We start from the raw sequence: 115,343 nt of genomic DNA on the forward strand, positions 1-115,343 counted from the left end.
ATTTTTAAAGCTATACGATTTCACTGATTTAATTTAAGTATAAAATAAAGTGTAGCATAGAATTTTGCAAAAATACGATTTTTCTACCCCATGATTAATGCGTAGTTTTGTAAACTAAAAATAACACCAAATGTCTTTATACCATTATAAATTTGAAGTAAGATGGAGCGATATCGACGCCAATAAACATCTTGCAAATTCCTCTTATGTGCAATATTGTGCGCAAACCAGAATGGCTTTTATGAACACTCATAAAATGGGACTTAAAGAACTGAGCAGATGGGGAATCGGCCCTGTAATTTTACATGAAAGATATTCCTTTTTCAAAGAAATATATGCTGATCAAACGGTTTATGTAAGTGCAGAAATCGCTGGAATGTCGGAAGATGCCAGTATTTATCGGTTTTTACATAAATTCTATTTACCCGACGGAACTCACTGTGCAACTTCAGAAGCAACCGGTGTTTGGATCGATATGATGTTGCGAAAAACAACCACTCCGCCCGATGATATTTTGGAAGTAATGAAGGAATTCAGCTCTGAGAACACGAAAATATTAACCAAACAAGATCTTAAAGATCTTCCTTTCCGCCCAGAAAATGTAGAAGCTTTTCATAAAAGAGACACTTTTACTTGGAGAAAACAAAAAGAAGATTAGTTATATTTTTCTAATTTCTTAACTCACAAAACCTTTAAAAAATGCTCGAAGATAAAAATCCGCAACTTACGCCCATTTCAACTTATGGTGAATTTGGACTCATAAAACATTTAACCGAAAATTTTAGTTTCAAGAATACTTCCACAGAAATTTCTATTGGTGATGACGCTGCGGTAATCAATCCTGAGAACAAAAAAATAGTTGTTTCGACGGATATTTTGGCAGAAGGGGTTCACTTTAATTTGGGCTACGTTCCTCTTAAACATCTTGGTTACAAAGCAGTTGTGGTAAACATTAGCGACATCGCAGCAATGAATGCTATTCCAACACAAATCTTAGTTTCCCTTGCTGTTTCTAATCGTTTTCCAGTGGAAGCTTTGGAAGAAATATATGCCGGAATTGCGTTAGCTTGCAAGCATTATAAAGTTGATTTAGTAGGTGGTGACACGACGAGTTCTAATTCTGGTTTGGTGATGAGCATCACCGCAATTGGGATGGAAGATTCTGAAAATATCGTGAAAAGAAGTGGCGCAAAACCCAATGATTTATTGGTGGTAACTGGTGATTTAGGAGGTGCGTATCTTGGTTTGCAAATTTTGGAAAGAGAACATGCCGTTTACCTCGCGAATCCAGATATGCAACCTGAAATGGAAGGTTATGATTATATTCTCGAAAGACAATTGAAACCAGAAGCCAGAACCGACATCAAAAAGACTTTAAATGAGCTCGGTGTAAAACCAACGTCTATGATTGATATTTCGGACGGATTATCTTCTGAAATTCTTCACTTATCAGATCAAAGCAAAGTAGGATTCAGATTATATGAAGAGAAAATTCCGATGGATTCTTTAACTATTTCTACGGCTGATGAACTGAATTTGAACCCTGCGATGTGTGCGATGAATGGAGGTGAAGATTTTGAATTGCTCTTCACAATCGCTCCTGAAGATTTCGAGAAAATCAGAAATCATCCGGATTTCAGCATTATCGGTCATGCTGTGGAATTAGAACACGGGAATTATTTGGTAGCAAGAGGAAGTAATGAGCTTATCGCACTGAACGCGCAAGGTTGGGATGCTTTTTTGAAAAAATAAATTAAAATTTATTTCCTACAAACGCTGCGAAAACATTGGGATGTACCAATTCCTCGACGTTTACGGAAATATCGTTGTCTTCAATTTCAGGTTTTTCAAATTTATTTTCATCAAAAAACAGAAGTTTCCATTCACCATTGTTGTATTCCAGGTACGATAAATTTTCGATCCAATCACCGGAATTCAGGTAGTGAACCGATCCATTTTCCTGGGTTACTTTCCGGTCTGCTGGTTGATGGATATGGCCGCAAATCACGTAATCATAATGGTTTTCGATGGCAATTTCGATTGCTTTTTCTTCGAAATCGCCAATGAACTTTACTGCATTTTTCACTGAATTTTTAACCCAAATTCCGCAATAGAAAAAAAAGAGTATTTTAGTATTCTAATATCCAACTGCGTAGCAGTAGAAAAAAATAAGCGATGAAATTCGAGCTATCCTTTACCAATAAAGAGATTACGCCTTGGGGAGGCATGGTGTTTTTAAAGCAAATGTTGGACAAAATCGGCTTTAGAGAGCAAATTGAAAAATGCGAATCTTTACCTGTGTCACTTTCCAATAATTCTTATAAAAAAGAAGTTTTGCTTGAATCTTTTATTACGAGTATTTGGTGTGGCGCCAATCGTTTTTTGCACACAGAAATTACCCGTGCAGATAAGGCTCTTGGGGAAATATTTGACTGGCGAAAGACCCCTGCTCAGGACGCATATAAACGCTATTTTGGCAAGTTTACACAACACATCAACCAGCAAGTTGGGCATCATTTTTTCAGTTGGTTTTTTCAGAATTTGAACCTCAATTATTTTACGTTAGACATTGATTCATCTGTAATTACTCGATACGGAGAGCAAGAAGGAGCAAAAAAAGGCTACAATCCTAAGAAAAAAGGAAGAAACAGCCATCATCCTATCATTGCATTTGTGAACGATGTAAAGATGGTTGCTAATTTTTGGCTCAGGAGCGGTGATGCTTCTTCGGCAAATAATTTTGTAGGATTTTTAGAAGAAACACTCTTAAATTTTGGGGATAAAAAAGTAGGATTAGTTCGTTTGGATAGTGGTTTTTTCCAGAAAGACATTATGGATTATCTTGAATTAAAAAAACTCCAATACATCATCGCTGCAAAATTTACTCACCCCATTCAACACTTGATAGACCAGCAAGATTTTTGGATAAAAGTTGATGAGGGCATCGAAATTTGCGACAAATATTATCAAGCAAAAAACTGGGAAAAGCCAAGAAGGATAGTCATTGTAAGGCAAAAAATAGCACAACGGCCGAATGCGGCAGGCCGAATATTAAGCCTGTTTCCGGAAGATGAAATCCATAGAAATTATCGCTATTCAGCCTATATTACCAACCAAGAACAATCGGCAACAGATGTTTGGAGAACGTACCGAAACAGAGGCGATGCAGAGAATCGAATCAAGGAATTAAAGGCAGATTTTGGAGCCGAAAGTTTTAACCTTAAAGGCTTTTTCCCTACAGAAGCTGCACTTATATTTTCGATGATTGCTTATAATCTGATGTCAATTTTCAGACTGTTTGTTCTTCAGGAAAAAACGCAGAAAACATTATCTACACTACGATATAGAACCTTTGCTATTGGAGCTTATTTTGAAAAAGTAGGTGACACACTCAAACTGAAGATTGCACTCACCAAAAAACGCAGAAAATGGTTCGTCGGAATTTGGGATTACCCCATAGACTTATCTCAAAAAATTTCAACTGCGTGATTTGGGTTTAATTCTTTTAGAAAGCGAAACTTTTTTTCTTCCGAAACTTTCGAGGATAAAATTAATGGCTCTGTTGAGTAAAATCAACCAATCGTAGCCAATTCCGCCGATTTTCGCAATGATTTTTGCGCCTCCTTTGGTTGTATGATCAAAAATATCACCATGAAAAAACCAATGTTTTTTACCGTTGATTTCCAGCAAATACTTGTCGGTGAGAAAGAGGTTTCCCATTTTCAAATCACTGTATTTTCGTAAGAATTCATCATGGTTTCCGGTGATGTAGATGATTTGGGTTCCGCTTTTCATCATCTTAAAAAACTCACTCAGAACCGCCATATGCGAATTGGGGAAATATTTCTTAGAAAAAGCCCATCCGTCAATGATGTCGCCATTTAAAATCAATAATTTTGGGTTAATGCTTTTCAGGTAAGCGACCAATTCTGTAGCGTGGCAACCGTATGTAGCCAAATGAATGTCGGAAAGAACTACGATTTCAACTTCTCTCTTTGCCATGTCTGTTTTTCCAAAAGTAAGATTTGAATATGAAATATGGATGAATTTAAAATTAATTTTGCTGCCCAAAAAGCTGCGAACTTCAAATCATAAAAAATCCCCAATCTTTCGAAAGGGGATTTGTATTATTTCCGAATAATCGGTACGCAATGATTATGCGTTAGGTTCAATAGATACGAAAGATCTGTTATTTTGTTTCTTTCTGAAAACTACTTTTCCGTCAACTAATGCGTGAAGCGTGTGGTCCTTACCCATTCCCACATTTTCACCTGGGTGGTGTTGTGTACCTCTCTGTCTCACGATGATGTTGCCAGCAATCGCTTCCTGTCCACCGAAAATCTTTACACCCAATCTTTTAGAGTGAGATTCTCTACCGTTCTTGGAGCTACCAACTCCTTTTTTGTGTGCCATTTTATTTCAGTATTATTTTTTTGGAGTTAATTTTTCTAAATTTTCTTTGATGAAAGCATCAAATTCTTCAGAACCTAGAACTCTTTTACCTAATTTTTCTTTCAACTCTTTACCCAATTCTACCAATACTTTTCTGTTATCGATTGATTGAGAAAGACCGTTTTTTTCCAATAGGTGGTTCAATTCGTGGTCTTCACCGAAGTTTACTGTAGCAGCATCGCGGTTAGCGGCAGCTTTAGTTTCGGTTTTTGCAGCCTTAGCAGCTTTTGGTTCTGCTGTTTCTTTTTTAGCTGTTTTTTTTGCACCATCAAATCCTGTAATACCTGTGATTACGATTTGAGTTAAAGATTGTCTGTGACCATTTTTCTTTTCGTAACCTTTTCTTCTTTTCTTTTTGAAGATGATTACTTTATCAGCTTTCACGTGGTCTAAGATTTCAGCATCAACAGTGATACCGCTTACAGCCGGGGCGCCGATTGTTGTGGTACCGTTTACAGTAAGAAGAACTTTGTCGAAAGATACTTTCGATCCTTTATCTCCTTTCAGACGGTGCACAAACAACTTCTGGTCTTGCTCAACTTTGTATTGAAGCCCTGCTATTTCTACAATTGCAAACATTGTTTATAAATTTTGTTAGTTAATTCGAGGTGCAAAAGTAATAATTATTTTCGAGTTATCCACAATCATTATAAAAATTTTTAATAGATTTTTACCTATAAGTTACTGAGGATGAAATTCGTAATCGAAAAACTTCTTTTATTCTTAATGAAAAACATTTTTAGATAAGATTTTTAATTAAATTTGATTTTATTACCATTATGAAAAGAGATTTATACATTGATTTTGCCAAAGGTTTTGCCACATTAGCCATTATTTTCATCCATACCGTTTTCTGGTCCGGACAGTTTTATGTTCCTACCGAAATGCGGGTTCTGTCTCTATTGATTGATGTGCCTTTATTTTACGCATTAAGCGGATTAACCTCGGGCGGAAATGTAGAGAAAACCCTTTATCGTTTGCTGAAGTTGCAGATTACTTACATGATTTTTGTGACTTTCCTCTTCTTCCTCGACTATTTTTTTAAAGTTTTCGGGCTTAATATTTTTGGGTTAGAATGGATGAAGGAATTCTACGCTACGTTCGGAACCAAGTACGTTCCACAAAATATTTCCGATGTTCCGCAATGGCAAAATCTCGGAAATTGGTATCTCCATCAATACACCAATGCGGACACTTTCCCAGTCGTGATGGGAAGTTTCTGGTATTTGAAAGTCTATTTTATCCTTACCGTTTTCGGAGTGCTGATTCTTAGATTCTTCCCAAAGCACCTCAATTGGTTTATCGGTTTGTGTTTTGGTTTAACTTTGATTTTCAATCTTTTACCACAATATTATCCAACAGGACAAGTTGGTTATGTTGCATTTTATTTAGGACTATTTTTATTGGCCAATCGTTTCAAAGGAAAAAAAATTCCTGCGAAATGGATTCCTATTTTATATGCAATTCTTGCGCTGATTTTCGTTTTCCTATTTTGGAATTCAGGAAAAGAACTTTTCATGAAGATGAATAAAGCGAAATTTCCACCGAAACTACTATACATTTTCTGGTCAAGTTTTTCTTTGGTTACACTTTTTGTTTTATACAACCGATTGAAAATCAGTAAGGAAAGTTTCATAACGTACATCGGAAAAAATGCGATATTTTTTTACTTTGCACAGGGAATCAGCTCGTCGCTGGTTTATTTTATAGTAGTTGGTTTAAAGGACAAAATGCAATGGTGGATTTTAATGATCATCATTTACCTCATCAATATTTTGTTGGCAGTAATTCTCGCTGAAGGATTGAAAAAAATAGACGCTTTCGGCTGGAAAATATTGGAATTTCTCCGAAAAAAAACCGCTTCAACGAATTGAAACGGCTTACATTTTTTAGATAAAAAAAGAAAACTAGTTGTTTTTGCCACCTCTGGCAATCAGTGCGATGATGATAATAAGTACCACTGCGCCAAACACCCAATAGATAGGGTTGCTAAACCACTGTTCAGTAGTCGTGGTTTTAGTTGTAGTTACATCCACATTCAAATCTGGAGATTTGGTTGCTTCCTGAGCCATCGCCAAAACACTGAAGAAAAAAGCAAGAATTGACAATCCAAATTTTTCTAGTTTTCCTGATAATAATTGCGTGTTCATAATTTATTTTTTTATTGTTATATTTCTCATTAGTCAATATTTATGCCAATTTTATTTAACTAAACCTCTATTTTCTCCAAAAAAATGAAATATCATTGAGAAATCCACAATCTATTGTGAAGTAAATTATCTTTAAATTTGTTTTAAAATTTTCGATATGTTTAAGCTGAAACTTCTTACCGATCCAAGATGGGCAAATATTGCTGAAGGAAACTTGGAGGAAATCCTCACTGATCATGCTTGGTGCGAACAAAAAGCAACTACCAATGCGATAACACTGATCACCATGTTGCCGGAATATCCCGATATTATAACCGAACTGATTCTCATCGCTCAGGAAGAGTTGGAGCATTTTCAGATGGTTCACGAAATCATTAAAAAACGCGGTTTCGAATTCGGCAGAGAAAGAAAAGACGATTACGTGGGCGAACTCATTAAGTTTATCCGACACGGTGGTACGCGAGACGAAAGAATTATCGACCGAATGCTCTTTGCAGCGATGATCGAAGCCCGAAGTTGCGAACGTTTCAAAGTACTTACCGAAAACATCAAAGACGAGGAATTGAAGGTTTTTTACAAAGAACTGATGATTTCTGAAGCAAATCATTACACCACCTTTATCAAATTTGCCCGCCAGTTGGGCGATCCTGAAAAAGTGAACCAACGCTGGGAGGAGTGGCTGGAATATGAATCAAAAGTCATTCGGTCTTACGGTAAAAAAGAAAGTATTCACGGGTAGTATTTTTAACCCACGTCCTCAGAATTTTAGTATTTTTACCGCTGACAAATAATTCAACCCAATGGACCGTAACCGCCTTGAACAGATTCTGAACACCCTTGCAAAATCATTTTTCCAGGGTTTGCTCATTATCGGTCCGTTTGCGCTTACCATCTGGATCATTTGGTATATTGTTTCGAGTATCGATAATATCATCCCCGCTCTTTCGGAAAAACTGTATCCCGGCATCACTTTCCTTATTGTGATTTTAGGAACTACGCTCATTGGATATCTGGGTAACAAATTCATCATTGGGCGCGTGATTGTTGACAGTTTCGACTATCTCTTAGAACATACTCCGGGAATAAAATTCATTTACAGTTCCCTGAAAGATGTGATGACTTCCTTCGTGGGCGATAAAAAAAAATTCAACCAACCCGTTCTCATCAAAACCACTGAAAATCCTGCTATTTGGCGAATTGGATTTCTTACCCAGCGCGACCTTTCCTCTGTGGGATTTCCGGGTTATGTGTCGGTTTATCTTCCCCATTCCTACGCGGTTTCCGGTTGGGTAGTTTTTGTAGAAGCAAGCAATATTCAAATATTAAATAATGTAAGTGCTGCCCAAGCCATGAAATTTGCGGTAAGTGGCGGTGTTGCCGGTTTCCATTCGGACGACAATGTTTTCAAAGCACCGGAATGAAATAATTAACAATTAATAATGAACAAAGAAGTGGCAGTTACCCCAATTTTTGTTCAAAAATCTCAATTTCCAATTATTAATTTTTAATCATTCATTAAAATATGAAACTTCCTTACGCTGAACCTTATCGAATTAAAATGGTGGAAGAAATTCGCCAATCTACCAAAGAAGAACGTGAACTTTGGCTGAAAAACGCCGACTATAATTTATTCAATTTAAAATCTTCGCAAGTTTATATTGATCTTTTAACCGATTCCGGGACTGGTGCGATGAGCGACCAACAATGGGCTGCTCTGATGACGGGAGACGAAAGCTACGCTGGATCCCGAAGTTTCGAAATGCTTCACCAAACCGTAAAGGAGATCACCGGTTTTCAATATCTTCTACCAACGCATCAAGGAAGAGCCGCTGAAAATGTACTATTTTCGGTTTTAGTAAAAGAAGGCGATGTGATTCCCGGTAACTCCCACTTCGATACCACGAAAGGACATATCGAAATCCGGAAAGCCCATGCGATCGACTGTACCATCGATGAAGCCTTCGATATTGAGAACCTTCACCCCTTCAAAGGAAACATCGATTTAGAAAAACTGGAAGATGTTTATAAAACCTATCCTAAAGAAAAAATTCCTTTTTGTTTAATTACAATTACGTGTAATTCCTCCGGCGGACAACCGGTTTCATTGGAAAACATGAAAGCGGTGAAAGAACTTTCAGACCGATATGGAATCCCGATTTATTTTGATTCTGCCCGCTTTGCAGAGAATGCTTACTTCATCAAGAAAAGAGAACCAGGTCAGGAACACCGCACCATCAAAGAAATTTGCAAAGAAGTTTTTTCCTACGGAGTTGGGATGACGATGAGTTCCAAAAAAGACGGCCTGGTCAACATCGGTGGATTTATCGCGTTGAATGATGAAGTTATTTTCCAAGCCGCTTCCAACATGACCATTATTTACGAAGGTTTCATTACTTATGGTGGAATGGCAGGACGAGATATGGCCGCGCTGGCGGTTGGTTTGAACGAAGCTACAGAATTTGAATATTTGGAAAGTCGAATTTCACAGGTTGAATATCTTGGAAATAAACTAATAGAATTCGGAATCCCAATTCAGAAGCCTATTGGTGGACATGCGGTGTTTATTGATTCATTAAAATTTTTACCGAATATTCCGCGTGAAGAATATCCAGCGCAGACTTTGGCCAACGAAATTTACAAAGAAGCCGGCATCCGCACCGTAGAAATCGGAACTTTACTTGCAGACCGCGACCCCGAAACTCGTGAAAACCGTTACCCAAAACTCGAACTCGTAAGGCTTGCAATTCCGCGCAGAACGTACACCAATAATCACATGGATTACATCGCTGCCGCCATTAAAAACGTTTACGACCGACGCGACGAAATAGAAAAAGGATACAACATCACGTGGGAATCCGAAATCCTGAGACACTTCACCGTGAAGCTAGAAGAAGCTTAAAATAACAAAATCCGTTCAGCATTGCTGAGCGGATTTATTTTATTCGCGTTCGTAATATTACCAAATTTTGGTAACTTTGATTTGTTAAATTTAAATCAAATAACAATGGGACGAAATACATCTGTTTCCTTAGGAGATTATTTTGAGGATTTTGTTGATGCAAAAGTGACTCAAGGTAGGTACAAGAACGCAAGTGAAGTTATTCGCGCCGCATTAAGACTTTTGGAAGAGGAAGAAAACAAAATTCAAATCCTGAAAAACGCAATTCAGGAAGGAATAGACAGCGGAATTGCCGAAGATTTTAATCCGAAAAAACACCTTGAAAGTTTGAAAACCAGATTGAAAAGTAATGGCTGAATATTACTTCACCAATAAAGCAGTTGAGGACCTCACTAAAATTTATGAATATACTTTTGAATTTTGGTCAGAAAAACAGGCAGATAAATACTACGAAGAGTTAATTGACTTTTGCCAGCTCATTGCTGAAAATCCTAATATCGGAAAAAACTACACCGAAATAAATCCTGAGTTTTTTGGTTTCCTGGCGAATAAACATATCATATTCTACAGAATTCTGAATCCTACGGCAATTGAAGTGGAAAGAATTCTTGGCGCTGAAATGGATTTGAAAAGTAGATTAAAGGATTAATAAACAAAATCCGTTCGGCATTGCTGAGCGGATTTTAATTTCCACCCGCTTCCCAAAATCCCCCACTCTTCCGATCCTAACTCCTAAACTTCTCCGTCCAACACAATCCATTAGCTCATTTTACCAAATCATTAGGTCTTTCACCCAAACCATTAGGTCTTCCAGCCAAATCTTTAGCTCACCAACTAAAAACTTTAGGTACGGAACCTAATCGTTTAGCCCCGGAACCTAAAATTTTAACCTTTTGACCGAAACGGTTCTCAAAACAACCGAAACGGTTCATTAAAATAAAAGAAAACAGCCTGCGGAAACCACAGGCTGTCTTTGATTAAGTAAAAATCAGTTACTCTTCTCCTTCAGGAGCAGGCGCGGAACGTTTGCCGCTTCGCGGAAAAAACTGCTTCAGCTCGTTCATCTTGGTTTCGTAGCCCGGGGCACTGGAGCCCGCCTTGTAATTGGTGTAGGCATAATCGTCAAGCGCCGCCTGGTAGTTGTCGTAATCGTGTAGAATTTTCGAGTTCTTCAGCCTTTCAACTATCGCGGCTACGCGATGCGTAATATTTTCGATAAACTGCCGGCTTTTCAGGTCGTTTTCAAATTCGGCCCAGTCGAGATCGGGTTGCGAAAGGTGGGGACTGTTTTGGCGATAATCCCACACTTTATTGATGAGCAGTTTGTTTTGCTCGTTCACACTGCCGTAGTTTTTGCGCTCTTCTGGGGTAAGCGTTACGGTAAGTGGCGCAAGGGCGTTTTCGAGCGTGGTAAGCGCGGATTTGATGTCGTTCATCTACGCTTCTGTAAGGTGCGCATTGTTCAGGTTGTTAATTGGCATAACATTGTGTTTTTATGTTTAATATTTCGAAAATACTATAAATCAACCAAATAAGTTACAGTTAAAACACCTTATTTAAATATTTACCTGTGATGCCTCCTAAAAAATTCTACCATTTCTGGGATAGATTCATGTGGGAATTCGTGGCCGGCATCGCGCTCTTCTACCACGAGTTCGGTATGATTGGTTCCCGTGTTGATGATTTTTACGGCGGTTTTTTCAGATTTCAACTGAGGTTCAAAGACCTCTGCTTTCCTCGCGATACTGTTTATATCATAAGTCTTGGTAATTTGAGAAAAGAAAAAACTGAATGCAAAAATAGACAACAGCAAAAGAACTTTTTTCATGGTAGATTTTAAATTTTGATGCTCATGTAGGATCATCGTTAAAAAAGAAAACCTCAACATAAGTTGAGGTTTTTAGAAGCGTTGTTAGCGCTTTGAGCGCTAACAACGCTCATTAATCAAATTTCCTGCAGGACAGCATGTGATTTCACGAGTTCCTGCTGAACATTCGGCGGAACCAATTGGTAGGCAGAAAACTTCATGTTGAATTTTGCGCGACCACCTGTAATCGAGCGCAGCGTGGAACCATAATCATGCATTTCTGCCAAAGGAACCTCAGCCAGAATTTTCTGGTAATGTCCTTCAGAATCCATGCCTGAAATCATCGCGCGGCGGGTTTGTAAATCGCCCATTACATCACCGGTATCTTCGTCCGGACAAAGTATTTCTACGGAATAAATAGGTTCCAGCAACTGAGGTTTCGCATTATGAAAACCATCTCTGAACGCGCCCGAAGCCGCCAACTGGAAAGAAATATCATTGGAATCCACGCTGTGCATTTTGCCATCATAAACAGTAACTCTTACATTTTGGCAATGCGAACCGGTTAGCGGACCTTCTTTCATCTGCTGCATAATTCCCTTTTTAATAGCTCCGATGTAGCGATTATCGATCGCTCCGCCCACGATGCACCAGTAAAAAGCAAATTTTCCGCCCCATGGCAAATCTTCAATCTCTTTCTGACGGATGTTGAATCCTGTAGGTTCCGGCATATCGTCGTAATAATTCTCTACCCGCATGTGGATTTCCCCAAATTGGCCGGAACCTCCGGATTGTTTTTTGTGACGGTAATCGGCATCCGCTTTTCCGGTAATGGTTTCGCGGTAAGGGATTTTTGGATTTTCGAAATTCATGTTGACACCGAATTCTTTCAGTAATCTCTGTTTCACCAAATCAAGATGCAGCTGACCTTGGCCGTGTAGAATCGTCTGTTTCAGCTCTGCCGACTGCTCCACTTTCAGCGTAGGATCTTCTTCCTCAATTTTATGCAAAGCGGTCACGAGTTTTTCCATATCCGCGGTGGAATCTGTAGAAACTGCTTTTCTGATGCGGCTTTCAGGGAATTCCATCGGTCTTACTTTTCGGTCTAAACCTTTTGAATTTAAAGTATTGTTGGAATGTCCGTATTTCAGTTTCACGGTAACACCTAAATCTCCTGCAACCAGTTCATTGACTGTAATTCTTTCTTTTCCTTCCGCCACGAAAAGTTGGGAAATTCTTTCAGTCTCGCCGTTATTGGCATTTACGAGTTCATCACCGGGCTGGATTTTTCCGCTCAAAACTTTAAAGTAGGAAACCATTCCAACTTGCGGTTCAGAAAGTGTTTTATAGATAAAAATCGTGGTTTTATCGTTCGGATCATAAGAAATTTCTTCTCCGTTTTCCAGTTTTCTTGCTGGTCTTTCGGCTGGTGAAGGCGCGATGTCATCGATAAATCCCATCAAACGTCCGCTCCCCATGTCTTTTAATCCGCTGGTGACAAATACCGGGAAAAACTGCTGCTTTGCAAGCGCAATGGTAATTCCTTTTGCAAGTTCTTCTTCAGAAAGATTGCCTTCTTCGAAGTATTTTTCCATTAAACCTTCTTCATTTTCGGCTGCGATTTCAACCAGGGCATTGTGCATTTCATTGGCTCTTGCCATTTCGCTTTCAGGAATTGGCTTTTTCTTTGGTTTTCCTCCGTTCGCAGGGAATTCGTACATCACCATTCGTAAAGCATCGATGATTGCATTAAAATCCGCACCGGAATTATAAGGATATTGCACAGGGACGAGTTTCGAGCCGAATCGCTCTTTGGCCTGTTCCAAAGTTTTTTCAAAATCCGCTTTCGGATGATCCATTTGATTGATCACGAAAATCGCCGGGGTTTGATATTTTTCAACATATTCCCAAACCAATTCCGTACCTACTTCCACACCATTGGCAGCATTAAGGACGATAACTGCGGTATCAGCTACCTTTAACGAAGAAACAACTTCGCCTACGAAATCATCAAATCCTGGAGTATCGATAATGTTAATTTTGTTGTTTTTCCATTTCACGAACATCTGGTGGGAGAAGATGGTTTTTCCTTTTTCGTGTTCCAAATCGGTGTGATCGCTCACGGTATTCTGTCCTTCGACAGATCCGCGGCGCTTGATCGCTCCTCCTTCGTAAAGCATGGTTTCAATGAGGGTGGTTTTACCACTATCGGAATGACCGAGCAAAACCACATTTCGTAACTCTTGGGTATTAGCACTCATAATATATCGTTTTAATTATTTTATGGGAATGCTAAAAAGGAAATGACCTGCATTTGATTTTTAGGTAGTTAAAGTTACGAAAGATTTGAATTGGGTTTGAATTTTTAGCGAAATTTATAGATGATATTTGGCATTAAATAAGAATAGAATAATCCGCGCGAATCATTTAAGTAAAAGGTTACTGACCTAAAATATGTTTCACAATCAAGTTTGCGTGGATCCTGGAATTCTCGATGAACCAGAGATGCGTGTCTTTACCACCACAAACAACGCCGGCCAAGTAAAGGTTTTCGATGTTTGTTTCCATGGTTTCCGGATTGTACATTGGGACCAGGTTTTCATTTTTTAAATGAATTCCCGAGTTTTTTAGGAAATCAAAATCCGGAAGATAGCCTGTCATTGCAAGAACAAAATCATTTTCAATCTCGTGGATGCTTCCTCTATCATCTTTAAAAATGACAGCTGAATCTTTAATTTCCTGCATTTCGGCATTAAAATAAGCTTTAATACTTCCTTCAGCAATTCGGTTTTCAATATCAGGTTTTACCCAATATTTCACAGAATTGGAAATCTCTGAACCTTTGATGATCATCGTAACATCCGCACCTTTTCTGTAGGTTTCCAAAGCTGCATCTACCGCCGAGTTGCTTGCACCGATCACGACAATTTTCTGGTTGGCATAAGGGTAAGGTTCTGTATAATAATGTTTTACTTTAGGTAAATGTTCACCGGGAACATTCAACAGTTTTGGAATATCATAAAACCCTGTTGCAATGATGACATTTTTTGCCAGATATTTTGCTTTAGAAGTCTGAATCTCGAAGAGTTCGTTTTTCGTAATGTTTATTACCTTTTCGTAAAGCTTAATTTTCAGTGCTTTTTGTCGGGCAATCCCTTGGTAATATTCCAGAGCATCTTGTCTACCCGGTTTTGGCGACGTAGTGATAAAAGGAATTTCAGCAATTTCCAGTTTATCGGCCGTAGAAAAAAAGCGCATGTACAACGGATAATTGTAGAGGGAATTGACGATGGTTCCTTTTTCTATAATCACATAGCTTAAACCATTCTTTTCCGCCTCCATAGCACAGTTCAACCCGATGGGACCTGCGCCAATAATTAATACATCTAAAATTTCCATCCGGCAAAATTACGAAAACCATTATTTGTGAAGGAAAAGAAAACGGACAGAAAAATCTGCCCGCTACTATTCAATATTTTTAAAAATATTTATTTAATCAATCCTAATTCTACCAATCTTTCGTGCAGGAATTCGCCCGCTGTGGTATCTGGATATAATTTAGGATTATTTTCGTCAAAAGTTCCTTCCAAAGCGTTCAGTGGCATTTCGCTCACTGGATGCATAAAGAAAGGAATCGAGTATCTTGACGTTCCCCACAATTCTCTTGGCGGATTTACCACCTGGTGGATTGTAGATTTCAGTTTGTTGTTTGTGTGTCTTGAAAGCATATCGCCAACATTGATCATCAACTCATCGGGCTCAGCGATGGCATCGACCCATTCCCCGTCATGATTCATCACCTGAAGACCTTTGCCTTGAGCTCCCATCAAAAGAGTAATCAAATTGATATCTCCGTGTGCAGCAGCACGTACAGCGTTATCCGGCTCTTCCGTAATCGGTGGATAATGGATTGGTCTTAAAATAGAATTGCCTTCGCTAACGAATTTGTCGAAATAAAACTCATCTAAACCAAGGTGCAGCGCCAATGCTCTCAAGACATAAACGCCGGTTTTCTCGAGCATTTTGTATGCTTCTTTACCAACTTCATTAAATTTAGGAACTTCAGATACTTCCACGTTATCCGGATAAACGGAGGAATATTTAGAGCCGTCTTCAAGATACTGTCCGAAATGCCAGAATTCTTTCAAATCCCCTTTTTTAAAACCTTTGGCTGTCTCCTTCCCAAAACCTACGTAACCTCGCTGGCCGCCGATACCGGGGATTTCGTACTTTTGTTTTGTTTCCACAGGCAATTCAAAGAATTGCTTTACCTCTTGGTACAAATCATCCACCAGTTTTTCATCGAGAAAGTGACCTTTCAAAGCCACAAAACCGATTTCTTCGTATGCTTTTCCGATTTCATTTACAAATTTTTGTTTGCGTTCCGGGTTACCCGAAAGGAAATCACGCAAATCCACACTTGGGATCTGTTTCATATTGAATTGATTAAAAAATGTTTCATTGCAAAATTAAGTGATTTTATTCAATTAATAATTCCTACTGTTATGTAAAACAGTCAACACCTCAATTTCCTTTTCATTAGCTAAAAAATGTATTGAAAAAGGGAAATGCTGCAGAAAAGCCACTCTAACCTCGAAATATTTGACCTGAAAATGAAAAGGATTTATTTTAATCTTCTCAATGGTTTCCCAAAAATCTTTCTCAAAACGATCACCAATCGAAGGTGAAATTCCATCATAATAATCTAGCCCACTTTGGAAGTCGCTTAATGAGTTTTCATGATAATGAATAATTCTCATTTTCTTTTAATACTTGCTCTAAATTCCTCCTCGCTAATAAACTTCAACTCCCCTTTCTCCCTTTTTTCCAGCATTTCGTCCATCATTTTCTTGTAGACTTCGGTAATTTCGAAATCTTCGTTGGCTTTATCGGCAAGGATTTTTTCAAGGTAATTTTTCAGACTTCGACCATCTTCTAATGCCTGAATTTTCAATCGTTCAACAATTGTTTTGTCCAAAGAAACTTCTTTTCTTATTTTTTCGCGTATCATTTCTGTTAATTTTACGCTAAATATACGTATAAAATCCTTATTAAAAATTTAGTTAAAAGAAATTTAATTATCAGTAAATTTGCGGTTAGTCAAAATTTTCAAATGAAACAGTACTCTTCGAAAAGAAGCATTCAAATTTTAGCATATCTCTTAAAGGAATACGGAATTTTTAATATCGTAATATCACCCGGATCACGTAACGCGCCTTTGGCAATACATTTCTCGGAGACTGATGAGTTTAATTGCTATAGTATTGTGGATGAAAGAAGTGCTGCTTTCGTAGGACTCGGAATGGCAAAAAGCGAAAAGAAACCCGTAGCGATAACCTGTACGAGTGGTTCTGCATCGGCGAATTACTATCCGGCCATCACCGAAGCTTTCTATCAAAATATTCCAATGTTGATCCTTACCGCAGATCGGCCGACAGACTATGTGGATATTTTCGATGGACAAACTATTCGTCAAAATGCAATCTATGCGCAACATTCTTACGGAGATTTTCAACTAATGGAAGATGGGAAGGAAAATGCCGATGATGAAAATTTCAGTCTGATAAAAAAAGCGATTGAACTTTGTTTTGAAAAACAAGGTCCGGTTCACATCAATATTCCGTTGGAAGAACCTTTGTATCAGCTGGTTTCGGAACTCCCAATATTTCCTCCTGTAGAAAAAACCATTCAGAAAAAGCAATATGAACTTCCATCAAACCTTGCTGCAGAATGGAATCTTTCGAAACGAATTTTAATCTTGGTTGGAACCCGAGATTATAGCGAAGAATTGGAAATGCAACTTGGACAACTCGTTAAAAATCACAGCGTTATAGTGTTAACTGAAGCAACATCGAATATTAAACATCCGAAATTTTTTAGTCATATCGACCGTTATATTTTCAATTTTTCCGAGGAAGATTTCAAGACCTACGCGCCCGATCTTTTGGTAACGATAGGACAAAATGTTGTGTCTAAAAAGGTAAAGCAGTTTCTGAGAAAAGCAAAACCCAAAAATCATTGGCATATCCATGAAGTTTGGCAACCCGACACCTTCTTTTCACTGACCGAGAAAATAGAAACCCAACCTGAAATTTTCTTTAAAAAGCTATTAAATTTCATTAAATTAGAACCACAACCATATTTTAACCTTTGGGATGTACTGCGCGATAAAAGAGATTTAAAACATAATGATTACTGCCTAAAAGCACCATTTTCAGATTTTAAATTCTTTGAAATTCTTTCAGAAAAGCTACCTGAAAACATCAACCTTCACTTCAGTAATTCCTCCGCAATAAGATACGCACAACTATTTGATTTTCAAAAAAATAAAATATTCTGCAACCGTGGAACCAGTGGAATCGATGGATCAACATCAACCGCAATGGGTTTCGCAATGAAAAGCGCTCAGCAAACAGTTTTGGTAACAGGTGACTTGAGTTTCTTTTACGATATCAACGGGCTTTGGAACAATTACATTCCGCCATATACAAGAATTATTGTCTTCAACAACGGCGGTGGCGATATTTTCAAGATTATTCCAGGACCAAGCTCTACGAATGCATTGGACGAATTTATCCTGACCAAACACCACAAAAATGCTGAACTTATTGCCAAGCATTTCGGATTTTCTTATACTAAAGTTTCGGATGAAGATACCCTTTCCCGAGTTCTAGACAATTTTTTTAAACAAGATGTAAAGGCCAAAATTCTCGAGGTAGATACTGCAGCAGTTGAAAATTCGGAAGTATTGAAAAATTACTTTGAAGTACTAAAATAGTTTAAAAATTCATCTGTAAACCGAATTTCACACCGAATTTAGAAACTTCCGGACGGTCGAGATAATTGCCTCGCCAGTTGAAATCGACGCGTAAAATTTTTAGATTCCCGAACCCGATATTTTCTAAGCCAAATCCATATTCGTGATAAATTTGCTGATCTGGTGCGGAGTATTTTTGGTTCTCGTAATTGATATTTTTGGAGGCATCGCTCAGAGTTCCGTACGCTCCACGCCAAAAAATAACTTCCCGAAGTTTAAGTTTTTTAATTAAAGGCAAATAGGCGAAAATTTTTCCTTGAAAATGATGCTCAACATGTAAAGTAGTGTATGCATCTGCAACAAATTCGTAATATTTAAGCAATGCAAAAGTATTGGTAACCAACCTGTACGACTGATTTCCGGGGATGATATTTTGCAAAGCCAAAGGAACAGCATTGAAATTTTTTCCCGCCTCGAAATTCACATTGGTGCGTCCGAAATTTCCAAGAATGATAGGTTGTGAATATAAAAACTGTAATTTATTGTAATCGAAATCGCCATCCAAAACATTTTCAAATCCGTGCGTAAATTTCAGTACAAAAGTTGGAGACAAAGTTGTGAAGGCATAACGGTCCACACCATACTGAGAGTACTTAGCGCCCGGTTGAGCCATTAAACTAAATGTCGTATGGAAATCATTTACCTCAGATTTTAGCGTTCCATTTTTATAGAAATCTAAATTAAATTGCGTGGGGTTTGCGGATTTAATCTGTTGTGAAGAAGCATCCATTCTCACCTGGAAATTCTTGACCGGCTCAATGGAAAAGAACAAATTATTCTGTTTCACATTGCTTAAAGAAAAATTGCTCCCCGACGAAAAAACAGGAGACGAAGCGAAAGAACGCGTCATAATTCCATCATCATTGGTGAGCTGTGCACCAAGTTGCATCACATCATTTCGGCTTCCGAAACCGATAGTGGAACGGTTTTCTCGATTAAACATATATCTTGCTTCCGCACCATATTTCCATTTTTTATCTTTAAAACCGTATGCTGTATATCCTTCGATTCTCCATAAATCATTTGGTGAAAAATAGGTTCTAGCTCCTACCCGAATTCGGTCACCTTCGACATCATTGTTACCATAAACCGAAAAAATATCCCCAAAATCGATCGCTTTCCACGCATTGATATAGCCAGATTGCAGGATTTCAACTGTTTTTACAATCCTTTTAAACTTAGGAACACTTTCAAGTTGGTTCACCATTGTGTAAACCTTCTTTTCATCATCTTCTAATGGTTCCGCTCGTTCTTTTTCCCAGAAATCATCGGTTTTCGTCAAGTTTTCGTCGCTTAAAGTCTGGTCCTTCGGAATTAAGAAAGAATCGTTGAAATTCTGATTGAAGAGATAATCGCTATAAATATCAGTTCTTTTGAAAAGTACGCCTTTTGCATCCTTTTTTTTATTAAAGATGGACATTTCTAACTCTGTATAAGATTTTTTCGGTAGAAAAACTGTGTCATTCGGCGTGTCATATTCCAATTCCATATAAATTCCGTTCACGAAGTTTACATTGATTTTATTGGTAGATTTCAGCGTAGATTTTACAATATTATAAGTATCTCTGGAAATATAAAGACTACCTTGAAAAGCCAGAGTTTCTTTTCTTTTAGGCGAATACCTAATCAAAAAACAGTCAATTCCATCGACAGAAAGCGAATCTGCAAGATTGTAATCGTAATTGCTAAAACCATCCGTTCCGGCCGGACTTGGGAAACCAATATTGAAAAAATTGAGGGTATTATCGTAAATATTTACATCTTTAAATTGATTTTTAGCAGTTGCTGCGATCAATTCATTATTGCTAAAACCAGAAAATTTGTTGGCAATAATCAGCTTATTTTCTTTTTTTTCGGGCGTATTTTTACCGTACGTTTTGAAGATGGTTTCATTGAAGAAAACCGGAAGCGTAAGTTTTTTATCGAAATTGGCAGAATCGGCATAATCGAAAATAAACTCCAATTGATTGAATATTTTTTTCTTCATGAAAGCACTATCAATATTATTGAGTCCGATTTCTATTTTCTCGTAATTCTTGAATTGATAATCGTTATAATTAGCTAGACCATTGGTTTTCTTTCGTTTCCACACCTCTTGCATAATCGCGTAGGCTGGATTTTCTTTCTTGTTTTTGTATTTTTTCTTGCTGGTTCCCGAAAGTACAACTTCTTGAATTTGAGCCACATTTTCGGGTTGCATTTTTAAAATCAAGTTTTCAAAACGACTGTCGCTAAAACTCAATACTTCGGTTTTGTAATTTTTTTTGATAAAAGTTGCAGTAGAAATTCCGGAATCGGAAACGATGGAAAAGTTGGAAGAAGAGGTTAGCAACTCCGATTTTTCTTTATTATTAATAAAAATTTCCACGCCAGAAAGTGGTTTTCCTGTAGTTTTATCGATCACCGAACCAGAAATTTTGGTTTGTGAAAATGCAAAAATACCCAACAGCAAAAACATTAAAAAATTTGCCTTTTGGAGGAAACGATACCGAAACTGTGATTTTTTCTTCATGAATTCGTCAACATATAACTGCTAACAGAAAACCTCTATAGCGAAAAGCAGACCAAAATAATGGACTACAAAAAATTTACCTTAAATCTCTAAATAACGACTACCATCAGGAAGATTGGTGATTTTAGAAATCGGATAAATAAACATATCATCGAAATCATTCATCGCATTAATCAATTGAAAATGGGAATATTCCGTGATGTTTTGTAACGTAATTTCTGCCTCTTTTATTTTCTTATTTTTCAATAAATGTGTTCGCTGTACACCGTTAAGCAAATAGGTACTCGGCGTAAACCATTCTTTCCCTTTCAGAAAAAGCAAATTAGAGTAAGAAGTGTCGGTAATATGATTATTTTTCACGACGATAATTTCAGAAGCTTTCGCTTTATTAATCATCTTTTCAAACTCTTTTCGGTCCTCGAATTTAAAGGAATAATCGTACACATTATTTTCTATTAGTTGAAAATCCTCGATTTCGGAAATCGCATAAGGAATCAATTGTGTACGATAATTTTTATTGAGATCGTAGGTGATTTTCAGTTTGTAAAGTCCATTTTCATCATGTTCCAAATCCTTAAAAATCTTCGCAATATCAATAGAACCCTCTTTCCCGAAATGTTCGAAAGTAGCATTCACTCTTTTTTGATGAAGTTCTAAAAGGAAAATTTCCTGATCTTCTATTTTAATGCTTTCAATAAATTGGGACATAAATTTTGTTTTTCATTTCTTGGTACTCATCGGCAAAATTACTCAAATGCGTGATTCCACCGCCACTTTTGAAATATAATTTGTCATTTTCTTTTTCGATAAATCTGATGATCACACAGGAATCCAGATTTTCCCCATCAAACCAACCGCAAACACCTGTATAGAAGCCTCTGGAATAATTTTCCGCTTCCAGGATTATTTCTAAAGTTTTGGGTTTTGGTGAACCCAAAACTGAACCTGCAGGCAAAACCGTTTTCATAATACTTCCGATTTTCCCTTTAAATTCAGGTTTCAATTTCCCGGAAATCTTGGAGCTCATCGCCAAAAGATTTTTTTGTCTGGTTTTCAGGAAGTCAATTTTTTGAAATTCATCCAGTTTAACATCATCGGCAATCATGCTTAAATCATTTCTCAATAAATCGACCACCGTGTAATGTTCCGCTTTTTCCTTCTCATTATTTTTCAAAATATCTGCTGCATTTTCAATTTCCGCGTCGATGGTTCCTTTCATAGGATACGTAAAAACTTCATTATCAATAATTTCAATAAAAGTTTCTGGTGAAAAAAACATCCAATTCTCGGGATACAGCACTTTGTATTTGGCCTGAGAAATTTGGTACAGGTTTTCTAAACTCAGATTGGTTTTAATTTCCGTTTTACAAGTATAATTTACGAGATACGAATTGCCTTTTTTTAAATGATTTTGAACAATATCAAAGCCTTTTTTATAAGAATCTTCAGACGGAGGAAAAGATTCGAAAATTATTTCCCGCGGAAATTCTTGTTCATTAATATCAGTTTTAAAACCCTTAATATCAATCTTTAAACCCGTTTTTTCAATTTCATTTTCAGTGAAAATTTCGACATTTTCCATTAAAAAATCAATCATAAAAAAGAAAGGAACTTTTTTTTGGGAAAGTTCATCCATCAAATCAAAATTCTGGTGAAAACTTGAGTTCATTTGTCGCAAAAATAAAGAAAAGTAAGAAGTAACCCTTAAAAATATCGGGTTTAATTCCTAAAAGATTATTTTTGCGGTATGAATCGCAATCAATTTCCATCATTATCTATTTCACAAATACTGAGTTCAGCATTTATCTATTGGAATAAAGCAATGCTTTACAACCTCATTTACAGTATTTTATATCTTGCGTTGTTTTTCGTAGGATATTATTCGCTATTTCAATATTTCGGACTTTGGGACGAGATGATGAAGCATCAGGATTTGCTTCGAACAGACCTTCCGGCATTCAACAAAAAAATGGAAGAAATCGCGCGGCTTCCGCATGCCCAAAATTTCGGATTGGCATTTTTCCTTCTTTTGGCGCTCATCAATCCGCTGAATGTTGGATTATTTAAAATATATCGGAAAATAGATCTGAAGGAACCTGTGGTTTTTAATGACCTTCTCGCCGGTTACCAAGGATTCGACTTTTTTAAATTTTTTGGTTTCTATCTTTTCTGGTTCATCATCTTTACTTACGCCAACGGCCTTTTATTTCTCGGAATTTTTTGGATTTTCATTACTTTATTTTCAGTTCCGCTGATGTTCTTCATGAATGTGAAAACTTTCGAAGGTATTTCATTAACAATCAAAGGGTTAAAAGGAAATTTTGCAACAGTGACGATTTGTATGATGGTTGCCGCAGCCTTTAGTGTTTGTGGTATTTTACTTTGCGGATTTGGATTTATACTCACTTTCCCGTTTTGGCAGACCATGATTTATACCCTTTATCAAAATCTTTACAAAGAAATTGGTTAAATTTAATTTTAATTAATGAATATTTCAATTTAAAATTTTAAATTTGAGAAACTTTAAAAAATTAAACGATGACCTCTTTCCAAGAATTTAGCCAACAAAAAAATCCCGAACGCAGCTCCGGTGAAATTATTTCCCATGCTTTTGAAATGTATAAAGGAATTTTTCTTTACGCTTTACTAGCAATGGTGCTTTATTTTGTAGTTTCCTTTATTGTACAACCAATTTCAGGATTTGATTCGAGAGAATTTAGTGAAGTAATTAGCTCATCTGATGGCGATTTTTCTTCGGTTAATGTTTGGTCGGTTCCGGGACTGAAACTTTATTACGGACTTTCGGGACTTCTTAGTTTGGTTCTAGCTCCGTTGTATGTTGGACTCATTTATATGGCCAATAAATACAATTTCAATCAACCGCTTCAAGTTTCGGATTTGTTTATCGGTTATAAACAAAATTTCCTAAATATTGTACTCTACAGTTTGGTTTCCAGCGTTTTGATGGGAATTGCGTTCATGATGTGTGTGATTCCTGGTTTTCTCGTTCTTCCTTTCTTCTTGTTGGGTTACCCAATTTTATTGTTTGAAAATGCTAGTTTTGGTGAGGCGCTCGGCAAATCTTTTAAAATTGCAAAAGAAAATTATGGCGTACTTTTAGGCGCATCCGTTTTAGGACTTTTGATAAGTCTTGCGGGCGTTGTTCTTTGTGGAATCGGAATTATTGCAACAGCATTGTTCTATTTTGCGGTGATGTATTCTGCATATTGTGCATTTTGCGGAACTCCTCGACAAATAGAATATAAAAATTAAAAACTATCAATTTTTTATGTAAATTTGAAAACAACAGAAAAGCTGTTGTTTTTTCTTTTTTAAATACAAACTATGTCTACCAAAAAGCATCAAATAAGCGGAGTAACAATTAAGCAGATTTTTCTATTAATTGTTATCATTGTTTTAGCAGGGTTAATTTGTTTTAATCTTGCAATGTTCATTCCTTCGGTCTTAGGAGCAATTACCCTTTACATCATCTCTCGGAAATACAATCTTTATCTACAGGAAGAAAAGGGATGGAAACCGTGGATCGCTTCATTTACCATTATTCTTGCAACTTTGGTAATCCTTATTCTTCCGATTTATTTTATCGCCGATTTGTTGATAGAAAAATTAGGAAATGCCAATGAGTATATGCAAAAATTCAATGTTTTTGTCGATAAAATCCACGGTTATGTATATTCAAAAACTAAAATTGATATTTTAAGCAAAGACAACCTCACCAAACTGAAAGAAAATGTTGGAAAATATTCTACTTCCGCTCTCAGTGGCACTTTTAATACCCTTACCGTGGTAGTTTCGATGTATTTTATTTTATATTTTATGCTCGAAAAACCGCGACTTTTTGAAAGGTTGGTAAAAAGTTCAGCTCCATTAAAAAAAGCAAATATTGAATTATTAGGCGAAAAACTCCGTAAAATGGTAATTGCAAATGCCATCGGAATTCCTGTTGTGGCAATAGGACAAGGAATTGCCGCTTTAATTGGTTATTTTATTTTCGGCGCACCGAGTCCCGTGTTGCTGTTTGCACTTACGGCAATTGCTTCCATGATTCCAATCGTAGGATCGGCAATTGTTTACGTTCCTGTTTGTATTTTTATGATTGCAGAAGGGAACGTGGGTCCAGGAATTGGTCTTGCCGTGTATTGTTTAATTGTCGTTGGTTTAACAGACAATCTACTTCGATTTTCTTTGCTCAAAAAACTGGAAAACATTCATCCATTGATTACCGTTTTTGGGATTATCATGGGGATGAATCTTTTCGGTTTTATGGGACTTATTTTTGGACCGATTCTTATTTCAATTACCATTTTATTGATTCAAGTTTACCGCGATGAATTTTCTGATGATGAAAATGAACTTATCTTACCAGAACCTAAGGAAATCGAAGAGAAAATGGATTTAAGTATATAAAAATGGAAGGTTTAAACCCAGAAATATTACAGGAAATTTGCATCGCCAAAATGCCTTTCGGGAAATACAAAGACACTGTAATCGCCGATTTGCCAATCAAATATCTGGAGTGGTTTCACCGACAAGGAATGCCTCCCGGAAAGTTGGGGATGCAACTTTCTACGATTTATGAAATTAAATTAAATGGTTTAATGGATTTATTAATTCCAATTCGCGGAAAAGTGAGTTACGAGAAACCGAAAAATAAGGTGTATAAGTTTTAAAAAAATAAAATTTGATTCTGTGACGGTTCCGTAGGAACCAAATGGGTGTAGAATAATGGATTTTTAACAGAAAAGGCGTTCCGTAGGAACGCAATGTTTAAATAATAATCAAAATGCCAAATACCTATTCACAAATTTATCTTCAATTTGTTTTTGCCGTAAAAGGCAGAGAGAATTTAATTAAGGAAGATTTCAGAGAGGAATTACAAAAATATATTTCCGGAATAATTGGAAATAAAAAACACCACCTAATTTCTATCTATGCCAATCCGGATCATATTCACATTTTCTTAAGTTTAAAAGATTTATCTTCCTCCATTTCTCAGCTGGTAAAAGAAATAAAAGTTTCCTCAACAAATTTCATCAATGAAAAAAAATTCTTGGATACTCCATTTTATTGGCAAGAAGGTTATGGATGTTTTTCATATTCTAAAAGTCAAAGAGACAGTGTAGTAAATTATATTCAAAATCAGAAACAACATCATGCAAAGAAAAGTTTCAGAGAAGAGTATATAGAATTTTTGACAAAATTTGAAGTGAATTTTGATGAAAAATATGTGTTTGAATTTTATGATAACCCCGGTTAAAAGACATAGCGTTCCTACGGAACGCCCTTTCACTAACTGATCTAACCTACTACACACATTCGGTTCCTCCGGAACCGCTCACTCTTTTGTCAAAAAACCAATCGACACAAAGCAACACGTTCAGTTTCTAACGAAAGCTTTTATAAACTTCCACTTTAAGCTTTCAAAGCAGCAATTTCATCTCGCAATTTCGCAGCTTTGATGAAATCTAGATTTTTGGCGGCAGCTTCCATTGCTTTTTGCTTTTCTTCGATCATTTCTGTGACGTCTTTTCCATAGTTTGCTTTCTCTTCTGCAACTTGTTTTAAGATTTCTTTCTGGGTGTATTTCGGATCCGGGAAATCTTTGGATCTTCCGACTAGAATTTCAGAAATTTTCTTGTTCAGTGCCATCGGAACAACACCATTTCTTTCGTTGTACGCCATCTGCTTTTCCCGACGATAATTGGTTTCATCAATCGCTTTTTGCATTGAACCGGTTATCTTATCTGCGTACAAAATCGCTTTTCCGTTGACGTTTCTTGCAGCTCTACCAATGGTTTGAATTAGGGAACGGCGCGAACGAAGCATTCCTTCTTTATCCGCATCGAGGATAGCAACCAGCGAAACTTCCGGCAAATCCAGGCCTTCTCTCAACAAATTGACTCCAACCAAAACATCAAACAAACCGACACGCAAATCCTGCATAATCTGAATTCTTTCCAAAGTTTCCACATCGGAGTGGATATAACGAGTCCGAATACCGAATTTCGTAAAATATTTGGTGAGTTCTTCCGCCATTTTTTTGGTTAAAGTCGTTACCAAAACTCTTTCATCATTTTCAGCTCTTTTTTGAATTTCTTCAATCAAATCATCAATTTGGTTCATAGAAGGACGAACTTCAATCACAGGATCTAAAAGTCCTGTCGGTCGGATGATTTGCTCCACATATTCGCCGCCGGTTTTTTCCAATTCATAATCTGCGGGAGTTGCAGAAACATAAATCACCTGATTCTGCATCGCTTCGAATTCTTCAAACTTTAAAGGTCGGTTGTCCATCGCTGCCGGAAGTCGGAAACCATGCTCTACTAAAACTTCTTTTCTGCTTCTATCACCTCCGTACATCGCATGAACTTGCGGAATTGTTACGTGACTTTCATCAATGACCATCAAAAAATCTTTCGGAAAATAATCTAAAAGACAGAATGGTCTGGATCCAGGTAATCTTCGGTCGAAATAGCGTGAATAATTTTCAATTCCGCTACAATAACCAAGTTCTTTCATCATTTCCAGATCGAGTTCGGTTCTTTCCTGAAGCCTTTTTGCTTCAAAGGGTTTCCCTATTTCATTGAAAAATTCAACTTGCTTGAGCATATCGTCCTGAATTTCACGGATCGCGTTGTTTTGTGTTTCTTTAGAAGTGACAAATAAATTGGCGGGATAAATATTCATCTCATCAAACTCAGCCATGACATTTCCGGAAAGAGGATCGAAACTTTGGATTCTTTCAATTTCGTCTCCGAAAAACTGAATCCTCACTGCATTATCCGCATAGGCCGGATATACATCAATCACATCACCTTTCACACGAAACGTACCTCTCGTAAACTCTCCCAATGTTCTAGAATACAATGCATTTACTAATTTATGAAGAAAAGCCGTTCTGGTAATTTTTCCATTTTTTTCAACTTCAATTAAAGACTTGTTGAACTCCGTTGGATTTCCAATACCATAAATACAAGAAACCGATGCTACAATTAAGACATCTCTTCTCCCTGAAAGCAAACTTGCGGAAGCTGAAAGTCTCAGTTTTTCCACTTCTTCGTTAATGGAAAGATCTTTTTCTATATAGGTGTTCGTAGAAGCAATAAATGCTTCCGGCTGGTAATAATCGTAATAACTCACGAAATATTCTACGGCATTTTCAGGGAAAAATTCTTTAAATTCCATGAAAAGCTGCGCTGCCAAAGTTTTGTTGTGTGCCAAAACGATGGTTGGTTTCTGAACGTTTTGTACCACATTGGCCACGGTAAAAGTTTTCCCGGAGCCGGTAACGCCCAAAAGCGTTTGATATTTATCCCCACCTTCGATCGCTTTCACTAATTTTTCAATGGCTTGAGGTTGATCTCCGGTTGGCTTATATTCTGATTGAAGTTTGAATTGCATATGTTTTAAATCCCGAATTCACTGATGTTTGGTTAAATAAAAATATTCAAATAATAAAATGTACGTGATTGGGTGTACAAAAATACGAAAAAGAAAAATTGCGTTATTTCAATTTCCGGACGCCATTTAAAAGAAATTCCTGGTTTGACGGAGCGCTTTTCTTGCCAGACTTTACTGCTACTGTAATTTTTCTGCCGCCAATTATTGTATCCCGAAACACAAAATTCTCTTTCTTTTCTCTGTTATTTAAAAGAAGATAGTACTCGGTTTCTATCGTTGAAGGCGTCCCGAAAAAGATAATATTCTTAAATTCCAAATTTCCTTTAAAATTCAAATTTCTGAACTCTCTTTTGCTGTTTGCAATTTTGAAAGCACCAAACGACGGAAATTTAATGTTTAAAGAATCATTGTTAATACAAATATACCCACCACAACTTTGAATTCTGTTAAATTTTGAGTATTTACTGAATGAAGTACATGAACAAATTAGAGCCAAAAAAATTATAACTGAGATGCCTTTCATCCCGGATAAATTATTTTGTGGTTAAGTTCAACAGGATTATTGTTTTCATGAATTTTTTTCTGTTCCCTTTCATTCATTTCTTTAAAGTTCGGAGTGAATTCTCTTCCGTTTTCATCCTGCCATTTTATAATTTGCATAGAACCACCTGTATTTTTACCATTTATTTCTCTGGTAGGATCTGAAAAATAATCCAGCGCTAATTTTTCATATTGCTTCCAACTAATTGGAAGCGCTTTATCTTTATCATATAATTTACCATCACTATTTTTAATCTGAACCAATGAAAAATGATAATCATTATTATCATCGTAAATTTCTAATATTAATCCTGGTAAAGACCGGAACACATAAGGACCGTCCGAAATTGGAATTTCACTTGTAAACCATGCTGTCCAGTTCCTCCCCCCATAAATAACTTTTACTTTTTGAGTTTTCATCTGCAGGATTTCTCTTGTTTCTTCTTCGATTTTCCAATTCAGTTCTTCTTCAATCTTGATTGTAAAAAGATTTCTAAAATTATGGATAAATTTATGGGTATTACCTGATTTCAAATCTTTATTTACACTTAAAAAATCTTTAAAAGACGTCGTGGTAAATGAAAGTCTCCTTGTGGCATGAAAAGTTGAATCTGACTTCTTTTCTTCTATTGTTCTAAATATTGATTTTCCGTTTAGAACATCTAATACAAATCTTTCCTTTGAAATGCTGTCCTTAGTTAGGCTGGGCCTAAATTCGAGTTCGTATATAAAACTTTTATTCTGTGCAAAAACAAATCCGAAGGTAAAAATAACAACAAAAAATAAAATCTTTTTCAACATTTGCTTAGCGTATTTATTACCAAAGATAGTAATTTCTCGGCGTAATTTTTGTTTCTTAACCTTTACCAAACCGCCAAAATTCTCATTATGAAAACATTGTCAATAAAAACTCTGCCTCTTGTGGGACTGCTGCTAGTGCTTTCCTGCACCGGAAATTCCAAAACCGCAAATCAGCAGAATGAAGTCGCTCTGGAAAACGGAAAACTGCCAAATCCCGAAACTTCCGATAAAAATTCGCCGGAATATCAACCCGCCTTTGCCGGACAAACACGAATTGAAGGTTTAAAAACCAAAACTCCCTACCAAGTTGATGTAATTAATTCAGATTTAAGAAATCCATGGGGAATTATAAATTTACCTGACGGTAGATTTTTAATTACTTCAAAATCTGGATACTTCAATATTGTTTCTGCGGACGGAAAAACGATTTCGAAAGTGGAACGTTTACCAAAAGTTGATGCCAAAGGTCAAGGAGGATTATTAGATGTCGCTTTGGATCCCGATTTCCAAAATAATAGAATGATTTTCTGGAGTTTTTCGGAACCTTATTCTGGAGGTAATCATACCGCGGTCGCAAAAGGAAAACTTTCTGCAGACGAGAAAAAAATTGAAAATCCAACGGTAATTTTCCGGGCAACGCCAACTTATGATGGTGATAAACATTATGGAAGTCGCCTTGAGTTTGATAAAGATGGCTATCTTTTCGTTAGTACGGGAGAGCGTTCCGATCTGGAAACCCGACCGTATGCACAGAAACAAGATTCTTATTTGGGTAAAATTTTAAAAATTACCAAAGACGGAAAACCCGCACCTGGAAATCCAAACCTTGCAGGCTGGAAACCCGAAATCTATTCTACAGGTCACCGAAATCCTCAGGGAATAGCGATTGATGAAAAAGGACAGATTTGGGAAGCTGAAATGGGTCCAAGAGGCGGTGATGAAATCAATTTAATTCAACCCGGCAAAAATTACGGCTGGGGCGATGTAACATACGGAACCGAGTACAGTGGTAAAAAAATCAACAACGGGACCACAAAAAAAGAAGGTACAGAACAGCCAGTTTATTATTGGGATCCATCAATTTCGATGAGTGGAATCGCTTTCTACACCGGCAATATTGACGAATGGAAAAACAATTTGATGATTGGTTGCCTTAGTGGACAAAAAATTATTCGGTTGGTGATTAAAGACAATAAAGTGGTTGGTGAGGAATGGCTATTGGAGGATAAAAACGATCGAATTCGAGACGTGCTCAACGGAAACGACGGCAATTTGTATGCAATTTCAGACAGCGGAAAACTTTACAAAATTTCTAAAAATTAGAAAAACTATTCTTCCAGATAAACCAAATGATTACCGTGGTCTTCTTCTAAGTTAGTGAGAATTTTTGCAGTTTTTATCTTTTCAAAAAGGCGATCGATGATAAATTTTTTCTCGAAAAATTGTCGGTGAATGCCTGGAAGCATTTCCATAAAAAGATTCATGCCGACTTGGTTGTTGTGCAAATCCATTTTCTTTTCCAACGGTTCATTAGGAAATAATTCTTCGTGCAAATCCGTCATTTCTTTACAGAATTTTAAAGCTTTCTGAGGCGAGGAAATTTTGCAGCAATACATCATGATTAACGCTGACCATAATCCATGTCTGAAAGAATTTCCCACTCCATTAGTAGAGCTGCTGTTCGGGAAGAATTTTTGAGCGAGGGTAAAACTTTTTACCGTAGCATAAAATCCTAAAATAGAAAACAGAGGATGTGGAACAACTAATTTTAAAAGCATCAAAAGCTTTTGAAAACTAAGTGTTCGTAAAGTATTGAAAAGTATTTTTGCAATTTTTCTCATAATAGAAATCTCTCCTTATTAGGAGAGATTTTCATTGATTTATTACATTTTTCTTAGTGTACCAAAAGGTTCACTGTTTTGGAAACTTTTTCTTTGATTTCCGTTCTTTTCACGATGAAATCTACAAAACCTTTTTCCTGCAAAAACTCGGAAGTTTGGAAGCCTTCCGGAAGATCTTTTCCGATGGTTTCGCGAATCACTCTTGGCCCTGCAAAACCGATCAAAGCGCCCGGTTCTGCCATAATAATATCGGCAGTCATTGCAAAAGACGCGGTAATTCCACCAAAAGTAGGATCGCATAAATAAGCGATGTACAGCAATCCGGCTTCTGAAAGTTGAGCCAATTTAGCCTGAACTTTCGCCAATTGCATTAAGGAATAAGTTGCTTCTTGCATTCTGGCACCTCCGGATTGACAGATGATCATGTAGGGAAGCTTGTGTTCAATACAATAATCTACTGCTCTTCTTATTTTTTCGCCCATTACAGAACCTAAAGAACCTCCGATAAATGCGAAATCCATGCAGGAAACTACCATTTCGGTTCCGTTAACTTTTCCTACCGCATTTCGAATAGAATCTGTGAGTTTGGTTTTTGCTTTTACTTCTTTCAGACGGTCGGTATAAGACTTGGTATCTTTAAAATTAAGCATATCCACACTTTCTACGTCCGCGTCAAGCTCAGTATACTTATTATCATCAAAAAGGATGGAGAAGAATTCGTTACTTCCAATTCTAACATGAAAACCATCTTCCGGAGAAACGTAATTATTTGCTTTAAGTTCCTCGTGCTCAATTATTTTACCGGTTGGTGTTTGATGCCAGAGACCTTTCGGCACATCTTTTTTATCCTCGGTGGAAGTAGTAATATTTTTTGTTTTTCTTTTAAACCAGTCGAATGCCATTTCTTAGAAAATTTTGATTTCAGGAGTGCAAATTTATGGTATAAGTTCTAAACTTTCGTGTAATTTGAAACTTATCCTTTAAAATTTGAAAAATTAGTTCAAAGTATTTACGTTGTTCAGATCTTCGAAAGCTTGTACCAATCTTTTGCTGAAGGTTTCTTCGCCCTTTCTCAACCAAACTCTAGGATCATAGAATTTCTTGTTTGGCTTTTCTTCACCTTCTGGGTTTCCGATTTGAGTTTTCAAATACTCCACATTATTAACCATATAATCTCTGATACCTTCGGTATAAGCAAACTGTAGGTCTGTATCGATATTCATTTTTACTGCACCATAACTGATGGCCTCTCTAATTTCTTCGACAGTAGAACCTGATCCACCATGGAAAACGAAATTCACAGGTTTTTCACCTAATCCGAATTTCTCTTGAACATATTTTTGAGAGTTATCTAAGATTTTCGGTGTCAATTTCACATTACCTGGTTTGTAAACTCCGTGAACGTTTCCGAACGCTGCTGCGATGGTAAAATTAGGAGAAATCGCATTTAATCTTTCATAAGCATAAGCAACTTCGTCCGGTTGGGTATATAATTTAGAAGAATCTACACCTGAATTATCAACACCATCTTCTTCGCCACCTGTTACCCCCAATTCGATTTCCAAGGTCATTCCCATTTTTGCCATTCTTTCGAAATATTTGCAAGAAATATCAAGGTTTTCTTCGATTGGCTCTTCAGACAAATCAATCATGTGAGAAGAGTATAAAGATTTTCCGGTTTGCGCAAAGAATTCTTCGTTAGCATCCAGCAATCCATCAATCCAAGGCAATAATTTTTTAGCACAGTGATCAGTATGAAGAATTACGGTAGCTCCGTATGCTTCAGCCAAAGTGTGGATGTGTTTTGCACCAGCAATTGCGCCTAAGATAGCCGCTTTTTGTCCATCATTACTTAAGCCTTTTCCTGCATTGAAAGCAGCACCACCATTAGAGAACTGAATAATTACTGGAGAATTCAATTTTGCTGCAGTTTCCATAACCGCATTTACGTTACTTGATCCGATAACATTTACCGCCGGAAGCGCAAAGTTATTTACTTTGGCATAATTAAAAATGTCTGTAACCAATTGACCTGTGGCAACACCTGCCGGAAAACGTCTGCTCATAATAAAATTATTTTTGTAAATTTTGAATAGGTAAAAATACAAAAATAATGATGATTATCACGAAAGCTTGGCAATGTATTTTAAATAATGATGTTCATCATTGCAGAATTCATTATCCGAAAAAAAAGGAGTTTTGTTTTGAAAATGGGGTTTTAGTTTCGTTTGTCTTTTCCCCAAAGCAATTTCTGGCGGATGGTTTCGAAGAAACTCAAATTATTCGGAAGAACAAGCAAAATCTGGAAGCGGGCTTTTTTCAGTACAATCTCCACATTGGTTTCCATGTGAATTAGCCTGGAATCCAGCGATAAGGAATACTGCGGAACGCGGCTTTCAACTTTTAATCGAATTTCAACATCGTCATTTAAAATTAATGGACGGACATTCAAATTATGTGGAGCAATCGGTGTGATGACAAAATTTTCGTTGTTGGGTGTGATGATCGGTCCGCCGCAACTTAGGGAATAAGCTGTAGAACCGGTTGGTGTAGAAATAATGACTCCATCGCCCCAAAAAACATTTAAAAATTCCCCATTAATATAGGATTCCACGGTAATCATGGCGGTAGTTTCCTTACGCGAAATAGTAATATCATTTAGAGCATAGGGAAAAAACATCGATTTGTTGGGCGAAACAACTTCTATAACAGATCTTCTGCTGATTTTCACTTCTCCTCTGATGATTTCATCGAGTTCCAGGAAAACTTCTTCTTTGCTGAAACTTGCTAAAAAACCAAGCCTTCCTGTATTAACTCCAACCACAGGAATTTCCAAATCCTGAACGAATAATAAGGAATTCACAATGGTTCCGTCGCCACCAAAAGTAAAAAAAAGATCAACTTTTTTCTCTTTAAGCTCTTCTTTTCGGGTAAAAGTTTCGAAAATTTTCGAGAATTGCATAGCATTGGCCATTTCATCGTACAACACGGCTTGCACTCCCCGTTTTTCTAATTCAGAGACAAATTTACTCAGATACAAAAAGGTATCGAGATCGTTTTTTTGGGAATAGATCGCTGCCTTCATTCTTAAAATTCCAGGTATTTTTGGAAAAATCCGAATCTGTCTTTCAACAAATCTTCTTTTTCATCATCATAATATTTTTGTACAACGGTGTAGCCATAACGCTCGAAAGTCTCATCAATAGAGCTTGGATTTTCGGTGCTGATTTTAAGGGTGATCTGTATGAAATCATCACCAATTAAATTGATAAAGCATCCGTAAACTTTGCCATTATTGGATTCCACAATTTTGCAAATTTCAGTCATCGAATAATGTTTTCCATTTGTTTGAATCGTCAGAATAGCGCCGCTCTCCGAAAAAAGCGGGTATTTCGAAAACTCACAAAAAATATCGTCGCAGGAAATATATCCTAAATATTTTTCGTTTTTGGAAACAACGGGGACAACATTGGAATTAAATGTATAAAATAGCTTGATGGAATCCAACAAATTACCATCATCGAAAATTGCGAATTTTTCATAATGCATCTCCAAACTTGCCAAATTACCTTCCGGACTTTCTTCTAGAAAAGACTGACTGATTGCGCCTTGGTAAACTCCTTTTTTCTTGACAAAAATGTGTGAATAACCGAATTCTTTCGCCATTTCATTAGCATCTTCTATCAAATCCGTTGAATTGAAAACTGGATAATCTTTGGAAATATATTCTTTGATAAACATTAGGCTAATTTAGGAAAATATTAAAGACCTGAAGGAATTTATGAAATAATTTAAAAATATTAAAAAAAAGTCTTGCAGGATATAAAAACAATTATATATCTTTGTCGCCTTTCATTTTTACTTTTTATTAGATTTATTTCAAACTGCAACGCTCACAAGGCTTTGCGGTTTTTTTTATTTTACTTTTGCGGGCATCTGACGGAGAAAAATAAGTCCCGCGAGGATAATTACCGCGCCGAAGACTTGCATAGAGGTCAATTTTTCACCATCCAATATCCCCCAAATTATCGCAACGATCGGCATCAACAAAGTAACCGTTGAGGCAAACAATGGTGTAGAAACACTCAAAAGTCTATAATTAAGCATCATCGCCAATCCTGTTCCGAAAACCGAAAGCAAACTCACAAACCCGAGTCCAACCAACAGATTATTATCCATTTTTAATTCATTAAAAAAGCCCGCAAAAACCAAAGCAATTAGAGATGGAAAAATTAAAACTAAAGAAAATATGAACGCCGATAAAATTTTTGCGGGAATATCACTAAGTTTCGATTTCACGGTGGTTGTACTGATGGCATATAGCAATGTTGCCAATAACAGTAATAGAATAGGAATCAGCTTGAACTCCCCACCTTCGCCTCCTGAAAAAGCAAGAATACACGCTCCGGAAAAGCTAATCAACACTCCAATAATTTGTCTTTTGGTGGTTTCAAATTTCCACAAAAGTGCTCCTACAATAATAACGAAAATCGGCATCATCGAATTGATAATTCCTGCAATGCTGCTGCTGACTTCGGTTTCTGCAATCGGGAAAAGAAACATCGGAATAAAATTTCCGGTAATTGCTGCGAGAATCAGCCATTTCAAATTTTTCTTGGGAAATTTTCGGATATTCTTAATGGCAACCGGAAGCAAAACGAGTCCGGCAATTAATACTCGTAGCGCTCCGACTTCGTAAGGATTAAAATGATCGAGCGATTTTTTTATTAAAATAAATGATGAACCCCAAATCAAGGAGAGTAAAGCCAATAAAATCCATTTTTCTTTTTCGGGATTCATGAGGTTTGTTTTTGTAAAATTTTTAAATATTCTTTTTTAGAAATCATTTTGGCTCCCAAACTTTCCAAATGCGCAGAATGTATTTGGCAGTCAACAAGTTCGATATTTTTATTATTTAAAATAAAATGAATAAAGCCGGCTTTCGAAGCATTGCTTACTTTGGCAAACATACTTTCGCCACAGAAAACATTCCCAACCTGAACCCCATAAAGCCCACCAGCCAATTCGCCATTCTGCCACACTTCGATGCTTTTAGCAAAACCATGTCGATGAAGAATACTGTAGGATTCGATAAAACAATCCGAAATCCAAGTTCCGTCCTGATCTTTTCGGTACGCATTTTTACACGCCAGCATTACCTCTTGAAAACATTGATTTTCAGTGAAAGAAAAAACCCCGTCACGCAAGATTTTCTTCATCGATTTTGAAACTTTCAATTCTTCAGGAAAGAGAACAAAGCGGGGATCGGGACACCACCATAGAATTTCCTCGCCTTCATTAAACCAAGGAAAAAGGCCTAGCTGATATGCAAACAGAATTCTTTCCGGTGACAAATCTCCACCAACAGCTAATAAACCATCTGTAGAATTGATCAACGCCGGATCCGGGAAAGAGATATCATCGGGATCGAGAAGAACCATATTATTTAGGAAAAATTAAATCCCGCCCTTTAAAAAAAGCAGGATTCTATTACAGTGTGTTTTTCGAAATTAAAATGGCAGATCATCATCTTCTTCTGCGAAAACATCGGTTTTATTTTCAGAAGAAGCACTTCCGCTCTGTTGAGGTCTGGCCTCTACGGGCTCATTAAAATTACCACCTTCAACTTTTTCAAGTCTCCAACCGGTAATTGAGTTGAAATATTTCACTTCACCTTGCGGAGAAGTCCATTCTCTTCCTCTGATATTGATGCTTACCTTCACTTTATCACCTTCTTTGTAGGCATTTAGCAAATCGCATTTATCTTGCAAAAATTCCACATTAATCGGTTGTGGATATTGCTCTTCGGTAAGGATTACCATTTCTCTCTTCTGAAAACCGCTTGCAAATGTCTGAATATCAGATATCTTTTTGATTGTTCCTTGTAATTCCATAATTGATTGTTAAAGGTGTAAAAGTAATAAATAAAGAATAGAAAATGAAAGTTGATGTTCAAAAAAAATAAAAAAAATAAAAAAAATAAAATTTTCTTGTTTTAAAAAAGAAAAAGTCATTATATTTGCACTCACAAAAAAAAGAGAAGAAGATATTTGCGGATGTGGTGTAATTGGTAGCCACGCCAGACTTAGGATCTGGTGCCGTGAGGCGTGGGGGTTCGAGTCCCTTCATCCGCACTTTTTTTGCGAAAATAGCTCAGCTGGTAGAGCACGACCTTGCCAAGGTCGGGGTCGCGGGTTCGAATCCCGTTTTTCGCTCATCCACTTGCCTTGGTGGTGGAACTGGTAGACACGCAGGACTTAAAATCCTGTATCCGCAAGGATGTACGGGTTCAAGTCCCGTCCGAGGTACATAAACGCTGTTAATCTTTATGATTTTCAGCGTTTTTTGTTTTTAAATTAAATGCTTCGGCAAACATTTTGTTGCTTAATTGACATTAAAATCATACAACATTATGGCAAATCACAATTTAAAAACACTTTCTCAAGTTCTCGATATTCTTCGTGAAAGAGGAATTACTAGAGAAATACGGATGAATGAAGAAAAACAAATCGTTCTGGAAGGAACCAATACCACGTACAAACCCGACGATTTGTGTATTATAAAAACCTATCGTTTCGAGGGCGACAGTGATCCTGAGGACAACGCAGTGCTTTATGTTTTGCAGGACAAGGATGGTTTACAATCAATCATCATTGATTCGTACGGAGCTGAAACAAATTATGGCGGTGAATTTGATGATTTTATAAGGCAAATTCCAGTCGAAGAAAGAGACGATTTTAATATTGATTAAAAAAAATTATCCGAAATTTATTTTTCGTATTTTTTTCTGAAAACATTCTTGAGCAAGGGTTTTCCTTTGATATTTTCTTTTACGTTTTGTACTTTTTCCTTCACTTCCTGTTTGGTTTCCTTCAGTTTCTTTTTGTTTTGTTCCAACGCAGTTTTAGTGTTTTCAACCGTATTTTTCACTTTCTTTTCGGTGACTTCAATATTTTTTCCGATCAGTGTTTTCTTCAAACCCTCTTCGATTCCTTTCCAAAAAAGGTTGAAAAATGATTTCGTTTTGTCGCGCGGCACATCATCCACAGGAACAGATTCGGGATATTTTCCCGAATCTGTTCTCACGAAAATATTGGCTACCGCAGAAAGCAACTTGTGTTTTTCACCGGTTTCTTTCAATATCGAAACCCGCAAATTTTTATGTTTCATTTTTAAGAGACCATTCAAACCTTTATAATTTCCTTTAAAATCAAAAATCAAATCAGAGATATCTCCAGTAGCGCGGATTTTCAAGTAAGGTTCAATAAACGGATTAATTTCAGCAGCCGGCAAATCTGAAATATTCCCGGAAATTGCAAAGGCATCATCCATTTTGGCGGTATCGAAACTCCATTTTACATTCATTGGTGAAACATTCATGAATTTGCAATGAATTTCAATCGGAACATGCGTGGGCTTTCCATTCATTTTTCCAGAATTCAGGTTTTTCACATTCATATTAAAATGATTGAAAGTCAATTTTCCAGGCCCGTCACTTTTTTTCGTGTCTTCCTCGTATTGCAAAAACGAATTCTTCACTTCCATCTGCTCAATAAACATCGGCATTTTGATACTTCTCAATAATTTGGAATACAGAGGCTTTTCCGAAAGATCATCTTTAGGAATTTTACTTCTGAAAATTTCCGCATTTATCCCATCTAAAGTCAGTTTTGAAGCGTTTAAATAAGGATTTGAAGACTCAAAATCCCAATTCCCATTCATTGTAATTTGATTGACTTTCAAATTGTAAAGATCTTTTTCAGTAGGAATTTTCCTGATAAATTCTGCTCGCGAAAGTGTGGGTATCATTTCGAAATTGGAAATCTGTACAGCATTTTTATTCAATTTCAGCAACGAAGCTGAGATACGATAAAATTGCGTTTTGTAATTGAAATTCCTGGTCGAAAATCCATAATATCCAACTTTAAAAGGTATTTTACCTTTTATCGTCGATTCGTTCATTTCAAGATTTTTTAAAGTAGCGTTTAAATCATTTAACTGTAACGGATTATTTTGTTTTCCCAGAATAAGATTCGAGTTTTTCAGCTGCACATTTCTTACCATTAATGGGAAAGCAATTCCATCAAAAGTTGGTTTCTTATTTTTAGGATTTTCAGGAGACTTAATTTTTCCGTTCAGGTTGGAAATCAACACATTATCAACGTCTAATTTAAGTTTGTTATTAATGAATTTCCATTCATTCACCTTCAAAAAAACCTGTCGCGAACTCAAATCCATTAAAGTTTTATCTGATTTTAAAATAGTTGGTTTCACCGAAATATCTCGCAAATCCGCCGACGTTGAATTGATTACTGCAGCAGCAACCTTCATGTTCTGAGAATCGGATATGTAATTGATTTTCTGCGCATTAATTTTAAAATCATTATACTGAAACGGAATATTTCCCTTCGCAGTTTGGTCATCCATCATCAATTTGTTGATGCTCATATTCAATTTTTCAGCCGCGAATTTTGGCGTTCCATCGGGCTTTAAAACCAGAATTTTTGCTTCTTCCATTACCACATCTTCCAGATTCACCACATAAGTAAAACTCCTTTCTTTTTCGGCAGGTTTCACATCGGTCGTGTACATTTTGAGGTCAGGATTTACAAATCGAACCTTGTTTAATGATATTTTATCATCTTTTAAAATGAAATCTTTAAATTCCATTTCAGAAGTTTTCAAATCAAAAAGGTTTCGCTTTTTGGGTTGATAACGCCTAAAATTTGCGTAGGACAACAAAGGATGCATCGCAAAATCTTTGATGTTGAGTTGCCCAGTTTTGGTCGTAATATTGGTCGCTGTGAATGCATAAACATTATCGGGACGAAAAAAAACATTGTTCGCATTAATGTCGTACTGATCGAAGATGACGGGGAATTTACCCGCTTTCGGATCATTATTCAGTTTTAATTTTTCAAGCTGAAGATTAAGATCTTTTACCGACAAAAATTTTTGCTTATCGTGTCGAAAAATCTCTAAATTTCCTTTGCTAATATTAATGTTCTCAAGAACAAATGGATTTTTCCCTTTTCTTGTTTTTTTATTGGAAGGTTTTGGAAGAATAATGTTCAAATTCGGTTTATTTAGCATCAAATTATTGGCATTAAATCTTTTATTGACGAAGATATCATAAATCCCGATTCTGGAAACGGAAAGCGTATCCACCGTTCCCTGAAGTCCTATTACGCCTTGGTTTTGCGGGTTTTTATTATTCACAGAAATTCCTGTGGCGAAAATCGCACCCGTTCCTAAATTAACCTCAAGTTTTTGGTAAGAAATTTTGTAATCGGTATTGTTTTTAATGAAATTCGGAAGTTGATATTTTAACCAAAAATTCATTCCGAAATTGGCGATTAAAATCACAAGGAATATAATTCCCAAAGTAATCGACAAAATTTTCAGGTAAACTTTCTTCATTATGCTGAGTATTAAAATTTTGTGCCAATAAATTTATTTAATGAATAAAAACTATTTCTCCTTACTTATTTGGAAACCTCCAATTCGACCACATATCCTTCGTGACCTCGTACATTGATGAAATTACCGCCTTCAAAACAGAGATATTGACCTTTAATTCCTTTTAAAACACCTTCAAATTCAGGCTTTTTATCCAAAGTAAAAGAATTGATTTTTTCGGGTGCTTGATACGGATAATCGAGTCGAGTCATTTCCTGTTCCATCAAATAAAAGCTCTTGAAATCTTCCGGAAAATAGTCTTTAATTTTCTCCCGAAAATTCGCCAGATCCAAATCATCTTCGAATTCATCTTCAAGCATTTTTCTCCAGTTGGTTTTATCTGCAAGATGTTCTTTCAAGGCAACTTCGATCATTCCTGCTTCGTATCTATTTTCAGTTTTGGCAATAGGAATCGCAAAAGTCGCTCCTTGATCGATCCACCGGGTCGGAATTTGGGACTCTCGCGTCACCCCCACTTTCACATCTCCTGTATAAGCCAAATAGACTACATGCGGTTGCAATTGTATGGATTTTTCAACCTCCAAATCCCGTTCTGCAATTCCAAGATGAGCCGTGGAAAGCTCCGGACGAATAATCGTTTCGCTCGCATACGGACTTTCAAAAAAACATTTTTTGCAGAAACCCATTCGGTAAATTTTCTCATCATTTCCGCAATTTACACATTGATAACCGACATGTTTCATACGGAGATTTTTGCCGATCAGCTGGTTCATATTGATCAAATCATCCGAAAGGTTCAGGAAATATTGGATCGGTTTGCCGTTTTGGGTGGTCATTTTTAGAATTTGTCCGGAGAATTGCATAATTAAATATTTTCGTAAAAATAATGATTTGATTTTAATTACATTTGTGGGAATTAAAAAACACAGATGAAATATTTGGTCACCGGCGGAAGCGGATTCATTGGATCACATTTGGTGGAATGCCTCTTAAAAAATGGACATTCTGTCATTAATATTGACAACTTTGATGATTTTTATGACTATAAAATTAAAATCAAAAATACTTTTGATTCGGTTAATAAAACATCAGAATTTACTTTCCATGACAAGGAACACGATATTCAGAAATTAATTTTTGAAACTTCCAGCAAACATTATCAACTTTATTATCAGGACATTAGAGACTTCAATGGACTGCAAAAAATCTTTGCGAAACACAAAATCGATATGGTGATTCATTTAGCTGCTTTAGCGGGAATACGTCCTTCCATCGAAAAACCTCTCGAATACGAGGAAGTAAACGTTCGCGGAACCATGAATCTCTGGGAATTGAGCAAGGAATTTAAGATTGAAAAATTTATATGTGCATCAAGTTCAAGTGTTTACGGAAACAACAGTAAAATTCCGTTTACAGAAACTGATAATGTTGACCGTCCTATTTCGCATTATGCTGCAACCAAAAAATGTGGCGAAATCATGGGACATGTCTACCATCATTTATATGAAATCGACATGATTCATCTACGTTTTTTCACTGTTTACGGACCTCGGCAACGTCCGGATTTGGCGATTCATAAGTTTGCAAAAATCATCCAAGAAAATGGAAAAATCCCTTTTTATGGTGATGGTTCCAGCGCTAGAGATTACACTTATGTTGATGATATCATCGATGGAATCCTGAAATCGATTCATTATTTAGAACGAAACAAACCCGTTTATGAAATCATCAATTTAGGTGAAAACGAGGTGATTAATTTGAATGAAATGCTTTCGACTTTAGAGGAAAATCTGGACAAAAAAGCCCACAAAAATCACCTACCCTCACAACCTGGCGATATGCCAAAAACCAATGCAGATGTACAAAAAGCTAAAAAATTAATCGGCTATCATCCTACAATTCGTTTCCAAAATGGCATAAAAAAGTTTGTGGAATGGTTTTTGAGAAACGCTACTTGAAAAATTTAAAATTAAAAATCTAAGTTTATTGAAAATCAGCGGCAAATTCCCTTTTTTATGTCGCCTATTTTTATACTTTTGCAAAAAAATAATTATATGTATTGGACATTAGAATTAGCTTCTTATTTAAGCGACGCGCCTTGGCCGATGACTAAAGCGGAACTTATTGATTACGCAATTAGAACAGGTGCACCAATGGAAGTAGTTGAAAATCTTCAAGCGATTGAAGACGAAGGGGAAATTTATGAATCCATAGAAGAAGTTTGGAGCGATTATCCGACGGATGACGACTTCCTATGGAACGAAGACGAATATTAAAAAAAATGCAGTCGGTAGTCGGCAGCGATTACCGACTTTTCATATTTTAGAAAAATTCTAAAACTAAATTCTTTTAAATGGTCACGCTTTTTCAGCTGGCCGAAAGCAAATACTTATGGGTTTTATAGACAAAGTTCTTAAGGGTTTCTTGGGCGATAAAAATGCGACCGACCTGAAAGAAGTAAAAAAAGTACTGAATAAAATAAAAGCGGTTGAACCAAAAATTCAAGAATTATCTGATGATGGGCTAAGAGGAAAAACAGCGGAATTTAAAGAGAAATTAAAAGCTGCTACCGCAAACTTTACCTCTCAGATCGAGCAAACCAAAGAACAAATTAAGAATTCAACCAATGTTGATGAAAAAGAGGAACTTTTTACCAAAGTAGAACAGCTTAAAAAAGATTCATACCAGGTAGAAGAGAAGGTCCTCAATGAGATCCTTCCGGAAGCATTTGCATTAATTAAAGAAACAGCCAGAAGATTGGCGCAAAACGGAGAAATCCGCGTTACTGCGACCGATTTGGATCGTGAATTGGCGGCAACTAAAGATTTCGTTGAAATACAAGGCGACACTGCTATCTGGAAAAACAAGTGGGATGCTGCCGGAACTGCCGTACATTGGGATATGGTACATTACGACGTGCAATTCATTGGTGGTATCGTTCTTCACAGCGGAAAAATTGCCGAGATGGCAACCGGTGAAGGTAAAACTCTAGTAGGAACTTTACCAATTTACCTCAATGCGTTACCCGAAAGAGGTGTACATGTAGTAACCGTGAACGATTATTTGGCAAAAAGGGACTCCGCTTGGATGGGACCACTTTACCAATTCCACGGTTTAACAATCGATTGTATCGATTTGCATCAACCCAATTCGGATGCAAGAAGAAAAGCTTACAACTCCAGTATTACTTACGGAACCAACAACGAATTCGGATTCGATTACCTTAGAGATAATATGGTAACCAACCCAAATGAGTTAGTACAGCGCGAGCTGAACTTTGCCATTATTGATGAGGTAGATTCTGTTTTGGTGGATGATGCAAGAACACCATTGATTATTTCAGGGCCTGTTCCACAAGGTGACCGACAAGAATTCGATGTTTTAAAACCTTCAGTAGATAGAATCGTTGAAATTCAGAAAAAAACGGTTTCAGCAATTTTTAATGAAGCAAAAAAATTAATTGCCAACGGAAACACAAAAGAAGGTGGTTTCAAATTATTGCAAGCCTACAGAGGTTTACCAAAATCTCGACCTTTAATTAAATTCCTTTCTGAAAGCGGAAACAAAGCCCTTCTTCAGAAAACTGAAGGGCAATACATGGCCGACAACAACCGCGATATGCCGATTGTTGATAAAGATTTATATTTCGTAATCGACGAAAAAAACAACCAAATCGATCTTACTGACCGAGGCGTAGAATATTTGTCAGCCGGTAACGAAGACAAAGATTTCTTTGTACTAAACGATATCGCTACCGAAATTGCTGAGCTTGAAGCTAAAAATTTATCTAAAGAAGAAGAATTTGAAGCAAAAGAAAAACTTTTCACTGAATTTGCTGTAAAATCTGAAAGAGTTCACACCCTTAGTCAACTTTTGAAAGCCTACACCCTTTTCGAAAAAGACGATGAATACGTCGTTATCGATGGGGAAGTAAAAATCGTAGACGAGCAAACCGGCCGTATCATGGAAGGTAGAAGATATTCCGACGGATTGCACCAAGCAATTGAAGCGAAAGAAAATGTAAAAATTGAAGCCGCTACCCAAACTTTTGCAACCATAACACTTCAGAATTATTTCCGTATGTACAACAAACTTGCGGGGATGACCGGAACCGCGGAAACTGAAGCAGGGGAACTTTGGGAAATCTACAAACTCGATGTGGTGGTAATTCCTACCAATAGACCAATACAACGCGAGGACAAACAAGATTTAGTCTTCAAAACAAACCGGGAAAAATACAATGCAGTAATCGAAGAAATCGAAAGATTAACCGCTGCTGGAAGACCAGTGTTGGTGGGTACAACCTCAGTGGAAATTTCTCAATTACTTTCTAGAGCTCTTCAACTTAGAAAAATAGAACACAACGTATTGAACGCAAAACTGCACGCCAGAGAAGCAGAAATTGTTGCAATGGCAGGTGGACCAGGCGTTGTAACCATCGCTACCAACATGGCAGGTAGAGGTACAGATATTAAACTACAAGGCGATGTAAAAGCCAACGGTGGTTTAGCAATCATCGGTACCGAAAGACACGACTCCCGAAGAGTTGACCGCCAGTTACGTGGTAGAGCCGGCCGACAAGGAGATCCGGGTAGTTCGCAGTTCTATGTTTCTTTGGAAGATAATTTGATGCGTCTTTTCGGTTCGGAAAGAATTGCGAAAATGATGGACAGAATGGGACACAAAGAAGGCGAGGTAATCCAGCACGGAATGATTTCCAAATCCATCGAAAGAGCACAGAAAAAAGTAGAAGAAAATAACTTCGGAATCAGAAAAAGATTGCTCGAATACGATGATGTGATGAACAAGCAGCGTGATGTAATCTATAAAAGAAGAAAAAATGCGCTCTTCGGAGATCACTTGAAATATGACATTTCGAATATGATTTTTGATGTTGCCCAATCTATTGTTACCAAAACAAAATTAGAAGGCGACTACAAAGATTTTGAGTACGAAATCATCAAAAATTTCACCATGGAAGCTCCCGTTTCTGAAACGGAATTCAAAAACAAAACCGTTGCGGATATTACCAATGCTGTGTTCAAAGCAGCTTCAGAAGATTACCGCATGAAACTAGAACTTTTGAAAGAAAAAGCGTTCCCAATCATTGAAAACGTGTACCAAAACCAAGGTTCTATGTTCAAAATGATTCAGGTTCCTTTCACCGACGGAATCAAAACAATGACCATCATTACCGATCTGAAAGAAGCTTACGAAACCAAATGCGAATCTCTTATTAATGATTTCGAGAAAAGTATTTCACTCGCTATCATCGATGAAAACTGGAAATTACACTTGCGAGAAATGGATGATCTAAGACGTTCTTCTCAAGGTGCAGTTTACGAACAGAAAGATCCATTGGTAATCTACAAACAAGAATCCTTCTACCTTTTCAGCGAAATGATTGAAAAAGTAAACAAAGAGATTATTTCTTTCTTGTACAAAGGCGAAATCCCTGCATAAAACAGGAAAATAAAATTTAACAAAAAAACTTCTCCAACTTTGGAGAAGTTTTTTTGTTAACGTAATGTGAATTTGTTGTACTTTTAAAGTCTAAATTTTTTTTTGAATGGCACTAATAGATTTGTCAAAACAGATTGCTTTAGGAATCGATATCGGAGGAACCAACACCAAATATGGCTTTGTGAACCACCGAGGAGAAATCCTTGAAAAAGGCAGAATCAGAACCGATGAATACGAGAAAGTTGAAGATTTCATCGATGCGTTATACCAAAAAATATCGCCTTTGATGAAGAAACATAGCAACCAAACAAGACTCGACGGAATTGGTGTGGGTGCTCCCAACGCAAATTATTATACAGGAACCATAGAACAGGCTCCGAACCTCCGCTGGAAGGGCATTATTCCCTTTGCAGAACTCATGACTAAAAAATTCGGACTTCCCTGCAAAATGACCAACGATGCCAACGCTGCAGCACTAGGCGAAATGATGTTTGGCGCAGCAAGAGGAATGAAAGATTTCATCATGATGACTCTCGGAACAGGCGTTGGAAGCGGAATTGTTTCAGGTGGAAGTTTGATATACGGACACGATGGTTTTGCAGGGGAATTGGGACACACCATCATCAAACCGGGAGGACGAAAACACTGGAGTACCGGTTCCGAAGGTTCTTTGGAAGCTTATGCATCGGCAACAGGAATTGCGATTACCGCCAAAAAAATGCGTGCAGAATTTCCCGATTCTATGCTAAATCAGTATCCTGAAGAAGAAATTAATTCTCTGGTTGTCCATGAATGTGCAAAAAAGGGAGATCCAACTGCCATCGAAGTTTTCCGGTATACAGGGCAAAAATTAGGGGAAGCATTAGCAAATTTCGTGATGTTTTCTTCACCCGAAGCGATTCTTCTTTTCGGTGGGGTCATCAAAGCGGGAGATTTTATTTTAAAACCTACCAAACTCCACATGGAGCGAAACCTTTTCCCAATTTTCAGAAATAAGGTTAAATTAGTTTTCAGTGAACTAGACGAAGCTGACGCAGCGATACTCGGTGCAAGCGCTTTGGTTTGGGAAAAGTAACCTAAATCTACATTAAATATAAAAACGAACATCTCAATATTGGGATGTTCTTTTTAATTATGGTTACCAAACCAATTTTTTGAGGTTCCATCGCTCATGGTTTAGGTTGTTTACCGGAAATTTGCGGCTTTAAGGCTCATATTTGCGGTTCGGAACCTGATTTTTGGGGTTCAGAGGCTCAAGTTTGGGGTTCGAAGGCTCATTTTTGGGGTTCAGAGCATCATTTTTGGGGATCAGAGCCTCATGTTTGAGCCTTAGAACCGCAATTCGTCATTAACCATCATTATGAATTAAAATTTTTATGATAGAAAAGCGTTATTAAAAAATGAATAAGATTTTAGTATTTTTGTTGGGTCTAATGTTGATCTCCTGCAACGGCCAGGAGACGAAGAAACCTTTAACAAAAAATCAGAAAATGGATAAACAGAATTTAGAATATATCACCTTCGGTGGCGGCTGTTTTTGGTGTGTAGAAAGTTGTTTCAATATGCTGAAAGGTGTAGATGCAGCAATTTCAGGATATTCCGGAGGACATAAAGCGAACCCGACGTATGAAGAGGTTTGCACGGGCGAAACCGGTCATGCTGAAGTGGTACAGATTGCGTACGACCCAAAAATTATTTCTTACGAACAGCTGATGGATGTTTTCTTTTTCCTACACGATCCTACGCAACGCAATCGACAAGGTAATGACATAGGAACGCAATACCGATCAGTAATTTTCTATAAAGATGAAGCGGAAAAACAAAAGGCAGAAGCGGCTTTAAAAGCTTCTGAAGCTTCAGGAAGATGGCAAGGAAATTATGTAACCGAGCTTGCTCAATTTGAAAAGTTTTGGCCTGCAGAACAATACCATCAGGGGTATTACAACGCGAACCCTACACAACCTTATTGCAGCGCAGTTGTAGGACCAAAAATTGCCAAGTTCAAAAAACATTACGGAGAACTTGGAATGTTGGAAGCTGAAACCGAATAAAAATAAGTGGAGGATATTTCTCCATTTTTTTAACTCTAAACAACAAAAAAGCCCGCTGAAATTTTCAACGGGCTTTTTAATATTCTTGAAATTATTATTTCACTAAAGTCATTTCACTGATTAGGTGACCTGCTTTACCATATTTTTCGATGATCCAAAGTACCATTCTTACATCAACGTTGATGGTTCTTTGCCATTTTTTATCGAAGATAATATCACCGCTCAACGCTTCGCTGTTTCCATCGAACGCTAAACCAAGTAAATTACCTCTTCCATCGAGAATTGGTGAACCTGAGTTTCCACCGGTAATATCGTTATCTGAAAGGAAGTTTGCAGGCATAAATCCTTTTTTATCCGCATACATTCCGAAATCTTTTTTCTTTACCAAGTCGATGAAATCTTGTGGCAAATCGAATTCTTCGTCCCCTTTTTTGTATTTGGCAACCATTCCACTTACATCGGTATAGTAATTATTTTTTTCGGAAATTCCGTAGTAATTTCTATCGGTTCTTACGGGCAGTGTGCTTACTTTACCATTGGTTAATCTCATAGTAGAGTTTGCATCCGGATAGAAATCTTTTTCAGGCATTGATTTTCTTAAACCATCTAAGAAAATTCTGCTGTTTTTAGCAAAAGCTTCATCTACCTTAGCGTATTTTTGACTTGATAATTTCTGATCAGTGATCAATCCGTTTGCCAATTTCAACATTGGATCTGCATCAATTTTTAGACGGTCAGGATTATTTACAAAATTCATTGCGGATTCCTTATTTGCAAAAATTGAAGCGAATGCCAAATTAGAAAGGTTTTTAGCGTCTGCTGCCATTAATGTTGGTGAAGCGTCGGATTTAGCAACTCTTTGCTGGTAAAGATTAACCATTGAGTTTAGCATTTCCCCTTCTAGATTGGGGTTGAAACCATCATAAAGCTTTTCGATAGCATCCGTAACTTTGGTTTTCATCGCAGCTTTTCCGTTGGCATCCTGATCTGCATAAGTTTTCAAAAGAGAACCCAATTGATAAGCAACACCGATATATTTAGCATTTCTTTGAAGAAGAGACGCATAATTTCTTTCTACATTTCTGTTGGAAAACTGCGCATAATTAGCTTGAATACTAGGTAAAATTCCGCTGTAAATTACTTCATTTTCCGGCAAAACAGCCCAAGTCATGAATTTATCTTCCAATGCTTTTTTATCGGAAATGGTTCCGTTTTTAATCACCGCATCGATGGTTCCTTGTCTGTTTTTCCAGTAGTTTGCTACAGATGCATATTGGGACGCATAATCCAATTTGGTTGCTTGGTCTTTGTCCATATATTTTTTCATCACATCCATCGCCAGTTTAGAAGCTTCTACCCAAGCCGGATAATCTTTGTTCACCATCTGTTCGATTCCGTAAGAAGTCAAATATCTATTGGTTCTTCCTGGGAATCCTAGAATCATGGTGAAATCACCAGGTTTGTACCCTTTCAAAGAAATCGGAAGTGAGTGTTTTGGTTTCATTGGAACATTGCTTGGCGAATATTCTGCAGGATTACCATTGGCATCCGCGTAAACTCTGAAAACAGAGAAATCTGCGGTGTGTCTTGGCCATTCCCAATTATCGGTATCGCCACCAAATTTTCCTAAAGAATTCGGCGGAGTTCCTACCAAACGAACATCCTTGAAATCTTGGTAAACAAAATAGTAAAATTCATTCCCGTTAAAGAAATCTCTTACTACAACGTTGTATTTTCCGTTTTCGGAGTTTTCATTTTGGATCGCTTTGTATTCGGCATCAATTACTGCTTTTCTTTCGTCAGCAGGCATATTGTTATTCAATTTGGAATTGATGCGTTTTGTAACATCATCCATTCTTACTAAAAATCTCACGGAAAGTCCTTTAGCAGGAAGCTCTTCGCTTTTTTTCATTGCCCAGAAACCGTTGGTCAAATGATCTTTTTCTGGTGTTGATAAAGCGGCAATATTTCCATATCCGCAGTGGTGGTTGGTAAAAAGTAAACCTTCTTTAGAAACCATTTCTCCTGTACAACCGCCTCCAAACTGCACAATTGCGTCTTTCAAACTAGAGTTGTTGACAGAATAGATTTCTTCAGGAGTAAGTTTCAATCCTTGTTTTTGCATATCAACTCCTTTGAGTCTTTTAATCATCGTTAAAAGCCACATTCCTTCATCGGCTTTCAATTGTAAAAAGCTCACCATGAAAGTGAGCAGTAAAAATATTCTTTTCATTTATAAATTATTTTATCGGGCTAATTTAAGAAATTCATTTGATATAAGGATTTAGCAAAAAAAGGTGATTTTTTAATGTAAACTAAATCACTCTCACCATCTCCGTATGCGGAATATCGTCTTCCAAATATTTTTTCCCTGTATCCTCAAAACCGAATTCCGAATAAAAACTCAGCAAATAATCTTGAGCAGAAATTCTTATTGATCGTGTACGAAATCTGGCTTCAATTGTATCGATCGAAAAACGGATTAGAATTTTTCCCAAATTATTCTTACGGTATTTAGGATTAGTCAATACTCTTCCGATGGATGCTTCAGCATATTTTATTCCTGGTTCAAAAACCCGAGAGTAAGCCAGAATTTCCCCTGCGCTCTCCGCCCAAATATGTACAGCTTGCTGATCATAACCATCTGCATCGAGGTAATAACAAGTTTGTTCTACAATGAAAACTTCTTGGCGAATTTTAAGAATTTGATAGAGTTCTTCGGTAGAAAGTCTCGCGAAAGGTTTAATTTTCCAAACTATTGAACTGTTCATTCAAAATTGACTTTATTTTCAAACAAAAACTGATTGGTTGTGGAAATGAATTTCAAAATTTCATCACCTCCCAATTTTTTTTCAGCGGAAGTCACATAAATTTCAGGAAGATCTTCCCAGGTTTTCAGAAGTTCCGTTTTGTAATCCTCCACATTTGTGAAAATAGCATTAGGTTTCAATTTATCCGATTTTGTGAAAACAATTGAAAAAGGAACCCCGTTTTCTCCACACCATTCGATAAACTCGATATCAATTTTTTGGGGAGTATGACGAACATCTACCAAAACAAAGAGATTGACGAGATTTTTTCGATTCTGAATATAATTGGTAATGATTTTCTCGAAATCGCGACGCATGCTTTTCGATACTCGCGCATATCCGTAACCCGGCAAATCGGTAAGATACCAGCTTTCATTGATGATGAAATGATTAATGAGCTGGGTTTTTCCAGGGGTTTGCGATGTTTTCGCCAGATCTTTATGATTAAGCATTGCATTAATTAAAGAAGACTTTCCCACGTTGGATCTTCCAATGAAGGCATATTCTGGTAAGTTCGGTTCCGGACAATCTTGCCATTTTCCGCTACTTTTTACAAATTCCGCTGTTTTGATGACCATTTATGATTTTTTTTCAAATTTAATTAAATAAAAAATGGAAGTTTAACCTTCCATTCAATTATTTTCTGTTTTCTTTAGCCAACTATAGAGAATCTCATTAAACTCATCCGGTTTTTCCATCATCGCGGCATGTCCACATTGATCAATCCAGTAAAGTTCGGAGTTGGGTAAGAATTTATTCATATCTTCAGCCACTTCTGGCGGCGTCACGTTATCTTGTTTTCCCCAAATCAAACAAACTGGTTGGGTGATTTTCGACAAATCATTCAACATATTGTGTTTGATGGCGCTTCTAGCAAGCATTACCGTTTTTATGCCTTTCATTCGATCGTTTACTACACCAAAAACCTCATCTACCAATTCATCTGTAGCTACTTTCGGGTCGTAAAAAACATCTTCAGTTTTCTTTCTGATGTATTCTTTATCGGATTTTCTCGGGAAACTATCGCCGAATGTTCTTTCATAAAGTCCGGAGCTTCCTGTAAGAACTAATTTTGAAACCAATTCAGGTCTTGCTAAAGTTAAAATCAAACCTATGTGCCCTCCCATAGAATTTCCCACTATGGTTGCTGGTTCATCTACCTTCTCTTCAATAAATTTTGCAACATATTTCGCAATAGTTGTTAAGTTAGTATTTAAAATCGGCAAGTCATAGATAGGAAGTACCGGAACGAAAACCTTATACCCTCTATCGGAAAAAAAGTTAACAGTTTTATCGAAATTACTCAAACCGCCCATTAATCCGTGCAATAAAATCAACGGATACCCTTCTCCAGCTTCAATGAAAGAGAATCTTTTTTCTTTTTTCGTTATCAATCTCATAAAATTGCTATATCAGCCTTGCAAAAATACAAATTAAAGACCAACTTTAATTTATTACGTGTGAATTTTCGATAAAAATATGATTTTTAGTAATACAAATTGACGATTGCCAAAGAAATATTATCATCCTTATAACTGCTTTTCTATCAATTATTTACTTGCCAAAATCAAAACTTATTAACATTAAGTCAAAAAGTGGGAAAAAGTGGGAAGTTTTAGAAATTTTTCTATAAATTTGTCCCAAATGAAGAATTTCATAGGCACATACGAATGCAAAATAGACGACAAAGGTCGCATCAAACTCCCATCATCACTGGTGAAACAGATGGAGGGATTTGGCGGTGATTCCTTTGTGGTAAAACGTTCTGTTTTTCAAGCTTGCCTAGAAGTTTATCCGATGAATGGTTGGGAAAAACTGATGGAAAAGATCAACAAATTAAACCGTTTTCAGAAGAAAAAAGCAGATTTTATCCGACAGTTTACCGCTGGTTTGAAAACAGTAGAACCCGATAATGCCGGAAGATTACAGATCTCCAAAGATCTCACTTTGTATGCAAACTTGAAAAAAGATATCGTAATCACCAGTGCAGGCGAGCTTTTCGAAATTTGGGACAAAGAAGACTATGAAAAAACCATCGCTACTTCTGCCGAAGAATTTGCACTACTCGCCGAAGAAGTGATGGGCGATATCAATTTCGAAGACGACGAGAATTAATCCCGAAATAACAGAGGGGGTTAAACAACATTTTACCATCAATAATTATAAAGATATGTATCACAATCCGGTTTTGCTGACGAAAAGTGTAGATGATTTGGTGACAAATCCCGACGGAATCTATGTAGACGTAACTTTCGGCGGTGGTGGCCATTCCAGAGAAATCCTGAAAAGACTTTCGGATAAAGGAAAACTTTTCAGTTTCGACCAGGATTTAGATGCATTAAAAAATACAATTGACGATGAAAGATTCACGCTAATCAATCAGAATTTTCGGTTTTTGGAGAATTCACTAATGATTTATGGAATACAGCAGGTTGATGGAATTTTGGCAGATTTGGGTGTTTCATCTCATCAATTTGATGCTGCTGAACGAGGTTTTTCTACAAGAAGCAACGCTCCTCTCGATATGAGAATGAACGTAATGCAACATTTGGATGCAAAGAAAATCATCAACGAGTATGAAGAAGAGCAACTTGCGAACCTTTTTTATTACTATGGGGAGCTACGCGAATCCCGAAAACTGGCAAGAGAAATTGTTCATCATCGAAAACTAAAACCGATAGAAACTACGGAAGATTTGAAGAAATTATTCAGTTACATTCCTCAGTTTAAACAAAATAAATTCTTTGCTCAGGTTTTCCAGGCGATAAGAATTGAAGTCAACCAAGAATTGGATGTTTTAAAGGAAATGTTGGTTCAATCTTATAAAATCTTAAAACCAAACGGAAGATTAGTAGTGATTTCTTATCATTCATTGGAAGATCGATTGGTGAAAAGATTCCTGAAAAACGGGATGTTCGAAGGGGAACCAACAAGAGATATCTACGGAAATTATGCGAAAGCTTTTGATCTTTTACAAACCAAAGCCATGATTCCCGACAAGGAGGAAATTGCAGAAAACTCGAGAGCAAGAAGCGCAAAAATGCGTGTTGGAATTAAAAATTAGAAAAAACCTTTGGCAAAAAAGCAAACATATCGTCCCAAGAAGAAACTCACTTTTATAGATATTATAAAAGGAAACTTCCTGAATCGTGATGAAGTGAAAATTCATTACAAATATTTTATGTTGGTATTTTTTCTCATGATGATTATGATTTTTAGCAATCACCTCGTAAGCAAAAAAATAGAGCAGGTAAACGATCTTAAAGAACAAACCGAAGAATATAAATCCCGAAATGCCTACGCGCAAAGCCGGTTAATAAAGGTAAAACTAGAATCGGAACTGGGAAAGGAAATGGTGGAAGACTCTCTGCTTTCTTTAGAAAATCATCCACATAAATTATTGATTAAACTAGACAGTACAGATGGCGGTTCAAAATGAATTCGAAAATAAACGCTCAAAAACATTGAGATGGGGCTACCTTTTTGCAGGGTCGGCTTTTGTCTTATTTCTTGTTTTTTTGGGTAGAATTCTTGTTTTGCAGAACACCAATGTTCAGGAAATTAAGGATGACTACATCAGCAAAAACTACCGCGAAGCTACCCTAAAAGCTGCCCGCGGAAATTTGTATGCTTCCGATGGTTCAATTCTCGCTACAACAGTGATGCGGTACGATGTTTATATTGATTTTAAAACCATTAAAGACACCGTTTATACCAATAACATTGGGGTTTTAACCGATTCTCTTTCCGCCATGTTCGGAAAACCAAGAAGTTATTTCAGGGACCGCCTCGATCAGCAAAGAAAAGCTCAAAACCAATATTATTCTTTGGTTAAAGGGCTTGATTTCGATGAGTATGATCGAATTAGAAAATTCCCAATTTTCAAGAAAGGAAAAAACAAAGGAGGATTTATTGTCGATAGAAATTTCAAACGCGAACTTGCTACTACACAAATTGGATCCGGAACAATTGGTATGGACAATGGTGCTACCAAATCTGGATTGGAAGGAGCTTTCTCCGAATATCTTACCGGAACCGACGGAACACGCCTAGAGCAACGTGTGAATTCCAGCCAGTGGAAACCTATCGATTATTGGAAAGTAAAAGAACCTGTTGATGGCCAAGATGTGTACACCACGATCGATCTCCGAATTCAGGATATCGCCCATTCCGCCTTAGAAAAACAACTCATCAATTTTGATGCAGATCACGGCTGCGTTTTGGTAATGGAAGTTGCAACCGGCAAAGTGAAAGCGATGGTAAACCTGCGCAGAACCGAACCCGGAATGTATGTTGATTCTTACAATTACGCATTAAAAGACGCCACAGAACCAGGTTCAACCTTCAAAACAGTTTCACTTCTCGCGGCAATGGATGATGGTTTTATCGATGAAAATACAACGGTAAACGTTGGAAACGGAGTCTGGACTTATGCAAAACAAAGAATTTCCGACGGACATGGTGGTGGAACCTATGAAATCGCTGATGTATTGGCGAAATCCAGCAATGTAGGTTCAGCAAAACTAATCACTAAGTTTTATGCAGATAAACCACAGGTTTTCCTCGATCATTTGAAAAGATGGAAAATGTTCGAAAAAATGGATATTGAACTCCCGGGAATCACCAAACCTTACATTGTAACTCCCGAAAACAAAAGATGGAATGCCGCCACTTTGGCTTCATTAGCTTACGGTTATTCATCCCGATTCAATCTTTTGCAACTTACTACTTTTTATAATGGACTCGCCAACGGAGGGAAAATGCTAAAACCTCTTTTCATCGATAAAATAATGAAAGACGGACAAGTACTTTACAACGCAAAACCAGAAGTAATGGTCAACAAAATGGCTTCCACGAAAGCGATTACCATGATGACCAATGCGCTTACCAAAGCCGTAGAAAAAGGAACCGCAAAAAGTATCTTCACTCCCAACCTGAAAATGGCTGGTAAAACAGGAACCGCAAGATTTGAATATTGGAAACCAGGTCCATCGAAATACCAAGCAAGTTTCGCAGGATTTTACCCTGCAGATAATCCAAAATATACCTGTATAGTGATGATCAACCAGCCAGATAATTCCAAAGGGTTCTACGGATCCACTGTTTCTGCGCCTGTTTTCAAGGAAATTGCAGGTAAAACTTTCCTTAAAACACCTCAAAATGTTGAAAAAGAAATGTTGGTTGACCGCAAAGTGGATTTAAGCAAAATGGTAGAAAAAAACGTGAAAATTGCAATCAACGACGGACAAATGCCGAATGTGGTTGGTTTAATCGGGAAAAATATAATTCCACAACTTGAAAACTCCGGTTATCGTGTTGCTTTCAAAGGAGTTGGAAGAATCAAAGAGCAGTTCCCATTGGAAGGAACGAGAATCGGTAAAAATCAAAAAATTTACCTCAGTTTACAGAATTAAAAATTAGGAAATTTCCTATAAAAGATAGAATGAATTTAGAAACATTATTGAATAGAATCCCCGTTTTAGAAATTACCGGAAACAAGAATCCGGAAGTTTCAGAAATCGTTTTCGATAGCCGAAAAGCTGTTGAAAACTCGCTGTATGTAGCGATTAAAGGAACGGTTTCCGACGGACATTCATTCATTAATGCCGCCATCGAAAAAGGGACAAAAATTGTAGTTTGCGAAGATTTGCCAGAATCTTTAAACAACGAAATCACTTTTATTAAAGTGAAAGATTCCTCGAAAGTTCTAGGTCAATTGGCGTCCAATTTCTACGGAAATCCATCTGAAAAACTCAACTTAATCGGAATTACCGGAACCAACGGAAAAACTTCTGCGACAACCCTTTTGTTTGATATTTTCAAAAATTTGGGCTTCCAATCCGCTCTAATTTCAACCGTAGAATATCGAATTGCAGACGAAATTTTTCCTTCAACACACACCACTCCGGATGTTTTGACTTTAAATAAAATTTTAGCAAAAGCTGTAGAAACCGGCTGCGAATATGCTTTCATGGAAGTTTCTTCGCACGGAATCGATCAAAACAGAACCGAAGGATTGCATTTCAAAATTGCTGGTTTTACCAATATTACCCACGACCATCTTGATTATCATAAAACTTTTGATGCGTACTTAAAAACCAAAAAAAGATTTTTTGATGATTTAAATGCGGATTCAATCGCCATTACCAACATTGATGACAAAAACGGAAACGTAATGTTGCAAAACACCAAAGCGCAGAAGAAAACCTACGCTTTGAAAACTATGGCAGATTATCACGGAAGGATTCTGGAAGCAGATTTCAACGGAATGCTACTCAATTTTAACGGAAAAGAATTCTGGTCAACATTGACAGGGAAATTCAATGTTTATAACCTTCTTCTAGCTTATGCGGTGACAATTGAATGTGGATTTTATGAAGATGACGTTTTGAAAGCCATCTCGAATTTGAAAAGAGTAAAAGGAAGATTTGAAACCCTGAAATCGGAAGGCGGAATCTTCTTCGTTGTCGATTATGCGCACACTCCCGACGCTTTAGAAAATATTTTAGACTCCATTAATGAAATTCGCACTAAAAACGAAAGATTAATTACCGTTTTCGGATGTGGCGGCGACAGAGATCACGCAAAACGCCCTGAAATGGGGAAAATTGCAACCAGAAAATCAACTTTAGCAATTATAACTTCCGATAATCCAAGAAGGGAAAATCCGGCAATAATCATTAAAGAAATTGAAGCTGGTGTGGAACCGCAAAATTATAGCAAATACACTGCGATCCCCGATCGAAAAGAAGCAATAAAGATGGCGATAAAATTTGCCGAACCGAAAGATATCATCCTCGTAGCGGGAAAAGGACATGAAGATTATCAGGAAATCAATGGCGTAAAACATCATTTCGATGACAAAGAAGTGATCATGGAATTATCCCAATTGATGAGTAAATAATTAACAAATTAAAGATTTTATAGAACACCCAAAACCGAAACAAAAACATGTTATATTATCTCTACGAATATCTTACCAATCTCGGGATTCATATTCCCGGACTAGGTATGTTTAAATTTATTTCATTCCGTGCAGGAATGGCGGTTTTGCTTTCTCTGATTATTGCGCTGGTTTATGGTAAAAAAATCATCAACTATCTTCGAAAAAAACAGATGGGGGAACTTGTTCGGGATTTAGGCCTTGAAGGACAAAAGCAAAAAGAAGGAACTCCGACGATGGGTGGTTTAATCATCATTATCGCCACGTTAATTCCGGTTTTGTTGTTTACCCGAATTTTCAATGTGTATATCGTGTTGCTCATCACATCGGTAGTTTGGATGGGTATCATTGGTTTCATCGACGATTATTTAAAGAAAATCAAAAAAAATAAAGACGGTCTCAGCGGAAAATTCAAAGTAATCGGGCAAGTTGGTTTGGGATTGATTGTGGGCGTTACCATGTATTTTCATCCGGATATTTCGGTGAAAAGAAAATACGCAGACGCATCAATTGTAAGCAGAAATAATGTTGAAAAGAATTTTATGCCAACCGAAAAGGCGGTGGTTTCCACTGTGCCTTTCGTGAAAAACAATGAGTTCGACTACAGCGGAATCCTATTTTGGATGTCACCTGAAGAAGCTCACGAATGGGCTTGGGTAGTTTTCATCCCGATCGTTATTTTCATCGTAACGGCGGTTTCCAATGGCGCAAATATTACTGATGGAATCGATGGACTTGCTGCGGGAACCAGTGTCGTCATTTTGCTCACTCTTGCGTTTTTTGCATATGTTTCCGGGAATATCATTTTTGCAGATTACCTCAACATCATGTTTTTGCCGAACATGGGAGAAACCACGATTTTCGCTCTCGCTTTGGTGGGTGCGGTGATCGGATTTTTTTGGTATAATACGTATCCGGCGCAAGTTTTCATGGGAGATACCGGAAGTTTGATGTTGGGCGGAGTGATTGCGGTATTGGCGATTATTTTAAGAAAAGAATTATTGATTCCTGTGCTTTGCGGAATTTTCCTCATCGAAAATCTTTCGGTGATGTTGCAAGTAGCGGTTTTCAAATATAGAAAAAGAAAATTCGGGCTGGAATATGCCCAAAATAATAGATTATTCAAAATGTCGCCCCTTCATCATCATTATCAAAAAGAGGGATACCACGAAAGCAAAATCGTGAACCGAATGATCATTATTGGAGTTTTATTTGCGATTATTTGTTTAATCACTTTGAAAATTAGATAGAATAGAAATCGGTGGATTTTTTCCATTGAATATAAAAATACAAGCATGAAAATAGTTGTTTTAGGAGGCGGAGAAAGCGGATTTGGTGCAGCATATTTAGCGAAGAAAAAAGGGTTGAATATTTTTCTTTCAGACAAAGGTTTGATTAAAGATGAATATAAATCCCTATTGGATGATGCTGATATCGAGTATGAAGAAGGAAACCATGATGAAGACCGAATTCTCGCTGCAGATTGGATCATCAAATCGCCCGGAATCCCTAAAAAGGCGGATATCATCTTCAAAATCAATCAAAAAGGAATCAGATTGTCTTCTGAGATTGAATTTGCTTCGGAATTTACCGATGCCAAGATTATCGCAATTACCGGAAGCAACGGAAAAACCACGACGACATCGCTCATTTATCACCTTTTGAAAAATGATGATTTGAAAGTTGGATTGGGCGGAAATATCGGAAAAAGCTTCGCAAAACAAGTTGCGGATGAAAATTTCGATTATTATGTTTTGGAAGTAAGCTCTTTCCAATTAGATGATATTCAGAATTTTAGACCTCATATTTCTTTGTTGTTGAATTTAAGTCAGGATCATTTGGATCAGTACAATTACAATTACGAAGAATATGCTTTGGCAAAATTCCGAATTACAGAAAACCAAGAAAACGATAATTTCTTCATTTATAATAAAGATGATGAAATGAGCATGAAACTCCTTGAGAAATTGGAAATTAAAGCCAAAAAAATCCCTTTTTCTTTGAAAGAAAAATTAAAAGAAGGAGGTTTTGTGATGGATGATAAAATGGTGGTGAAAATTGACAATGAGTTTTCAATGAAAATCGAAGAACTTTCTCTTCTTGGAAACCACAATATCGCAAATAGTTTGGCGGCTTCAATTGCCGGAAAATTGTTGAAAATTAAAAATGAAAGTATCAGAAATTCGCTGATGACTTTTCAAGCGGTTGAACATCGTTTGCAGCAAATTGCAGAAATTGATGGTGTGAAATTCATCAACGATAGCAAAGCAACCAACGTGAATGCCACTTACTACGCTCTAGAAAGCATGAAACAACCAACCATTTGGATTGTTGGCGGAAAAGATAAAGGAAACGATTATACAGAGATCGAAGATTTGGTAAAAAGAAAAGTAAAAGCCATCGTATGTTTAGGAATTGATAACCAAAAAATCATCGATTTCTTTCAGGATAAAAAAGAGTTAATTTATAGTACTTCGAGCATGGAAGAAGCCGTAAAAATCTCTAAATCTTTGGCGCAATCGGGCGATGCAGTTTTGCTCTCCCCTTGCTGTGCAAGCTTCGATTTGTTCGATAATTACGAAGATCGTGGCGATAAGTTTAAAAAAGAAGTTTTAAAATAAAAACCCAAAGAGGTTCCACAAAAAAATGCAGGAAACAGAAAACAAATACGAACTTTTAAAAGGCGACAAAGTGCTTTGGAGCGTAATCTTATTGATTTCGTTCTTCTCTGTATTCCCGGTATATTCCGCGAGTTCCAATTTGGAATTTATCGTGAACAACGGAACCACAACCAGTCACCTGCTCAAGCATATTTTCTTTGTAGTTCTTGGTTTAGTCATCATGCGATCCGTAGGAATGGTAAAATATGAATACATCGGAAAACTGAGCAGTATACTATTGGGAATATTGGTGATTTTGTTGGGTGTCACCTCATTTACCGGCCAACAAATCGATGGAGCATCGGCTTCGCGCTGGCTGAAAATTCCAGGAACGCCAATCTCCTTCCAACCATCGTCGTTTGCCTACTTATTCCTGATTATTTATCTCTGTCGGTACCTTACGAAAACCATTAAAAGAGAAAGACTTCCGTTAGAAAACATCATGTATGTATTCGGGCCGGTTCTCTTGGTTTTTGTATTAGTTGCGAAAGATAATGGTTCCACCGCATTAATGATTCTCATCGTGTCATTGGCGGTAATGCTCATCGGTCAACTTCAAAAAAAGTATATTTTCGGATTTCTTGGAATTTCCGGTTTGGCAATAGGCGTTTTTATGTTTATCGCACTCAACACCAATTTAATACAAAACAACAGGGTACATACCTGGATGAGCCGGATTGAAGTTTTCATGAATTCCAAAAAGGAAAATCAGATCGAAAATGAAGTCGATAAAGCCAAAAATTACCAAGTGATGCAGGCAAAAGCCGCTATCGTTCATGGTGGAATTACCGGAATGGGACCCGGAAAAAGCGCTTTGAAACAAATGCTTCCTCAATCTGCATCCGATTTTATATTCGCCATCATTGTGGAAGAATACGGATTTATAGGAGCGGTAGCTTTAATCGCATTGTATTTAATAATGATCATCAGAATCGTGATGATTGCCAGCAAAATGCCCGCATTTTTCGGTAGTTTGTTGGTACTGAGTTTAGGAATAATGATTTTCGTGCAACTCTCGGTAAACATTGCCGTTGCCGTCAATCTAATTCCGGTTACAGGGCAGCCTTTGCCACTAATTAGTTATGGTGGGACATCAATGCTCGTAACTTATTTTCAACTTGGAATTATTTTAAATATAAGCTCCAGAATCCAAGTTTATGATGAAGAAGGAATGGGCAAAAAGCAAGACATTGAAGAGATCAACGATATTGCATAATTATAAATAATGAGCAGAAAACTGAAAATATTAATGAGCGGTGGCGGAACAGGTGGACACATCTTCCCGGCGATTGCCATTGCGGATGAAATCAAAAAAAGATTTCCGGATGCCGAGTTTTTGTTCATTGGTGCTGAAGGAAAAATGGAGATGGAAAAAGTGCCACAAGCAGGTTATCATATTGTTGGATTAAATATCGCAGGTTTCGATCGCGGAAATCTGTTGAAAAATATAGGATTGCCTTTCAAATTGATTTCAAGTTTGAAAAAAGCAAGAAAAATAATAAAAGAATTCAAACCCGATTTTGCGGTCGGAACGGGAGGTTTTGCTAGCGGTCCGGCGTTGTATGTCGCTTCAAATTTGGGAGTTCCTATTTTTGTGCAAGAACAAAACTCGCTTCCAGGAAAAACCAATATTTTCCTATCGAAAAAAGCAAAAGCTGTTTTCACTGCATATCCGAATATGGAAAGGTTTTTCAACGGTACAAAAACATTGTTCCTTGGCAACCCAATTCGCAAGACTATTATTACAGATTTAATCAATCCTGAAGCGGCAAAAGAAAAACTGAATTTAGATCCAAACAAACTCACCATATTATCTGTCGGTGGTTCGCTAGGTTCCAGAACTTTAAATAATGCATGGAAAGACAGTTTGCAAGGTTTGAAAGAAAAAGAATTTCAATTAATCTGGCAAACCGGAAAATTAGATTATAAAGAATTGAGCAGCGAAACTCAAATATCGGAAATTGGCTCTCAAATACAGTTGAAAGAATTTATCAAGGACATGGAAACTGCCTATTCCGCAGCGGATGTAATTGTTTCCAGAGCCGGAGCAATTGCAATTTCCGAATTAGCAGTGGCTCAAAAACCGGTCTTACTGGTCCCGTTTCCGTTCGCAGCAGAAGATCATCAAACCCAAAATGCATTGACTTTAGTTGAAAAAAATGCAGCCAGAATGGTGAAGGATACCGAAATGAAAGACCAGTTCTGGAAAACTTTGATGGAAATCTGCGAAGATGAAAACATAAGAAATGAAATGAGTGAAAATCTTACATATTTTGCTAAACCCAATGCAGCAAAAGAAATTGTAAATGAGATTTTTAAAGTAATATAAAAATGAAAAGTTTAGAAAACTACCAAAACTTCTACTTCGTAGGAATCGGAGGCATCGGAATGAGTGCTTTGGCGCGCTATTTCAACGCTTCTGGCAAAAATGTTTTGGGCTACGACAAAACCAAAACCAAACTCACCTCCGCACTGATTTCGGAGGGTATTGATATTGTTTTTGAAGATGTTGTAAACGAAAGAATAAGTGAATTAAATCCAGAAAACACTTTAGTGATTTTCACTCCTGCGATTAAAAAACTGAGTATTTTAGATTACTTTAATGACAATAGATTTTTGGTTTTGAAACGTGCGAAAGTTTTAGGATTAATCACCGAAAATACTGCGTGCATCGCAATAGCAGGAACTCACGGAAAAACTACAACCTCATCTCTGGTTGCTCATCTTTCGAAAGAAGCAAATCTGCCGTTTTCTGCTTTTTTAGGTGGAATTGCAGAGAATTTTAAGTCAAATTTTCTTTTCAACGGAAGTGAAATTTCCGTGGTAGAAGCTGATGAATACGACAGAAGTTTCCTGAACCTATCTCCGGATTGGGCGGCAATTACCTCAACCGACGCAGATCATCTTGATATTTATGGCGACAAAGCGACAATCGAACAAGGTTTCCGAGATTTTGCCAATTTGGTTCCGTCGGATCAGCAACTTTTTGTGAGAAAAGGTATTAATATTGGCCGTCCGACAAAGACTTATGCGGTAAACGAAGAAGCGGATTATTATTCGGACAATATCCGAGAAATCGGCGACAAAATATATTTCGATTTCCACACTCCGAAAGAGGAAATCAGTGATTTCGTTTGGGAAATTCCGGGAATTCACAATGTAGAAAATGCGACGGTTGCTATTGCGATTTTGAATAATTTGGGAGTTGATTTTGAAACTTTAAAACGTGGAATTGCCAATTTTAAAGGAATAAAAAGAAGGTATACGAAACACAATTTCGAGAACGGAAAAATTTATATTGACGATTACGCACATCACCCAACCGAACTGAATGCGGTGATAGGTTCGATCAAAACTTTCTATCCGGACAAAAAATTGTTGGTCGTGTTCCAGCCACATTTGTTTAGCAGAACACGCGATTTTGCGGATGGTTTCGCAGAAAGTTTAAATAATGCAGATGAACTGATTTTGCTCGACATCTATCCGGCTCGCGAATTACAGGAGAATTTCGAAGGTGTGTCTTCAAAATGGCTTTCAGAAAAAATTAAATTAGTAAATAAAGAAGTTTCAACCTTGGATGAAGCTTTTGAGAAAATTAAAGAGAAAAATTTCGATGTGTTGCTAACAGTAGGTGCGGGAAACATCGACACTTTGCACGATCCAATCGTAGATTGGCTTTCAGGAAAATAGAAAATGAAAAACAAATTCAGAATATTAAAAATTTTAATCACAGTAATCATTTTTGGATTTCTGCTGAGTTTTTCGTTGAAAAGATTCAACAATAAACCTATGGAAAAAGTTTCGGTAAATATGACTCCAACGAAGCATCCGGTATATTTTATTGATGAAAAAGATGTGAAAAATATTGTGAAAAGATCGAATCCTACAAAAAAGGTAGGCGATATCAATATTCCTGATTTAGAGAAAAAACTCAATAGTCTTCCGGCGGTTGACAGCGCAAATGTTTATTTGAATTTGAATGGAAATCTTAATCTCGACATCAAGCAACGGGTTCCGGCTTTTCGATTGGTAAATGGCGATAGAGATTTTTATGTGGACGAAAAAGGAGTCGAATTCCCTATTTCTGCCAACTATTCTTTCCCATGTATGCTGGTAACGGGCAATGTGAAACCGTCGGAATACCAAAAATTGGCTGAACTGGTCGATAAAATAGACAAAGACAGCTTTAGCAAAAAATATTTTATAGGAATTAGTAAGGAAAAAGGAGGTTATAATTTACTGACAAGCCAAGGAAACTATAAACTAGAAATCGGTGATTTAGAAAAAATCGAGTTGAAAGTAAAAGGTTTTAAAACTTTTGTCGAGAAATATCTGGTTTTTCAGAATCCTGAAAAATACCGTAAAATATCGGTGAAATACGACAACCAAATCGTAACAACCTTAAATCCTAATTTTAAAGAAAATGATAGCTTAATTAATTTAGGACATAAAGAATTGGCAAAAACTCCGGTTACTTCAGCGAAAAAATCGGAAAGTAAATCAAATGGTGAAAAAAAAAGTTTAAAAAAAGATTAGAGTAAGTGAAAAAATTCTAATTCATTTTAAAGAAAATTATAAAAAATCAAATCGACATACAAATGGAAAATCACGAGTATTCAGTAGGGCTCGACATCGGAACCACAAAAATTGTGACGATTGTCGGTAGAAGAAATGCCCACGGCAAAATTGAAGTTCTCGGCGTTGGAAAGGCAAAAAGTTTGGGTGTTCACAAAGGTATTGTGAATAATATTTCCCAGACCATCCAATCCATCAAAGCCGCAGTAGCAGAAGCAGAAAGCAGTTCCGGAGTTCCCATCAGCAAGGTAACTGTGGGAATTGCTGGCAAACACATCCGATCGCTTCAGCATTCGGATTATATCATGAGAGACCATCCGGATCAATACATCACGGAAGAGGATATCGAAAAGCTGAAAGATCAAGTAAAAAAATTAGTTATGCTTCCCGGCGAAGAAATCATCCACGTTCTTCCACAGGAATATAAAGTAGATTCTGAGGGAGAAATCCAAGAACCTGTTGGAATGCATGGCAAAAGATTAGAAGCTAATTTCCACGTGGTTGTTGGACAAATGGGAAGCATCCGAAACATCGCAAGATGCGTTCGCGAAGCTGGTTTAGAAATGGAAGCGCTCACACTAGAACCACTCGCATCATCGGAATCTGTACTTACAAAAGAAGAAAAAGAAGCCGGTGTTGCCATCGTTGACATCGGTGGTGGAACTACTGATATTGCGATTTTTAAAGACAATATTATTCGTCACACATGCGTCATTCCTTACGGTGGCGGAATTATTACCGACGACATCAAGGAAGGTTGCTCTATCATCGAAAAACATGCAGAACAGCTGAAAGTAAAATTCGGATCTGCCGTTCCGGAACTGGAAAAAGACAGCACATTTGTCACGATTCCCGGTTTACACGGAAGACCTGATAAAGAAATTTCTTTAAAAACTTTAGCTCAAGTAGTAAATGCAAGAGTTGAAGAAATATTAGAAATGGTGAACACGGAATTGAAAGCTTACGGCGCATTCGAACAAAAGAAAAAACTAATCGCAGGAATCGTTTTAACAGGTGGTGGATCAAATCTTCGCAACCTTCGACAATTGGCGAATTATACCACAGGTTTCGACAGCAGAATTGGCTTCGCAAACGAATATGTTGCTAATGATAAAAACCAATTTTTAAAAGGACCGGAATTCGCAACTTCTATTGGATTACTGATGGAAAGCTTGAAAATTCGAGACAAGAAAATAAATCCGACCCCGATAGAAGAAACCGTTGCAACGCCTATTCCAGAAAATAATGTTACAGAAACAATAGAAGAAACTCCGGAATTCCGAACAGAAGAAATTACCTTACCTACTACCCAAGAAGGAAGACGCAACAAGCTTACCATCGGACAAAAAATCATGGAAAGCGTGAAAAAATTCTTTGAAGAAGTTGAATAATAAAAAAATTACATACTATGGAAAATATAAGCACACAAGGATTTTCTTTTGATTTACCAAAAGGAAATTCATCAATTATAAAAGTGATCGGTGTAGGTGGTGGCGGAAACAACGCTCTAAAACACATGTACGAAAGAGGAATCCACGGCGTAGACTTCGTGATTTGCAATACCGATGCCCAAACATTGGATAATAACCCTGTTTCCAACAAAGTACAGTTGGGAATGACGATTACTGAAGGACTCGGAGCAGGAGCAGATCCTGAAGTTGGCGAAAAAGCGGCAATCGAAAGTATCGAAGACATCAAAGCAGCTCTGGGACAAAACACCAAAATGGTTTTCATCACCGCTGGTATGGGTGGCGGAACCGGAACTGGTGCTGCACCGGTAATCGCTAAAATTGCCAAAGAAATGGGTATTCTTACCGTAGGAATCGTTACAGTTCCATTTAGTTTCGAAGGAAGAAGAAGATTAGACCAAGCAGAAATCGGTCTTGATAAACTGAGAAATAACGTTGATTCCTTAATCGTTATTAATAATGATAAACTACGTCAGCAATTCGGAAATCTTGGTTTCAAACAGGGATTCTCCAAAGCGGATGAAGTGCTTACCAACGCTGCAAAAGGTATGGCAGAAGTGATTACCGGATATTTCGATGTAAATATTGACTTCCGTGATGCAAAATCTGTACTTCAAAATTCTGGAACTGCTTTGATCTCAACCGGAACCGCTTCAGGCGAAAACAAAGCGGAAGAAGCTGTGAAAAAAGCTTTGGACTCTCCATTATTAAACGATAACAAAATTACTGGAGCGAAAAACGTATTGCTCCTAATCCGAAGTGGTTCGGAAGAAGCTACGATGGACGAAATCGGTCTCATCAACGATTTTATTCAAAAAGAAGCAGGAAATACTGCTGAAATTATCTTCGGTGTGGGTACAGACGAGGAACTAGGCGATGCTATCAGCGTCTTGGTAATCGCAACCGGATTCGCAAAAGACGATAAAAAACATGCAGGACCAACTGAAAAAATTAAAATTAGCTTAAACGATAATTTGTCCGCTTCTGCCAAACCGGAATCTCCATTCAAACAGAGAGAAGAAAGAGAAGAAATCACCAGAGAACAATTTCCTACAAAAAACCTGTTCGTTTTAGACGATGAAGAGGATTTGCCAACTCCGGAATTCAAAGTAAAAACTAGAGAAAGAAAAGTGGTGGTAGAACAAGAAACTCCAACTGAAATCAAGTTTTTTGATTTAGATGATGAAGAAACTCCGGACCCAAAATTCCGTCAAAACCAGCCGCAGGAAATCGATCTTTTCTCTTTTGAAGACGATCAGTACGAAGCACCAGAATCTCAATCTTTCAAGTTTGAAGTAGAAGAAAAAATAGAGCAAAAACCAGTAGAACCGAAAACTTCTTTCTCGGAAGAAAAACCATTGGACTTCAGTTTTTTCGTAAACGAACCGATTGAGGAGCCAACCGTTGAAACACCACAACCTAAAGCAGAGATCAAACCTGAGCCGGTTCAAATTATCGAACAAAAGGTGCAATATAAGCCAGTAGAAACGCCTAAAACTGAAGAAAAAATTGAAATTGAAGACGATTTTACATTCATCAGCAAAACTACTAGCGACAAAGTGATGGAGCGAAAAAATAAACTGAAAGAATTCAATTCAAGATATCAAACAACAGATTTCGAGAACGAATTTGAAACAGTTCCCGCATTCCGGAGAAAAAATATCAGTATCGAAGGTAGCAATGCTTCTGACAATGCCATCAACAGTTTTTTAACTGATCAAAACGGAAGAATGAAAATTCGTGAAAACAGATTCTTGAACAAAGATGTAGATTAATACAAATATTTACAAAAAAATGAGTTTAGAAAATACCATCAGCGAAGCGATAAAAACCGCAATGAGAGAGAAAGATAAAGTGGCTCTCGATGCTTTGCGAGCTGTAAAATCACAAATTCTTCTTTTGAAAACCGAAGCCAAAGGAGCAGAAGTTTCTGCGGAACAGGAAATTGCCATTTTGCAAAGAATGATTAAACAAAGAAAAGACTCTTATGATCAATTCACCGCACAAAATCGTAGCGATTTAGCAGAAGTAGAAAGCGCGCAAATGAAAGTAATTGAAAAATTTCTTCCTGCGCAACTTTCAGCAGAAGAATTAGAGACGGAAATGAAAAAAATCATTACCGAAACAGGTGCCCAAAGCGCCAAAGATTTAGGAAAAGTAATGGGTATTGCCAGCAAAATTCTCGCCGGAAAAAGCGATGGCAAGAGCATCTCTGAAATAGCAAAAAAACTGCTTTCCTAATGTTTAAATAAGGATATTCAACCTTTGCATATCGATTTGATTGAAGCCCGGAACATTTAATGTTTCGGGTTTTTTATGCCAAAAAGACCATTATAGAATTTTGGAATGATTTTGATTACTAATTTGGATGAGTTTAATCATTCAAAAAAAATTAAATTTGCATTAAATAATTTTCAAACCCTTTTTTTAACCTAAAAAAATAAATATGTATCCAGAAGAATTAGTAATGCCGATGAAGGCAGAACTTACCGATAAAGGTTTTCAAGACCTTAGAACTCCCGAAGAAGTAACCAATGCATTAAAAAAGGAAGGAACTACCCTATTGATGGTAAATTCCGTGTGCGGTTGCGCAGCGGGAGCAGCAAGACCAGGAGTAATTTTTTCTTTAACAGGTGATAAAAAACCAGACAATTTAACTACCGTATTTGCTGGTTTTGATGTTGATGCAGTGGCAGAAGCGCGCAAATTATTGGCTCCATTTCCGCCAAGTTCCCCTTGTGTAGCACTTTTTAAAGATGGTGAATTGGTTCACATGCTAGAAAGACATCATATTGAAGGTAATCCTGCAGGAGCAATCGCGGCCAACCTACAGGCAGCTTACGAAGAATATTGCTAAACGAAAACTTTAGTTTGAATTGAAATTCCGTTCATTTTTGGGCGGAATTTTTTGTTTTTAAAAGCAATCGGACTTTACCCGAAATATATTATATTTGTCCTAATGGCAACAAAAGCGCTTTTCAATACCGTCGTCAATTGGTTTATCCGGCAAAGGATTGATCAGATTCAGAATTTCATGAATCATCCCTCGGAGACACAAAATGGCGTATTATTTTCCCAGCTGTATCATGCGGAAAACACCGATTATGGTAAAATTTATGGGTTCAGTTCTATCTCAAGTTATGACGATTTCCGCAGAAATGTTCCGATCGTCACTTATGAAGATTTCGAACCTTATATCGAAAAAGCAAGACAAGGTAAGCCCGATGTTTTCTGGCCCGGCTATATTCGGAAATTCGCGAAATCATCCGGAACTACCAATGCGAAAAGTAAATTTATTCCCATTTCCGAAGAATGCTTAGAAGATTGTCATTTCAAAGCCGGAAAGGATTTACTTTCCATCTACGCCAATAATCATCCGGAAAACAACCTTTTTTCTAATAAAAATCTGCGCCTTGGCGGAAGTTCGGAATTGTACGAAGATTTCAATACCAAATTCGGAGATTTGTCCGCAATTATGATTGAAAATCTTCCGTTTTGGGTAGAAATTACCACAACACCAAGTAAAAAAGTTTCGCTGATGTCCGAATGGGAAAGCAAACTAAAAGCAATTGTCTCGGAAGTAAAAAATGAAGATGTAGGTAGTATAACCGGCGTTCCCAGCTGGATGATGGTTTTGTTGCAAAGAACATTAACTGAAACAGGGAAAGAAAATATCTCAGAACTTTGGCCCAATATCGAGGTGTTTTTTCATGGTGGTATTAGCTTTAAACCTTACAGAGAGCAATATAGAAAACTCATCGGGAAAGATATCAATTACTACGAAATTTACAATGCTTCCGAAGGGTTTTTCGCTATTCAGGATCAGCACGGGAGCGATGAAATGTTGCTGATGTTGAATTATGGTATTTTCTATGAATTCATTCCGATGGATCAGTTTGACCTCAAAAATTTGCAGGCAATTCCTTTGGAAGAGGTAGAAATCGGGAAAAACTATGCGATGGTAATTACCACCAACAGTGGTTTATGGCGATATTTGATCGGCGACACGGTAAAATTTACTTCACTTAATCCTTATCGAATTAAAATTTCTGGAAGAACGAAACATTACATCAATGCTTTCGGAGAAGAATTAATGATTGATAATGTAGAAACTGCGCTTACGAAAGCTTGCGAGGCAACCGAAGCTTCCGTTTGCGATTTTACAGGAGCACCGGTTTTTATGAAAGATGGCGAAAGTGGCGCCCACGAATGGATTTTTGAATTTACAAAAGAACCAAACGATCTGGATCGTTTTACTGAAGTTTTCGACAACCATCTAAAATCGATAAACTCCGATTACGAAGCGAAACGCTACAATAATATGACGCTGAAAAGACCAATCGTACATATTGCAAAACCACAGCTTTTTTACCAATGGATGTCCGAACGCGGAAAATTGGGTGGGCAAAATAAAGTTCCACGATTGAGCAATGATCGCGAATACATCGATCCTTTACTGAAACTAAACGAATAAAAAACTCCGCTGGAAATTTTCAGCGGAGTTTTCTTATGTTATTTTTTTTGTAAATCATCCTTTACTTTTTCAGCGCCTTTTTCAACTTTCTCAGCGCCTTTTGCTGCGGCATCTTTCACTTCCTCGCCGGCTTTCCGCAGTTCGTGACCAGCCTTATCAGCGGCATCATCAATTTTTTCACCGGCAGAATTCAACCTTTCTTTGGCTTTTTCCACGGTTTCGTTAATTCTCGCAGAATCCAGTGACGTGGATTTCTCGGTTTCAACAGTTGTGGCGGTTACGCTTCCGTCTGGATTTTCGGTAATTTCGGTTCTTTTTTCTGCTTTTTTGCAGCTTATTAATGCTAAAGAAACTGCAGCAGCAATGATCATATAATTTTTCATATAATTAAATTTTGTGTTATTCAAATATAGAAAAAATTTAAGGATTCACAGTGCTTTGTGAAGCAGGAATTTCAGTGGTTTTTTTCTTGATTTCTTCCACTTTTTCATTCTTATCTTTTGTTTCTTTCGCAACTTTTTCCTTTTCTTCTTTCACTTTGTTGAGCAACTTTTCCTCTTCCAATTTTTTTTGAACTTGCCTTAAAGAATCTTGATATTGCAACGACGAAATTCTAATTTTTCTCGCTACATCCACGGAAGTTGCTCCGGCGGAAAAAGAATCAATTGCAACAGTATCATAAGGTGGAATGGCAGAAACAACCGGATCAGAATGTTGATTTTTTTGATTTTCTTTGCCACAAGAAATCATTAATATAAAGAAAAATATAGCAATCAGTTTTTTCATTTTAATCGATATAAAATTCAGTAATTACCGGAAAATGGTCGGATAATTTCGCACTTCGGTCCACTCTGTACGCGACTGTCTGAATACTTTGGGAACAAAAAACGTGATCAATCCTTATAGGAAATTTGTAATCATGAAAACTCGTTGCGCTACCCCGACCTACTTCTACAAATACATCTTTTAGATTTTTAAGCAAATGATAATATTCGTACGAATTCGGAACTGCATTGAAATCTCCTGCTAAAATCACAGGATATGGCGAAGCAGAAACTGCATTTTGCAAATCCTGAACTTCGGCTTGGTGGTTTTTGAAAGTCGGAACCAATTTTCCGAGAATGTATCGCAATTTATTTTCGTTTTGCTCTAAATCTTTGCTGGGCTTAACCTTCTGCTTTTCAAAAGAAAAAGGACTTAAATAAAGATTAATAAAGCGAATTCTCTTGCCATTAATTTCGATATCAGCATAGAAAGAATTACCGTTTCCGCTGGTTGCAATTTTACCTTGTTCAAGGATTTTCGTTTTAGAATTTAATGCGACGATTTCGTAATTTCCTACCCCAAAATCATATCCCGAAACATGGTATTGTGAACCATATTCCTGAAGTAAAATAACATCCGCGCCACTGTTTTTAAGATAATTAAAAACTTTTCCTGTACCGCCAACTCTCCCTCCTTTGATATTGAAAGTCAACATTTTAAGATTGGGTTTGATGGATTTTTTCTCTCTGTAATTAATCCATCTTGAAGTAGGAACAATTAAAAATAAAGAAAATGCGAGAAAGAAAACGGCTCTTTTTTTCCATAAGATAATCCAGGTAAGGCAAAACAATACATTTAAAATCATCAAAACCGGAAATGAAAGCGAAAGCATGTTCAGCCACGGAAAAACTCTTGGTGGAACATAAGCATTGAGAATCGTTCCCAAAAGCAGCACCAAAATACCGAAATGAAAAAATGTAAAAAGCAAACGAAATAGCTTCATCTTTAATTAATTCTGAAACGGTTTTTCTTCCAATACCAAGCCAATAAAATTCCAACGAGAGCGCCGCCAACATGGGCTAAATGAGCAATTCCCCCAACATTTCCTGTAACACCAAGTATCACCGAACCGATAACGACTACCGGTAACACATATTTTACTTTCACCGGAATCGGAATGAACATGATCATGATCTCTGCATCTGGAAAAAGTATGGCAAAAGCAGCGATAACACCGAAAATCGCTCCAGATGCGCCCACCATAGGAACAGTAATAATCGATTGTAAATCACTCACCAACTTTCTTTGTTCTAAAACAGCTTGCGAACTTCCTTTGAATGCGACATTTTCGCCTGACATATAACCATTCAAATCGAAACCGAAACTCTGCAGACTCGTTTTAATTTGTTCTACTTCAATGAAATTCCATAAATTAAACAGGAAAAAAGCTCCCAAACCACTCACGAAATAAAGAATCAAATATTTTCGATCACCCAAAATTCTTTCTAAAACGGGCCCAAAACTATACAAGGTGAACATATTGAACAAAATATGCATAAAACTACCATGCATAAACATATGAGTAATGATTTGCCATGAATGGAAAAATGGCGAAAACGGATAAAATGCCGCTAAATATCGGTACATCATCTCGCTGTTCAACAAGTAAGTAAGGGCAAAAACCACCACATTGATGATGATGAGATTTCGCGTTATGGGTGGGATTTGATTGATCATTTGTTTCTAAAATTTATTTTTTAATTCATCGAGTGGAATTTCAATGAAACATCTTTTTCCTGTTGGTAAAAACTCTGGAAAACCGAGCTCTGTAAAATCTCTGATAACTTGTTCGGCATCAATTTTATAAAGGAAATCGAAACGGGATTTGCTTTGGATCTTATTCCATTGATTGTGGTAAAACTCTAGGAATTCTTCTTCCGTTTTGTACTCTAAAATTTCAAAAAGATTTTCCATGAATTTCATCACTTGGGTTTCTTTCAGACCTTCCGGAACTGCATCAATCCTCAAAACATTATCATTCGCAATAATCATCTCGAAACCCAGTTCTGGCAAATATTTTTTGATGGAACGAAATTTATTTTTCTCGGTTTCATTCATGTGATATTCCAAAGAAAACAGCAAAGTATGCTTGTCGCTCGTGCGCTTTTTCTTGGCATTTCTTTCACTTACAACCAACCGATGCATTCTGCCCAAATCGAGCATTAAAGTTTTCCCGTTTTTGTTGAAAAGCCAATAACCATTGGGCAAACGCATGAGATCTTCATCAAAATCTTCATCTTCAAAAAGGTTGATTTTCGATGGTTCCGCCGGAATATTTTGTTGATACATTTCTGTAATCGCGTGGGTTTCACCGGCAGAAACACGCTCTTCCAAAAAAGGGTTGTAGTCTCGGTCAACGGTGATTTCCGGAGCTTTGAAACTTCCGTTACTGCTGTTTTTTTGATGAACGAAGGCATCAATGCTCGTGTCTCGATCGAAATCTAAACTTGGCGCAACGTTATAAATTCCTAAAGATTTTTTGATGGTGGAACGTACCAAAGCGAAAATTAAGTTCTCGTCTTCAAATTTTACTTCCGTTTTTTGAGGATGAATGTTCACATCAACTTTCTCCGGATCTAACTCTAGAAAAAGAAAAAATGTCGGAATATAACCCGGCAAAAGCAGACCTTCAAAAGCTTCCTGAACCGCTTTATTGAAATAAGCACTACGGAAATATCTGCCATTAACAAAGAAAAATTGCTCACCACGAACTTTCTTGGCGCCTTCCGGTTTTGCTACAAATCCGGTCAGTTTAATCCAGCCCAAATCTTCTTTGATTGGAACTAAAAGCTGATGTAATTTTCTTCCGAAAATTTCCACAATTCTCTGTAATAAACTCGATTTTCTTAAGCGGAAAACGATATCATCATTATGAAAAAGTTCAAAATCCAAATTTTCATGAGCTAGCGCAACTCGCTGAAATTCATCAATAATATGTCGGAATTCAACATTATTATTTTTAAGAAATTTTCGTCTCGCCGGAACATTATAAAACAGGTTTTTCACTAGGAAATTAGAACCTTCGGCTGTTTGAATCGGTTCCTGGAACTGAAAACCACCACCTTCGATATAAATATTGGTTCCCGTTATCGCATCTTTGGTTTTGGTTCTCAATTCAACCTGAGCTACCGCAGCAATAGAGGCCAACGCTTCTCCACGAAAGCCTTTCGTTGTAATTTTAAATATATCTTCTGTGCTAGTGATTTTGGATGTTGCGTGTCTTTCGAAAGCTAATCTGGCGTCGGTATCGCTCATGCCGCTACCATTGTCCACTACTTGGATAAGATTTTTCCCTGCATCACGAATGATGAGTTCCACTTTCGTAGCACCTGCATCAATCGCATTTTCCATAAGTTCTTTTACAATAGACGCTGGTCTTTGTACCACTTCGCCGGCAGCGATTTGGTTGGCAACATGATCCGGTAAAAGTTTTATAATATCTGACATTTCCTATAATAATCCTGCAAAAATAGCGATTAGATTTGGGGTTTTGAAAAAACTTTAGGCCTAATTTTCCTTTTGAAACCTTTGATTTTACCATAAAAACCACTTAAAAGATGAGCGCTAACTTGCACGATATTCGATATTTTTCAAAAGTTTCAACCGGTAAAAATACTGATTTTATTTGGTCTTTTTAAATAAAGAAACTTCCAGCGAATTACCGGAAGTCTCTGTTTGATGAGTATTTAATCATTTATTTCTTTAAGGTTTTAACACCCATTTCATACAATGCAAAACTTAGCAAATCAGCATTTTCGCCAATTACTTGGTCGGTACTTCTACCCGCTCCGTGTCCTGCATTTACTTCAATTCTTACCAAAACCGGGTTGTTACAAGATTGTTTTTCCTGAAGTTCAGCTCCAAATTTGAATGAATGAGCCGGCACAACACGATCATCATGATCACTGGTAATAATCATCGTTGAAGGATAGCAAACTCCTTTTTTTACGTTATGGACTGGTGAATAAGATTTTAAATATTCAAACATTTCTTTGCTGTCTTCCGCGGTTCCATAATCGTAGCTCCAACCCGCTCCGGCGGTAAATTTGTTATACCTCAGCATATCCAAAACGCCCACTCCCGGGAAAGCCACTTTTGCCAAATCCGGGCGCATCGTCATCGTAGCACCTACCAAAAGTCCACCGTTTGAACGTCCGGAAAGCGCCATATATTCTTTGGAAGTATAGCCTTTATTTTGCAGATATTCTCCGGCCGCGATGAAATCTTCAAACACATTTTTCTTTTGCATTTTCGTTCCTGCATCGTGCCATTTTTTTCCGTATTCGCCGCCACCACGGATGTTTGGAACGGCATAAATCCCGCCATTTTCCATCCATATTGCATTAACTACAGAGAATGCCGGTTGCAAACTGATGTTGAAACCTCCGTAAGAATAAAGAATAGTCGGGTTTTTTCCATTGAGTTTTGTACCTTTTTTATAATTAATCATCATCGGAACTTTGGTTCCGTCTTTTGATGTATAGAAAACCTGTTCGGAAATATAATCTTCAGGATTAAATTTCACCTTCGGCTTCTGATAAGTTTCTGATTTTCCGGTTTCTACATTGAATTTGTAAGTTGTTCCCGGTGTGATATAATTGGTGAAAGAAAAATAAAGATCTTTCTCTTTTTCCTTTCCACCGAATCCGGAAGCGGTTCCAATTCCTGGTAAATCTATGGTTCGGATGAGTTTTCCATCATAGTCAAATTGTTTCACCGAGGTTACTGCATCTTTGATGTATTTTGCAAAAATATATCCGCCTCCTGTAGAAACATTCAGTACATTATCTGTTTCCGGAATTACATCAACCCAAATATCCGGCTGATTGATGTTGAATTTAACCAAACGCATATTGGGCGCGTTTTTATCCGTTAAAGCGTAAATAAAATCACCTTTGGAATCGATGAAATCCGTGTTGAAATCATAACCTTTCTGAATGGCTAGAAAATCAGTTTTTTTCTTTAAATCTTTAATGTAAAGTTCATTGCCGCTTGTTGCTTCGGATGCACTCAAAATCTCGAATCTTTCATCATCAGAAACCCCAATTCCCATATATCTTCGCTTAAAATTTTCGCCACCGATAATCAATTGATCTTCAGATTGTTTGGTTCCCAACTTGTGGAAATACACTTTATGCATATCAGTTTTTGCGGAAAGTTCGCTTCCTTTCGGCTTATCGTAGCTTGAATAGTAAAATCCTTCGTCTCCCAACCAAGAAGCTCCGGAAAATTTCACATCAACAATAGTTTCATCAATTTTTTCTTTTGTAATAGCGTTTAGAATAATGATTTTGTTCCAGTCACTTCCGCCTTCGGAAATTGAATAAGCTACCAGAGTTCCTTTTTTATTGAATGAAACTCCGGCTAAAGAAGTAGTTCCTTTTTCTGAAAATTTATTTGGATCGAGGAAAACTTCAGTTTTCCCGGATTTATCGGTTCTGTATAGTACAGATTGCGCTTGAAGACCGTCGTTTTTATAGAAATAAGTAAAATCTCCTTCTTTGAAAGGCGCTCCAATTTTCTCGTAATTCCAGATGTCTTTCAACTGATTACGAATCTCTTCCCGGAACGGAATTTTTTTCAAATAATCGTTGGTAAAAGCCACTTCTCGCTGTACCCAATCTTTGGTATCATCAGCACGGTCATCTTCTAACCAGCGATAAGGATCCGCAACTTTACTACCGAAATATTCATCGGTGTGGGAAATCTTTTTGGTTTCGGGATATTTCAAATTAGAATTTAGGTTTTGGGCATTCATCATGTTCAATGCTAAGACAGCTATAGATGCTGTAAAGATCACTTTTTTCATTAATACTTCAGTTTTATCAAATTTATAAAATTTATCCTAATTAAAAGTTAAGGACAAAAACATTAACAAACTTTACGATTATTTAATACTTAAAAGGTATGTAATTTGCTTAACTTTATGCTCACAACAAAAGTAATATGAAAAAAGAAACAGGAATTTTATTGGCAGGAAGTGTAGGAGTAATACTTGGCTTAGGAATTTTCGGAATCAAGAAGTTTTTTTCCCGAAAACACCAGGAATACTACGATTATTATTCTGATTTTCACCGCCATTTCGAGAAAAAGAAAAAAGACGACGGGAATCACGGCGTGGAATATTTGGCCATGCTTTAATAAATTATGATATTCGCTGATAAATCCTGATTTCGTTTGAACTCAGGATTTTTTGTGGAGAACTGAGGCCTCTAAACTCATAACGTTCAATAGTAAAACTTATAAATTTACTCCATCAATTTCATGCAAAACGAAAATTTCATCAAAGGTCAAGGTGCGCAGCGAAACGAAAACAACCGTTTCGACCGGTACACTTTTGAACCAGAAGAAGAAGATTTTCAACAGATAAAAACCCATTTCACCGAAGTTTTTCCTAAAACAATTGTAAATGAAGTGAAAAGTCCGGATTTAAAGATGGAATATTCTATGAATCCGTATCAAGGTTGCGAACACGGTTGCTCTTATTGTTTTGCTCGCCCTACTCACGAATATTGGGGATTTTCTGCAGGTGTGGATTTTGAAAGAAAAATAATGGTCAAGAAAAACGCTCCCGAACTTTTGGAGCAATTTTTTCAGAAAAGAAATTATTCGCCAAAAACTATCACCCTTTCCGGAAATACCGACTGTTACCAACCTGCAGAGAAAACTTTCGAAATTACTCGTAAACTCCTGCAACTTTGTTTGGAATATCGACATCCGGTTTCTATTTTAACTAAAAATGCTTTGGTTTTGCGAGATTTGGACATTTTGAAACCTATGGCAGAGCAGAATTTGGTTTCGGTTTCACTGAGTATTCCTACGATGCATGAAGAAATACGCCGTAAAATGGAACCTCGAACCTCTTCGACCAATAACAAACTCAAAGCCATTGAAATTCTGAGTGAAAATAATATTCCAACCGGAGTGATGGTGTCGCCGGTAATTCCAGGATTGACGAGTGATGAAAGTTTGAACATTCTAAAAACCATTTCCGAAAAAGGCGCACAGAATTTCGGCTATTCTTTAGTTCGATTGAATGATACAGTGGAACCCGTTTTTGTGAAATGGATTCATGCCAATTTTCCCGACAGAGCCCAAAAAGTACTCAATCTCATTCGGTCTTTGCATGGCGGAAACCTCGGCGACAAAAGGTTCCACCAAAGATATCAAGGCGTTGGAAATATCGCAGAAATGATTCACCACACTTTTGCTTTGGGTAAAAGAAAATATTTCGCAGACAAAGCATTTCCAAAACTTTCGACAGAAAATTTTACCGGCAGCAAAACTCAGCAACTGAAACTTTTTTAAGCTAGAGCTTTTAATAAAACCATCCAAAATCTTTAAATTTTATCAGGAAAAAGAGATTGCTTGAAGTTTTTGGTTATTTTTATCAAAATTTTTCAGGAAATGGTTTTAAGCAGAATTTGGAGTGCATTTATCATTATCGCAATATTAGTTGCGAGTGTAAAATATTTATTTTCAGATCATTACAAAGCGATTTACAACGATATGGTAGTCGGAAAAAGTGGCGACACTGTGCAAATTGCGACCAAAAACATCAACGAATTATCGCCAGATTTGAAAGCTGCTTTGCTTTTGAAACCCGAATTTGATGAAAACAGGATTCACTATAAAGCCGATTCTGCAAAAACAAATGTTGCGGTTTATCGTGTTCAGGAAACTGATGGAGTGATCGGAACCTCGGAAACTGCGGTGAAAATATGTCTTGGTTTAGTGGGAATCATGACGCTTTTTATGGGTTTTATGAGCATCGCTGAAAAAGCCGGCGGAATCAATTTATTATCAAGATTAATTCAACCATTTTTCTCAAAATTATTTCCGGAAATCCCGAAAAACCACCCTTCTTTTGGGCATATGTTGCTTAATTTTTCGGCAAATTTATTGGGCCTCGATAATGCAGCAACTCCTTTTGGACTCAAAGCCATGGAAAGTTTGCAAACTTTAAACCCAGATAAAGAAAAAGCCAGCAATCCCCAGATTATGTTTCTTTGCCTTCACGCAGGAGGTTTGACGCTGATTCCGGTTTCCATCATCGCAATTCGAGCTTCGATGGGATCGCAAACGCCAACCGATATTTTTCTGCCGTGTATGATTGCTACTTTTTCTGCGACCATGGCTGCGATGATTGTGGTATCACTTTATCAGAAAATTAATTTACTTCAACCAATCGTGATTGCTTACGTTGGTGGAATATCCGCAATCATCGGATTACTAGTTGTTTACCTATTGAATTTAACTAAAGAAGGATTGGATAATTTCAGCATGCTATTAAGCAATGGAATTATTCTGCTCATCTTTTTTGCCATCGTTTTGGGTGGAGTTTACAAAAAAATAAACGTGTTCGATGCATTTATTGATGGAGCAAAAGAAGGTTTTTGGACTTGTGTGAAGATCATTCCCTATTTAGTGGGAATGTTGATCGCCATTTCGCTACTTCGAACTTCCGGAGTTTTTGATGTACTAATTAGCGGAATGAAATGGGTTGCAGCCGTAGTTGGTTTTGATACACGATTTGTAGACGGTTTACCAACTGCTTTGATCAAACCACTTTCCGGTTCCGGAGCACGAGGAATGATGGTAGATACGATGCAAACTTTCGGTGCAGACAGTTTCCAGGGAAGACTTGCAGCGGTTTTGCAGGGAAGTTCTGATACCACTTTCTACGTAATTGCAGTTTATTTCGGAGCAGTGGGAATCAAAAATACACGATATACTGTTACTGCAATGCTTCTGGCAGATTTGGTTGGCATCATCACTTCGGTGATTTTGGCTTATCTTTTCTTTTCTTAAAATTTAAAAAAACTTGAAATGATACACGATAAAGATTACATTATCAGAATTGTAAAGCAGTTTTCGGAATTTCTTTCAAAAATGATTTTGGGCGGCAAAAATGAAGGTGAACTTTCAGAATGGGAAAGAATTTTCGACACTAATATGAATGATACTTTCAAGATAAGTTTTGAAACGCTTGCTTCTAAATCTTCAGATGAAATTATCAATTTAATTAATGAAAAAGACAAAGCTCACCATGTTCCATATTTGGAATTGCTGGGGCACTTATTTTACTTTAAAAATAAAGAAAATCCTTGCACCGATTTTGCAGCCAAAGCCAAAACTTTCTATGAAATGTATTTGCAGCAAAGCGGAATATTTTCGATGCCTATTGTTTCAAGAATTAATGAATTGAAAGCCCAATTGTAACAATTAAGCAAAAAAATCGTCTTATTCTGTAAAATCCACCATGAAAAAAATTGCAGTGCTTTTGATGAGCTTCGTAAGCGTTTATGCCTTTTCTCAGAAAAAATGGTCGCTACAGGAATGTGTAAATTACGCTGTGGAAAACAACCTGCAAGTTCTTCAAAATCAATTAAATACTAAAACACAAAACAATTCTCTAGACATTGCCAAGCGACAATACTTGCCTTCAGTTTCTGGGAATCTCAATAATACCGCCTCTTTCGGACAAGGTAGAGATGTTTTCGGGACCACGAATAGAAACGACAATTTCAGCAACAGCGCGAATGTGGGAGCAGATATTTTGGTTTTTAATAATGGACGCTTAGAAAAAAATATTCGAAAAACTGAATTTGAAGTTGAGGCCAGCAAATTTGATTTGGAAAGAATTAAAAATGATATTTCACTGCAAATTGCTCAACAATATTTATCGGTTTTGCTCAATCGAGAAATTACCAAAATTTCGGAAAGTGCCCTTGAAAACGCCGATAAACTCTACAAAAGAGCAAAAATAACTACCGAAGTTGGCACGACTCCGCAAACGATTTTAGCTGAAGCTGAAGCCGCGCTCGCAAGAGAGAAACAAAATGTGAAAACTGCTCAAATCAATACCGACAGAAGTTTATTTGCACTGGCAATGCTGCTTCAACTTTTGGATTACAAAAGTTTTGATATTCAAGAAGTTGCTATTGAAAACAAATTAGAAGCTCCTCTTTTTTCAGCGGAAAATATCATTAATAAAGCTTACGAAAACCAACCTCAAATAAAAGCAGCCGAAAACCGCATCAAATCATCTGAGGCACAAACCGAAGTTACGAAAACTGCTTTCTGGCCGACTGTTACCGCAAATGCAGGATTAGGAACTTCTTATTTTTATGCGATGAATGCCGGAAACGACATTAACAGTAATAAGATTCAGCAAACGGTTTTTTTTAAACAATATAAAGACAATTTCGGGCAACAATTGGGCTTGTCTGCAAATATTCCTATTTTTAACAAAGGAATTACAAAACTTCAGGTAGAACAATCGAAAATTAATGAAGATATTGCCAAAAACTCTTTGCTACAGCAGAAACAGGAGGTTTTGCAAAATGTTCAGAAAGCGTACTTTGATGCAGAAAGTAACTATGAAAACTACCTTGCTGCCGTGGAAGCCGAGAGAAGTTCGAAACTTGCGGTTGATTTTGCAGAGAAAAGTTTTGCAGTTGGAAGAACCACAATTTATGATCTAAATATTGCCCGAAACAACTACGCAAATGCGCAAGGAGCCGTTGCTCAGGCAAAATACAACTATCTTTTCAGCATGAAACTTTTGAATTTCTATGCGGGAATTCCTTTGAGTCTTTAAATTTAGTCAATCATTTTTAAATGGATATTCAGATTTCCGACAGTATAAAAAATGTCAATTAAAAATTTAGAGAAATATTTACCAGAGAATACGCTTCCGCATCTGAAACAATGGTTTGGCGATCATTATATTCACATTAAAATTACGCGTGGCAGAAAATCGAAATTAGGAGATTACCGAAAATTGCCGGATAAATCTCATGAAATCACGATCAATTCTACGCTTCAACCTCAACTTTTTTTCTTTGTTCTCACGCATGAATTGGCTCATTTAATTGCGTTTGAAAATTTCGGTGGCAGAATTTCCCCGCACGGAATGGAATGGAAAAACACATTCCGGATGATGCTTTTGGAAAGTATTTCGGTGTATTCAGAAGATTTAAAACCCATAATTCTTCAGTTTTCAAAATCTCCGAAAGCCAATTTTATGGCGAGTCCGGATTTGGTAAGATACTTTCAAATAGAAGATTACGAAGACGAAAGTTCTTATATTGAAGATTTAAAAATTGGCGACCAATTTATTTATCGCAAACAAACCTATATCATTGAGGAGCTCCGCAAAAAAAACTATCTTTGTAGCAATATCAACAATGGAAAAAAGTATATTTTCAAGCCATTAGCAAGAGTAGAAAAAATAAGTTAAACATGTCACAATCAAACAATTACTGCGTCATTATGGCAGGAGGAATAGGAAGCAGATTCTGGCCAATGAGCACTCAAAAATATCCAAAACAATTTCAGGACATTTTAGGAACCGGTCGAACGATGATTCAGCAAACCTACGACAGAATCAGCCAAATCGTTCCAAAAGAAAATATCTTCGTTATCACTAATAAAGAGTATGTTGACCTTACCGAACAGCAATTACCAGAACTGAATTCCGAAAATATTGTTGGCGAACCGATGATGAAAAACACGGCGGCTTGCAACCTTTATATGGCAAAAAAAATTGCCGCTAAAAACCCGGAAGCCAATATGATTGTTTTGCCTGCGGATCATTTGATTTTAAAGGAAACTGTTTTTCTGCAAAAAGTGGAACTGGCTTTTGAACTTGCTTCCCAAAACGATTATTTGATTACTTTGGGAATTACCCCGACACGCCCAGATACAGGCTATGGATACATTCAATTCGAAGAGAATAATAATTCTGACTTTTATAAAGTAAAAACTTTTACCGAAAAACCCGATTTAGAAATTGCAAAAACCTTCTTGGAAAGTGGGGATTTTCTTTGGAATGCGGGGATTTTTATTTGGAATGTAAAATCGATATTGTCGGCATTCGACCAACATCTTGAAGAAATGTCCCAACAATTCCTTAGTTGCGAATACAACAGTAATGCCGAGGAACAATGCATTGAACTGATTTACCCAAAAGTGAACAAAATTTCGATCGACAATGGCATTTTAGAGAAAGCAGAAAACGTATTTGTAATTCCTGCCGATTTGGGTTGGAGCGACCTTGGAACTTGGACTTCCGTGTATGAGAACGCACAGAAAGACGAAAACAAAAACGCTCTCAAATCCAAGCATATTCTTACTTACAATTCCAAAGGAAATATCATCCGATTGAAAAATAACAACAAAGCAGCCATCATCGATGGTTTGAATAATTACATCATTGTTGATACCGAAAAAGCTTTGCTTATTTGTCCAAGAGACAATGATCAATTGATCAAAGATTATGTTCAGGATTTAAAAACTGAAAAAAAAGGAGAAAAATTTCTTTAAAAAGATAAAAAAATTAACAAATCCCGAGATCATCTTCGGGATTCTTGTTTTTTAAATTTTATCGTTTATCTTTTGAATATCAATCTCTTGCAAGCACGCCCAATCGCCGCGGAAACATTCCTTATCGCCAAACACCGAACATGGTCGGCAAGTTAGATCTTTCACTTCAATAACATCATCAATGCTTTGTCCGTAACCTAAAAATCCGGCGAAATAATGCGTGGAACCCCAAACCGAAACACAGCGCGTTCCCACTAAACTTGCCAAATGCATATTCGCCGAATCCATGGAAATCATTGTTTTTAGTTTTGAAATTTTTTGAAGTTCATCGCTGATAGAAAGTTTTCCGGCAAGATTTTCGGTATTAGGAATTTGTGTTGCCCAATTTTCTAAGATTTCAGATTCACCTTTACCACCACCAAAAAAATAAAGCTTATCTTTTTTTGCGATGAGTTTCGCCAGTTCAAAAGACTTCTCCAGTGGCAACATTTTTCCTTGATGCTGCGCAAAAGGCGCAAATCCAATTCCAACTTTTTCCGCAGAAATTGAACGATATTGATGCGATAAATTTACCTTAAAACCCATTGCTCGGAAAACATCTGCGTAGCGTTCTGTAGTAGGTTTCAGTGGCTTCTTCTCAAGATTGTTTATGTCGGTAAGTTTCTTTTTTTCCTCTTTTCCTTTATCGAGAACAAAAACTTTTTGACCATTTAATTTAAAGAAAATATTAAGCAATTTCGTTCGGATAACATCGTGTAAATCAGCAATATAATCAGGTTTAAATTCATTTTTTAATTGCTTCGATAACTTATTAATGCCAATAATTCCGTTGTAATCATCGATATTGATTCCTTTAAAAATAAGATTCGGAATTCCTTGAAATAACTCCTTAAAATTGCTTCGGGAAACCATCACCACTTCTACTTCGGGATTTTGTTCGAGGAATTCGGTGATCACAGGAACAGTCATCGCTACATCACCAAAAGCGGAAAACCGATAAGCTAAAATTCTGATCACTTTTTCAATTGATATGCGACTGCGTAAAACTTAATTTGTTTGGTCATCGCCATCAATCCGTTGGCTCTGGAAGGCGAAAGAAACTCCTGTAAACCGATATCGCTAATAAATTGAAAATCGGAATCTAAAATTTCCTGAGTGGAATGTCCGCTGTAAATCGAAACCAATAGCGAAACAATTCCTTTTGGCAAAATACCGTCGGAATCAGCATTGAAGTATAATTTTCCATCAGAAAACTCTGCATCGATCCAAACTTTGGATTGGCAGCCTTTTATTAAATTGGAATCGGTTTTTTTATCCTCGGGAAGTCCTTTCAGCTCTTTCCCCAAATCGATAATATATTCGTATTTCTGTTCCCAATCGTCAAGAAAGGCAAATTCTTCTACTATTTCCTGCTGTTTTTCTTTGATGGTCATTTCTCAAAATCTATTTGTGCAAAGATAAGGAAATGTGATTTAGAAATTCTCTTTTGCTACTTTTTCGAAAAGATTGACGATTTTAGGCTCTTCATTTTCCCAGCAAAGTTCAGCTGCTGCTTTATTTAAAGGGTTTTCATAGAAAGATTTCCCTTTTTCGAGAACGATTTTTACTCGATCAGCAAGTTCTTCATAATTGCGAATCTTTTCACCTACCTGAAAATGATCAACTACTTTTCTCATTTCTGGAAAGTCGGAAACCACGACCGGAATTCTTGCCTGAATATAATCCGAAACCTTATTCGGCATAGAAAAATAATAACTCAAACCATTATTTTCTTCGATACTGAGCCCAACATCAGCTTTTCTGCTAATTTCTCGAAGTTTTTCGGGAAGCAATTTTCCAATAAATTTAACTTTGTTTTCTAGCTTTAAATCCTTTGTTAAAGCTAAATATTCTTTTTTTTTGGGTCCATCACCGACAATCCAAAGTTCTGCATTTTCGATAAATTTCATCGCGGGAATCATTTTATCCAAACCTCTAGAAGGATTGATAACTCCCTGATAAAGAATAATTTTCGGTGAATTTATTTGAGAATAATCCTGTAGATTTGCTGTTTTTCTAGGGAAATTCTGTACCACAGTCGGCCTTTCGATTTCGTAGGTTTTTGTGAACCAATCTGCGTAACTTTCGCTCGCCGTCATCATATAACGGAGTTTGGGAACAACGAAAGATTCCAACGCACGCCAAATTTTTTGAGTGAATCTTCCATTTACCGACGGCATTTCGGTAAAAATTTCATGGCTATCAAAAACTAATGGAATATTGAATTTCTTTGAAATCAAATAATTCGGCAATAGTGTATCGAGGTCATTAGAAAGAAGAATGGTGTTCATGTTGGCTTTGCGGAGCAATTCATGGTAAAGTTTCATTTGAAATTCAACATACGCAAACTTCAAAACCTTAGATTTCAACATGATTCTGGAGAAAGGATAATCTCTCTTCATTTCGGGCAATCCGCACCAATTATTTCCAATAAGCTCAGGTTGAAAACCGTTTTCAGATAATGTTCTACAAACCTTTTCTACACGTTGGTCTGTACATAAATTATTGAAAACGCTTACCAAAACTTTCATCTCGGCAAATTAGTTCTTTTTCACCAAATGATAAATTTGGATAAAGCATAGGATGGCATTCGGGATGATAATTGGCCAAAGATAATCACTGAAAACTCCGTAGATTACGAACAAAATGCATCCTATCAAATTTACAATCCTGATTTTATTGATGTCTTTGAGAATAAAACTTAGCACGACGAAAAAAGATGCGCCATAGCCTATAAAGTTGGTGATTTCAGGGTTCATGCTATATATTTGGATAGCAAACCTAATCATTTTGAACGGAATAGGAAAATTTTTTACTGCCATAAAGTCATTATTTACTTTTGGTAAAGTATTTGTAACTTTGATAGAGCAATTAAAAACTCAAGAATGTTTTTAATGATAATTTTGAACAAATATTATGGATTATAAATTTTCAAGTGGTTTGGATCAAGTTTTCCAACACAGCAAAAGCGAAGCGAGAAGATTACAAAGCGAGTTCCTCAATACGGAGCATTTCCTTCTGGGAATCATCAAAACCGAGAACTCTGCCAAAGAAATCTTGCAGAATCTGGGAGCAGATTTAACTCAAATTAGAAGAAAAATCGAAACCATGTCGGTATCGGGTCTCAACCCTTTTTCACCAGATAATGATCGGATTTCCTTCACCAAAATGGCAGACCAAGCCGTAAAACGTTCGGAACTCGAATGCAGGCAATACCAAAGTTCGGAAATCAATAGCGTTCATTTACTTTTAGGGATTTTATATAAAGCTGACGATCCTACGACCAATATTCTTGGCTCCTATGATGTCGATTACGAAAGAGTTACAAAAGAGTATCAAATGATGCTTAAAAATTCTGGTCAAGATCCGAAAATGAGTGCTTATGATGGTGATGAAGAGCGCGAAGAATTCGGACAAATGCGCAAACCAACCGGCAACATCGGAACAGGTAAAAGTAAAACCCCGACTTTGGACAATTTCGGAAGAGATTTAACTGCGCTTGCGAGAGACGGAAAACTCGATCCAGTAATTGGTCGTGAGAAGGAGATCGAAAGGGTTTCTCAAATTTTGTCGAGGAGAAAGAAAAACAATCCACTTTTAATTGGTGAGCCTGGTGTCGGTAAATCTGCTATTGCGGAAGGCTTGGCACTACGAATTCAACAGAAAAAAGTTTCTCGTGTCCTTTTCGGAAAACGTGTGATTACTTTAGACCTTGCAAGTTTAGTAGCAGGGACCAAATATCGTGGCCAATTCGAAGAGAGAATGAAAGCCATCATGACCGAGCTAGAGAAAAACCGCGACGTGATTCTCTTTATTGATGAGCTTCACACCATCGTGGGAGCCGGAAGTTCTACCGGAAGTTTAGATGCTTCGAATATGTTTAAACCTGCTTTGGCTAGAGGCGAAATTCAATGCATAGGAGCGACAACCCTTGATGAATACAGACAATACATCGAGAAAGATGGTGCATTGGAAAGACGTTTCCAAAAAGTAATGGTGGAACCTACTTCTGTGGAAGAAACCGTACAGATTTTAAATCAAATTAAAGACAAATACGAAGATCATCACAACGTAAATTATAGCGATGAAGCAATTTTAGCTTGTGTAAATCTTACGTCAAGATACATTACCGATCGTTTCCTACCGGATAAAGCTATTGATGCGATGGATGAGGCTGGTTCTCGTGTTTATATTAAGAACATGAAAGTTCCTAATGAAATCATCGATTATGAGAAAAAAATAGAGGAAATAAAAGACCAAAAACATCAAGCAGTAAAAAGACAAGATTATCTAGAAGCCCGAAAACTGAAAGATGAGGAGGAAAGATTACAGATCGAACTGAATATTGCTCAAGAAGCTTGGGATAAAAATGTGAAAGAAAAGAAAGAACTCGTTACCGAAGAAAGCGTTGCAGAAGTTGTTTCCATGATGAGTGGAATTCCTGTAACGAAAGTAGGCAAAAATGAGCTCGATAAATTGTCACAAATGGATGCTATGCTCAATGGTAAAGTTATCGGCCAAGAAGATGCGGTAAAAAAGGTGGTAAAAGCCATCCAAAGAAACCGTGCCGGATTGAAAGATCCTAATCGACCAATCGGAACTTTTATTTTTCTAGGAACCACCGGTGTTGGTAAAACCGAGCTTGCTAAAGTGATGGCCCGCGAACTTTTCGATTCGGATGAAGCGTTGATCCGCATCGACATGAGTGAATACATGGAAAAATTCGCTGTTTCCAGATTAGTAGGCGCGCCTCCGGGATATGTGGGCTACGAAGAAGGTGGACAGCTGACCGAAGCAGTTCGCAGAAAACCATATGCCGTGGTACTTTTAGATGAGATTGAAAAAGCGCATCCGGATGTATTCAATATTCTACTTCAGATTTTGGATGAAGGTTTCGTAACTGATTCTTTGGGACGAAAAATTGATTTTAGAAATACCATTATCATTTTAACTTCCAATATTGGAACACGCGATCTTAAAGATTTCGGCGACGGTGTAGGATTCGGAACTTCCGCGAAAAAATCCAACACCGATGCAAGAGCGAGAAGCACCATTGAAAATGCTCTTAAAAAAGCATTTGCTCCGGAATTCCTCAACAGAATTGATGACATCGTGATCTTTAATTCATTAGTTAAAGAAGACATCACCAAAATCATCGATTTAGAATTGAGCAAACTATACAACCGTCTCGAAAAATTGAATTATCACGTTGAACTCACCCAGGAAGCGAAAGAATTTATCGCAGAAAAAGGTTGGGACAAAGATTTCGGTGCAAGACCGCTAAAAAGAGCGATCCAAAAATACATCGAAGATTTACTGGCAGAAATGCTCGTGAACAAGCAACTTTCGGAGGGTGAAACCGTTGTTTTACAGCTAAATGAAACTAAAGACGGACTGGCTTCAGAAAAGGTAAAAAAGAAGCAAAACGCAAAATAATATTGCAAAATTAAACCGAACACAAAGCCTTGTCAATTTATTTTGACAAGGCTTTTTGATTTAATACCTACGCTATTATCTTTTACTTTTAAAGAAATTTTTCACGAAATCGGAACATTCATTCTCCATCACACCAACTACCAATTCGGTTTTTGGATGCAGCGATAAATTTTTATTAATGAAACCCCGCTGCTCATCTCTCGCTCCGATAACCACTTTGGAAATTTGCGACCAATTCAGCGCTCCGCAGCACATTACACAAGGTTCGAGCGTAACATAAAGCGTACAATTTTGAAGATACTTTCCGCCCAAATAATTTGCCGCAGAAGTAATCGCTTGCATTTCTGCATGAGCCGTAACATCGTTTAAAGCTTCGGTAAGATTATGTGCTTTTGCGATCACTCGATTGTTGGAAACGATGACGCAGCCGATGGGAACCTCATCTTTTTCCAAAGCAATTTGCGCTTCCTGAAGCGCCATTTTCATATAATATTCGTCCGTAAACATTCTTTGTTAATAATTTAAAAAGAGTGAAAAACTTTACTCAAAATTCATGGCTAAAGGCAAACGAAACCTGTAGCGAACAGCTGTTCCGTTGACAACCGCGGGAGAAAATTTCTCTGGTAAAAGATAAATAGCGATTTCAGCCTGCCGGTTGAATGTGAAATTGTCTCCCTCCGCACGCACACTGCTAATGCTTCCATCTTTTTCAACCACGAAAACTACGCTGGTTTTTAATAATTTTTGGCCTGGTAAAACCGAGTCTGAATAAAACAAATCAGCAACTTGTTTTCTCAGCGTTTCGAAGCCTCCGGGATAGGTTGCTTGTTCGTTCAGCATTTGCTTTTGTGGATTTTCAGCGTGATCGATCGTGGTTTTTCTAGAGGCTATTCTGTCTAAATCTTCCCGATTTTTTACTTTAATTAAAGTTGCAATAAAAGCAGTATTCTGAATGCTGTCGAGCTTCACCATAAACTCCGAAAAATTCTCCTTGATGCTTCTTTTTTCTTCATAATTTGTTTCGGAATCAAATTTTTTTTTAAATTCATTATTCAACATAAGACGCTGATAATCAAAATAATCTTTGGTAATTTTAAATTCTTGATTTTGCTGAGCTTGCGAAAAAAACAGGCTCAATAAGAAAATCAGATAAAGTAATTTTTTGGTCACTGATGTTAATATATTGATGTAAAAATAGTTAAAAATTCCGACAAAATGATGTGCATAAGTTTTACTTTTTTTCATGAAATTAATGCCTAATTTTGAACATCGTTTTCACTAAAAATTCTTCCAAAAAACCAAAATCTAAGAAAATGTACGCACTGGTCGATTGCAATAACTTCTTTGTTTCCTGCGAAAGAACTCTAGACAAAAGTCTTGAGGACAAACCGGTTGTGGTACTTTCAAACAATGATGGCTGCGTGATTTCCCGAAGCAATGAGGCGAAAGCATTGGGAATTCCGATGGGCGCTCCGGCGTTTAAATACAAAGATCTTTTTGCTAAAAATAATGTTCAGGTTTTCTCAGCAAAATTTGAATTGTACAATTATTTAAGTCAACAAGTTTCTGCAATTGCCAAAAACTACGCTCCGGAATATGAAATCTACAGCATTGATGAGCTTTTTCTGGATTTTCATGGTTTTAAATATTTCAATCTGCAAACTTATTGCGAAGAACTTCGAAAACGCATTATCGATGAGCAAAAAATTCCTGTAAGCATCGGAATTGCGCCGACTAAAACGTTGTGCAAAGTCGCCAACCGAATCGTAAAAAAATATCCGGATCGCTTCGCAACAGGAGTTTACATCATGAATACTCCGGAAAAAATTGAAAAAGCACTGAAATGGCTTCCTATCGAAGACGTTTGGGGAATCGGGCGGAGAATTGCGGCAAAAATGCACGAAAACGGCGTTTATAAAGCTTGGGATTTGCTCCAGAAACCTGAAATTTGGGTTAGAAAAATCATGGGAATCCACGGAACCCGAATGATCAATGAACTAAAAGGAATTCCACAATTGGTTTTGGAAGAACCATCGAGAAAAAAAACGATTTGTGTTAGCCGCAGCTTTATGGAAATGATTACCGAAAAAGAAGAACTTCGGGAACGGATTGAAACTTTTGCGATGTATTGTGCGGAGAAACTTCGCAAGCAAGACTCATGCTGCAAGGTGATTACTGTTTTCATTTACACCAACCGCTTCCGAAAGGATTTGGGCGAGTATAAAAATGGTTTTTCGATGATATTGCCCAATCCCAGCAGTTCCTCAATCGTACTCGCAAAGATGGCCAATAAAATCTTCGAGGCTATTTATAAAGAAGGTTATCATTACAAAAAAGCAGGTGTTGTTGTTTCAGAATTTGTACCCGATAACGAGCGCATAACCAGCCTATTCGAAAAAGATGTGGATGCGAAACATATTCCGGTGATGAAAGCGATGGATTTCCTGAACCGGAAATACGGAAAAGATAAAATTCGCCTCGGAAGCATGAGCGGAAAAAATACTTTCGGGCGGAAAATTATTTCTGATGATTATGAAAAACTCCTGAAAAACAATACTTTACCAGAAGCCAATTACCGATTCTTTAGTTAAAATCGCAATTTTTAAAACAAAAAAAATCCCATCAAAAAATTGACGGGATTTATTACTATTTCGAGAAAATTATTCTGCGCTTGTAGCTTCTGCTGCAGGAGCTTCACCTTCTTCATCGTCATCATCTTCTACTACTGCACCACCTTTCATTGCAGTTCTAGACATCTTCACAGCAACTACTACTGCATTGTCTGGGTGCATGAATGAGAATCCATCAGTTTTGATATCTCCAACATAAAGTTTGTTACCAATTTTAAGAGGAGTAACATCTACCACGATTTCGTCTGGTAAGTTAGCAGGAAGTGCTTTCAACTTCAATTTTCTGAAAGATTGACGAAGTGCACCACCGGAAACAACCCCTTTTGCACGACCGGTAAGTCTTACTGGAACTTCCATCACCACTGGCTTATCGTCAGCTAATTGATAGAAATCTGCGTGAAGAATTTTGTCGGTGATTGGGTGAAACTGGATGTCCTGAAGTACTGCAGGAATAGTTTGTCCGTCAACCTCAATAGATACCGTGTGTGCGTCGGGAGTATAAACCAAACCTTTGAAAGATCTTTCTTCAGCAGAAAAATTTAAAGTTTCGGCTCCTCCGTAAACAACACAAGGAACTAATTCAGCATCACGTAAAGCTTTAGTAGACTTTTTGCCCACGCTTTCTCTTTTTGTACCTTGAATTGTAATTGATTTCATTATAATAAATTAAAAAATTTTAAGGGTGCAAAGATAAAGATTATTTTTTAAATAATAAATTTATCGCTGATCGATTTGTGTTCGTGTACCATTTTCATTACATCTGCAAATAATTCTGCACATGAAAGCACTTTTATTTTGGATGATAATTCGCTTTTCACAGGAATGGTATCGGTTACAATAACTTCTGAAATTTTAGATTTTTCTATATTTTCATAAGCTTTGCCTGAAAAAACCGCATGCGTTGCCATTGCTCGAACGCTTTTCGCTCCTTTTTCCATTAGAATATCGGCAGCTTTGCAAAGAGTTCCCGCGGTATCAATCATATCATCGATAAGGATAACATTTTTTCCTACGACATCTCCAATAAGGAACATTTCTTCGATTACATTGGCTTTTTTTCTTTCTTTGTAAGCAATTACGACTTCTGCACCAAGATGACCTGCGTAATTTTTTGCTCTTTTCGCTCCTCCCATGTCAGGTGAGGCGATCGTAAGGTTATCTAATTGTAATGATTGAATATATTCAATAAAAATTGAGGAAGCATAAAGATGATCTACTGGAATTTCAAAGAATCCCTGAATTTGATCTGCATGCAAATCCATGGTCATAATTCTTGTTGCACCCGCTGCAGTTAGAAGATTTGCAACCAATTTTGCTCCTATTGGTGCTCTTGGCTTATCTTTTCTATCTTGTCTAGCCAAACCGTAGTATGGAAGAACCACTGTAATGCTTTTAGCAGATGCTCTTTTGGCGGCATCAATCATTAATAGAAGTTCCAAAAGATTGTCTGCAGGTGGAAATGTAGAGCCTATTAAAAATACCCTTCCACCTCTTACGGTTTGGTCCAAAACCGGCTCAAACTCTCCGTCACTGAAGTCCTGAAACTTAATTTTTCCTAAATCCTGCCCATAATGTTGAGCAATTTTTTCCGCCAAAACTTTACTCGTTCTTGTGGAAAAGAGATAACTTGCCTGATCAGCCATTTTTACTTTTTTTAGATGTGCAAATTTAAAAAAATAAAACCACCTGAAGAGTTTCAAGTGGTTTTAAAATTTGATTATTTTCGAATAGTATTTACGGGAATTTAACTCCGGAATAGCTATTTACATTAACCATAGGAAGTGTAGACTTGTAAGTAGTGTTAATGGCCTTAATAAATTCATTAGCAATTAATGCATACCCTCTTCCTGTAAGGTGAACTCCATCCAAAGAGAAAGTTCCTCCGGTAACGAATGTTGCAGTATATTTCACCCCGTCAAATTGGATTCCTGATGTTTTTGCAAGTTCAAGCATTTTGGCATTTGCATCTACAAAAGCAAGTCCTTTAGCAGTTGCAACCGCTTTAATTACACCATTGAAAGTAGCAGTTGCAGCCAAAACCTCATCTTTTTCAGTGCTGGAAAGTACGTGCTTATCATCTAATGGGAAAGTTACTCCATATTTATTGAAAGGCGCTACAGCATAAGGTGAGCTTGGAGCCGTACCAATTACTGAACTGGTTGTTAATGGTAATAAATCCGCTGAAGTAGCATGTCTCGCTTGACCATAAACTATCCCCATTAAACCTGCTTGCTGAGCCGGAACTCCTGCTGCAACTAAAGCTCCTGTAATTTGAGCTGAAAGATTGGTTAAGGATTCATCTTTCAACAAAACTGGGTTTTGGGTAGCTTTCATTAAACTAAGACGATCTCCTTGTCCATAAGCGGTAAGAATTTGCTTTAACGGACCGAAAACCTGTTGGTTAAGTGCCGTAACTGAAGCAGCATCCAACGGAACCGGATTATAAGGAACCGTGGTAAAGAACGGAATTGCCGTTACATTCGGGATATTAGCTACAACACCTTTTGCTCCATTTGAAGTAAGGGTCGCGATTAATCCATTATAAGCTTGAGTAAATAACGCCTCGGAAGTGATTGGATTAGAACCATCTCCACCGGAAGTTGCATATCCCAAAACATCATTATTTCCTATCCAAAGAGAGAAGAAAGTAGGATTCTGAGCCATGGCATCCGCAACAACAGTTGTGGTTGCTGAAGAGGCAAATCTTACGAAATAAGGATTTGCAGTTCCTGTTTGCAATCCTGCAGCGCTACCATATCCCGGAGCAAGTAAGTGATAGGATTTAGCACCTGGTACGCCCATATTTTGATAAGGTCCCGAAGAAAAAATACTCGCGATGGTATTGGTCGCAGTTCCTGACGCAACAACCGGTCCTAAAGCTCCGGTAGTTGGATTTACTGCCAAAACCAACTTATTTCCTACTCCGACAGCAGGGATTCCACCCAAATTATCAGACATCATTGGTTGTTTAAATTCGCCTCCACCAGCTAATTGCATTTGTTTAGCAATCATACTTGGGTAAGATTCGTTTTGCCCATCGATGTATAAAGCATTATCACGGTAACCAGAGGTAAGAGAGTTTCCTAAAGCTACATATTTGGTAAAATCTGCATCGCCTTTAGAAACGACGATGTCGCTTACATCTTGGTCGAAATTGGTGTCACAGCTTACATTAAATAGTAAAGCCGAAACAGCTATTGTTGAAATTAATATTCTTTTCATAATTAAAATAGTTCTTAAAATGCGTTGTAAGATAAACCTAAACCGAAATAATAGGCCTTCGCTTTTGCCTGTCCGTAGAAATCATAGTAGGAATTGTCTACTTTTCTTGCGGTTTGGAAGTTATATGCTCCTGATAAATCAATCCCCAATCCTTTCCACTTATAACCGATACCACCTGTAATTACATTGGCGTCAAAAGATGGAGTATCTGGGATGAAATCTTTATCTTCATACGGAGATTCGTCATAATAGTAACCTAATCTTGCCGCGAAATTATCCGTAACCATATATTGGGTACCGATTCTCCAAGTTTTTGTACTATGGAAATTTTTCGGAGAAACCTGAATCGTTGGATCTGGTCCGGCTTGATTTACATTAGCATTTTCGAAATCCAATACGAGTCTACCATATCGATCCCATCCGCTATAGTTGAAATCCCCGGAAACCGACCATTTCGGAGTCACTTTATATGTTACCCCAATTGTATATTCATCAACCAAAGGCAAAATAGCTTTAAATTTATCTTGTCCGTTAGCATCCAAACCTACTGCGGAAAACAAACTCGAAGAAATATTGAATGTAGCAAGTCCTTCGTTTGCCTCCATATCAATTGGTGAACGGTAAGCGATACTCACATCCAATTTGTCATTTGGTCTAAAATAGAAACCTAACCCAAAACCTTTTCCGGAAGCCTGGTCGTCTTTAATATTTAAAGTTCCTCCCAATTGCGTTACCGATTTGGTCCAATCTACCGATCCTTTTGCATAGATGAAACTACCCCCTACAGATGCCCACGGCGCCAATTTGAACGAAACCATCGGCTGAAAATAGAATGCTTGCAGTTCAATTTCTTGCACGATTTCGCTTCCTGCCCAATCTGAAGGCCATTTCACGGTACTCCCAAACGGAGTTGCAAAACTAAAACCAACAGAAACTTCGTCTAAAATCTTGTAGGCCACCGCTGCATAAATTGGTGTTCCCAAAGGATTTTCAGTAGAATAAGATTGCAAAGTAGAAGTATTTTGGTAATTTACTTCCGAATTAATGCCAAATCCTCCCGCGGCAACACTCAGTTTATTGGGGATAAAAGAAATCCCCGCCGGGTTAAAGAATGCCACACTCGCATCTTCTGCGTGTGCGCTGGTATGCGCCATTGCCAATTGCTTTACGCCCTGTAATGCAACTCTGAAACCTCCTGCTTGCGCAAGTACACCGGCCAAAAGAGCTGCTGATAGAACTATTTTTTTCATAAAATCATTATTAATGTTCCAAATATAAAATTATTTTTTAAACAAATGTTAACAAACCATAAATATTTTTAAACGAATGGTAAATTCACCATTCCGTTTAACTAAATTAAGGCGAAATAAATTTAAAAAACACTTTATTTAAAGGCAATAACAAACATTAAAAAATATTTGAATTTTTCTTATTTAAATTAAATAATAGAATGAAAACCATAACAATTTTAAATTTTTAAATTATATGATTTGCATAATATTAGCGATATTTATGAATTATCTTTAATAATATTACAATAATCCTGAAAACTAAAAATCTTTAGGTGAAAATAAAACGCTTTGTTATCTGCAAAATAAATTTATACTAAATTTGCAGTAGATAATTATATATAAATATGAGTTGTGGATGCAAAACATCCGGCGATTCGTCCCATTCATGCGGAACAAAATCTGCGAATGGCTGTGAAAATGTAAATACTTGTGGAAACAGCTATAAATTAAATGTTTTCGATTGGCTCTCGAATGTCAGCAATCCTTCAAAATCTGCAACCGATTTTGTTGAAGTGAGGTTCAAGAATGATCGTAAATTTTTTTATAAAAATACCAACAATTTACCGCTTCATATTGGAAGCATCGTCACAGTAGAATCCAGCCCGGGTCACGATATAGGTGTAGTAAGCCTTACAGGGGAATTGGTGAAAATTCAGATGAAAAAGAAAGATTTCTCTGAAGAAAACCCTCTGAAAATATACCGATTAGCCAACCAAAAAGATATTGAAGTTTGGCAGGAAGTACGCGCTAAAGAAGAATCTGTAAAAATTCAGGCAAGAAAAATTTCCCACGCCCTGAATCTTGACATGAAGATTACCGATGTAGAGTACCAAGGAGATGGCGCGAAAGTTACCTTCTATTACACCGCTGATAACCGCGTGGATTTCAGACAATTAATTAAAGAATTCGCTGCTGCCTTCCGTACCAAAATCGACATGAAACAAATCGGTTTCCGACAAGAAGCTGCAAAAGTTGGCGGAATTGGTTCTTGTGGAAGAGAACTATGCTGTTCAACTTGGTTAACCGATTTCCGATCGGTGAATACCAATGCGGCGAGATATCAGCAATTGTCCATCAATCCTCAAAAACTTGCCGGGCAATGCGGTAAACTGAAATGCTGTCTCAATTATGAACTCGATAGCTATTTGGATGCATTGAGCGATTTCCCATCTTCATCAACTACGATTGATACGGTGAACGGAAAAGCATTCTGCATTAAAATCGACGTTTTCAAAAAGAGAATGTGGTTTGCGTATGCCGATCGTTCGATGGCTTGGTATGATTTGGATGTTCAAGATGTGAAAAAACTCATCGCTCAAAACAAAAAAGGGGAAAAAACTCCACCTTTGGAAGAGATGAAAACCAGTGACATTCCGGTGAAATCAGTCGATTTGATTCAGGAAAACAATATGGATCGTTTTGAGAGAAAAAACCGAAATTCTGGAAAAAATCAAAACCAAAACCGAAAAAAACCGAATAACGGTCCTAAACCTAATAATTCAAATCCTCCGAAAGCAAAAATTGAAAATAAACCTGCTGCAAAACCTAACGAGAAAAGCAATACTGCTGCTACAAACCAGCCCCAAAATGCTAAATCGCCGAACCAGCAACCGAAAAAATTTAAAAAGAAATTTCAGCCAAAACGTGATGACAAAGCATAAAATCTTGGGTGTTTTTTCCGTTTTAGTTCTGCTAATAGGTTGCAACAGCGCTTCGGAAAACGTTGATATAAAATCCATTAACGGAATTTGGAACAAAAAAACCGAGCAAAAATTCGGTTTTACGGTACACGATGCCCAGCTCCCAAAAAATATTATATTTGTTGTAAGAAACAATAATGAATATCCTTACAGCAATATCCGGTTTATTGTGAATTTTGGGGAAGCAAAATCCAACAAAAAAATCACAGATACTTTAAATTATGTATTGGCAAAACCTAATGGCGAATGGATCGGAAAAGGATTCGGAGACACCAAAGAAACCTTGTTTCAGTATAAAATCAATTACAAATTTCCTAAAAATGGGGATTATCAGATTGGAGTTGTCCATGGGATGAGAACCGATAATTTGAAGGGAATTGAAGATATAGGCGTAAAAATAGAATCTGCAAAACCGTAATATCATTTATGGAAAACAAACCAAATATGGGAAGCAAACCAAAACAAACGTTTCCGCTTCCTCCTAAAAAAGAAAAAAATCTCGGCTGGAAAAAATGGGTGAAATTGACATGGATGGCACTCATTGCAGTAGTTTTGGGCATTTCTCTCGTGTTTTTTGCCGTTTCACAAGGTTTTCTAGGCAGTATGCCCGATGTGAAAGAGCTAGAAAATCCCGACATTTATGTAGCTTCTGAAATCTATTCTTCCGACGGAAAACTTCTCGGAAAATTTGAAAAAGAGAAAACACAGCCCGTAACTTATAAAGAACTGCCTCCTTACCTAATTTACGCCCTTCAGGCGAAAGAAGACGAGCGTTTCAAAGAACACTCAGGAATTGATTTACAGTCAGTTGCAAGAGCAGTTGTGTATGGCGGTAGCCGCGGTGGAGGTTCTACCATTACCCAGCAATTGGCAAAACTTTTATTTACCGATAATGTTTCCCAGAATAAAATTCAAAGAGCGTTTCAAAAGCTTAAAGAATGGGTTGTAGCCGTAAGTTTGGAGAAAAGATATACCAAAGAAGAAATCATCACTTTGTATTTCAATAAGTTCGATTTCCTTTACAATGCGAACGGAATCGAAATGGCTTCAAGAATTTATTTCAACAAAACGACTTCGCAACTTACCCTTCCTGAAGCTGCAATGTTTGTTGCCATGCTCGAAAATCCGGTGAAAAATAACCCGATGCGAAATGAAACCCGCGCGCGCGCAAGAAGAGATGTTGTTTTGGATCAAATGCTAAAAAACGGTTATCTCGATCAGCAAACCTATCAAAAAGCAGTAGAATCTCCGATTGTTTTGGATTATCATCCGGTAAAATCAATTGATGAAGGATATTCGGCTTACTATAAATTTTATTTAAGAAAAGAAATCGACGGATATTTGAAAGATTACGAAAAGAAAACCGGGAAAACCCTCAACCTTTTCAAAGACGGTCTTAAAATCTACATCACCCTAGATTCCAAAATGCAAACCTATGCGGAAGAGGCCATAAAAGAACATTTAACCGATTTGCAAAAACGTTTCGATGCGGAACAGCGAGGAAGAAAGCAAAGACCTTTCTATCTCATTAATGATAAAGAAATCAATTCAATCATGATGAGTGCGGTAAAAAGAACCGGAAGATATAAACAGCTGAAAAACGCAGGTGTATCCGAAGATTCCATCATGCTCGATTTCAAAAAACCAGTAAAAACTTCCAGATTTACTTGGAACGGCGAAGAAGAAGTGGAAATGTCTCCTTGGGATTCAATCCGTTATCATAAGCAAATCGCACAAGCTGGCTTAATGTCGATGGTTCCTGGAACTGGAGAAATCAAAGCTTGGGTTGGAGGGATCAATTGGCAACATTTCCAATATGATCACATTAAACAAGGAAAAAGACAAGTTGGATCTACTTTTAAACCATTTGTTTATGCGACTGCAATCATGAAATTGGGGATGACTCCTTGTTCTACAGTATCCAATGCGACTTACAGAAAAGGAACCTGGATCGTTGAAGGATCAGGTGGAAGTCTTACTTTAAGAGACGCGCTCGCTCACTCGAAAAACCCGGTGGCGGTTCGCTTGATCGAAATGACTACTCCGAAAAGCGTTATTCAAACCGCGCGAGATCTCGGAGTAACCGAAGAAATTCCGAATGAATATGCAGTAGCCCTTGGTTCTTCAGACATTACCATTTACGAGATGTTGGGTGCTTACAGTACTTTTGCCAACTACGGAAATTACATAAAACCTGAAATGATTTGGCGTATTGAAGATGCCAACGGAAGAGTAATTAAGGAAGTAAAACCAGTACTGAAAGAAGTAATGAACGAACTTTATGCCTATACAATGATTGATTTAATGAAAGGCGTTGCAGAATACGGGACCGCATCTGGGGAACTTGGCAGAAGAGGAGTTGCCAAAGGAATTGAAATAGCTGCCAAAACAGGTACCACACAGAACAATTCCGATGGTTGGTTTATAGGAATTACGCCAAATCTCGCTACCGGAGTCTGGGTCGGTTGGGAAGACCGTGCCACCCACTTCTGGGGAACCGGTGAAGGACAAGGTGCAAAAATGGCACTTCCAATCTGGGCTATTTACATGAAAAAAGTTTGGGCGGATAAGTCGCTTGGCATCCTTCCGGAAGATAAATTTGTAAAACCTTCAAACTGGACCGGCAGTTGCTCCGACCTCCAAGGTTTAGGTGGTTATGGTGACGAAGGTGGCCTGCAAACCATTGATGAGTTAAAAGCTCCAAAAGTAGAAGAAAATCAAAATTATGCTCCACGATCTTCCGGTAAAAAAGAAGAAAACGTCAACGAAAAAATAAATGCCGGCGAAGAAATTGATTTCAATAATTAAGTCCGGAAATCTTCAATAAAAAATATCCTTTCAAAAATTCTTGAAAGGATATTTTTTTTAGCGAACTTTGAAACATGAATTTATCGCAAATCTCCCAACCTTTTCTCAATCAATTTCCCGGCGATTTCTCCGGAAACCCGATGCAACGACAAACCCCGGGCTTTCTTTTCGCAACCGTGGATTTAGCGGGTTTTAAAAATCCTGAACTTCTTATTTTTAATGAGAAACTTTCGCAGGAAATTGGCCTGGGAAGCATTGAAAATGAAAGAGATTTGCAATTTCTCAACGCATCCTCCGCTCCTGATTCTCTAAAAACCTACGCTACCGCTTACGCCGGCCACCAATTCGGTAATTGGGCCGGGCAATTAGGGGACGGTAGAGCAATTATCGCCGGAGAAATCATCAACCCTGTCGGAAAAAAACACGAAATACAGTGGAAAGGAGCCGGTGCCACACCATATTCCCGACATGCCGATGGCAGAGCGGTACTTCGCTCCTCCATCAGAGAATATCTTATGAGTGAGGCGATGCATCATTTAGGAATCCCTACAACAAGGGCACTATCGCTTTCTTTAACGGGGGAAAATGTGTTAAGAGACGTGATGTACGACGGAAATCCCGACTATGAAAAAGGAGCAGTAATGGTGAGAATTGCCGAAAGTTTCCTCCGTTTCGGACATTTCGAACTGATTTCTGCACAAAATGATGTTGAAAATTTAAGAAAACTAGCAGATTTTAGCATTAAAAATTATTTCCCTGAAATCAATCCGGAAAGTCCAGAAAAGTACGCTGCGTTCTTTGAAAATATCGCTCTTCGAACTGCTGAATTGATGGTGGAATGGTACCGCGTTGGTTTTGTTCATGGCGTGATGAATACCGATAATATGTCGGTTTTAGGACTCACCATCGATTACGGACCTTTTTCTTTTTTGGATGAATATGATCTCAGTTTCACCCCAAATACCACCGATCTTCCAGGCCGAAGATACGCTTTCGGAAGTCAGGCAAAAATGGCTCAATGGAATCTTTGGCAGCTTGCAAACGCCCTATTTCCATTGATTAATGATGAAAAAAAGCTCGAAAAAATGCTCAATGATTTCAGTGAAAATTTCTGGAAGAAACACGATGAAATGATGGCAAGAAAATTCGGTTTCAGTGAAGTTCTCGACGGCGATGATCGATTTTTTTCAGATTTTCAACAAGTATTGCAAGATACAAAAGCAGATTATACGCTCTTTTTCTCTCAATTGGAAAAACTTCAACAAGACACTGATATTCAAGAACATTTTAAAGATATTTTTTACAGTCGGCTTTCCGAAAATCATTTGTTTTCCTTTGAAAATTTTATTAAAAATTATCAAATTCGACTATCAAAAAATACTATTTCCCGAGCAGAATCTTTGGCAATCATGAAAAGGAATAATCCAAAGTTTATCCTTAGAAATTATCTGCTTTTTGAATGTATTAAAGAAATAAACGAAGGCAAAAGAGCGTTGCTCAATCAACTTATTTCCGCACTAGAAAACCCGTACGAAGAACGTTATCCGGAATTTTCCAGAAAGCGACCGCCAATATATGACGGACAAACCGGAAGTTCTACACTGTCCTGCAGTTCGTAATTTTTCATACTTTTGCCGAAAATTTTCACCTTGGTTTATCAACAAAAATTCAAAGATTTTCTGAAAACAATTTTCCCTTCCACAAAATTCGAGGTATTGTTGTTCATGATCTTCATCTCGGTTTATGGAATTTTAGGGAGTTTTATTGCCTTAAATTACCGAATTATTTTTGATGACAGAATTCCCTGGGATGCTTATTTCAGTTTCGATAATCGTGCGATTGTGATGACCGGTGGTGGCTTCGAAAGACATCCGCTTGCTAATTATTTCTTCGATTGGATTCGGGAGTTTGGTCTTCTTTTTTCTGATGGTAAAAAAGACGAGACTTTCCGGCTTGTTTTGGCGTGGTGCAGCAACTTTGCGATAAGTTTGAGTTTAATTCAAATCTATAAATATTTGAAAAACATTATCGTTTTGCCCAAGAAAATTTCGTTGCTGATCATCGCTTTTTTTGCTTTCTTTTCGACAAATATTTTGCTTTCATTCACCCCGGAAACCTATACCTACACTTTATTTTTCTTGGTTTTATTTAATTATTATGCAGCTTTGAAAATGCGGAAAGGTGAAAAAATTCCTGCCCCTGCATTGATTTTTGCCGGAGTTACTGTTGGTGGTTTAACAGTAACGAATATCGTGAAAGTGTATATTCCTTTACTTTTCGAGAAAAATATTTTCACTCAATGGAAAAAATTCGGGAATGGAGTTTTAAGAATTTTGGCTTCAGTTGCAGTTTTTCTACTGCTGTTTCTTAATCGATTAGACTTTAATTTCCTTCGCTTTCTAGAGAAAACAGAGGAGCAATACGAAAAGTTTTCGAATCCGAAAGCAACTCCGGTTTGGGATATGATTGCTTCGTGGTTTTTCGGTGGAAATATGCTGTTCGCAGGGTTTGAAGTTCGGGATTATCACAATAAAAAAGGATTTGAATATAAGGCACTTTTCATGGATGTTTATGAATCTTGGATTCCCTACCTATTTGTTGCAGCAGTGCTTATTTTGGTGATTTGGAGTTCCGTTAAAAACTTCAAAAACAAATTTGTTTTGGTGTTGATGATTTCATTTTTGGTGGATATTGTGATTCATTGTATCCTGAAATTCGGACTTCACACCTCCTATATCTACGGGGGACATTTTGTTTTTGTGTATCCTTTGCTAATCGGTTGGCTTTTTTATGCTTATAAAAATGCTCCGAAAACACTTAGTTTTCTTTATTCAATTCTTTGGATTTTATTTATTTATCTGGTTTTAAACAATGTTTTCAGAATGGAAGAATTCTTTGTATTCCTAGATAAGTTTTATCAATAAAAAAAGGCAACTCGCGATGAGTTGCCTTTTTAATGTAATTAATTCCGAAGTAAATTTTATTTAATTTCCACACAACCTACTCTACCACCTGCATTTCCGGTTGGTTGGGTCTTAAAATCATCTTTTTCGGCATGAATAATCAATGATTTTCCAACAATATTTTTAGATTCATCATTACACCCGATACACCATTTATCAGTTTCGAAAAGTAGACGAGCGGTTCCATCTTTATCAGCGATTAAATTTCCGATATCGCCCATGTGATAATGTTCTGCGCCCCATTTTCCATGATCATTTTTCGAAGGATTCCAATGTCCGCCTGCAGAACTTCCGTCAGTTGCCGAACAATCTCCTTTTTCATGAATATGAACCGCATGAAAACCTGGACTAAGTTTGTAAACATTTAAATCCAAAGAAACTTTTTTACCCGATTGAGTAAACTTTGCTGTTCCTTGAGTGTCGGTTCCGCTTTTTGGATAAACGACTAAATCTTTGGTAACGGTACACGAAACTGCGAGCGTTGCACCACCGATGAGCATTGAAAGTACTTTGATTTTCATAATGATTTATTTTGTTGTTATTTGAATTTGAAAGATACGGAAAAATAAAAAAACAGTTCAGTGAACAAATTCTTCCATTCAGTTACAAAATTTTTCAGCAAAAGGTATTCCGCAATACTTTTGTTACATAAAATTAAACCATGAGAACTCAAAAAAAATTAAAATTCCTTCTTTTATTCGCTTTGTTATCGGGATCTCTTCTTCAAGCCCAAATCACAATTTCCGGAAAAGTTAATTTCAAAAACAAAGGCGTGAAAGACATTTCAGTCACCTTGAAAGATACTTATGAAGGCGCAACTACCGATGAAAACGGAAATTACACCTTTCAAACTTCGGAAAAAGGTGAGCGAAATTTGGTCTTTAGTCATTCAAAATTTGTAGAAGTGGAGAAAAAAATCGTCATCAATAATGAGTCAATTACCGAAAATATTGATTTAAAAGAACAAATTTCGGAAATCGATGCGGTCGTTATTTCTGCAGGATCCATCGAAGCCAGCGACAGAAAAAGAGCAACAGCGCTCCTCACTCCCGTTGATATTTATACCACGGCAGGCGCAAATGGGCAAGTTACCGCAGCTTTGGAAACCCTGCCCGGTGTCCAGAAAATAGGTGAAACTGAAGGTTTGTTTGTAAGAGGCGGAACCGGTACCGAAACCAAATTTTTCATGGACGGGAATCTTGTGAACAATTTTTTCGGGAATTCTATCCCGGGAATCAAAGCGATGGATCGGCTGAATTCCTCTTTATTTAAAGGAAATGTCTTTTCCAGCGGTGGATATTCTGCAATGTACGGACAAGCTTTATCGTCAATTTTAGCTTTAGAAAGTATCGATTTTCCGGAAAGAAACTCAGTAGACATCGGTATTTCCCCAATTTTCCTAAGTGGTGGTTTTCAGAATGTTGATGACAACAAAACTAAATCTTTCGGTATTTTTGCAGCATACAGCAATTTAGGTTTGATGACAAAATTGTTGAAGTTCAACAACGATTTTACAAAAGCTCCGGAAAGTTTCGGTACAAACTTTAATTTTAGAATTAAAAATAAAAGCGGAGGGATTCTGAAATATTACGGCAGTTTCGACACCAATGCGATGGCGCTTGAAGCAGAAAGTCTCGAACCACAAACCGATTTTGAAAACACTTCCTTGAAAGGAAAAAATACTTTTCACAACCTCTCTTTCAAACAAAAATTCGGGAAATACCTTTTGAATTTGGGAAGCTCTTTTACTTTTAATAATAATTTCATCAGGTTAAGCAATACGTTTGAAAATGAAGAATTTAATCTCAATTCCATCGACGTTACGGGAAAATATTTTAATGCAAAAGCAAGTGTAGAACGGAAAATAAATAAAATTTCAGCCGTCAGAGGCGGCGTAGAGCTTAACCAAACCCACGAAAAGAGCGAAGTAGAGCTTTCCCCGGTTCCTTTTGTATTTAATGACAAAATCACCTCATTATTTGCGGAAACAGATCTCGGCTTTAGCAATGATTTTTCTGCAAAAGTGGGTTTAAGGTCTGAATATTCTTCCGCTATCAATCAATGGAATTTCGCACCGAGACTTGCTTTCGCTTATCGAATTTCAAAAAATTGGACGAGTTCACTCGCTTACGGAACTTTTTACCAAAATCCGGAAAACAAATTCTTTGGAACCCACGATCTCAATTTCCAAAGGGCAGAACATTATATTTTGCAAATTCAAAAATCGTAAGAAGGCAGAAGTTTGAGGATGGAAGCATTTTATAAAAATTACACAGATTTAATTAAAACCCGCTACCAAAATTACCGACAATTGGCGATCAACAACAATGGAGACGGATTTGCCAAAGGGATTGAACTGTTTTGGAGAGACAAAAAAACCATTAAAAATATTGACTATTGGGTTTCTTATTCTTTCCTCGATTCTAAAAGAAATTTTCAAGAATATGACCAAAGTTTGTTCCCCAATTTCGCTTCAAAGCACACTTTGTCTTTTGTTGCAAAGAAGTTTGTAACCAATTGGAAAACAGGATTTAATCTATCATACAGTTACGCTTCAGGAAGACTATTTTATTATTTCAATACCGATAACGACGGAAATTACCATCTACAACAACAGGGAAAAGCAAAAGATTATAACGCCCTAAATTTCAGCGTCAATTATCTTCCTGGTTTAGGAAAAAAAGACGCCAAATATTTTACCGTTTTGGTGTTGGCGGTTAATAATATTCTTGGGCAAAAAAACATTTACGGATACCAATTTTCCAATGATGGACTTCGAAACAAACCGATTTTGCCTTCTGCAAACACTTTTGTTTTCATCGGTGCATTCATCAGTTTCGGGATCGATAGAACGGAAGATGCAATCAATAATAATTTATAATAACCGTTGAGCAAGCCTTTTTAACCTTTCAGATAGAAAAAATTTAACCCAAAGCAAGGATAAAATATCTTTGAATCATCAAAATAAAAACAAATCAAAATAATTGAATACTATGAAAAATTTAATTCTCGGAATCTGCCTAATGATCGGTGTTAAGGCATTTTCCCAAACCTCTTATGAAAAAGCGATGACCGAAAAAATAGCAATCGTTGAACAACGCAAAACTCCGGACGAGTTTACGGCACTGGCAAACGATTTCAAAAGAATCGGCGACAAAGAAAAAACCCAATGGTTACCTTATTATTATGCAGCTTTTGCCACCATTCAAAAAGGAAGAACGCTCATGCGCGAAGGCAAAACAGAAGAACTGGATCTTACCGCAGCCGAAGCTCAGAAATATCTCAATTTAGCAATGCAATTAAATAAAGACAGTGCCGAAAATCTAATTTTACAGAAGATGATTCATTCTCTGAAAATGATGGTAAATCCTCAACAAAGGTTTATGAGTGAAGGAATGTTGGCTGCAGAAGCCCTTTCAAAAGCTGAAAAAATTGATGCGGAAAACCCGAGAATCACCTTGATGAGAGCAGAAGACACCTATTATACTCCTGAACAATTCGGAGGAAGCAAATCGAAAGGACTTGAGTTATTTCAAAAAGCCTTGGATCAGTATACAGTATATCAGCCAAAAACGAAATTAGATCCTAATTGGGGGAAAAGTGAAGCAGAATACTTCTTAGCAAAAAAGCCTTAAAATATACGTTTTCAATATCATATAACGCTTTCTAAAACGGAAGCGTTTTTTATTTTACTTCATTTAACTTTTTCTCAATCATTCCTATTTACAGCATTTATTTTGAGAGCAGTTTAATTTAGTTTATTGTCGTAAATTTGCAGTCGTAAAACTTTCCCTTAACGAAAGCGTAACAATTATATGAAAATAGTAGTAGGTTTATCCGGCGGTGTAGATTCTAGTGTAGCCGCGTATTTGTTGCAAAAACAAGGGCATGAAGTGGTAGCACTTTTCATGCGAAACTGGAACGATGCTTCCGTTACTTTGGAAGACGAATGTCCATGGATTGAGGACAGCAATGATGCGCTGATGGTTGCCCAAAAGCTGGGAATCCCATATCAGGTCATCGATATGAGCGAACTTTACAAAGAAAAGATCGTGGATTATATGTTTGCTGAATACGAAAAAGGAAGAACCCCAAACCCCGATGTTCTCTGCAATCGCGAGGTGAAATTCGATGTATTTATGAAAACCGCATTGTCTTTGGGAGCCGATAAAGTGGCGACCGGACATTACGCTCGTGTGGAATCCACTTTTGATGAAAACGGGAAAGAGATTTTCCATCTTTTGGCCGGAAAAGATAACAATAAAGACCAATCCTATTTCTTGTGTCAGCTCAATCAGGATCAGCTTTCCAAAGCATTATTTCCGATTGGTGAACTTACCAAACCTGAAGTTCGAGAAATCGCCAAGGAAATCGGTTTAGTCACTGCTAACAAAAAAGATTCACAAGGCTTATGTTTTATCGGGAAAGTAAGTTTACCGACTTTTCTTCAGCAACAACTAAAACCAAAAGAAGGCGAAATTGTCGAAATTTTCAATGATTTCGAAGCTTTTCAAACAGAAAAACCAAAATTTTCATCAAAATTAGAAGAATTAGAATTTCTTTCCGAAAAAATAAAATACCAAAAATCCGACGGTAAAGTGATTGGAAAACACCAAGGTGCACACTATTTCACCATTGGGCAAAGTAAAGGTTTAGGAATTGGCGGTCACAAAGAATCGTGTTTCATCATTTCGCGGGACATGGAAACCAACACCATTTTCGTAGGCGAAGGAAAAAACTTCCCAGGACTTTTCCGTACTGCATTGAAAATAGAACCTTCTGAAATTCACTGGGTTCGTGAGGATTTGCGTTTAAAAAATGGCGAATCAATGAAAGTTCAGGCAAGAATCCGTTACCGTCAAGCTTTGGAAAGTGCAACGTTATACCAATTTGAAGAAGGATTGTTCATCGAGTTTGAAAATCCACAATCCGCAATTGCAGAAGGGCAATTTGCAGCTTGGTATCTCGAAGATGAACTGATCGGAAGTGGCGTGATTTCTTAAATTATTTGCTCAACCAATCTTTAAAATCCTTTACTCGATCTCGGCTCACGGTGATTTCCTCTGTGGGCTGAAACTCCATTTCCACTTTGTAACAGGGAGAAGTATGGATGTTTTTGATGTAATTTGAATTGATGATAAACTGGCGATTTACCCTGAAGAAGCACTTGTCATCGAGAACTTCCTGCAATTCGTCCAGGGTAAAATCGGTAGGAAAAACCCGCTCTTTGGTTTGAAGATAGACGATCTTGTTTTCACTGTAAAAACAAGAAACCTCATCGGTTTGTACGATTTTGAGATTGTAACCTATTTTAACCAAAATTCTTGATAGTTTCTGTTTCTCTTCTTTAATTAAAGATTTGATTTGGTGAACATTACGAACACCATCATCAGGTAAGAAACTCTTGAATTTATCAATCGCCTTTTGCAAATCTTCTTCTATAATTGGTTTCAAAAGATAATCGATGGAATTGAGTTTAAATGCCTTTAAAGTGTATTGATCAAAAGCTGTGGTATAAATCATGAAACTTTTGGTCGGAATTTTTTCAAAAATGTCAAAAGACAAACCATCTCCCAACACGATGTCCGAAAATATCAAATCGGGATGTGGATTTTCCGAAAACCATTGAATTCCTTCTTCCACAGAATTGATTGTTGCAACCAACTCTAAATCAGTAAATAAGCTTAATAATCGTTCTAACTTTCTTGCGGCTGGCTTTTCATCTTCGATGATGATGGTTTTAATCATTTTTAAAACTTATTTAATTGAAATATTAAAAGACTATTTATTCAAATCTTTTTCCATTAGTTCTCTGATCTTGTTCTGTTCCCAATCTTTTCCAAGAAAAAGACCTGGAAGAAAAACGCTGGATGAATGACCCAAAAGTCCTATTCCCCATAAAATCGCAGTCCAATAAACATCAATATCATAAAAAGAATGTCCTTGCTGAACATTTCTTGCGATGAGAAACAAATTCACCAGCACATAAACCGTCGCATGAATGTAAAACCCTTTAAGTTTTTTTACTCTTTTCTGAGCTTCTACATATCTGATATCGTTTTCATTAAAATTTTCCATGGTTATTTTTTTAAGTTTTCTTTTTCTAATATTTTACGAATTTGTTTCTCTTCCCAGTTCCTTCCGATTCCGAAAACCTGCAAAGCGTGCGATGCTACACCGATTCCCCAACCCAACATCGGCCACCAAAACCAATAGTAATTCGGTGAGGTATAAAGGTTTACAAAAATTAAAAACGGAATCACAAGACAATAGGAAATCAGGTTTCCGTAGAAGCCTTTCAGTTCTTTTACGCGTTTTGAAGCTCTGTCGTATGCGATGGATTCGTGAGAAGGTTGAGTAGTCATGGCAGTAATTTTTTGGGTTAATATTGGGATTTTCACGCGGAAGAAATCCTTTGATTTTTCGATAAATACGTTTTGTTTGGTTAATAACGAATATCTCTGAACAATGTTGGAAAGCCCAATTCCCGCGCTTTCTTTGACCTGTTCTCTCGCCATTAAATTATTTTCTATCAGCAAATATCCATTTTCAGAATAGATTCTGATGTTTAGCGGTTTTTGTGCCGTTGCGAAATTATGTTTAATGCAATTTTCCAATAGCAATTGTAAGGAAAGTGGTACTACAAAAGACTTTTTCTCTTTTTCGTCCACCTGAAATTCGAAATTCACGCTGTCTTCGAAACGGGTTTTCAGAAGGTTGCAATAGGTTTTTGCAAAATCCAGCTCCTCTTCTACCGTTACCAGTTCTTTGTCTTTCTGCTCCAAAACATAGCGGTAAATCTTCGACATCGACGCGGTGAATCGTTGCGCCTGATCTGGATTTTCATCTATTAATGCGCTTAAAACATTTAACGAATTAAAAAGAAAATGAGGATCGAGCTGATTTTTCAGGCTTTCAAATTGTGCATTGGCCGATTTGGCAATCAATTTCTGTTCTACAACTTCCTTTCTTGTTGATTTTTTCCATTCTTCCATGAAACTTTTGGCATGGAGAATCGCCGAAATCAGAAGCGCTACATTAATCGTAAACCAATTATTGAAACCCATATTTCCTTCGAAAAATCCGGAGAAATCCTGCTTTTGGAAGATGATGAAGTTCACATAATTACAGAAAAAAACCAACACCACATTCACCAAAATGGTTGCAATAACCCCGAAAATCACGCGTTTTCTGGTCTCTTCTACCCAAGAAAATCTTTTAGAAAGCGTCTCATTCACAAAACCATTTCCCAAAGAAAGGACGAAAGTGTAAAGCCCGGCGATGAAAATATTGAGTAACAACATCTGCGGAGTTTTCTCTTTGCTAAAAAACACGAAGATGAAAATCCCTATAAAAAAGGAGATCCAGGAAATCGTGATGAGGCTTTTTCTGTTCATGGTTGAAATTCTTGTACAAAAGTATCCGAATCTGAAGATAATTAAAACTTTTTCTTACCGAATGTCCATTTTCCTTTTCTGAACGGTAAAAAACAAAACCACCGGAAATCCGATGGCTTTGTGAGATATATAATTTGTTGCTTACTTTATTTCTCCGATTACCGTAACCGCTTCCTGAAGATAGAGATCACGTTTCAGGTTTTTCACCCAGTTCTCGGACTTTTTAGCGAAAGCTTCATCCTTTTTTGCTCTGATGACCTCATCAGGATTTAAAGTGAATTTAAGCCCATTATTAAATTTATCTAAAGCTTTGAATTTTTCAATTTGAGCTTTTCGGGTTTTCATCACTTCATTGAATTTGCTTAGTTTTAAAGAAATGCTTTCTTCTTTATCCAAATTTTCTTTCCACTGAGCAGATTCCTGCACCAATTGATAGGTTTTGTTGTTGAGCAATCGGGTTTCGACTCTTTTTTGCAATGCAGCAACTGAGAAATAATTTACGGGTTGATAGGCCACTGCAGGAATTTTGTCCCAAGCCAAAGCATAATCGTTGTAACGTTCACCAATTTCGGCATAAGTGAAGAAATCTTTCATTTTAATATCGGATTCAATCCCTTTTCTTTGTGTAGATTCTCCGGTGATTCTGTAAAATTTCTGAATCGTCAGTTTCAAAGAACCGAAATCGTCATTGGTATTTAAAAATCTGTTAAGATCAACAAACGTTTGTACGGTACCTTTCCCGAAAGATTGTGGCGAACCGATAATTACTGCTCTTCCGTAATCCTGCATTGCACCTGCCAAAATTTCGGATGCAGACGCGGAAAGTTCGTTTTGCATGATCACCAATGGGCCTGTCCAAAGTGGCGCGTTGGTTTTATTTTTTAAGGTTTGAATTTTCCCGTTTCCATCTTTCACCTGAACGTAAGGACCTGCGTTCATGAACAGTCCCATAATGTCTCCCACTTCGGTTAAACTTCCACCACCATTGTTTCTAAGATCCAGGATTATTCCCTCAACGTTTTGAGCTTTCAGTTTTATCAATTCATTTTTAATGTCATCAGAAGCATTTCTACCTTTTGAATCTTCAAAATCGGCATTAAAGCTTGGTAAATTGATGAATCCGTACTTTTTTCCATCCGCAGAATTTACGATAATGCTTCGGGCAAACGTATCTTCGATGGCTACTTCTTCACGAATCAAGGTAACTTCCTTGATGGTTTTGTCTTTTTTCTCAACCGTTAAAGTAACTTTCGTGCCTTTTTCACCCCGAATCAAACGAACTGCTTCATCGGAAAGCATTCCAACAACATTTACAGGATCTTCATTGGGTTTGGAGCGAACTTTCAAAATTTTATCTCCTTCAGATAGCTGTTTTGATCTCCATGCAGGCGCTCCAATTGTAAGTGCTCCCAAGTATAGATAACCTTTTTTCTCCTGGATAATTGCGCCAATTCCGATTACTTTTCCGGTAAACTGAGTGTCGAAATCTTCTTTGTTTTTCGGGGAATAATAGTTGGTATGTGGATCGAAAACTTCGGTATAGGCGTTCATATACACGGTAAACCAATCCATTTTGTTTCTCTTTTTGAATCTTCTAAAAGTATCTGTCACCAGATCTTTCACCTCAGCGGTTGCTTTGATTCTTTTTTGTTCGGGTGTGAGGATTTCTAGTTTAATGGTATCTTTCAACTGAAATTTCTGTACAGAATCTTTTTTCTCTTTCTGCATTTCTTCCTTTGCAGTAAGCGATTCCATTTCTTGAAGAATATTGTATTTGATGTATTTTTTCCACTCTTCGGAAAGTTCCTTCGAGTTGGCAGGATATTTCTTTAGTTTAGGCTCCAATATCAAGGTTTCATCTTCTTCTAGATTGATGGGTTTGCTGAGAATATCTTGGGTGATTTTATCGATCTCATCTACTCTTTGGTAAAGCCGATCCACCGTTAATTTATAGAAAGTAAGATCACCTTGGTTCAGGTAATCGTCCAATTTCGTTCTGTGTTTGCCGAATTCATCCATATCAGATTGGAGGAAATATCTTTTGGAAGCGTCCACCGTTTCGAAATAATGTTTAAACACTTCCTCGGAATAGGCATCATTAATAGGTTTTGGCGAATAATGCAGATAGCTAAGCGTATTTTTCACACTCACCATAATCGTCGACATTTTTTCGTCATCATTTTTAGGAGAATTAAAGCAAAACACCAAGCTGGTAAGCGGGATGAAAAGCAATAAAGTATTGAGTTTTAATTTCTTGAACATAGAATTGATATAAATAACTTAATTTGTTAAGGTTTTCCGGGTTTTGTTACAGGATTTTACAAAGTATCAAAATTAATACCTTATTATTATTTGCACACTATTTTTTTAAGTAAATTTGTTGAAACCCTATAATTATATGCAAAGACCGTTGATATTAGTGACCAATGATGATGGAATCACCGCGCCGGGAATCCGAAACCTGGTAGAATTTATGAATGAAATTGGCGAAGTAGTGGTAGTAGCGCCCAACTCCCCACAAAGCGGAAAAGGCCATGCAATTACCATCAATTCTACCCTAACCTTCGAAGAAATCAACCTAGAAGGTCCCCAAAAAGATTATTCGCTGAGCGGAACTCCTGTTGATTGTGTGAAATTTGCCCTCGATAAAATCCTTACCAGAAAACCCGATATCGTGGTTTCGGGAATTAACCATGGAGCCAATTCTTCCATCAATGTGATTTATTCCGGAACGATGAGTGCCGCGGTGGAAGCCGGTGTAGAAGGCCTTCAAGCCATCGGTTTCTCACTTTTAGATTTCTCTTGGGACGCCGATTTCAAGGAAGCGAAAACCCATATTCAGGATATTGTAAGAAAAGTATTGGCCAATCCCATTCCGAAAGGAATCGTTTTGAATGTGAATATTCCTAAACTAAAATCTTCCGAGATTAAAGGAATCCGCGTTTGCAAACAAGCCCACGCGAAATGGGAAGAAAGTTTCGATGAACGCATCAACCCACACGGCAAAAAATACTACTGGCTTACCGGTTATTTCAACAATATGGACACCAGCGAAAATGCAGACGAAGTAGCACTATCAGAAGGGTACATCTCTATTGTTCCGGTAAAATTCGATTTAACCGCTTACGAATACCTCGATCAATTAAAAGGAATTATGGAATAAGCGACCTCCGCTTTTCATAACACGCAAAAATCGATCAAAAATCGCTGCAAAAGACAGCCACACCTCCTGTTTCGACCCAAAGAAGCAGGAGGTTTTGTTTTGTAAAACATCCAATTATCGGTGCATTCTCTATCACAAAACTCCTATTGCTTGAAGTCAGCTTCGTATCAATTTCGAAGTATCTTCAATAAAAATCCATTATAACAGCATTATTTCTCCAATGTTTTATTGGACTTATATTGGACTTATAATGGACTTATATTGGAGTTATGGCGAAGGAGACTAGCAAGAGACTGGGAATATTTGTAGGTCTAACTTGCGGAATGCAAAACAAACGAAGCGAAACTTTTTGGCTAACTTTGCAGAGTGGACAAATTGACAAAAGAGCAAAGAAGAAAAAATATGCAGGCAAACAAAGCGACAAGTACTAAA

Annotated in this window: 110 protein-coding genes and 3 tRNA genes (1 of these 113 only partly in view); 61 read left to right on the forward strand and 52 right to left on the reverse strand. The window is 37.2% G+C overall.

The window, feature by feature from the left end:
- Positions 1–130 precede the first annotated feature (130 nt).
- Positions 131–658, forward strand: coding sequence for an acyl-CoA thioesterase (locus H0S70_RS10155; protein WP_188320717.1), 528 nt, complete (start codon positions 131–133; stop codon positions 656–658).
- Positions 659–699: 41 nt separating this feature from the next.
- Positions 700–1,752, forward strand: coding sequence for a thiamine-phosphate kinase (gene thiL / locus H0S70_RS10160; protein WP_188320718.1), 1,053 nt, complete (start codon positions 700–702; stop codon positions 1,750–1,752).
- A gap of 1 nt (position 1,753) precedes the next feature.
- Here the strand turns inward: thiL and H0S70_RS10165 are convergent, their stop codons facing one another.
- Positions 1,754–2,086, reverse strand: coding sequence for a UDP-2,3-diacylglucosamine diphosphatase (locus tag H0S70_RS10165; protein ID WP_188320719.1), 333 nt, complete (start codon positions 2,084–2,086; stop codon positions 1,754–1,756).
- 89 nt (positions 2,087–2,175) lie between these two features.
- Between H0S70_RS10165 and H0S70_RS10170 the strand changes: the two genes are divergently transcribed.
- A complete protein-coding gene (locus H0S70_RS10170; protein WP_188320720.1) occupies positions 2,176–3,489 on the forward strand; it encodes an IS1380 family transposase in 1,314 nt (437 codons plus the stop codon).
- Here the strand turns inward: H0S70_RS10170 and H0S70_RS10175 are convergent.
- The 3 genes from H0S70_RS10175 to rplU form a co-directional block, all read right to left on the reverse strand.
- Positions 3,478–4,002: a UDP-2,3-diacylglucosamine diphosphatase gene (locus tag H0S70_RS10175; RefSeq protein WP_188320721.1), complete on the reverse strand. Its 525-nt coding sequence runs from the start codon at positions 4,000–4,002 to the stop codon at positions 3,478–3,480. The genes H0S70_RS10170 and H0S70_RS10175 overlap by 12 nt on opposite strands.
- A 153-nt stretch (positions 4,003–4,155) precedes the next feature.
- Positions 4,156–4,413, reverse strand: a complete 258-nt coding sequence (gene rpmA / locus H0S70_RS10180; RefSeq protein ID WP_027376950.1) for a 50S ribosomal protein L27 — start codon at positions 4,411–4,413, stop codon at positions 4,156–4,158.
- Positions 4,414–4,425: 12 nt separating this feature from the next.
- A complete protein-coding gene (gene rplU, locus H0S70_RS10185) occupies positions 4,426–5,031 on the reverse strand; it encodes a 50S ribosomal protein L21 (RefSeq protein WP_188320722.1) in 606 nt (201 codons plus the stop codon).
- Between the two features lie 200 nt (positions 5,032–5,231).
- Between rplU and H0S70_RS10190 the strand changes: the two genes are divergently transcribed.
- On the forward strand, positions 5,232–6,326 hold the full coding sequence (locus H0S70_RS10190) for an acyltransferase family protein (RefSeq protein WP_188320723.1): 1,095 nt from the start codon (positions 5,232–5,234) through the stop codon (positions 6,324–6,326).
- A 33-nt stretch (positions 6,327–6,359) separates the two neighbouring features.
- On the opposite strand, the gene H0S70_RS10195 is transcribed toward H0S70_RS10190, so the two are convergent.
- The gene (locus H0S70_RS10195; protein WP_188320724.1) at positions 6,360–6,602 is read right to left on the reverse strand and encodes a hypothetical protein; all 243 of its coding nucleotides are present in this window, start codon (positions 6,600–6,602) and stop codon (positions 6,360–6,362) included.
- Positions 6,603–6,759: 157 nt separating this feature from the next.
- Here H0S70_RS10195 and miaE point away from each other — a divergent pair, with 157 nt between their 5' ends.
- From miaE to H0S70_RS10220, 5 genes are all read left to right on the forward strand, one after another.
- A complete protein-coding gene (gene miaE, locus H0S70_RS10200) occupies positions 6,760–7,341 on the forward strand; it encodes a tRNA-(ms[2]io[6]A)-hydroxylase (protein ID WP_188320725.1) in 582 nt (193 codons plus the stop codon).
- A 61-nt stretch (positions 7,342–7,402) separates the two neighbouring features.
- On the forward strand, positions 7,403–8,023 hold the full coding sequence (locus H0S70_RS10205; protein WP_123249056.1) for a DUF502 domain-containing protein: 621 nt from the start codon (positions 7,403–7,405) through the stop codon (positions 8,021–8,023).
- Between the two features lie 101 nt (positions 8,024–8,124).
- Positions 8,125–9,501, forward strand: a complete 1,377-nt coding sequence (locus H0S70_RS10210) for a tryptophanase (RefSeq protein WP_188320726.1) — start codon at positions 8,125–8,127, stop codon at positions 9,499–9,501.
- Positions 9,502–9,606: 105 nt separating this feature from the next.
- The gene (locus H0S70_RS10215) at positions 9,607–9,858 is read left to right on the forward strand and encodes a type II toxin-antitoxin system ParD family antitoxin (protein WP_188320727.1); all 252 of its coding nucleotides are present in this window, start codon (positions 9,607–9,609) and stop codon (positions 9,856–9,858) included.
- On the forward strand, positions 9,851–10,150 hold the full coding sequence (locus tag H0S70_RS10220) for a type II toxin-antitoxin system RelE/ParE family toxin (RefSeq protein ID WP_123249054.1): 300 nt from the start codon (positions 9,851–9,853) through the stop codon (positions 10,148–10,150). The genes H0S70_RS10215 and H0S70_RS10220 overlap by 8 nt, the downstream gene beginning before the upstream one ends.
- 343 nt (positions 10,151–10,493) lie before the next feature.
- Here H0S70_RS10220 and H0S70_RS10225 read toward each other — a convergent pair whose 3' ends face one another.
- From H0S70_RS10225 to H0S70_RS10255, 7 genes are all read right to left on the reverse strand, one after another.
- Complete coding sequence (locus tag H0S70_RS10225; RefSeq protein ID WP_228453714.1) at positions 10,494–10,937, reverse strand: hypothetical protein; 444 nt, start codon at positions 10,935–10,937, stop codon at positions 10,494–10,496.
- A gap of 128 nt (positions 10,938–11,065) precedes the next feature.
- Positions 11,066–11,329, reverse strand: a complete 264-nt coding sequence (locus tag H0S70_RS10230; protein ID WP_188320728.1) for a hypothetical protein — start codon at positions 11,327–11,329, stop codon at positions 11,066–11,068.
- Between the two features lie 116 nt (positions 11,330–11,445).
- Positions 11,446–13,569, reverse strand: coding sequence for an elongation factor G (locus H0S70_RS10235; protein ID WP_188320729.1), 2,124 nt, complete (start codon positions 13,567–13,569; stop codon positions 11,446–11,448).
- A 178-nt stretch (positions 13,570–13,747) separates the two neighbouring features.
- Positions 13,748–14,707, reverse strand: a complete 960-nt coding sequence (locus tag H0S70_RS10240; RefSeq protein ID WP_188320730.1) for a YpdA family putative bacillithiol disulfide reductase — start codon at positions 14,705–14,707, stop codon at positions 13,748–13,750.
- Positions 14,708–14,796: 89 nt separating this feature from the next.
- A complete protein-coding gene (locus H0S70_RS10245; protein ID WP_188320731.1) occupies positions 14,797–15,744 on the reverse strand; it encodes an isopenicillin N synthase family dioxygenase in 948 nt (315 codons plus the stop codon).
- Between the two features lie 51 nt (positions 15,745–15,795).
- On the reverse strand, positions 15,796–16,068 hold the full coding sequence (locus tag H0S70_RS10250) for a type II toxin-antitoxin system RelE/ParE family toxin (protein ID WP_188320732.1): 273 nt from the start codon (positions 16,066–16,068) through the stop codon (positions 15,796–15,798).
- Positions 16,065–16,319, reverse strand: coding sequence for a hypothetical protein (locus tag H0S70_RS10255; protein ID WP_123903801.1), 255 nt, complete (start codon positions 16,317–16,319; stop codon positions 16,065–16,067). The genes H0S70_RS10250 and H0S70_RS10255 overlap by 4 nt, the downstream gene beginning before the upstream one ends.
- A 102-nt stretch (positions 16,320–16,421) precedes the next feature.
- Here H0S70_RS10255 and menD point away from each other — a divergent pair, with 102 nt between their 5' ends.
- Positions 16,422–18,086, forward strand: a complete 1,665-nt coding sequence (gene menD / locus H0S70_RS10260; RefSeq protein ID WP_188320733.1) for a 2-succinyl-5-enolpyruvyl-6-hydroxy-3-cyclohexene-1-carboxylic-acid synthase — start codon at positions 16,422–16,424, stop codon at positions 18,084–18,086.
- Between the two features lies 1 nt (position 18,087).
- Here menD and H0S70_RS10265 read toward each other — a convergent pair whose 3' ends face one another.
- From H0S70_RS10265 to H0S70_RS10275, 3 genes are all read right to left on the reverse strand, one after another.
- Entirely contained in the window at positions 18,088–20,637 is a 2,550-nt protein-coding gene (locus tag H0S70_RS10265) for a DUF5686 family protein (protein ID WP_188320734.1), read from the reverse strand.
- 81 nt (positions 20,638–20,718) lie between these two features.
- Positions 20,719–21,345 carry an aminotransferase class IV gene (locus H0S70_RS10270; RefSeq protein WP_188320735.1) on the reverse strand — a complete coding sequence of 209 codons (627 nt, stop codon included), beginning with the start codon at positions 21,343–21,345 and terminating at the stop codon, positions 20,719–20,721.
- Positions 21,329–22,306 carry an aminodeoxychorismate synthase component I gene (locus H0S70_RS10275; RefSeq protein WP_188320736.1) on the reverse strand — a complete coding sequence of 326 codons (978 nt, stop codon included), beginning with the start codon at positions 22,304–22,306 and terminating at the stop codon, positions 21,329–21,331. Before H0S70_RS10275 ends, H0S70_RS10270 begins: the two co-directional genes overlap by 17 nt.
- 78 nt (positions 22,307–22,384) lie before the next feature.
- Here H0S70_RS10275 and H0S70_RS10280 point away from each other — a divergent pair, with 78 nt between their 5' ends.
- From H0S70_RS10280 to tnpA, 5 genes are all read left to right on the forward strand, one after another.
- On the forward strand, positions 22,385–23,107 hold the full coding sequence (locus tag H0S70_RS10280; protein ID WP_088263796.1) for a hypothetical protein: 723 nt from the start codon (positions 22,385–22,387) through the stop codon (positions 23,105–23,107).
- Positions 23,108–23,175: 68 nt separating this feature from the next.
- The gene (locus H0S70_RS10285; RefSeq protein ID WP_088263794.1) at positions 23,176–23,910 is read left to right on the forward strand and encodes a beta-carotene 15,15'-monooxygenase; all 735 of its coding nucleotides are present in this window, start codon (positions 23,176–23,178) and stop codon (positions 23,908–23,910) included.
- A 72-nt stretch (positions 23,911–23,982) separates the two neighbouring features.
- Complete coding sequence (locus H0S70_RS10290) at positions 23,983–25,065, forward strand: AI-2E family transporter (RefSeq protein WP_188320737.1); 1,083 nt, start codon at positions 23,983–23,985, stop codon at positions 25,063–25,065.
- Positions 25,066–25,067: 2 nt separating this feature from the next.
- Positions 25,068–25,328 carry a DUF3820 family protein gene (locus tag H0S70_RS10295; protein ID WP_188320738.1) on the forward strand — a complete coding sequence of 87 codons (261 nt, stop codon included), beginning with the start codon at positions 25,068–25,070 and terminating at the stop codon, positions 25,326–25,328.
- Positions 25,329–25,441: 113 nt separating this feature from the next.
- Complete coding sequence (tnpA, locus tag H0S70_RS10300; RefSeq protein WP_123249039.1) at positions 25,442–25,915, forward strand: IS200/IS605 family transposase; 474 nt, start codon at positions 25,442–25,444, stop codon at positions 25,913–25,915.
- A 155-nt stretch (positions 25,916–26,070) separates the two neighbouring features.
- On the opposite strand, the gene uvrB is transcribed toward tnpA, so the two are convergent.
- Together uvrB and H0S70_RS10310 are read right to left on the reverse strand one after the other, a co-directional pair.
- Positions 26,071–28,059: an excinuclease ABC subunit UvrB gene (gene uvrB / locus H0S70_RS10305; protein ID WP_188320739.1), complete on the reverse strand. Its 1,989-nt coding sequence runs from the start codon at positions 28,057–28,059 to the stop codon at positions 26,071–26,073.
- Between the two features lie 519 nt (positions 28,060–28,578).
- Entirely contained in the window at positions 28,579–29,400 is an 822-nt protein-coding gene (locus tag H0S70_RS10310) for a GLPGLI family protein (protein WP_188320740.1), read from the reverse strand.
- An 87-nt stretch (positions 29,401–29,487) separates the two neighbouring features.
- On the opposite strand from H0S70_RS10310, the gene H0S70_RS10315 reads away from it, so the two are divergent.
- Positions 29,488–30,723: a PQQ-dependent sugar dehydrogenase gene (locus H0S70_RS10315; protein WP_188320741.1), complete on the forward strand. Its 1,236-nt coding sequence runs from the start codon at positions 29,488–29,490 to the stop codon at positions 30,721–30,723.
- A gap of 5 nt (positions 30,724–30,728) precedes the next feature.
- On the opposite strand, the gene H0S70_RS10320 is transcribed toward H0S70_RS10315, so the two are convergent.
- The 8 genes from H0S70_RS10320 to H0S70_RS10355 all read right to left on the reverse strand — a co-directional run bounded on the left by H0S70_RS10320 (position 30,729) and on the right by H0S70_RS10355 (position 37,135).
- A complete protein-coding gene (locus H0S70_RS10320) occupies positions 30,729–31,178 on the reverse strand; it encodes a DUF6973 domain-containing protein (protein ID WP_228453715.1) in 450 nt (149 codons plus the stop codon).
- Between the two features lie 116 nt (positions 31,179–31,294).
- Positions 31,295–32,143 carry an acetyl-CoA carboxylase, carboxyltransferase subunit beta gene (accD, locus tag H0S70_RS10325; protein WP_123249034.1) on the reverse strand — a complete coding sequence of 283 codons (849 nt, stop codon included), beginning with the start codon at positions 32,141–32,143 and terminating at the stop codon, positions 31,295–31,297.
- Positions 32,144–32,236: 93 nt separating this feature from the next.
- Entirely contained in the window at positions 32,237–33,307 is a 1,071-nt protein-coding gene (gene fbaA / locus H0S70_RS10330; protein WP_031503192.1) for a class II fructose-bisphosphate aldolase, read from the reverse strand.
- A gap of 152 nt (positions 33,308–33,459) precedes the next feature.
- Positions 33,460–34,326: an NAD kinase gene (locus H0S70_RS10335; RefSeq protein WP_188320743.1), complete on the reverse strand. Its 867-nt coding sequence runs from the start codon at positions 34,324–34,326 to the stop codon at positions 33,460–33,462.
- A gap of 2 nt (positions 34,327–34,328) precedes the next feature.
- A complete protein-coding gene (locus H0S70_RS10340) occupies positions 34,329–34,982 on the reverse strand; it encodes a CBS domain-containing protein (protein WP_188320744.1) in 654 nt (217 codons plus the stop codon).
- A 174-nt stretch (positions 34,983–35,156) separates the two neighbouring features.
- Positions 35,157–36,041 (reverse strand): DMT family transporter, encoded by an 885-nt coding sequence (locus tag H0S70_RS10345; protein ID WP_188320745.1) that lies wholly within the window; start codon positions 36,039–36,041, stop codon positions 35,157–35,159.
- A complete protein-coding gene (gene aat, locus H0S70_RS10350) occupies positions 36,038–36,682 on the reverse strand; it encodes a leucyl/phenylalanyl-tRNA--protein transferase (protein ID WP_188320746.1) in 645 nt (214 codons plus the stop codon). Before aat ends, H0S70_RS10345 begins: the two co-directional genes overlap by 4 nt.
- Positions 36,683–36,751: 69 nt before the next feature.
- Positions 36,752–37,135, reverse strand: a complete 384-nt coding sequence (locus H0S70_RS10355; RefSeq protein ID WP_031502720.1) for a DUF3127 domain-containing protein — start codon at positions 37,133–37,135, stop codon at positions 36,752–36,754.
- Positions 37,136–37,293: 158 nt separating this feature from the next.
- Here H0S70_RS10355 and H0S70_RS10360 point away from each other — a divergent pair.
- From H0S70_RS10360 to H0S70_RS10375, 4 genes are all read left to right on the forward strand, one after another.
- Positions 37,294–37,375, forward strand: a tRNA-Leu gene (locus H0S70_RS10360).
- A gap of 8 nt (positions 37,376–37,383) precedes the next feature.
- Positions 37,384–37,456, forward strand: a tRNA-Gly gene (locus H0S70_RS10365).
- Between the two features lie 9 nt (positions 37,457–37,465).
- Positions 37,466–37,549: transfer RNA gene (locus H0S70_RS10370), tRNA-Leu, on the forward strand.
- A gap of 104 nt (positions 37,550–37,653) precedes the next feature.
- Positions 37,654–37,992, forward strand: coding sequence for a hypothetical protein (locus H0S70_RS10375; protein ID WP_123249019.1), 339 nt, complete (start codon positions 37,654–37,656; stop codon positions 37,990–37,992).
- A 17-nt stretch (positions 37,993–38,009) separates the two neighbouring features.
- Here the strand turns inward: H0S70_RS10375 and H0S70_RS10380 are convergent, their stop codons facing one another.
- Positions 38,010–40,661, reverse strand: a complete 2,652-nt coding sequence (locus H0S70_RS10380) for a YtxH domain-containing protein (protein WP_188320747.1) — start codon at positions 40,659–40,661, stop codon at positions 38,010–38,012.
- 65 nt (positions 40,662–40,726) lie between these two features.
- On the reverse strand, positions 40,727–41,524 hold the full coding sequence (locus tag H0S70_RS10385; RefSeq protein ID WP_188320748.1) for a DUF2797 domain-containing protein: 798 nt from the start codon (positions 41,522–41,524) through the stop codon (positions 40,727–40,729).
- Positions 41,525–41,590: 66 nt separating this feature from the next.
- Between H0S70_RS10385 and H0S70_RS10390 the strand changes: the two genes are divergently transcribed.
- From H0S70_RS10390 to msrA, 5 genes are all read left to right on the forward strand, one after another.
- On the forward strand, positions 41,591–42,619 hold the full coding sequence (locus H0S70_RS10390) for a GDP-mannose 4,6-dehydratase (RefSeq protein ID WP_188320749.1): 1,029 nt from the start codon (positions 41,591–41,593) through the stop codon (positions 42,617–42,619).
- A 96-nt stretch (positions 42,620–42,715) separates the two neighbouring features.
- Entirely contained in the window at positions 42,716–42,937 is a 222-nt protein-coding gene (locus H0S70_RS10395) for a DUF2795 domain-containing protein (RefSeq protein WP_015807225.1), read from the forward strand.
- A gap of 115 nt (positions 42,938–43,052) precedes the next feature.
- Complete coding sequence (secA, locus tag H0S70_RS10400; protein ID WP_188320750.1) at positions 43,053–46,124, forward strand: preprotein translocase subunit SecA; 3,072 nt, start codon at positions 43,053–43,055, stop codon at positions 46,122–46,124.
- 106 nt (positions 46,125–46,230) lie between these two features.
- Positions 46,231–47,199, forward strand: coding sequence for an ROK family protein (locus tag H0S70_RS10405; RefSeq protein WP_123249014.1), 969 nt, complete (start codon positions 46,231–46,233; stop codon positions 47,197–47,199).
- Positions 47,200–47,524: 325 nt separating this feature from the next.
- The gene (gene msrA, locus H0S70_RS10410; RefSeq protein WP_188320751.1) at positions 47,525–48,175 is read left to right on the forward strand and encodes a peptide-methionine (S)-S-oxide reductase MsrA; all 651 of its coding nucleotides are present in this window, start codon (positions 47,525–47,527) and stop codon (positions 48,173–48,175) included.
- 94 nt (positions 48,176–48,269) lie between these two features.
- Here the strand turns inward: msrA and H0S70_RS10415 are convergent, their stop codons facing one another.
- The 4 genes from H0S70_RS10415 to H0S70_RS10430 form a co-directional block, all read right to left on the reverse strand.
- On the reverse strand, positions 48,270–50,408 hold the full coding sequence (locus H0S70_RS10415) for a S46 family peptidase (protein ID WP_188320752.1): 2,139 nt from the start codon (positions 50,406–50,408) through the stop codon (positions 48,270–48,272).
- An 82-nt stretch (positions 50,409–50,490) separates the two neighbouring features.
- Positions 50,491–50,946 (reverse strand): GNAT family N-acetyltransferase, encoded by a 456-nt coding sequence (locus tag H0S70_RS10420; protein WP_123249425.1) that lies wholly within the window; start codon positions 50,944–50,946, stop codon positions 50,491–50,493.
- The gene (gene yihA / locus H0S70_RS10425) at positions 50,943–51,563 is read right to left on the reverse strand and encodes a ribosome biogenesis GTP-binding protein YihA/YsxC (RefSeq protein ID WP_188320753.1); all 621 of its coding nucleotides are present in this window, start codon (positions 51,561–51,563) and stop codon (positions 50,943–50,945) included. The genes H0S70_RS10420 and yihA overlap by 4 nt, the downstream gene beginning before the upstream one ends.
- Positions 51,564–51,617: 54 nt before the next feature.
- Complete coding sequence (locus H0S70_RS10430) at positions 51,618–52,385, reverse strand: alpha/beta fold hydrolase (protein WP_188320754.1); 768 nt, start codon at positions 52,383–52,385, stop codon at positions 51,618–51,620.
- A 244-nt stretch (positions 52,386–52,629) separates the two neighbouring features.
- Between H0S70_RS10430 and mraZ the strand changes: the two genes are divergently transcribed.
- The 16 genes from mraZ (at position 52,630) to H0S70_RS10510 (ending at position 71,106) form a co-directional block, all read left to right on the forward strand.
- The gene (mraZ, locus tag H0S70_RS10435) at positions 52,630–53,100 is read left to right on the forward strand and encodes a division/cell wall cluster transcriptional repressor MraZ (protein ID WP_188320755.1); all 471 of its coding nucleotides are present in this window, start codon (positions 52,630–52,632) and stop codon (positions 53,098–53,100) included.
- 55 nt (positions 53,101–53,155) lie between these two features.
- A complete protein-coding gene (gene rsmH / locus H0S70_RS10440; protein ID WP_031503492.1) occupies positions 53,156–54,049 on the forward strand; it encodes a 16S rRNA (cytosine(1402)-N(4))-methyltransferase RsmH in 894 nt (297 codons plus the stop codon).
- Positions 54,050–54,058: 9 nt separating this feature from the next.
- Entirely contained in the window at positions 54,059–54,424 is a 366-nt protein-coding gene (locus H0S70_RS10445) for an FtsL-like putative cell division protein (RefSeq protein WP_031503490.1), read from the forward strand.
- A complete protein-coding gene (locus H0S70_RS10450; protein ID WP_188320756.1) occupies positions 54,408–56,399 on the forward strand; it encodes a penicillin-binding transpeptidase domain-containing protein in 1,992 nt (663 codons plus the stop codon). Before H0S70_RS10445 ends, H0S70_RS10450 begins: the two co-directional genes overlap by 17 nt.
- 29 nt (positions 56,400–56,428) lie before the next feature.
- Positions 56,429–57,889, forward strand: a complete 1,461-nt coding sequence (locus tag H0S70_RS10455) for a UDP-N-acetylmuramoyl-L-alanyl-D-glutamate--2,6-diaminopimelate ligase (RefSeq protein ID WP_188320757.1) — start codon at positions 56,429–56,431, stop codon at positions 57,887–57,889.
- A 47-nt stretch (positions 57,890–57,936) separates the two neighbouring features.
- Positions 57,937–59,178 (forward strand): phospho-N-acetylmuramoyl-pentapeptide-transferase, encoded by a 1,242-nt coding sequence (gene mraY, locus H0S70_RS10460; protein WP_188320758.1) that lies wholly within the window; start codon positions 57,937–57,939, stop codon positions 59,176–59,178.
- 45 nt (positions 59,179–59,223) lie between these two features.
- Positions 59,224–60,549, forward strand: a complete 1,326-nt coding sequence (gene murD / locus H0S70_RS10465) for a UDP-N-acetylmuramoyl-L-alanine--D-glutamate ligase (protein WP_188320759.1) — start codon at positions 59,224–59,226, stop codon at positions 60,547–60,549.
- A 25-nt stretch (positions 60,550–60,574) separates the two neighbouring features.
- A complete protein-coding gene (locus tag H0S70_RS10470; RefSeq protein WP_188320760.1) occupies positions 60,575–61,804 on the forward strand; it encodes an FtsW/RodA/SpoVE family cell cycle protein in 1,230 nt (409 codons plus the stop codon).
- 9 nt (positions 61,805–61,813) lie between these two features.
- A complete protein-coding gene (murG, locus tag H0S70_RS10475) occupies positions 61,814–62,917 on the forward strand; it encodes an undecaprenyldiphospho-muramoylpentapeptide beta-N-acetylglucosaminyltransferase (RefSeq protein ID WP_188320761.1) in 1,104 nt (367 codons plus the stop codon).
- Positions 62,918–62,919: 2 nt separating this feature from the next.
- Positions 62,920–64,278, forward strand: coding sequence for a UDP-N-acetylmuramate--L-alanine ligase (murC, locus tag H0S70_RS10480; RefSeq protein ID WP_188320762.1), 1,359 nt, complete (start codon positions 62,920–62,922; stop codon positions 64,276–64,278).
- Positions 64,279–64,281: 3 nt separating this feature from the next.
- Positions 64,282–65,124, forward strand: coding sequence for a cell division protein FtsQ/DivIB (locus H0S70_RS10485; protein ID WP_228453716.1), 843 nt, complete (start codon positions 64,282–64,284; stop codon positions 65,122–65,124).
- 62 nt (positions 65,125–65,186) lie between these two features.
- On the forward strand, positions 65,187–66,554 hold the full coding sequence (gene ftsA / locus H0S70_RS10490) for a cell division protein FtsA (protein ID WP_188320763.1): 1,368 nt from the start codon (positions 65,187–65,189) through the stop codon (positions 66,552–66,554).
- 17 nt (positions 66,555–66,571) lie between these two features.
- Positions 66,572–68,407: a cell division protein FtsZ gene (gene ftsZ / locus H0S70_RS10495; RefSeq protein ID WP_188320764.1), complete on the forward strand. Its 1,836-nt coding sequence runs from the start codon at positions 66,572–66,574 to the stop codon at positions 68,405–68,407.
- 19 nt (positions 68,408–68,426) lie between these two features.
- The gene (locus H0S70_RS10500) at positions 68,427–68,873 is read left to right on the forward strand and encodes a GatB/YqeY domain-containing protein (RefSeq protein ID WP_188320765.1); all 447 of its coding nucleotides are present in this window, start codon (positions 68,427–68,429) and stop codon (positions 68,871–68,873) included.
- 205 nt (positions 68,874–69,078) lie between these two features.
- Positions 69,079–69,489, forward strand: a complete 411-nt coding sequence (locus tag H0S70_RS10505) for a BrxA/BrxB family bacilliredoxin (protein WP_123249413.1) — start codon at positions 69,079–69,081, stop codon at positions 69,487–69,489.
- Positions 69,490–69,591: 102 nt separating this feature from the next.
- Positions 69,592–71,106, forward strand: coding sequence for a GH3 auxin-responsive promoter family protein (locus H0S70_RS10510; RefSeq protein WP_123249412.1), 1,515 nt, complete (start codon positions 69,592–69,594; stop codon positions 71,104–71,106).
- A 38-nt stretch (positions 71,107–71,144) separates the two neighbouring features.
- On the opposite strand, the gene H0S70_RS10515 is transcribed toward H0S70_RS10510, so the two are convergent.
- The 6 genes from H0S70_RS10515 to H0S70_RS10540 all read right to left on the reverse strand — a co-directional run bounded on the left by H0S70_RS10515 (position 71,145) and on the right by H0S70_RS10540 (position 77,692).
- Positions 71,145–71,489, reverse strand: coding sequence for a hypothetical protein (locus H0S70_RS10515; RefSeq protein ID WP_188320766.1), 345 nt, complete (start codon positions 71,487–71,489; stop codon positions 71,145–71,147).
- A 37-nt stretch (positions 71,490–71,526) separates the two neighbouring features.
- Complete coding sequence (locus H0S70_RS10520) at positions 71,527–71,892, reverse strand: hypothetical protein (protein ID WP_188320767.1); 366 nt, start codon at positions 71,890–71,892, stop codon at positions 71,527–71,529.
- Between the two features lies 1 nt (position 71,893).
- Positions 71,894–72,874: an endonuclease/exonuclease/phosphatase family protein gene (locus H0S70_RS10525; RefSeq protein ID WP_188320768.1), complete on the reverse strand. Its 981-nt coding sequence runs from the start codon at positions 72,872–72,874 to the stop codon at positions 71,894–71,896.
- A gap of 2 nt (positions 72,875–72,876) precedes the next feature.
- Positions 72,877–73,608: a rhomboid family intramembrane serine protease gene (locus tag H0S70_RS10530; protein ID WP_188320769.1), complete on the reverse strand. Its 732-nt coding sequence runs from the start codon at positions 73,606–73,608 to the stop codon at positions 72,877–72,879.
- A gap of 6 nt (positions 73,609–73,614) precedes the next feature.
- The gene (gene mutL / locus H0S70_RS10535) at positions 73,615–75,378 is read right to left on the reverse strand and encodes a DNA mismatch repair endonuclease MutL (RefSeq protein ID WP_188320770.1); all 1,764 of its coding nucleotides are present in this window, start codon (positions 75,376–75,378) and stop codon (positions 73,615–73,617) included.
- A 247-nt stretch (positions 75,379–75,625) separates the two neighbouring features.
- Entirely contained in the window at positions 75,626–77,692 is a 2,067-nt protein-coding gene (locus H0S70_RS10540) for a prolyl oligopeptidase family serine peptidase (protein WP_394367326.1), read from the reverse strand.
- A gap of 185 nt (positions 77,693–77,877) precedes the next feature.
- Between H0S70_RS10540 and H0S70_RS10545 the strand changes: the two genes are divergently transcribed.
- The 7 genes from H0S70_RS10545 (at position 77,878) to H0S70_RS10575 (ending at position 84,261) form a co-directional block, all read left to right on the forward strand.
- Complete coding sequence (locus H0S70_RS10545; RefSeq protein WP_123249405.1) at positions 77,878–78,072, forward strand: hypothetical protein; 195 nt, start codon at positions 77,878–77,880, stop codon at positions 78,070–78,072.
- Between the two features lie 123 nt (positions 78,073–78,195).
- A complete protein-coding gene (locus H0S70_RS10550) occupies positions 78,196–79,239 on the forward strand; it encodes a PA0069 family radical SAM protein (protein WP_188320772.1) in 1,044 nt (347 codons plus the stop codon).
- Between the two features lie 99 nt (positions 79,240–79,338).
- A complete protein-coding gene (locus H0S70_RS10555) occupies positions 79,339–80,742 on the forward strand; it encodes a nucleoside recognition domain-containing protein (protein ID WP_188320773.1) in 1,404 nt (467 codons plus the stop codon).
- An 18-nt stretch (positions 80,743–80,760) separates the two neighbouring features.
- Positions 80,761–81,153, forward strand: coding sequence for a hypothetical protein (locus H0S70_RS10560; protein ID WP_123249403.1), 393 nt, complete (start codon positions 80,761–80,763; stop codon positions 81,151–81,153).
- Positions 81,154–81,193: 40 nt separating this feature from the next.
- On the forward strand, positions 81,194–82,534 hold the full coding sequence (locus H0S70_RS10565) for a TolC family protein (RefSeq protein ID WP_123249402.1): 1,341 nt from the start codon (positions 81,194–81,196) through the stop codon (positions 82,532–82,534).
- Between the two features lie 51 nt (positions 82,535–82,585).
- The gene (locus H0S70_RS10570) at positions 82,586–83,176 is read left to right on the forward strand and encodes a SprT-like domain-containing protein (protein WP_123249401.1); all 591 of its coding nucleotides are present in this window, start codon (positions 82,586–82,588) and stop codon (positions 83,174–83,176) included.
- A 2-nt stretch (positions 83,177–83,178) separates the two neighbouring features.
- Positions 83,179–84,261: a mannose-1-phosphate guanylyltransferase gene (locus H0S70_RS10575; RefSeq protein ID WP_228453717.1), complete on the forward strand. Its 1,083-nt coding sequence runs from the start codon at positions 83,179–83,181 to the stop codon at positions 84,259–84,261.
- A 51-nt stretch (positions 84,262–84,312) separates the two neighbouring features.
- Here H0S70_RS10575 and H0S70_RS10580 read toward each other — a convergent pair whose 3' ends face one another.
- From H0S70_RS10580 to H0S70_RS10595, 4 genes are read right to left on the reverse strand one after another with little or no spacing between them, the layout of a single operon-like run.
- Positions 84,313–85,275 (reverse strand): glycosyltransferase family 9 protein, encoded by a 963-nt coding sequence (locus H0S70_RS10580; RefSeq protein ID WP_123249429.1) that lies wholly within the window; start codon positions 85,273–85,275, stop codon positions 84,313–84,315.
- Positions 85,275–85,694, reverse strand: coding sequence for a SufE family protein (locus H0S70_RS10585; protein ID WP_031504218.1), 420 nt, complete (start codon positions 85,692–85,694; stop codon positions 85,275–85,277). The genes H0S70_RS10580 and H0S70_RS10585 overlap by 1 nt, the downstream gene beginning before the upstream one ends.
- Positions 85,695–85,733: 39 nt before the next feature.
- The gene (locus H0S70_RS10590; RefSeq protein ID WP_188320774.1) at positions 85,734–86,831 is read right to left on the reverse strand and encodes a glycosyltransferase; all 1,098 of its coding nucleotides are present in this window, start codon (positions 86,829–86,831) and stop codon (positions 85,734–85,736) included.
- Positions 86,832–86,840: 9 nt separating this feature from the next.
- Positions 86,841–87,059, reverse strand: coding sequence for a uroporphyrinogen decarboxylase (locus H0S70_RS10595; RefSeq protein ID WP_088263878.1), 219 nt, complete (start codon positions 87,057–87,059; stop codon positions 86,841–86,843).
- A 157-nt stretch (positions 87,060–87,216) separates the two neighbouring features.
- On the opposite strand from H0S70_RS10595, the gene H0S70_RS10600 reads away from it, so the two are divergent.
- Entirely contained in the window at positions 87,217–89,736 is a 2,520-nt protein-coding gene (locus H0S70_RS10600; RefSeq protein ID WP_188320775.1) for an ATP-dependent Clp protease ATP-binding subunit, read from the forward strand.
- A 75-nt stretch (positions 89,737–89,811) separates the two neighbouring features.
- On the opposite strand, the gene H0S70_RS10605 is transcribed toward H0S70_RS10600, so the two are convergent.
- Both H0S70_RS10605 and H0S70_RS10610 read right to left on the reverse strand, forming a co-directional pair.
- The gene (locus H0S70_RS10605) at positions 89,812–90,243 is read right to left on the reverse strand and encodes a nucleoside deaminase (protein WP_123903867.1); all 432 of its coding nucleotides are present in this window, start codon (positions 90,241–90,243) and stop codon (positions 89,812–89,814) included.
- Positions 90,244–90,276: 33 nt separating this feature from the next.
- The gene (locus H0S70_RS10610; protein ID WP_228453718.1) at positions 90,277–90,981 is read right to left on the reverse strand and encodes an energy transducer TonB; all 705 of its coding nucleotides are present in this window, start codon (positions 90,979–90,981) and stop codon (positions 90,277–90,279) included.
- Positions 90,982–90,998: 17 nt separating this feature from the next.
- Between H0S70_RS10610 and H0S70_RS10615 the strand changes: the two genes are divergently transcribed.
- Positions 90,999–92,327, forward strand: coding sequence for a Y-family DNA polymerase (locus H0S70_RS10615; RefSeq protein ID WP_228453719.1), 1,329 nt, complete (start codon positions 90,999–91,001; stop codon positions 92,325–92,327).
- 69 nt (positions 92,328–92,396) lie between these two features.
- On the opposite strand, the gene H0S70_RS10620 is transcribed toward H0S70_RS10615, so the two are convergent.
- The 4 genes from H0S70_RS10620 to H0S70_RS10635 form a co-directional block, all read right to left on the reverse strand.
- Positions 92,397–93,023, reverse strand: a complete 627-nt coding sequence (locus tag H0S70_RS10620; protein WP_188320777.1) for a 50S ribosomal protein L25/general stress protein Ctc — start codon at positions 93,021–93,023, stop codon at positions 92,397–92,399.
- 47 nt (positions 93,024–93,070) lie between these two features.
- Positions 93,071–94,009 carry a ribose-phosphate pyrophosphokinase gene (locus H0S70_RS10625; protein WP_123249396.1) on the reverse strand — a complete coding sequence of 313 codons (939 nt, stop codon included), beginning with the start codon at positions 94,007–94,009 and terminating at the stop codon, positions 93,071–93,073.
- 91 nt (positions 94,010–94,100) lie between these two features.
- The gene (locus H0S70_RS10630) at positions 94,101–95,588 is read right to left on the reverse strand and encodes an SGNH/GDSL hydrolase family protein (protein WP_188320778.1); all 1,488 of its coding nucleotides are present in this window, start codon (positions 95,586–95,588) and stop codon (positions 94,101–94,103) included.
- Positions 95,589–95,602: 14 nt separating this feature from the next.
- The gene (locus tag H0S70_RS10635; RefSeq protein WP_188320779.1) at positions 95,603–96,838 is read right to left on the reverse strand and encodes an OmpP1/FadL family transporter; all 1,236 of its coding nucleotides are present in this window, start codon (positions 96,836–96,838) and stop codon (positions 95,603–95,605) included.
- A gap of 386 nt (positions 96,839–97,224) precedes the next feature.
- Here H0S70_RS10635 and H0S70_RS10640 point away from each other — a divergent pair, with 386 nt between their 5' ends.
- The 5 genes from H0S70_RS10640 to H0S70_RS10660 all read left to right on the forward strand — a co-directional run bounded on the left by H0S70_RS10640 (position 97,225) and on the right by H0S70_RS10660 (position 104,312).
- On the forward strand, positions 97,225–98,541 hold the full coding sequence (locus H0S70_RS10640; protein WP_188320780.1) for a PSP1 domain-containing protein: 1,317 nt from the start codon (positions 97,225–97,227) through the stop codon (positions 98,539–98,541).
- Entirely contained in the window at positions 98,528–98,998 is a 471-nt protein-coding gene (locus tag H0S70_RS10645) for a gliding motility lipoprotein GldH (RefSeq protein ID WP_188320781.1), read from the forward strand. Before H0S70_RS10640 ends, H0S70_RS10645 begins: the two co-directional genes overlap by 14 nt.
- Before the next feature lie 8 nt (positions 98,999–99,006).
- Positions 99,007–101,388 (forward strand): penicillin-binding protein 1A, encoded by a 2,382-nt coding sequence (locus H0S70_RS10650; protein WP_188320782.1) that lies wholly within the window; start codon positions 99,007–99,009, stop codon positions 101,386–101,388.
- 74 nt (positions 101,389–101,462) lie between these two features.
- Complete coding sequence (locus H0S70_RS10655) at positions 101,463–103,007, forward strand: protein adenylyltransferase SelO (RefSeq protein WP_188320783.1); 1,545 nt, start codon at positions 101,463–101,465, stop codon at positions 103,005–103,007.
- Positions 103,008–103,037: 30 nt separating this feature from the next.
- Complete coding sequence (locus tag H0S70_RS10660) at positions 103,038–104,312, forward strand: DUF6080 domain-containing protein (RefSeq protein WP_188320784.1); 1,275 nt, start codon at positions 103,038–103,040, stop codon at positions 104,310–104,312.
- A gap of 56 nt (positions 104,313–104,368) precedes the next feature.
- Here the strand turns inward: H0S70_RS10660 and H0S70_RS10665 are convergent, their stop codons facing one another.
- Positions 104,369–104,872, reverse strand: coding sequence for a superoxide dismutase family protein (locus H0S70_RS10665; protein WP_188320785.1), 504 nt, complete (start codon positions 104,870–104,872; stop codon positions 104,369–104,371).
- Positions 104,873–105,012: 140 nt separating this feature from the next.
- Between H0S70_RS10665 and H0S70_RS10670 the strand changes: the two genes are divergently transcribed.
- The 4 genes from H0S70_RS10670 to mnmA all read left to right on the forward strand — a co-directional run bounded on the left by H0S70_RS10670 (position 105,013) and on the right by mnmA (position 109,354).
- Entirely contained in the window at positions 105,013–106,581 is a 1,569-nt protein-coding gene (locus tag H0S70_RS10670; RefSeq protein ID WP_228453720.1) for a TonB-dependent receptor, read from the forward strand.
- An 18-nt stretch (positions 106,582–106,599) separates the two neighbouring features.
- Entirely contained in the window at positions 106,600–107,232 is a 633-nt protein-coding gene (locus H0S70_RS14300) for a hypothetical protein (protein ID WP_228453721.1), read from the forward strand.
- Positions 107,233–107,344: 112 nt separating this feature from the next.
- Complete coding sequence (locus H0S70_RS10675; protein WP_188320786.1) at positions 107,345–107,986, forward strand: hypothetical protein; 642 nt, start codon at positions 107,345–107,347, stop codon at positions 107,984–107,986.
- A 180-nt stretch (positions 107,987–108,166) separates the two neighbouring features.
- Positions 108,167–109,354, forward strand: coding sequence for a tRNA 2-thiouridine(34) synthase MnmA (gene mnmA / locus H0S70_RS10680; protein WP_188320787.1), 1,188 nt, complete (start codon positions 108,167–108,169; stop codon positions 109,352–109,354).
- A gap of 1 nt (position 109,355) precedes the next feature.
- Here mnmA and H0S70_RS10685 read toward each other — a convergent pair whose 3' ends face one another.
- The 4 genes from H0S70_RS10685 to H0S70_RS10700 all read right to left on the reverse strand — a co-directional run bounded on the left by H0S70_RS10685 (position 109,356) and on the right by H0S70_RS10700 (position 114,010).
- Positions 109,356–110,099: a LytR/AlgR family response regulator transcription factor gene (locus tag H0S70_RS10685; RefSeq protein ID WP_188320788.1), complete on the reverse strand. Its 744-nt coding sequence runs from the start codon at positions 110,097–110,099 to the stop codon at positions 109,356–109,358.
- Positions 110,100–110,132: 33 nt separating this feature from the next.
- A complete protein-coding gene (locus H0S70_RS10690; protein ID WP_123903882.1) occupies positions 110,133–110,429 on the reverse strand; it encodes a 2TM domain-containing protein in 297 nt (98 codons plus the stop codon).
- A gap of 2 nt (positions 110,430–110,431) precedes the next feature.
- Positions 110,432–111,748: a 2TM domain-containing protein gene (locus H0S70_RS10695; RefSeq protein WP_188320789.1), complete on the reverse strand. Its 1,317-nt coding sequence runs from the start codon at positions 111,746–111,748 to the stop codon at positions 110,432–110,434.
- A gap of 141 nt (positions 111,749–111,889) precedes the next feature.
- Positions 111,890–114,010, reverse strand: coding sequence for a carboxy terminal-processing peptidase (locus H0S70_RS10700; protein WP_188320790.1), 2,121 nt, complete (start codon positions 114,008–114,010; stop codon positions 111,890–111,892).
- Positions 114,011–114,146: 136 nt separating this feature from the next.
- On the opposite strand from H0S70_RS10700, the gene surE reads away from it, so the two are divergent.
- Positions 114,147–114,911, forward strand: a complete 765-nt coding sequence (surE, locus tag H0S70_RS10705; protein WP_188320791.1) for a 5'/3'-nucleotidase SurE — start codon at positions 114,147–114,149, stop codon at positions 114,909–114,911.
- Between the two features lie 366 nt (positions 114,912–115,277).
- Positions 115,278–115,343 carry the 5' portion of a very short patch repair endonuclease gene (locus tag H0S70_RS10710; protein WP_188320792.1) on the forward strand. Its footprint extends 324 nt past the window's final position, so the window shows 66 of its 390 coding nt (coding positions 1–66); the start codon lies at positions 115,278–115,280; the stop codon falls past the right edge of the window.

Origin of the sequence: Chryseobacterium manosquense (assembly GCF_014623485.1) — a bacterium.
Taxonomy (GTDB): Bacteria; Bacteroidota; Bacteroidia; order Flavobacteriales; family Weeksellaceae; genus Kaistella; species Kaistella haifensis.

Excerpts from the sequence above, each read along its gene's own strand:
- H0S70_RS10155 (WP_188320717.1), top strand. The coding sequence starts at position 131 with ATGTCTTTATACCATTATAAATTTGAAGTAAGATGGAGCGATATCGAC.
- thiL (WP_188320718.1), top strand. The coding sequence starts at position 700 with ATGCTCGAAGATAAAAATCCGCAACTTACGCCCATTTCAACTTATGGT.
- H0S70_RS10170 (WP_188320720.1), top strand. The coding sequence starts at position 2,176 with ATGAAATTCGAGCTATCCTTTACCAATAAAGAGATTACGCCTTGGGGA.
- H0S70_RS10175 (WP_188320721.1), bottom strand. The coding sequence starts at position 4,002 with ATGGCAAAGAGAGAAGTTGAAATCGTAGTTCTTTCCGACATTCATTTG.
- rpmA (WP_027376950.1), bottom strand. The coding sequence starts at position 4,413 with ATGGCACACAAAAAAGGAGTTGGTAGCTCCAAGAACGGTAGAGAATCT.
- rplU (WP_188320722.1), bottom strand. The coding sequence starts at position 5,031 with ATGTTTGCAATTGTAGAAATAGCAGGGCTTCAATACAAAGTTGAGCAA.
- H0S70_RS10190 (WP_188320723.1), top strand. The coding sequence starts at position 5,232 with ATGAAAAGAGATTTATACATTGATTTTGCCAAAGGTTTTGCCACATTA.
- H0S70_RS10195 (WP_188320724.1), bottom strand. The coding sequence starts at position 6,602 with ATGAACACGCAATTATTATCAGGAAAACTAGAAAAATTTGGATTGTCA.
- miaE (WP_188320725.1), top strand. The coding sequence starts at position 6,760 with ATGTTTAAGCTGAAACTTCTTACCGATCCAAGATGGGCAAATATTGCT.
- H0S70_RS10205 (WP_123249056.1), top strand. The coding sequence starts at position 7,403 with ATGGACCGTAACCGCCTTGAACAGATTCTGAACACCCTTGCAAAATCA.
- H0S70_RS10210 (WP_188320726.1), top strand. The coding sequence starts at position 8,125 with ATGAAACTTCCTTACGCTGAACCTTATCGAATTAAAATGGTGGAAGAA.
- H0S70_RS10215 (WP_188320727.1), top strand. The coding sequence starts at position 9,607 with ATGGGACGAAATACATCTGTTTCCTTAGGAGATTATTTTGAGGATTTT.
- H0S70_RS10220 (WP_123249054.1), top strand. The coding sequence starts at position 9,851 with ATGGCTGAATATTACTTCACCAATAAAGCAGTTGAGGACCTCACTAAA.
- H0S70_RS10225 (WP_228453714.1), bottom strand. The coding sequence starts at position 10,937 with ATGAACGACATCAAATCCGCGCTTACCACGCTCGAAAACGCCCTTGCG.
- H0S70_RS10230 (WP_188320728.1), bottom strand. The coding sequence starts at position 11,329 with ATGAAAAAAGTTCTTTTGCTGTTGTCTATTTTTGCATTCAGTTTTTTC.
- H0S70_RS10235 (WP_188320729.1), bottom strand. The coding sequence starts at position 13,569 with ATGAGTGCTAATACCCAAGAGTTACGAAATGTGGTTTTGCTCGGTCAT.
- H0S70_RS10240 (WP_188320730.1), bottom strand. The coding sequence starts at position 14,707 with ATGGAAATTTTAGATGTATTAATTATTGGCGCAGGTCCCATCGGGTTG.
- H0S70_RS10245 (WP_188320731.1), bottom strand. The coding sequence starts at position 15,744 with ATGAAACAGATCCCAAGTGTGGATTTGCGTGATTTCCTTTCGGGTAAC.
- H0S70_RS10250 (WP_188320732.1), bottom strand. The coding sequence starts at position 16,068 with ATGAGAATTATTCATTATCATGAAAACTCATTAAGCGACTTCCAAAGT.
- H0S70_RS10255 (WP_123903801.1), bottom strand. The coding sequence starts at position 16,319 with ATGATACGCGAAAAAATAAGAAAAGAAGTTTCTTTGGACAAAACAATT.
- menD (WP_188320733.1), top strand. The coding sequence starts at position 16,422 with ATGAAACAGTACTCTTCGAAAAGAAGCATTCAAATTTTAGCATATCTC.
- H0S70_RS10265 (WP_188320734.1), bottom strand. The coding sequence starts at position 20,637 with ATGAAGAAAAAATCACAGTTTCGGTATCGTTTCCTCCAAAAGGCAAAT.
- H0S70_RS10270 (WP_188320735.1), bottom strand. The coding sequence starts at position 21,345 with ATGTCCCAATTTATTGAAAGCATTAAAATAGAAGATCAGGAAATTTTC.
- H0S70_RS10275 (WP_188320736.1), bottom strand. The coding sequence starts at position 22,306 with ATGAACTCAAGTTTTCACCAGAATTTTGATTTGATGGATGAACTTTCC.
- H0S70_RS10280 (WP_088263796.1), top strand. The coding sequence starts at position 22,385 with ATGAATCGCAATCAATTTCCATCATTATCTATTTCACAAATACTGAGT.
- H0S70_RS10285 (WP_088263794.1), top strand. The coding sequence starts at position 23,176 with ATGACCTCTTTCCAAGAATTTAGCCAACAAAAAAATCCCGAACGCAGC.
- H0S70_RS10290 (WP_188320737.1), top strand. The coding sequence starts at position 23,983 with ATGTCTACCAAAAAGCATCAAATAAGCGGAGTAACAATTAAGCAGATT.
- H0S70_RS10295 (WP_188320738.1), top strand. The coding sequence starts at position 25,068 with ATGGAAGGTTTAAACCCAGAAATATTACAGGAAATTTGCATCGCCAAA.
- tnpA (WP_123249039.1), top strand. The coding sequence starts at position 25,442 with ATGCCAAATACCTATTCACAAATTTATCTTCAATTTGTTTTTGCCGTA.
- uvrB (WP_188320739.1), bottom strand. The coding sequence starts at position 28,059 with ATGCAATTCAAACTTCAATCAGAATATAAGCCAACCGGAGATCAACCT.
- H0S70_RS10310 (WP_188320740.1), bottom strand. The coding sequence starts at position 29,400 with ATGTTGAAAAAGATTTTATTTTTTGTTGTTATTTTTACCTTCGGATTT.
- H0S70_RS10315 (WP_188320741.1), top strand. The coding sequence starts at position 29,488 with ATGAAAACATTGTCAATAAAAACTCTGCCTCTTGTGGGACTGCTGCTA.
- H0S70_RS10320 (WP_228453715.1), bottom strand. The coding sequence starts at position 31,178 with ATGCTTTTAAAATTAGTTGTTCCACATCCTCTGTTTTCTATTTTAGGA.
- accD (WP_123249034.1), bottom strand. The coding sequence starts at position 32,143 with ATGGCATTCGACTGGTTTAAAAGAAAAACAAAAAATATTACTACTTCC.
- fbaA (WP_031503192.1), bottom strand. The coding sequence starts at position 33,307 with ATGAGCAGACGTTTTCCGGCAGGTGTTGCCACAGGTCAATTGGTTACA.
- H0S70_RS10335 (WP_188320743.1), bottom strand. The coding sequence starts at position 34,326 with ATGAAGGCAGCGATCTATTCCCAAAAAAACGATCTCGATACCTTTTTG.
- H0S70_RS10340 (WP_188320744.1), bottom strand. The coding sequence starts at position 34,982 with ATGTTTATCAAAGAATATATTTCCAAAGATTATCCAGTTTTCAATTCA.
- H0S70_RS10345 (WP_188320745.1), bottom strand. The coding sequence starts at position 36,041 with ATGAATCCCGAAAAAGAAAAATGGATTTTATTGGCTTTACTCTCCTTG.
- aat (WP_188320746.1), bottom strand. The coding sequence starts at position 36,682 with ATGGTTCTTCTCGATCCCGATGATATCTCTTTCCCGGATCCGGCGTTG.
- H0S70_RS10355 (WP_031502720.1), bottom strand. The coding sequence starts at position 37,135 with ATGGAATTACAAGGAACAATCAAAAAGATATCTGATATTCAGACATTT.
- H0S70_RS10375 (WP_123249019.1), top strand. The coding sequence starts at position 37,654 with ATGGCAAATCACAATTTAAAAACACTTTCTCAAGTTCTCGATATTCTT.
- H0S70_RS10380 (WP_188320747.1), bottom strand. The coding sequence starts at position 40,661 with ATGAAGAAAGTTTACCTGAAAATTTTGTCGATTACTTTGGGAATTATA.
- H0S70_RS10385 (WP_188320748.1), bottom strand. The coding sequence starts at position 41,524 with ATGCAATTCTCCGGACAAATTCTAAAAATGACCACCCAAAACGGCAAA.
- H0S70_RS10390 (WP_188320749.1), top strand. The coding sequence starts at position 41,591 with ATGAAATATTTGGTCACCGGCGGAAGCGGATTCATTGGATCACATTTG.
- H0S70_RS10395 (WP_015807225.1), top strand. The coding sequence starts at position 42,716 with ATGTATTGGACATTAGAATTAGCTTCTTATTTAAGCGACGCGCCTTGG.
- secA (WP_188320750.1), top strand. The coding sequence starts at position 43,053 with ATGGGTTTTATAGACAAAGTTCTTAAGGGTTTCTTGGGCGATAAAAAT.
- H0S70_RS10405 (WP_123249014.1), top strand. The coding sequence starts at position 46,231 with ATGGCACTAATAGATTTGTCAAAACAGATTGCTTTAGGAATCGATATC.
- msrA (WP_188320751.1), top strand. The coding sequence starts at position 47,525 with ATGAATAAGATTTTAGTATTTTTGTTGGGTCTAATGTTGATCTCCTGC.
- H0S70_RS10415 (WP_188320752.1), bottom strand. The coding sequence starts at position 50,408 with ATGAAAAGAATATTTTTACTGCTCACTTTCATGGTGAGCTTTTTACAA.
- H0S70_RS10420 (WP_123249425.1), bottom strand. The coding sequence starts at position 50,946 with ATGAACAGTTCAATAGTTTGGAAAATTAAACCTTTCGCGAGACTTTCT.
- yihA (WP_188320753.1), bottom strand. The coding sequence starts at position 51,563 with ATGGTCATCAAAACAGCGGAATTTGTAAAAAGTAGCGGAAAATGGCAA.
- H0S70_RS10430 (WP_188320754.1), bottom strand. The coding sequence starts at position 52,385 with ATGAGATTGATAACGAAAAAAGAAAAAAGATTCTCTTTCATTGAAGCT.
- mraZ (WP_188320755.1), top strand. The coding sequence starts at position 52,630 with ATGAAGAATTTCATAGGCACATACGAATGCAAAATAGACGACAAAGGT.
- rsmH (WP_031503492.1), top strand. The coding sequence starts at position 53,156 with ATGTATCACAATCCGGTTTTGCTGACGAAAAGTGTAGATGATTTGGTG.
- H0S70_RS10450 (WP_188320756.1), top strand. The coding sequence starts at position 54,408 with ATGGCGGTTCAAAATGAATTCGAAAATAAACGCTCAAAAACATTGAGA.
- H0S70_RS10455 (WP_188320757.1), top strand. The coding sequence starts at position 56,429 with ATGAATTTAGAAACATTATTGAATAGAATCCCCGTTTTAGAAATTACC.
- mraY (WP_188320758.1), top strand. The coding sequence starts at position 57,937 with ATGTTATATTATCTCTACGAATATCTTACCAATCTCGGGATTCATATT.
- murD (WP_188320759.1), top strand. The coding sequence starts at position 59,224 with ATGAAAATAGTTGTTTTAGGAGGCGGAGAAAGCGGATTTGGTGCAGCA.
- H0S70_RS10470 (WP_188320760.1), top strand. The coding sequence starts at position 60,575 with ATGCAGGAAACAGAAAACAAATACGAACTTTTAAAAGGCGACAAAGTG.
- murG (WP_188320761.1), top strand. The coding sequence starts at position 61,814 with ATGAGCAGAAAACTGAAAATATTAATGAGCGGTGGCGGAACAGGTGGA.
- murC (WP_188320762.1), top strand. The coding sequence starts at position 62,920 with ATGAAAAGTTTAGAAAACTACCAAAACTTCTACTTCGTAGGAATCGGA.
- H0S70_RS10485 (WP_228453716.1), top strand. The coding sequence starts at position 64,282 with ATGAAAAACAAATTCAGAATATTAAAAATTTTAATCACAGTAATCATT.
- ftsA (WP_188320763.1), top strand. The coding sequence starts at position 65,187 with ATGGAAAATCACGAGTATTCAGTAGGGCTCGACATCGGAACCACAAAA.
- ftsZ (WP_188320764.1), top strand. The coding sequence starts at position 66,572 with ATGGAAAATATAAGCACACAAGGATTTTCTTTTGATTTACCAAAAGGA.
- H0S70_RS10500 (WP_188320765.1), top strand. The coding sequence starts at position 68,427 with ATGAGTTTAGAAAATACCATCAGCGAAGCGATAAAAACCGCAATGAGA.
- H0S70_RS10505 (WP_123249413.1), top strand. The coding sequence starts at position 69,079 with ATGTATCCAGAAGAATTAGTAATGCCGATGAAGGCAGAACTTACCGAT.
- H0S70_RS10510 (WP_123249412.1), top strand. The coding sequence starts at position 69,592 with ATGGCAACAAAAGCGCTTTTCAATACCGTCGTCAATTGGTTTATCCGG.
- H0S70_RS10515 (WP_188320766.1), bottom strand. The coding sequence starts at position 71,489 with ATGAAAAATTATATGATCATTGCTGCTGCAGTTTCTTTAGCATTAATA.
- H0S70_RS10520 (WP_188320767.1), bottom strand. The coding sequence starts at position 71,892 with ATGAAAAAACTGATTGCTATATTTTTCTTTATATTAATGATTTCTTGT.
- H0S70_RS10525 (WP_188320768.1), bottom strand. The coding sequence starts at position 72,874 with ATGAAGCTATTTCGTTTGCTTTTTACATTTTTTCATTTCGGTATTTTG.
- H0S70_RS10530 (WP_188320769.1), bottom strand. The coding sequence starts at position 73,608 with ATGATCAATCAAATCCCACCCATAACGCGAAATCTCATCATCATCAAT.
- mutL (WP_188320770.1), bottom strand. The coding sequence starts at position 75,378 with ATGTCAGATATTATAAAACTTTTACCGGATCATGTTGCCAACCAAATC.
- H0S70_RS10540 (WP_394367326.1), bottom strand. The coding sequence starts at position 77,692 with ATGATGAATGCCCAAAACCTAAATTCTAATTTGAAATATCCCGAAACC.
- H0S70_RS10545 (WP_123249405.1), top strand. The coding sequence starts at position 77,878 with ATGAAAAAAGAAACAGGAATTTTATTGGCAGGAAGTGTAGGAGTAATA.
- H0S70_RS10550 (WP_188320772.1), top strand. The coding sequence starts at position 78,196 with ATGCAAAACGAAAATTTCATCAAAGGTCAAGGTGCGCAGCGAAACGAA.
- H0S70_RS10555 (WP_188320773.1), top strand. The coding sequence starts at position 79,339 with ATGGTTTTAAGCAGAATTTGGAGTGCATTTATCATTATCGCAATATTA.
- H0S70_RS10560 (WP_123249403.1), top strand. The coding sequence starts at position 80,761 with ATGATACACGATAAAGATTACATTATCAGAATTGTAAAGCAGTTTTCG.
- H0S70_RS10565 (WP_123249402.1), top strand. The coding sequence starts at position 81,194 with ATGAAAAAAATTGCAGTGCTTTTGATGAGCTTCGTAAGCGTTTATGCC.
- H0S70_RS10570 (WP_123249401.1), top strand. The coding sequence starts at position 82,586 with ATGTCAATTAAAAATTTAGAGAAATATTTACCAGAGAATACGCTTCCG.
- H0S70_RS10575 (WP_228453717.1), top strand. The coding sequence starts at position 83,179 with ATGTCACAATCAAACAATTACTGCGTCATTATGGCAGGAGGAATAGGA.
- H0S70_RS10585 (WP_031504218.1), bottom strand. The coding sequence starts at position 85,694 with ATGACCATCAAAGAAAAACAGCAGGAAATAGTAGAAGAATTTGCCTTT.
- H0S70_RS10590 (WP_188320774.1), bottom strand. The coding sequence starts at position 86,831 with ATGAAAGTTTTGGTAAGCGTTTTCAATAATTTATGTACAGACCAACGT.
- H0S70_RS10595 (WP_088263878.1), bottom strand. The coding sequence starts at position 87,059 with ATGAACCCTGAAATCACCAACTTTATAGGCTATGGCGCATCTTTTTTC.
- H0S70_RS10600 (WP_188320775.1), top strand. The coding sequence starts at position 87,217 with ATGGATTATAAATTTTCAAGTGGTTTGGATCAAGTTTTCCAACACAGC.
- H0S70_RS10605 (WP_123903867.1), bottom strand. The coding sequence starts at position 90,243 with ATGTTTACGGACGAATATTATATGAAAATGGCGCTTCAGGAAGCGCAA.
- H0S70_RS10610 (WP_228453718.1), bottom strand. The coding sequence starts at position 90,981 with ATGAAAAAAAGTAAAACTTATGCACATCATTTTGTCGGAATTTTTAAC.
- H0S70_RS10620 (WP_188320777.1), bottom strand. The coding sequence starts at position 93,023 with ATGAAATCAATTACAATTCAAGGTACAAAAAGAGAAAGCGTGGGCAAA.
- H0S70_RS10625 (WP_123249396.1), bottom strand. The coding sequence starts at position 94,009 with ATGGCTGATCAGGCAAGTTATCTCTTTTCCACAAGAACGAGTAAAGTT.
- H0S70_RS10630 (WP_188320778.1), bottom strand. The coding sequence starts at position 95,588 with ATGAAAAGAATATTAATTTCAACAATAGCTGTTTCGGCTTTACTATTT.
- H0S70_RS10635 (WP_188320779.1), bottom strand. The coding sequence starts at position 96,838 with ATGAAAAAAATAGTTCTATCAGCAGCTCTTTTGGCCGGTGTACTTGCG.
- H0S70_RS10640 (WP_188320780.1), top strand. The coding sequence starts at position 97,225 with ATGAGTTGTGGATGCAAAACATCCGGCGATTCGTCCCATTCATGCGGA.
- H0S70_RS10645 (WP_188320781.1), top strand. The coding sequence starts at position 98,528 with ATGACAAAGCATAAAATCTTGGGTGTTTTTTCCGTTTTAGTTCTGCTA.
- H0S70_RS10650 (WP_188320782.1), top strand. The coding sequence starts at position 99,007 with ATGGAAAACAAACCAAATATGGGAAGCAAACCAAAACAAACGTTTCCG.
- H0S70_RS10655 (WP_188320783.1), top strand. The coding sequence starts at position 101,463 with ATGAATTTATCGCAAATCTCCCAACCTTTTCTCAATCAATTTCCCGGC.
- H0S70_RS10665 (WP_188320785.1), bottom strand. The coding sequence starts at position 104,872 with ATGAAAATCAAAGTACTTTCAATGCTCATCGGTGGTGCAACGCTCGCA.
- H0S70_RS10670 (WP_228453720.1), top strand. The coding sequence starts at position 105,013 with ATGAGAACTCAAAAAAAATTAAAATTCCTTCTTTTATTCGCTTTGTTA.
- H0S70_RS14300 (WP_228453721.1), top strand. The coding sequence starts at position 106,600 with ATGGAAGCATTTTATAAAAATTACACAGATTTAATTAAAACCCGCTAC.
- H0S70_RS10675 (WP_188320786.1), top strand. The coding sequence starts at position 107,345 with ATGAAAAATTTAATTCTCGGAATCTGCCTAATGATCGGTGTTAAGGCA.
- mnmA (WP_188320787.1), top strand. The coding sequence starts at position 108,167 with ATGAAAATAGTAGTAGGTTTATCCGGCGGTGTAGATTCTAGTGTAGCC.
- H0S70_RS10685 (WP_188320788.1), bottom strand. The coding sequence starts at position 110,099 with ATGATTAAAACCATCATCATCGAAGATGAAAAGCCAGCCGCAAGAAAG.
- H0S70_RS10690 (WP_123903882.1), bottom strand. The coding sequence starts at position 110,429 with ATGGAAAATTTTAATGAAAACGATATCAGATATGTAGAAGCTCAGAAA.
- H0S70_RS10695 (WP_188320789.1), bottom strand. The coding sequence starts at position 111,748 with ATGAACAGAAAAAGCCTCATCACGATTTCCTGGATCTCCTTTTTTATA.
- H0S70_RS10700 (WP_188320790.1), bottom strand. The coding sequence starts at position 114,010 with ATGTTCAAGAAATTAAAACTCAATACTTTATTGCTTTTCATCCCGCTT.
- surE (WP_188320791.1), top strand. The coding sequence starts at position 114,147 with ATGCAAAGACCGTTGATATTAGTGACCAATGATGATGGAATCACCGCG.